This is a genomic window from Chelativorans salis, assembly GCF_025336525.1.
GTDB classification, from domain to species: domain Bacteria; phylum Pseudomonadota; class Alphaproteobacteria; order Rhizobiales; family Rhizobiaceae; genus Chelativorans; species Chelativorans salis.
This window is the reverse complement of the sequence record NZ_JAOCZP010000002.1, coordinates 722,848-836,779: the sequence shown is the minus strand read 5'-3', so window position 1 is coordinate 836,779 and position 113,932 is coordinate 722,848. Positions and strand designations below refer to the sequence as shown.

General features: G+C 64.8%; 102 protein-coding genes and 3 tRNA genes (1 of these 105 cut by a window edge). 42 read left to right on the top strand and 63 right to left on the bottom strand.

Annotated elements, in window-relative coordinates; all coding sequences use genetic code 11:
* The 8 genes from pdhA to tpiA form a co-directional block, all read right to left on the bottom strand.
* On the bottom strand, nt 1-300 hold the 5' portion of the coding sequence (pdhA, locus tag N5A92_RS10025) for a pyruvate dehydrogenase (acetyl-transferring) E1 component subunit alpha (protein WP_260902248.1). It extends 777 nt beyond the left edge of the window; the window shows 300 of its 1,077 coding nt (coding positions 1-300); it begins with the start codon at nt 298-300; its stop codon lies off the left edge, out of view.
* Nucleotides 301-529: 229 nt separating this feature from the next.
* Entirely contained in the window at nt 530-856 is a 327-nt protein-coding gene (locus N5A92_RS10020; protein WP_260902246.1) for an FtsB family cell division protein, read from the bottom strand.
* Nucleotides 857-919: 63 nt separating this feature from the next.
* Nucleotides 920-2,194: a phosphopyruvate hydratase gene (eno, locus tag N5A92_RS10015; RefSeq protein ID WP_260902243.1), complete on the bottom strand. Its 1,275-nt coding sequence runs from the start codon at nt 2,192-2,194 to the stop codon at nt 920-922.
* Nucleotides 2,195-2,327: 133 nt separating this feature from the next.
* The gene (gene kdsA / locus N5A92_RS10010; RefSeq protein ID WP_260902241.1) at nt 2,328-3,158 is read right to left on the bottom strand and encodes a 3-deoxy-8-phosphooctulonate synthase; all 831 of its coding nucleotides are present in this window, start codon (nt 3,156-3,158) and stop codon (nt 2,328-2,330) included.
* A 14-nt stretch (nt 3,159-3,172) separates the two neighbouring features.
* On the bottom strand, nt 3,173-4,102 hold the full coding sequence (locus N5A92_RS10005) for a VOC family protein (RefSeq protein ID WP_260902238.1): 930 nt from the start codon (nt 4,100-4,102) through the stop codon (nt 3,173-3,175).
* Between the two features lie 102 nt (nt 4,103-4,204).
* Entirely contained in the window at nt 4,205-5,833 is a 1,629-nt protein-coding gene (locus N5A92_RS10000; RefSeq protein WP_260902237.1) for a CTP synthase, read from the bottom strand.
* A gap of 149 nt (nt 5,834-5,982) precedes the next feature.
* Entirely contained in the window at nt 5,983-6,372 is a 390-nt protein-coding gene (gene secG / locus N5A92_RS09995) for a preprotein translocase subunit SecG (RefSeq protein WP_260902236.1), read from the bottom strand.
* 143 nt (nt 6,373-6,515) lie between these two features.
* On the bottom strand, nt 6,516-7,280 hold the full coding sequence (tpiA, locus tag N5A92_RS09990) for a triose-phosphate isomerase (RefSeq protein WP_260902234.1): 765 nt from the start codon (nt 7,278-7,280) through the stop codon (nt 6,516-6,518).
* A 138-nt stretch (nt 7,281-7,418) separates the two neighbouring features.
* Between tpiA and N5A92_RS09985 the strand changes: the two genes are divergently transcribed.
* The 6 genes from N5A92_RS09985 to lexA all read left to right on the top strand — a co-directional run bounded on the left by N5A92_RS09985 (nt 7,419) and on the right by lexA (nt 13,679).
* Nucleotides 7,419-9,305, top strand: a complete 1,887-nt coding sequence (locus tag N5A92_RS09985) for a SurA N-terminal domain-containing protein (protein ID WP_260902232.1) — start codon at nt 7,419-7,421, stop codon at nt 9,303-9,305.
* Nucleotides 9,306-9,313: 8 nt separating this feature from the next.
* Complete coding sequence (gene trpD / locus N5A92_RS09980; protein ID WP_260902230.1) at nt 9,314-10,330, top strand: anthranilate phosphoribosyltransferase; 1,017 nt, start codon at nt 9,314-9,316, stop codon at nt 10,328-10,330.
* 20 nt (nt 10,331-10,350) lie between these two features.
* Nucleotides 10,351-11,166, top strand: coding sequence for an indole-3-glycerol phosphate synthase TrpC (gene trpC / locus N5A92_RS09975; RefSeq protein ID WP_260902229.1), 816 nt, complete (start codon nt 10,351-10,353; stop codon nt 11,164-11,166).
* A gap of 1 nt (nt 11,167) precedes the next feature.
* Nucleotides 11,168-11,686, top strand: a complete 519-nt coding sequence (gene moaC / locus N5A92_RS09970) for a cyclic pyranopterin monophosphate synthase MoaC (protein ID WP_260902228.1) — start codon at nt 11,168-11,170, stop codon at nt 11,684-11,686.
* Nucleotides 11,667-12,872: a molybdopterin molybdotransferase MoeA gene (locus N5A92_RS09965; protein WP_260902227.1), complete on the top strand. Its 1,206-nt coding sequence runs from the start codon at nt 11,667-11,669 to the stop codon at nt 12,870-12,872. The genes moaC and N5A92_RS09965 overlap by 20 nt, the downstream gene beginning before the upstream one ends.
* 96 nt (nt 12,873-12,968) lie before the next feature.
* Complete coding sequence (gene lexA / locus N5A92_RS09960; RefSeq protein WP_260902225.1) at nt 12,969-13,679, top strand: transcriptional repressor LexA; 711 nt, start codon at nt 12,969-12,971, stop codon at nt 13,677-13,679.
* Between the two features lie 159 nt (nt 13,680-13,838).
* Here lexA and N5A92_RS09955 read toward each other — a convergent pair whose 3' ends face one another.
* Nucleotides 13,839-17,198 carry a DUF3971 domain-containing protein gene (locus tag N5A92_RS09955; RefSeq protein ID WP_260902223.1) on the bottom strand — a complete coding sequence of 1,120 codons (3,360 nt, stop codon included), beginning with the start codon at nt 17,196-17,198 and terminating at the stop codon, nt 13,839-13,841.
* A 144-nt stretch (nt 17,199-17,342) separates the two neighbouring features.
* On the opposite strand from N5A92_RS09955, the gene N5A92_RS09950 reads away from it, so the two are divergent.
* Entirely contained in the window at nt 17,343-17,810 is a 468-nt protein-coding gene (locus N5A92_RS09950) for a peroxiredoxin (RefSeq protein WP_260902222.1), read from the top strand.
* 83 nt (nt 17,811-17,893) lie between these two features.
* Nucleotides 17,894-19,156 (top strand): peptidoglycan DD-metalloendopeptidase family protein, encoded by a 1,263-nt coding sequence (locus N5A92_RS09945; protein ID WP_260902220.1) that lies wholly within the window; start codon nt 17,894-17,896, stop codon nt 19,154-19,156.
* Nucleotides 19,157-19,234: 78 nt separating this feature from the next.
* Here N5A92_RS09945 and tig read toward each other — a convergent pair whose 3' ends face one another.
* On the bottom strand, nt 19,235-20,689 hold the full coding sequence (gene tig / locus N5A92_RS09940) for a trigger factor (protein ID WP_260902348.1): 1,455 nt from the start codon (nt 20,687-20,689) through the stop codon (nt 19,235-19,237).
* An 84-nt stretch (nt 20,690-20,773) separates the two neighbouring features.
* Nucleotides 20,774-20,858 (bottom strand) — tRNA-Leu (locus N5A92_RS09935).
* Nucleotides 20,859-21,279: 421 nt separating this feature from the next.
* Here N5A92_RS09935 and N5A92_RS09930 point away from each other — a divergent pair.
* Entirely contained in the window at nt 21,280-21,420 is a 141-nt protein-coding gene (locus N5A92_RS09930; RefSeq protein WP_260902219.1) for a DUF1127 domain-containing protein, read from the top strand.
* A 137-nt stretch (nt 21,421-21,557) separates the two neighbouring features.
* On the opposite strand, the gene N5A92_RS09925 is transcribed toward N5A92_RS09930, so the two are convergent.
* The gene (locus N5A92_RS09925; protein ID WP_260902217.1) at nt 21,558-22,133 is read right to left on the bottom strand and encodes a hypothetical protein; all 576 of its coding nucleotides are present in this window, start codon (nt 22,131-22,133) and stop codon (nt 21,558-21,560) included.
* A 97-nt stretch (nt 22,134-22,230) separates the two neighbouring features.
* Here N5A92_RS09925 and trmFO point away from each other — a divergent pair, with 97 nt between their 5' ends.
* Nucleotides 22,231-23,637, top strand: a complete 1,407-nt coding sequence (gene trmFO, locus N5A92_RS09920; protein ID WP_260902215.1) for a methylenetetrahydrofolate--tRNA-(uracil(54)-C(5))-methyltransferase (FADH(2)-oxidizing) TrmFO — start codon at nt 22,231-22,233, stop codon at nt 23,635-23,637.
* Between the two features lie 38 nt (nt 23,638-23,675).
* On the opposite strand, the gene N5A92_RS09915 is transcribed toward trmFO, so the two are convergent.
* The 5 genes from N5A92_RS09915 to yajC all read right to left on the bottom strand — a co-directional run bounded on the left by N5A92_RS09915 (nt 23,676) and on the right by yajC (nt 29,691).
* Nucleotides 23,676-25,421: a DUF4153 domain-containing protein gene (locus N5A92_RS09915; protein ID WP_260902214.1), complete on the bottom strand. Its 1,746-nt coding sequence runs from the start codon at nt 25,419-25,421 to the stop codon at nt 23,676-23,678.
* Nucleotides 25,422-25,515: 94 nt separating this feature from the next.
* The gene (locus N5A92_RS09910; RefSeq protein WP_260902212.1) at nt 25,516-26,358 is read right to left on the bottom strand and encodes a phytoene/squalene synthase family protein; all 843 of its coding nucleotides are present in this window, start codon (nt 26,356-26,358) and stop codon (nt 25,516-25,518) included.
* Between the two features lie 2 nt (nt 26,359-26,360).
* A complete protein-coding gene (locus N5A92_RS09905; protein ID WP_260902209.1) occupies nt 26,361-26,750 on the bottom strand; it encodes an Mth938-like domain-containing protein in 390 nt (129 codons plus the stop codon).
* A complete protein-coding gene (secDF, locus tag N5A92_RS09900) occupies nt 26,750-29,302 on the bottom strand; it encodes a protein translocase subunit SecDF (protein ID WP_260902206.1) in 2,553 nt (850 codons plus the stop codon). Before secDF ends, N5A92_RS09905 begins: the two co-directional genes overlap by 1 nt.
* A 50-nt stretch (nt 29,303-29,352) precedes the next feature.
* Nucleotides 29,353-29,691, bottom strand: a complete 339-nt coding sequence (gene yajC / locus N5A92_RS09895) for a preprotein translocase subunit YajC (RefSeq protein ID WP_260902204.1) — start codon at nt 29,689-29,691, stop codon at nt 29,353-29,355.
* A gap of 213 nt (nt 29,692-29,904) precedes the next feature.
* Between yajC and N5A92_RS09890 the strand changes: the two genes are divergently transcribed.
* Entirely contained in the window at nt 29,905-30,783 is an 879-nt protein-coding gene (locus N5A92_RS09890) for an ATP-binding protein (protein WP_260902203.1), read from the top strand.
* Nucleotides 30,784-30,804: 21 nt separating this feature from the next.
* On the opposite strand, the gene N5A92_RS09885 is transcribed toward N5A92_RS09890, so the two are convergent.
* From N5A92_RS09885 to nagZ, 11 genes are all read right to left on the bottom strand, one after another.
* Nucleotides 30,805-32,064: a peptidoglycan DD-metalloendopeptidase family protein gene (locus N5A92_RS09885; protein ID WP_260902202.1), complete on the bottom strand. Its 1,260-nt coding sequence runs from the start codon at nt 32,062-32,064 to the stop codon at nt 30,805-30,807.
* A 141-nt stretch (nt 32,065-32,205) separates the two neighbouring features.
* Nucleotides 32,206-32,856 carry a protein-L-isoaspartate(D-aspartate) O-methyltransferase gene (locus N5A92_RS09880; RefSeq protein ID WP_260902201.1) on the bottom strand — a complete coding sequence of 217 codons (651 nt, stop codon included), beginning with the start codon at nt 32,854-32,856 and terminating at the stop codon, nt 32,206-32,208.
* Nucleotides 32,853-33,611, bottom strand: a complete 759-nt coding sequence (gene surE, locus N5A92_RS09875) for a 5'/3'-nucleotidase SurE (RefSeq protein WP_260902200.1) — start codon at nt 33,609-33,611, stop codon at nt 32,853-32,855. The genes N5A92_RS09880 and surE overlap by 4 nt, the downstream gene beginning before the upstream one ends.
* Before the next feature lie 5 nt (nt 33,612-33,616).
* Entirely contained in the window at nt 33,617-35,107 is a 1,491-nt protein-coding gene (serS, locus tag N5A92_RS09870) for a serine--tRNA ligase (protein WP_260902199.1), read from the bottom strand.
* 62 nt (nt 35,108-35,169) lie between these two features.
* Entirely contained in the window at nt 35,170-35,979 is an 810-nt protein-coding gene (tatC, locus tag N5A92_RS09865) for a twin-arginine translocase subunit TatC (RefSeq protein ID WP_260902346.1), read from the bottom strand.
* A gap of 47 nt (nt 35,980-36,026) precedes the next feature.
* The gene (gene tatB / locus N5A92_RS09860) at nt 36,027-36,581 is read right to left on the bottom strand and encodes a Sec-independent protein translocase protein TatB (protein WP_260902198.1); all 555 of its coding nucleotides are present in this window, start codon (nt 36,579-36,581) and stop codon (nt 36,027-36,029) included.
* Nucleotides 36,582-36,623: 42 nt separating this feature from the next.
* Complete coding sequence (locus N5A92_RS09855; RefSeq protein ID WP_260902196.1) at nt 36,624-36,842, bottom strand: twin-arginine translocase TatA/TatE family subunit; 219 nt, start codon at nt 36,840-36,842, stop codon at nt 36,624-36,626.
* Between the two features lie 42 nt (nt 36,843-36,884).
* Nucleotides 36,885-37,988, bottom strand: coding sequence for an ABC transporter ATP-binding protein (locus N5A92_RS09850; protein ID WP_260902195.1), 1,104 nt, complete (start codon nt 37,986-37,988; stop codon nt 36,885-36,887).
* A 48-nt stretch (nt 37,989-38,036) separates the two neighbouring features.
* Entirely contained in the window at nt 38,037-38,774 is a 738-nt protein-coding gene (gene scpB / locus N5A92_RS09845; RefSeq protein WP_260902194.1) for an SMC-Scp complex subunit ScpB, read from the bottom strand.
* Entirely contained in the window at nt 38,771-39,568 is a 798-nt protein-coding gene (locus tag N5A92_RS09840; protein WP_260902344.1) for a segregation and condensation protein A, read from the bottom strand. Before N5A92_RS09840 ends, scpB begins: the two co-directional genes overlap by 4 nt.
* An 82-nt stretch (nt 39,569-39,650) precedes the next feature.
* Entirely contained in the window at nt 39,651-40,670 is a 1,020-nt protein-coding gene (gene nagZ, locus N5A92_RS09835) for a beta-N-acetylhexosaminidase (RefSeq protein ID WP_260902192.1), read from the bottom strand.
* 162 nt (nt 40,671-40,832) lie between these two features.
* Between nagZ and N5A92_RS09830 the strand changes: the two genes are divergently transcribed.
* The gene (locus N5A92_RS09830; RefSeq protein ID WP_260902191.1) at nt 40,833-41,018 is read left to right on the top strand and encodes a hypothetical protein; all 186 of its coding nucleotides are present in this window, start codon (nt 40,833-40,835) and stop codon (nt 41,016-41,018) included.
* Nucleotides 41,019-41,373: 355 nt separating this feature from the next.
* Here the strand turns inward: N5A92_RS09830 and N5A92_RS09825 are convergent, their stop codons facing one another.
* The 3 genes from N5A92_RS09825 to N5A92_RS09815 form a co-directional block, all read right to left on the bottom strand.
* Entirely contained in the window at nt 41,374-43,791 is a 2,418-nt protein-coding gene (locus N5A92_RS09825; RefSeq protein WP_260902190.1) for an SPOR domain-containing protein, read from the bottom strand.
* A gap of 99 nt (nt 43,792-43,890) precedes the next feature.
* Nucleotides 43,891-45,648 carry an arginine--tRNA ligase gene (gene argS / locus N5A92_RS09820; protein ID WP_260902189.1) on the bottom strand — a complete coding sequence of 586 codons (1,758 nt, stop codon included), beginning with the start codon at nt 45,646-45,648 and terminating at the stop codon, nt 43,891-43,893.
* A gap of 60 nt (nt 45,649-45,708) precedes the next feature.
* Entirely contained in the window at nt 45,709-46,917 is a 1,209-nt protein-coding gene (locus N5A92_RS09815; protein ID WP_260902188.1) for a deoxyguanosinetriphosphate triphosphohydrolase, read from the bottom strand.
* 347 nt (nt 46,918-47,264) lie between these two features.
* Here N5A92_RS09815 and erpA point away from each other — a divergent pair, with 347 nt between their 5' ends.
* Nucleotides 47,265-47,615, top strand: a complete 351-nt coding sequence (erpA, locus tag N5A92_RS09810; protein ID WP_260902186.1) for an iron-sulfur cluster insertion protein ErpA — start codon at nt 47,265-47,267, stop codon at nt 47,613-47,615.
* A gap of 53 nt (nt 47,616-47,668) precedes the next feature.
* Here erpA and N5A92_RS09805 read toward each other — a convergent pair whose 3' ends face one another.
* Nucleotides 47,669-49,039 (bottom strand): uracil-xanthine permease family protein, encoded by a 1,371-nt coding sequence (locus tag N5A92_RS09805; RefSeq protein WP_260902185.1) that lies wholly within the window; start codon nt 49,037-49,039, stop codon nt 47,669-47,671.
* Nucleotides 49,040-49,158: 119 nt separating this feature from the next.
* Between N5A92_RS09805 and xth the strand changes: the two genes are divergently transcribed.
* Nucleotides 49,159-49,941: an exodeoxyribonuclease III gene (gene xth / locus N5A92_RS09800; protein WP_260902183.1), complete on the top strand. Its 783-nt coding sequence runs from the start codon at nt 49,159-49,161 to the stop codon at nt 49,939-49,941.
* 121 nt (nt 49,942-50,062) lie between these two features.
* Here the strand turns inward: xth and N5A92_RS09795 are convergent, their stop codons facing one another.
* The 10 genes from N5A92_RS09795 to N5A92_RS09750 form a co-directional block, all read right to left on the bottom strand.
* The gene (locus tag N5A92_RS09795) at nt 50,063-50,863 is read right to left on the bottom strand and encodes a tetratricopeptide repeat protein (protein ID WP_260902182.1); all 801 of its coding nucleotides are present in this window, start codon (nt 50,861-50,863) and stop codon (nt 50,063-50,065) included.
* Nucleotides 50,850-52,574: a dihydroxy-acid dehydratase gene (gene ilvD, locus N5A92_RS09790; protein WP_260902181.1), complete on the bottom strand. Its 1,725-nt coding sequence runs from the start codon at nt 52,572-52,574 to the stop codon at nt 50,850-50,852. Before ilvD ends, N5A92_RS09795 begins: the two co-directional genes overlap by 14 nt.
* Before the next feature lie 199 nt (nt 52,575-52,773).
* Nucleotides 52,774-53,703, bottom strand: coding sequence for a TerC family protein (locus tag N5A92_RS09785; RefSeq protein WP_260902179.1), 930 nt, complete (start codon nt 53,701-53,703; stop codon nt 52,774-52,776).
* Nucleotides 53,704-53,943: 240 nt separating this feature from the next.
* Entirely contained in the window at nt 53,944-55,098 is a 1,155-nt protein-coding gene (locus N5A92_RS09780) for an outer membrane protein transport protein (protein WP_260902178.1), read from the bottom strand.
* A 371-nt stretch (nt 55,099-55,469) separates the two neighbouring features.
* Nucleotides 55,470-58,253 (bottom strand): valine--tRNA ligase, encoded by a 2,784-nt coding sequence (locus N5A92_RS09775; protein ID WP_260902177.1) that lies wholly within the window; start codon nt 58,251-58,253, stop codon nt 55,470-55,472.
* A gap of 178 nt (nt 58,254-58,431) precedes the next feature.
* Nucleotides 58,432-59,055: a DUF2497 domain-containing protein gene (locus N5A92_RS09770; RefSeq protein WP_260902176.1), complete on the bottom strand. Its 624-nt coding sequence runs from the start codon at nt 59,053-59,055 to the stop codon at nt 58,432-58,434.
* Between the two features lie 174 nt (nt 59,056-59,229).
* Nucleotides 59,230-60,597, bottom strand: coding sequence for a TolC family outer membrane protein (locus N5A92_RS09765; protein ID WP_260902175.1), 1,368 nt, complete (start codon nt 60,595-60,597; stop codon nt 59,230-59,232).
* 182 nt (nt 60,598-60,779) lie between these two features.
* On the bottom strand, nt 60,780-61,454 hold the full coding sequence (locus tag N5A92_RS09760; RefSeq protein ID WP_260902342.1) for a protein-L-isoaspartate O-methyltransferase family protein: 675 nt from the start codon (nt 61,452-61,454) through the stop codon (nt 60,780-60,782).
* Between the two features lie 86 nt (nt 61,455-61,540).
* A tRNA-Cys gene (locus N5A92_RS09755) sits at nt 61,541-61,614 on the bottom strand.
* 185 nt (nt 61,615-61,799) lie between these two features.
* Nucleotides 61,800-62,039 (bottom strand): hypothetical protein, encoded by a 240-nt coding sequence (locus tag N5A92_RS09750; protein ID WP_260902339.1) that lies wholly within the window; start codon nt 62,037-62,039, stop codon nt 61,800-61,802.
* A 243-nt stretch (nt 62,040-62,282) separates the two neighbouring features.
* On the opposite strand from N5A92_RS09750, the gene N5A92_RS09745 reads away from it, so the two are divergent.
* Together N5A92_RS09745 and N5A92_RS09740 are read left to right on the top strand one after the other, a co-directional pair.
* A tRNA-Asn gene (locus N5A92_RS09745) sits at nt 62,283-62,357 on the top strand.
* A gap of 25 nt (nt 62,358-62,382) precedes the next feature.
* Nucleotides 62,383-63,075 (top strand): hypothetical protein, encoded by a 693-nt coding sequence (locus N5A92_RS09740; protein WP_260902172.1) that lies wholly within the window; start codon nt 62,383-62,385, stop codon nt 63,073-63,075.
* 114 nt (nt 63,076-63,189) lie between these two features.
* On the opposite strand, the gene N5A92_RS09735 is transcribed toward N5A92_RS09740, so the two are convergent.
* The gene (locus tag N5A92_RS09735; protein WP_260902171.1) at nt 63,190-63,513 is read right to left on the bottom strand and encodes a Dabb family protein; all 324 of its coding nucleotides are present in this window, start codon (nt 63,511-63,513) and stop codon (nt 63,190-63,192) included.
* Nucleotides 63,514-63,623: 110 nt separating this feature from the next.
* Nucleotides 63,624-65,600 carry a bifunctional 2',3'-cyclic-nucleotide 2'-phosphodiesterase/3'-nucleotidase gene (locus tag N5A92_RS09730; protein ID WP_260902170.1) on the bottom strand — a complete coding sequence of 659 codons (1,977 nt, stop codon included), beginning with the start codon at nt 65,598-65,600 and terminating at the stop codon, nt 63,624-63,626.
* 248 nt (nt 65,601-65,848) lie between these two features.
* Between N5A92_RS09730 and N5A92_RS09725 the strand changes: the two genes are divergently transcribed.
* On the top strand, nt 65,849-67,129 hold the full coding sequence (locus N5A92_RS09725; protein ID WP_425248563.1) for a mechanosensitive ion channel family protein: 1,281 nt from the start codon (nt 65,849-65,851) through the stop codon (nt 67,127-67,129).
* Between the two features lie 12 nt (nt 67,130-67,141).
* On the opposite strand, the gene N5A92_RS09720 is transcribed toward N5A92_RS09725, so the two are convergent.
* Nucleotides 67,142-67,615 (bottom strand): Lrp/AsnC family transcriptional regulator, encoded by a 474-nt coding sequence (locus N5A92_RS09720; protein ID WP_260902167.1) that lies wholly within the window; start codon nt 67,613-67,615, stop codon nt 67,142-67,144.
* Nucleotides 67,616-67,760: 145 nt separating this feature from the next.
* Here N5A92_RS09720 and ald point away from each other — a divergent pair, with 145 nt between their 5' ends.
* On the top strand, nt 67,761-68,876 hold the full coding sequence (gene ald / locus N5A92_RS09715; RefSeq protein WP_260902166.1) for an alanine dehydrogenase: 1,116 nt from the start codon (nt 67,761-67,763) through the stop codon (nt 68,874-68,876).
* A 49-nt stretch (nt 68,877-68,925) separates the two neighbouring features.
* Here ald and N5A92_RS09710 read toward each other — a convergent pair whose 3' ends face one another.
* From N5A92_RS09710 to N5A92_RS09690, 5 genes are all read right to left on the bottom strand, one after another.
* Nucleotides 68,926-69,399 (bottom strand): DUF1203 domain-containing protein, encoded by a 474-nt coding sequence (locus tag N5A92_RS09710; protein WP_260902165.1) that lies wholly within the window; start codon nt 69,397-69,399, stop codon nt 68,926-68,928.
* A gap of 72 nt (nt 69,400-69,471) precedes the next feature.
* The gene (locus N5A92_RS09705; protein WP_260902162.1) at nt 69,472-70,038 is read right to left on the bottom strand and encodes an OmpA family protein; all 567 of its coding nucleotides are present in this window, start codon (nt 70,036-70,038) and stop codon (nt 69,472-69,474) included.
* Nucleotides 70,039-70,129: 91 nt separating this feature from the next.
* The gene (locus N5A92_RS09700; protein WP_260902160.1) at nt 70,130-70,702 is read right to left on the bottom strand and encodes a GNAT family N-acetyltransferase; all 573 of its coding nucleotides are present in this window, start codon (nt 70,700-70,702) and stop codon (nt 70,130-70,132) included.
* A complete protein-coding gene (gene sseA / locus N5A92_RS09695) occupies nt 70,699-71,550 on the bottom strand; it encodes a 3-mercaptopyruvate sulfurtransferase (protein WP_260902158.1) in 852 nt (283 codons plus the stop codon). The genes N5A92_RS09700 and sseA overlap by 4 nt, the downstream gene beginning before the upstream one ends.
* A 111-nt stretch (nt 71,551-71,661) precedes the next feature.
* Entirely contained in the window at nt 71,662-72,402 is a 741-nt protein-coding gene (locus tag N5A92_RS09690; protein WP_260902337.1) for an alanyl-tRNA editing protein, read from the bottom strand.
* Between the two features lie 157 nt (nt 72,403-72,559).
* On the opposite strand from N5A92_RS09690, the gene N5A92_RS09685 reads away from it, so the two are divergent.
* A complete protein-coding gene (locus tag N5A92_RS09685) occupies nt 72,560-73,774 on the top strand; it encodes a lipase family protein (protein WP_260902156.1) in 1,215 nt (404 codons plus the stop codon).
* Between the two features lie 867 nt (nt 73,775-74,641).
* Here N5A92_RS09685 and N5A92_RS09680 read toward each other — a convergent pair.
* From N5A92_RS09680 to hemP, 8 genes are all read right to left on the bottom strand, one after another.
* A complete protein-coding gene (locus N5A92_RS09680; RefSeq protein WP_260902154.1) occupies nt 74,642-75,682 on the bottom strand; it encodes a cysteine synthase A in 1,041 nt (346 codons plus the stop codon).
* A gap of 139 nt (nt 75,683-75,821) precedes the next feature.
* Entirely contained in the window at nt 75,822-77,045 is a 1,224-nt protein-coding gene (locus N5A92_RS09675; protein WP_260902152.1) for an MFS transporter, read from the bottom strand.
* A 334-nt stretch (nt 77,046-77,379) separates the two neighbouring features.
* Nucleotides 77,380-78,720: a DEAD/DEAH box helicase gene (locus N5A92_RS09670; RefSeq protein WP_260902150.1), complete on the bottom strand. Its 1,341-nt coding sequence runs from the start codon at nt 78,718-78,720 to the stop codon at nt 77,380-77,382.
* Nucleotides 78,721-79,036: 316 nt separating this feature from the next.
* Complete coding sequence (locus N5A92_RS09665) at nt 79,037-79,828, bottom strand: heme ABC transporter ATP-binding protein (RefSeq protein ID WP_260902148.1); 792 nt, start codon at nt 79,826-79,828, stop codon at nt 79,037-79,039.
* Between the two features lie 13 nt (nt 79,829-79,841).
* Complete coding sequence (locus tag N5A92_RS09660; RefSeq protein WP_260902146.1) at nt 79,842-80,939, bottom strand: FecCD family ABC transporter permease; 1,098 nt, start codon at nt 80,937-80,939, stop codon at nt 79,842-79,844.
* A 3-nt stretch (nt 80,940-80,942) separates the two neighbouring features.
* Nucleotides 80,943-81,836, bottom strand: coding sequence for a heme/hemin ABC transporter substrate-binding protein (locus tag N5A92_RS09655; RefSeq protein ID WP_260902145.1), 894 nt, complete (start codon nt 81,834-81,836; stop codon nt 80,943-80,945).
* A gap of 73 nt (nt 81,837-81,909) precedes the next feature.
* Nucleotides 81,910-82,968 (bottom strand): hemin-degrading factor, encoded by a 1,059-nt coding sequence (locus N5A92_RS09650; RefSeq protein ID WP_260902144.1) that lies wholly within the window; start codon nt 82,966-82,968, stop codon nt 81,910-81,912.
* A gap of 14 nt (nt 82,969-82,982) precedes the next feature.
* The gene (hemP, locus tag N5A92_RS09645) at nt 82,983-83,186 is read right to left on the bottom strand and encodes a hemin uptake protein HemP (protein WP_313958401.1); all 204 of its coding nucleotides are present in this window, start codon (nt 83,184-83,186) and stop codon (nt 82,983-82,985) included.
* A 285-nt stretch (nt 83,187-83,471) separates the two neighbouring features.
* Between hemP and N5A92_RS09640 the strand changes: the two genes are divergently transcribed.
* From N5A92_RS09640 to hmuQ, 8 genes are read left to right on the top strand one after another with little or no spacing between them, the layout of a single operon-like run.
* Nucleotides 83,472-85,574: a TonB-dependent receptor domain-containing protein gene (locus N5A92_RS09640; RefSeq protein ID WP_260902142.1), complete on the top strand. Its 2,103-nt coding sequence runs from the start codon at nt 83,472-83,474 to the stop codon at nt 85,572-85,574.
* 2 nt (nt 85,575-85,576) lie between these two features.
* The gene (locus N5A92_RS09635; RefSeq protein WP_260902141.1) at nt 85,577-86,014 is read left to right on the top strand and encodes a hypothetical protein; all 438 of its coding nucleotides are present in this window, start codon (nt 85,577-85,579) and stop codon (nt 86,012-86,014) included.
* 45 nt (nt 86,015-86,059) lie between these two features.
* The gene (locus N5A92_RS09630; RefSeq protein ID WP_260902140.1) at nt 86,060-86,761 is read left to right on the top strand and encodes a MotA/TolQ/ExbB proton channel family protein; all 702 of its coding nucleotides are present in this window, start codon (nt 86,060-86,062) and stop codon (nt 86,759-86,761) included.
* Nucleotides 86,751-87,134 carry a biopolymer transporter ExbD gene (locus N5A92_RS09625; RefSeq protein ID WP_260902139.1) on the top strand — a complete coding sequence of 128 codons (384 nt, stop codon included), beginning with the start codon at nt 86,751-86,753 and terminating at the stop codon, nt 87,132-87,134. Before N5A92_RS09630 ends, N5A92_RS09625 begins: the two co-directional genes overlap by 11 nt.
* A 5-nt stretch (nt 87,135-87,139) precedes the next feature.
* The gene (locus N5A92_RS09620) at nt 87,140-87,544 is read left to right on the top strand and encodes an ExbD/TolR family protein (protein ID WP_260902138.1); all 405 of its coding nucleotides are present in this window, start codon (nt 87,140-87,142) and stop codon (nt 87,542-87,544) included.
* Complete coding sequence (locus tag N5A92_RS09615; RefSeq protein WP_260902137.1) at nt 87,541-88,467, top strand: TonB family protein; 927 nt, start codon at nt 87,541-87,543, stop codon at nt 88,465-88,467. Before N5A92_RS09620 ends, N5A92_RS09615 begins: the two co-directional genes overlap by 4 nt.
* A 27-nt stretch (nt 88,468-88,494) precedes the next feature.
* On the top strand, nt 88,495-88,737 hold the full coding sequence (locus tag N5A92_RS09610; RefSeq protein ID WP_260902136.1) for a hypothetical protein: 243 nt from the start codon (nt 88,495-88,497) through the stop codon (nt 88,735-88,737).
* Nucleotides 88,738-88,748: 11 nt separating this feature from the next.
* On the top strand, nt 88,749-89,063 hold the full coding sequence (hmuQ, locus tag N5A92_RS09605) for a heme-degrading protein HmuQ (RefSeq protein ID WP_260902134.1): 315 nt from the start codon (nt 88,749-88,751) through the stop codon (nt 89,061-89,063).
* Nucleotides 89,064-89,192: 129 nt separating this feature from the next.
* Here hmuQ and putA read toward each other — a convergent pair whose 3' ends face one another.
* A complete protein-coding gene (gene putA, locus N5A92_RS09600; protein WP_260902133.1) occupies nt 89,193-92,810 on the bottom strand; it encodes a bifunctional proline dehydrogenase/L-glutamate gamma-semialdehyde dehydrogenase PutA in 3,618 nt (1,205 codons plus the stop codon).
* 133 nt (nt 92,811-92,943) lie between these two features.
* On the opposite strand from putA, the gene N5A92_RS09595 reads away from it, so the two are divergent.
* Together N5A92_RS09595 and N5A92_RS09590 are read left to right on the top strand one after the other, a co-directional pair.
* Nucleotides 92,944-93,405, top strand: coding sequence for an Lrp/AsnC family transcriptional regulator (locus N5A92_RS09595; RefSeq protein ID WP_482155900.1), 462 nt, complete (start codon nt 92,944-92,946; stop codon nt 93,403-93,405).
* 74 nt (nt 93,406-93,479) lie between these two features.
* The gene (locus tag N5A92_RS09590; protein ID WP_260902129.1) at nt 93,480-94,409 is read left to right on the top strand and encodes a sugar kinase; all 930 of its coding nucleotides are present in this window, start codon (nt 93,480-93,482) and stop codon (nt 94,407-94,409) included.
* A 4-nt stretch (nt 94,410-94,413) separates the two neighbouring features.
* Here N5A92_RS09590 and N5A92_RS09585 read toward each other — a convergent pair whose 3' ends face one another.
* Both N5A92_RS09585 and N5A92_RS09580 read right to left on the bottom strand, forming a co-directional pair.
* A complete protein-coding gene (locus tag N5A92_RS09585; RefSeq protein WP_260902127.1) occupies nt 94,414-95,871 on the bottom strand; it encodes an NAD-dependent succinate-semialdehyde dehydrogenase in 1,458 nt (485 codons plus the stop codon).
* A gap of 133 nt (nt 95,872-96,004) precedes the next feature.
* Nucleotides 96,005-96,952, bottom strand: a complete 948-nt coding sequence (locus tag N5A92_RS09580) for an AEC family transporter (RefSeq protein ID WP_260902125.1) — start codon at nt 96,950-96,952, stop codon at nt 96,005-96,007.
* Nucleotides 96,953-97,081: 129 nt separating this feature from the next.
* Here N5A92_RS09580 and N5A92_RS09575 point away from each other — a divergent pair, with 129 nt between their 5' ends.
* The 11 genes from N5A92_RS09575 (at nt 97,082) to N5A92_RS09525 (ending at nt 108,999) form a co-directional block, all read left to right on the top strand.
* Entirely contained in the window at nt 97,082-97,636 is a 555-nt protein-coding gene (locus N5A92_RS09575) for a histidine phosphatase family protein (RefSeq protein WP_260902123.1), read from the top strand.
* Between the two features lie 102 nt (nt 97,637-97,738).
* The gene (locus tag N5A92_RS09570) at nt 97,739-98,020 is read left to right on the top strand and encodes an acyl carrier protein (RefSeq protein ID WP_260902121.1); all 282 of its coding nucleotides are present in this window, start codon (nt 97,739-97,741) and stop codon (nt 98,018-98,020) included.
* Nucleotides 98,021-98,054: 34 nt separating this feature from the next.
* Entirely contained in the window at nt 98,055-99,239 is a 1,185-nt protein-coding gene (locus N5A92_RS09565; RefSeq protein ID WP_260902119.1) for a beta-ketoacyl-ACP synthase, read from the top strand.
* Between the two features lie 41 nt (nt 99,240-99,280).
* Nucleotides 99,281-100,549, top strand: coding sequence for a beta-ketoacyl-ACP synthase (locus N5A92_RS09560; RefSeq protein WP_260902117.1), 1,269 nt, complete (start codon nt 99,281-99,283; stop codon nt 100,547-100,549).
* A 33-nt stretch (nt 100,550-100,582) separates the two neighbouring features.
* Nucleotides 100,583-101,611 (top strand): zinc-binding dehydrogenase, encoded by a 1,029-nt coding sequence (locus N5A92_RS09555; RefSeq protein WP_260902116.1) that lies wholly within the window; start codon nt 100,583-100,585, stop codon nt 101,609-101,611.
* 9 nt (nt 101,612-101,620) lie between these two features.
* Nucleotides 101,621-102,559, top strand: coding sequence for a lipid A biosynthesis lauroyl acyltransferase (locus N5A92_RS09550; RefSeq protein WP_260902115.1), 939 nt, complete (start codon nt 101,621-101,623; stop codon nt 102,557-102,559).
* A 118-nt stretch (nt 102,560-102,677) separates the two neighbouring features.
* Nucleotides 102,678-103,952 (top strand): acetylornithine deacetylase/succinyl-diaminopimelate desuccinylase family protein, encoded by a 1,275-nt coding sequence (locus N5A92_RS09545; RefSeq protein ID WP_260902113.1) that lies wholly within the window; start codon nt 102,678-102,680, stop codon nt 103,950-103,952.
* A 62-nt stretch (nt 103,953-104,014) separates the two neighbouring features.
* On the top strand, nt 104,015-105,496 hold the full coding sequence (locus N5A92_RS09540) for an ABC transporter substrate-binding protein (protein WP_260902112.1): 1,482 nt from the start codon (nt 104,015-104,017) through the stop codon (nt 105,494-105,496).
* Nucleotides 105,497-105,551: 55 nt separating this feature from the next.
* On the top strand, nt 105,552-106,508 hold the full coding sequence (locus N5A92_RS09535) for an ABC transporter permease (protein ID WP_260902111.1): 957 nt from the start codon (nt 105,552-105,554) through the stop codon (nt 106,506-106,508).
* A complete protein-coding gene (locus N5A92_RS09530; protein WP_260902110.1) occupies nt 106,505-107,374 on the top strand; it encodes an ABC transporter permease in 870 nt (289 codons plus the stop codon). Before N5A92_RS09535 ends, N5A92_RS09530 begins: the two co-directional genes overlap by 4 nt.
* Nucleotides 107,371-108,999, top strand: coding sequence for an ABC transporter ATP-binding protein (locus N5A92_RS09525; RefSeq protein ID WP_260902108.1), 1,629 nt, complete (start codon nt 107,371-107,373; stop codon nt 108,997-108,999). Before N5A92_RS09530 ends, N5A92_RS09525 begins: the two co-directional genes overlap by 4 nt.
* 246 nt (nt 109,000-109,245) lie before the next feature.
* Here N5A92_RS09525 and N5A92_RS09520 read toward each other — a convergent pair whose 3' ends face one another.
* Entirely contained in the window at nt 109,246-109,647 is a 402-nt protein-coding gene (locus N5A92_RS09520) for a hypothetical protein (RefSeq protein ID WP_260902107.1), read from the bottom strand.
* 94 nt (nt 109,648-109,741) lie between these two features.
* Entirely contained in the window at nt 109,742-111,256 is a 1,515-nt protein-coding gene (locus N5A92_RS09515; RefSeq protein ID WP_260902105.1) for a cobyric acid synthase, read from the bottom strand.
* Between the two features lie 75 nt (nt 111,257-111,331).
* On the opposite strand from N5A92_RS09515, the gene N5A92_RS09510 reads away from it, so the two are divergent.
* A complete protein-coding gene (locus N5A92_RS09510; protein ID WP_260902103.1) occupies nt 111,332-112,504 on the top strand; it encodes an isobutyryl-CoA dehydrogenase in 1,173 nt (390 codons plus the stop codon).
* 299 nt (nt 112,505-112,803) lie between these two features.
* Entirely contained in the window at nt 112,804-113,691 is an 888-nt protein-coding gene (gene mmsB, locus N5A92_RS09505; RefSeq protein WP_260902101.1) for a 3-hydroxyisobutyrate dehydrogenase, read from the top strand.
* Nucleotides 113,692-113,932 lie beyond the last annotated feature (241 nt).

The window sequence follows — 113,932 nt, the reverse complement described above, 5'->3', positions numbered from 1 at the left end:
GATCACCTGGTCACCCTCCTTCAGCGCCATCTGCATGCCGACGACGACGGCCTCCTGGCCGATATAGAGGTGGCAGAAGCCGCCGATCAGGCCCATGCCGTAAAGCTGGCCCGCCTTCTCCTCGAAGCGGCGGATCAGGAGCATGTCATGATAGGCCGAAAGCTCCTGTTCCTTTTTGAACTCTTCCGGCTTCGGCGTCTTGACGGCGGGCGTGCCGCCGGCGGTGGATGACGATTTGGCTGGGCTACGGGATTTTGCCGACGAAGATTTCGGCGAGGTTTTCCTGGCGGCTGTCGCCATATGTCACTCCCTAGAAAGCGTCTCTTGACGGACATTAAGTCCTGCCTGCCGACACCATACTGCCGCAGGACGAGCATCTAGTCCACGCCAAGCAGCCATCCATGGCAAACAGTTCGATGCCGGACGCTATCATGACAAAAAGGCTTCCGCCATGCGAAAAAATGCATGGCAGCTATGCCGGCTAACCTGCTGGGAAAATTGATGTTCTTATGAATTAACTGGAAGACGGTTAATTCATGCCGCCTGCCGGACGGAATATGACGATCTCATTTTCCCGGACGAGATTCAGTGCCCGCCGAGCCTGCTCGTCGAGCATATCCTTCTCCAGCGAACCATCGTTGAGCAGGCTCACCCGCTCCTCCAGTTCCCTGCGTTCCCGGTGCAGCGCGTCGAGATTGGCCTCAAGTTCGGTGATGCGCCCTTCCAGGCGCTCCTTGCCGTTGAGGCCGTAGTCGCCGTGATAGGCGTGAAAGCCGAAATAGGTGAGCACCAGCACGGTGATCGCTGGTATGATCAGCCGGCCTGTATTGCGGCGTTTGTGATGGCGGGTCCACATGCGGCGAAATTCCTTCCGCCGCATGTGGCCATATCTTGCTTAATGGAGGGTTAGCCCCGGCTACTATCCGCGCAAAATCGTCCGCCCCGCATAGCGCGCCTGCTTGCCCAGTTCCTCCTCGATGCGGATGAGCTGGTTGTATTTGGCGAGCCGATCGGAGCGGGCGAGCGAGCCGGTCTTGATCTGCCCGCAATTGGTGGCGACCGCGAGGTCGGCGATGGTGGCATCCTCCGTCTCGCCCGAGCGGTGCGACATGACAGCCGTGTAGGCAGCCCTGTGCGCCGTCTCCACCGCATCCAGCGTCTCGGTCAGGGTGCCGATCTGGTTGACCTTGACGAGAATGGAGTTGGCAATACCCATCTTGATGCCATCGGCAAGCCGCGCCGAGTTGGTCACGAACAGGTCGTCGCCGACGAGTTGCACCTTATCGCCGGCGAGCTCGGTGAGGATCTTCCAGCCCTCGAAATCGTCTTCGGCCATGCCGTCTTCGATGGAGATGATGGGATAGTCGGCGGCGAGCTTGGCCAGGTATTCGGCCTGCGCCCTGCCGTCACGCGTCGTGCCCTCGCCCTCATAGACATACTTGCCGTCCTTGAAGAACTCGGTCGCCGCGCAGTCGAGCGCGATGGCCACGTCCTCGCCCGGCTTGTAGCCGGCCTTCTCCACCGACTTCATAATGAAATCGAGCGCTTCCTGGGCGCTCTTCAGCCCCGGCGCGAAGCCGCCCTCGTCGCCCACATTGGTGTTGTGACCGGCCGCCTTCAGCCCTGCCTTCAGCGTATGGAAGATTTCGGCACCCCAGCGCACCGCTTCGCGCAGGCTCTCCGCGCCAACGGGCATGACCATGAATTCCTGGAAGTCGATGGGGTTGTCCGCGTGCGCCCCGCCGTTGACGATGTTCATCATCGGCACCGGCAGCACATGCGCCGAAGCGCCGCCGACGTAACGGTAGAGCGGCAGGCCCGAGGCCTCCGCCGCCGCCTTGGCGACGGCAAGCGAGACGCCGAGGATGGCGTTGGCGCCGAGCCGGCTCTTGTTGGGCGTGTCATCGAGATCGATCATGGTGCGGTCGATGTGGATCTGGTCCTCCGCCTCCATGCCGCCGACGGCCTCGAAGATCTCGCCGTTGACGGCGTCGACGGCGCCGGCGACCCCCTTGCCGAGGAAGCGCGGCCCGCCGTCACGCAGCTCCACGGCCTCGTGCGCGCCCGTGGAGGCGCCGGAGGGCACCGCCGCGCGGCCCATCGAGCCGTCCTCCAGGACCACATCGACCTCAACGGTGGGATTGCCCCGGCTGTCGAGAATTTCACGTCCGACGATATCGACAATGGCAGTCATGGGCTGGTTCCTCTGGGTCGGATTGGGGTTGGAGAGAGATGGCGTCCCTCATATCGCAAGCGGCGAAAATGACAATGCGCTTATCGCTTCATTGCATGATGGAGGATATGCAAGGACGCCAGAACCGGCGGCGTCAGGTACTCTTGGCGACGAGGTCGAACGCCATCAGCCGCCCCAGCAACGCCGGCATGTCCCTGAGCGGGACCATGTTCGGCCCGTCGGACGGTGCGTTGTCGGGGTCATGGTGGGACTCGATGAAAACGCCAGCCACGCCGACGGCCACCGCCGCACGCGCCAGCGTCTCCACGAAGCGCCGCTCGCCGCCGGTGGAGCCGCCCTGCCCACCCGGCTGCTGCACCGAGTGCGTGGCGTCGAAGATCACCGGCGCGCCCATCTCCGCCATCTGCGGCAGGCCGCGCATGTCGGAGATGAGCGTGTTGTAGCCGAAGGAGGTGCCACGCTCGGTCACGAGTACATTGCCGTTTCCCGAGTCGGTGATCTTGGCAACCACGTTCTTCATGTCCCAGGGGGCGAGAAACTGCCCCTTTTTCACGTTAACGACGCGGCCGGTCCGGGCGGCGGCGATCAGGAGGTCGGTCTGGCGGCACAGGAAGGCCGGGATCTGCAGGACATCCACGGCGTCGGCCACGAGACGGCATTGCTCCTCTGTGTGCACGTCGGTCAGCACCGGCACGCCAAGCTCGCGCCTGAGATCGGCAAATATCGGCAAGGCCGCATCGAGGCCGGCGCCGCGCTTTCCCGAAAGCGAGGTGCGGTTGGCCTTGTCGAAGCTCGTCTTATAGACGAATCCTATCCCCAGCTTCTGCGTCAGCTCCTTCAGCGCGCCGGCCATGTCGAAGGCATGCTCGCGCGATTCGAGCTGGCAGGGACCGGCGATCAGCGCCAGCGGGGCGTCGTTGGCGAAGACGGTGCTGCCGACTTTCACACGCGGACTCGGCTTCATGTTTCAGGCTCCATTCAAGGCAAAAAAAGGAGATACCCCAAAAACGTCTCAAAAGCGGAGCTTTCAACCTCCTCGAAGATGAAAACTGCACCCTGTCCCGGCGCGGGTGGCACCAGAATCCGGTTTCTATGCATGGTATGGGCGATCTTCGCAACGGCCAGCCGTTCGGCGATCGCATCGATGCTTGGCGTGCGGAACACAATGCCGCAGAGCCTCAGGCGGTCGTCGCCGCCGGCCTCGATGCGACAGAAGTGCCTGGCATCCGCGTGCCCTAGGAGCCAAACGGCCGCATGCGGAGGCGATCCACCCTGAGGGCGCTCGGGAGAGAGCGTCCAAATTCCCGCTCCGTCGTCAGGCTCCTTGCGGAAGAGCCGGGTGAAGAAGTCCTTGCCGGCGCTCGGCTCCGCCGCCGTTGCGAGAATGCGCGATATACCGACAACGCCATTGTCGTGCCGCCGCAAGGACCGGTCGGCCACTGGCATGTTCACCCGCTGGCAGGCGAAGAAGAAGGAGGGGCAAGAACCGGGTGCGGCAAAAGCCAGTTCGAAAGAGGCCTGCGCGCGGTTTCCGCCGGCATCCACGAAGGGCCGCGAGAAGGAAAGCGGTCGCCCCGCGGAGATTCTCTCCTTTACGAAGCGGGCGTGCTCCGCAGCGGTGTTGCCCGTGCCGAGGGCGATGGCGGAGAATCCCTCCTCGCCGCAAGCCTCGCGAAACGCCCGGTCCCGCAGGACAAAAGTGTTGCCGGCGGCAATCGCCCCGCGCGCAGCTTCTTCATCGGCAATGGAGAGCGGCTCCAGATAGCTGCCGTTCTCGAAGAACACGCAGCAATTGGCCGTGCCAAAAGGATGGGCCGCGTCCGGAGCCACGGTGAAGCCGAGGCTCGCGAGCCGTTCCCGCGCCGTCGCAAGACTCTTGGTCGGGAGAACGCAATGGTCGAGCTTCATGCAAATCTCCAGAAATCAATCTGACAAATAAAACTACCCAAATAGGTAGTGAGGAGATTTGAAACTGCAATTCCAAGAGGCAACCAGCCGTCGGACGATCACTCACACCAGCCGCGACTGCTCCACGGCGGCGGCGATGAAGGAAGCGAAGAGCGGGTGCGGCTCGAAGGGCCGGCTCTTGAGCTCGGGGTGGTATTGCACGCCTATGAACCACGGGTGGTCGGCATATTCCACCGTTTCCGGCAGCACGCCGTCGGGCGACAGGCCGGCAAAGACCAGCCCGCACGCTTCCAGCTTCTCGCGGTAGCCGATATTCACCTCGTAGCGGTGACGGTGGCGCTCGGAGATTTCCTCCGAGCCGTAGATTTCGGCGATCTTCGAACCGGGCGTCAGACACGCGTCATAGGCGCCGAGCCGCATCGTGCCGCCCAGATCGCCGGCGGCGGTGCGCTTTTCGAGCATGTTGCCCTTCAGCCATTCGGTCATCAGGCCGACGACAGGCTCGTCGGTCGGGCCGAATTCAGTCGAGGATGCGTCCTCGATACCGGCAAGCGACCGCGCCGCCTCGATGCAGGCCATCTGCATGCCGAAACAGATGCCGAAATAAGGCACCTTGCGCTCACGGGCGAACTTGGCGGCCAGTATCTTGCCTTCCGAGCCACGCTCGCCGAAGCCGCCGGGCACGAGGATGCCGTGCACCTTTTCCAGCCACGGGGCCGGGTCTTCTTTCTCAAAGATTTCCGATTCGATCCATTCGAGGTTGACGCGCACGCGGTTTGCCATGCCGCCATGCGACAGCGCCTCGTTCAGCGACTTGTAAGCGTCCTTGAGTTCCGTGTACTTGCCGACGACGGCGATGGTCACCTCGCCTTCGGGATTGTGGATGCGGTCGCACACCTCCTGCCAGCGCTCCATGCGCGGCTTCGGCGCCGGATCGATGCCGAAGGCGGCGAGTACCTCGCTGTCGAGCCCCTCACGGTGATAGGCCGTGGGCACGTCGTAGATATGCGCCACGTCGAGCGCCTGGATGACGGCGGATTCGCGCACATTGCAGAAGAGCGAAAGCTTGCGCCGCTCCTCAGCCGGAATTTCACGATCGGCGCGCACCAGAAGCACGTCGGGTGCAATACCGATGGACCGTAGCTCTTTGACGGAGTGCTGGGTGGGCTTGGTCTTCAGTTCGCCGGCGGCCGGAATCCACGGCATCAGCGTCAGGTGTACATAGACGGCGTTGCCGCGCGGCAGTTCGTTGCCGAGTTGGCGGATGGCTTCCAGGAAGGGCATCGCTTCGATATCGCCCACCGTGCCGCCGATCTCGCAGAGCACGAAGTCGAAGTCGTCATTGCCTTCGAGGATGAACTGCTTGATCTCGTCGGTGACGTGGGGGATCACCTGCACCGTGGCGCCCAGATAGTCGCCGCGCCGCTCCTTCTCGATGATGTTCTGGTAGATGCGGCCGGTGGTGATGTTGTCCTGCTTATTGGCCGAGCGGCCGGTGAAGCGCTCGTAATGGCCAAGGTCTAGGTCCGTCTCCGCCCCGTCATCGGTGACAAACACCTCGCCGTGCTGATACGGCGACATGGTGCCGGGATCGACATTCAGATAAGGGTCGAGCTTCCTGATACGGACGCGGTAACCGCGCGCCTGCAGCAACGCGCCGAGGGCCGCTGCCGCAATGCCTTTGCCGAGGGAGGAAACCACGCCGCCGGTTATGAATACATATCGCGCCATGGGACTCATTGCTTAACCGGACGAAGGCGATTCCGCCAGAGCAAAATCCCCAAACCCGCAACTTTTTGGCTGCGCGCTGACAAGCTACGGCGCGCGGTTTCGAAATCGGCAACGGGGTTCGTTGGTGGATCCCGTTCAAGACTAAGTGTTTACTGGCCTGTCGGCACCTGCGGCTCGGTATCGGCCGGCTCTTCCGCCGGCGCCGGCTCCGACGGAGCATCGCTGCTGCCGCCCAGCTGGTCGAGAACGCCGCCACTGCCGCCCTCACCCTGCTCCTGCTGCGTCTGCGGCAGCCGGTCGAAGATGTCCGTGGGCTGGGCCTGGTAGCGCGCAATCAGCGACAGACCGAGCGAGGTAGCGAAGAAGGCCGCGGCAAGGATCGCCGTGGTCCGCGTTAGCGCATTGGCCGCCCCGCGCGCGGTCATGAAGCCGGAGCCGCCGCCAATGCCAAGCCCTCCACCCTCCGAACGCTGCATGAGCACCGCGCCGACAAGCGCGATCACGGTAAGCAAGTGGATGACGATGACGATGGTCTGCATGATTCCTTCCGGCGCCTGAGGCGGAGCGGGCGATACGCCCGCGGACGCGGCTCATTACACGCCTTTGTCCACTTTTCCAAGTCCCCGTGCCCCACAGATAGGCGCGGCTTGCGGCTTTGCAAGAAAAGACGCTGGGCATTGGCTCAGGTGGGGCGCGTTGCCTCGCTTATGCCAAGGAAATCAGCTGCCTTAAGGCTGGCGCCGCCGATCAGCGCGCCGTCGACATTGAGGATCGACAAGAGCTCACGCGCGTTGGCGGGCTTTACCGAACCGCCATAGAGAAGTCGCGTGCGCTTTGCCTCTTCGCCGATCTTCTTCTCCAGTTCGGCGCGCAGGTGGGCGTGCGCTTCCGCCACGTCCTTGGTTGTCGGCGTCAGCCCCGTGCCGATTGCCCATACGGGTTCGTAGGCGATCACCGCGTTTTCGGCCGTCGCCTCGGCGGGCACGGAACCTGCCACCTGACGCGAAAGCACGGCAAGCGTCTCGCCCGCCTCGCGCTGCCGCCGCGTTTCACCGAGACAGATGATGGCGACAACGCCGGCACGCCAGGCCGCTTGCGCCTTGGCGGCCACGTCGGCATCACTCTCGCGGTGATCCGTGCGCCGCTCGGAGTGACCGACGATCACGTGACTGGCACCGCAGTCAGCAAGCATCTCGGCGGCAATGTCGCCCGTGTGTGCGCCGCTCTCGGCAGCGTGGCAGTCCTGCCCGCCCACGGAAACCGGCGTCGATCCGAGCACCCCGCTCGCCCGAGAGATGAGCGTCGCCGGCACGCAGATCAGCCCATCGGCGCCATCACCGGCAGCGGCGGCAAAGCCTTCACCGATTGCCTCCAGCTCGCCGAGCGAGGCGCTGGTGCCGTGCATCTTCCAATTGCCTGCGATGAGTGGGCGGATCGCGGGTGTCATGGGGCCTCCCATTGGTTGTCATGTCTCGGTCGAAGGGTGTTCACTACCAAAAAGGCGCTACAAAGCAATCGACAGTGGCTTTCAAGGACGCTATTGCCAACATTCACTAAGAAAAAACGAGAATTATAACGGATCACCATGCTCGACAGCTTGAGACAAGCAGCCACAACCTGGATTGCAAAGCTTCTGCTCGGCCTCCTGGTCCTGAGTTTTGCCGTGTGGGGCATCTCCGGCCAAATCCTGAACGGCACCGGGGGCGCCGTTCTGACGGCGGGCAGCACATCTGTTTCGCCGCTCGATTTCCGGCTCGCCTACGACCGCCAGATCGCCCAGCTTTCGCAGCGCTTTGGCACGCGGCTGACGCGTGAGCAGGCGGTGGCGCTGGGTATCGACGAACAAGTGCTTTCGCAACTCGCCGCAGGCGCCGTGCTGGACGAGACGGCACGCGAGATGGACCTTGGGCTGTCGCAGGACAAGCTTGCCGAGCTGGCAACCTCCGACCCGGCTTTCCGCGGCGCCGACGGCCGTTTCAATCGGCAGCAGTTCGAGTTCGTCCTGAGACAGGCGGGCATGCGGCCGGAAGACTATCTGAAGAACCGGCAGAACGCCGCCATGCGCCAGCAGATCGTCGACGCGGCCACAGGCGGTGTCTCGGCGCCCGATACGCTGCTGCGCAATGTCGCACTCTATCGGGGCGAGGACAGGACGATAGAATACGTGCCCCTGCCCAACTCACTCGTCGAGCCCATCGAGCCGCCGAGCGGCGACGTGCTGCAAAGCTGGTTCGAGGAGCGCAAGGACGACTATGCCGCTCCCGAATACCGCAAGATCAACTACGTGAAGCTGGAAGCGGAGGACATCGCCGATCCATCGGCGATCTCCGACGAGCAGGTGCAAAGCTACTACGAGAAAAACCGCGAGCGCTATACGACGCCGGAGCGCCGCACTATCGAGCAGATCAGCTTCTCCGAGGAAGAGGACGCCGTTGCCGCCCGCGAGAGCATGCGCACGGGCGCGACCTTCGAGGGCGTGGTGGAAATGCAGGGCAAGACCCTCGAAGACGTCAGCCTGGGCACCTTCACGCGTGGCGAGGTTGCCGACGAGGCGGTGGCCGAAGCTGCCTTCGCGCTTGAAGAAGGTAAGGTGAGCGAGGTGGTCCAAGGATCCTTCGGGCCGGTGCTCCTGCGCGTGACGGAGATCGTCCCCGAAAAGGTGACGCCGCTCGACCAGGTGGCCGACCAGATCCGCCAGGAACTGGCGCTCGATGAGGCGAGCAGGCTGGTGCTCGACACCTACGACGCCTATGAGGACGCGCGCGCCGCCGGCCAGACCATGCAGGAAGCGGCGAACGCACAGAGGCTGACGATGCGCACCGTCGAGGCCGTCGACCGTTCCGGCCGCCGCACCGATGGCACCGTTGTCGAGGACCTTCCCCAGTCGCGCGACTTGCTCAGCGAAGCTTTTGAGACGGACAAAGGCATAGAGAACCCGCCCATCGACCTGCCCAGCAACGGCTTTCTTTTCTACGAGGTGGAAGACATCGTGCCGGCGCGCGAGCGCTCGTTTGCCGAAGTGCGCGAAAGGGTGGTCGAGGATTGGACCGAAGCCGAGGTCGAGGCCCGCCTGACACAGCGTGTCCAGGAACTCCAGGATGCGCTGAAGGACGGTAAGACGCTCGACGAGATCGGCGCCGAGGTTGGCCAGGAGAAGGTTGTCAAGCGCGGGCTGAAGCGCGAGGCGGACGATCCGGATTTGGGTCGAGCGGGTGTTGCAGCCGCGTTCAGCGTGCCTGAGGATGGAACCGGCGCTTTTGCCAATCCGGCCGGCGAGGGGCAATTCCTCTTCAAGGTGACGGAGGTGTTCGAGCCGGCAGCGGTCTCCGCCGACGCGTTGCCTGAAGACGTCGCCAACTCCCTCACACAAGGCATCTCCAACGATCTTCTGGACCAACTCGTGGCACGGCTACAGGCCCAGCATCAGGTGACCGTCAATCAGGCCGCCCTGCAGCAGGCGCTGAGCTTCTGAGGCCGCTCATGACAGACCTCAAGCAACATATCGCCAAGGTGGCGGGCGGCACGCCCCTTAGCTTCGCCGAGGCGCGCGAGGCCTTCGAGATCATGATGTCCGGCGAGGCCACGCCGAGCCAGATCGGTGGCTTCCTGATGGCGCTCAGGGTGCGCGGGGAAACGGTCGACGAGATAAGCGGCGCTGTCGACACCATGCGGGCGAAGATGCTGCCGGTGGAAGCCCCTGCGGATGCGGTCGACATCGTCGGCACCGGCGGCGATGCCTCGGGCACCTACAACGTTTCGACCTGTGCCGCCCTGATCGTCGCCGGCTGCGGTGTGCCGGTGGCCAAACACGGCAACCGGGCGCTTTCCTCGCGCGCGGGCGCTGCCGACAGCCTCGCCGCGCTCGGCGTCGATATCGAGATCGGGCCGGAGCGGATCGCCGCCTGCATCCGGCAAGCCGGCGTCGGTTTCATGTTCGCGCCGGCCCACCATGCGGCCATGCGCCATGTCGGGCCGACGCGGGTGGAGCTCGGCACGCGCACCATTTTCAACCTGCTCGGGCCGCTCTCGAACCCGGCGCGCGTGAAACGCCAGCTCGTCGGCGTCTTTTCGCCCGAGTGGGTGGAACCGATCGCCCATGTGCTCAAGCAGCTCGGCGCGGAAAAAGCCTGGGTGGTGCACGGCGAAGGGATCGACGAGATGACGACCGCCGGTACGACCCGCGTGGCTGCGCTGGAGGACGGCGCCGTGCGCACTTTCGAGGTGATCCCCGAGGAAGTGGGCCTCGCGCGCACCGACATGGCGGCGTTGAAAGGCGGCGACGGCGAACACAATGCAAAGGCGCTGCGCGCCGTGCTGGAGGGCGCCAGGAATGCCTATCGCGACATCGCTCTTCTCAACGCCGGCGGCGCCCTCGTCGTGGCCGGCAAGGCCACGACGCTCAAAGACGGTGTGGCGCTGGCGGCAGCAGCGCTCGACGATGGCCGCGCGCTCGCCACGCTCGAAAGGCTTGTCGACGTGTCGAACCGGGAAGCATAGTTTCAAGAGTGGTACCGGTAATGACAGACATTCTGCGCAAGATCGAGGCTTACAAACGCGAGGAGATCGCCGCGGCGAAATCCGCCCTGCCCCAGGCCGAGCTTGCGGCAAGGGCGCGCGAGGCGGCGCCTGTACGCGGCTTTGCCGAGGCGCTTCGCGCAAAGCATGCCGCCAATCGCCTGGCGCTCATCGCCGAGGTCAAGAAGGCAAGCCCCTCGAAGGGGCTCATCCGTGCCGATTTCGACCCGCGGGGGCTGGCGGCGGCCTATGAGCGCGGCGGCGCGGCCTGCCTCTCGGTGCTGACGGATAAGCCGTCCTTCCAGGGTGCACCCGAATTTCTCGCCGAGGCGCGGCGGGCGACGAAGCTCCCTGCCCTGCGCAAGGATTTCATGTTCGAGCCTTACCAGGTCTACGAGGCGCGGGCTTGGGAAGCCGATGCAATTCTCATCATCATGGCGAGTGTGACCGACGACGAGGCGAGCGCGCTGGAGGAGACGGCCACCGAACTCGGCATGGACGCGCTGCTGGAGGTGCATGACGAGGCCGAGCTGGAACGCGCGCTCAAGCTCTCCTCGCCGCTGATCGGCATCAACAACCGCAATCTGAGAACCTTCGAGACGACGCTTTCCACATGCGAAACACTGGCGCCGAAGGTGCCGGAGGACCGCATCGTCATCGGAGAGAGCGGTATCTTCACCTACGAAGACTGCCAGCGCCTTGCAAAGCTGGACATCACGAGCTTCCTCGTCGGCGAGAGCCTGATGCGCCAGGACGACGTTGAGGCGGCGACGCGCAAGCTGCTAGGACTGGAAACAGACGTCGAGGCGGCAGGCTGAGATGGCCGGCGAGGAAAAGAGCGGACTGACCCATCTTGGCGCCGACGGACGGGCGGAGATGGTTGACGTTGGCGCAAAGGACGAGACGACCCGCACGGCTGTCGCGGCCGGCGCCGTGACCATGGCGCCGGAGACCCTGCGGGCGATCATGGCCGGCGACGCCAAGAAAGGCGATGTCATAGCCGTCGCCCGGCTCGCCGGCATCATGGCGGCGAAGAAGACGCACGACCTCATTCCGCTCTGCCACCCGCTGGCGCTGACCAAGGTCGCCGTCGACATCGTGCCGGACGAGGCCCTGCCCGGCCTGCGCGTCGAGGCGATGGCGCGCGTGACCGGCAAGACAGGCGTCGAGATGGAGGCGCTGACGGCCGTCTCCGTCGCTTGCCTGACGATCTACGATATGGCCAAGGCTCTGGACAAGGGAATGGTCATCGGCGAGGTGCGTCTTAAGGAGAAGACGGGCGGCAGGTCGGGCGCCTGGCGTGCGCAGGGAGCGGACGATGGCTCTGCTTCCGGTTGACGAGGCACTGGAGCGTATACTCGACGGCCTCGGCCCCCTCGCCACCGAGGACGTGCCACTCACAGAAGCAGCCGACCGCGTGCTTGCCGCGCCGCTGAAGGCCCGGCGTACACAGCCGCCCTTCAATGCCTCGGCCATGGACGGCTACGCCGTTCGTGCGGTGGATGTCGAAACGGCTCCTGCAACCCTTTCAGTCATCGGCGAATCGATGGCGGGACATCGCTTTTCCGGAGCGCTCCAGCCGGGCGAGACCGTGCGCATCTTCACCGGCGCCCCCGTGCCGGAGGGCGCGGACGCCGTTCTCATCCAAGAAAACGCGCACATACTGGCCGACGGTCGCATCGAGGCCGCAGAGCCCGTTTCTGCCGGGCGGCACATCCGCCGCGCCGGCCTTGATTTCCGCGAGGGAGATCCGGTTCTGGAGCAAGGCAGGGTGCTCGATCCGGCAGCCCTGTCGCTGGCTGCGGCCGCGGGACATGCCACGCTTCCAGTGGTGAGCCGGCCGCTCGTTGCCGTCATCGCCACCGGCGACGAACTCGTGCCGCCGGGCACCGAACCCGGTCCCGACCAGATTGTCGCCTCCAACAATTTTGGCATCGCCGCCCTTGCCGGGCGCGACGGTGCGAGAGTTGCCGATCTCGGCATCGTCGCCGACCGTGAGGAGGAAATTGCCGCCGCCCTTCGCAAGGCGCTCACCGCGAGCGCCGACATCGTCATCACGCTCGGCGGTGCGTCGGTGGGAGAGCACGATCTGGTGCGCCGGGTGCTCGAGGCGGAAGGCATCGCCCTTTCGTTCTGGAAAGTCGCCATTCGGCCCGGCAAGCCGATGATGTTCGGTCGCCGTGAAGCGACCCGCGTGCTTGGCCTGCCAGGCAATCCGGTCTCCAGTCTGGTGTGCGCGCATCTCTTCCTGCGGCCGATGATCGCCCGACTTTCCGGCCGGACCTTCACGCCGGACCTGCGCCACGCCGAGCTCGCAGCGCCCATGCGGGCCAATGACGGGCGGCAGGATTATGTACGTGCCTCGGTCTCCCGCGGGCCGCGCGGGCTGGTCGCGACGCCGTTCGAGCTACAGGATTCCTCCATGCTCAGCACGCTCGCCGCCGCCAACGCCCTCGTCGTCCGCGAGCCGAATGCCGGGCCGAGCGAGGCGGGCGCGCGCTGCCAGGTGCTGATGCTGCGCTGACGGTTCCGACACCTCTACAATTTTCCTATTGCGGAACACAACTGGAACGTCTACGTTATGTTCTGGTTTTGTTTACTGATTCCCAGGGTGGAACCGATGCTGACACGCAAACAGCACGAGCTGCTGCTTTTCATCCACGACCGTCTGAAGGAGACGGGCATACCGCCCTCCTTCGACGAGATGAAGGAGGCATTGGATCTGGCCTCGAAGTCCGGCATCCACCGGCTGATCACCGCGCTCGAGGAGCGCGGCTTCATTCGCCGCCTGCCCAACCGGGCGCGCGCGCTGGAAGTGCTGCGGCTACCCGATTCGATCGCCCCGGGGCTCGGGGCCCCGCGCAAGTTCTCGCCCAGCGTCATAGAGGGCGGCCAGAGCCGCGCGGCACCGGCGCCCAAGCCGCAGGCCAGCAACGACGATGCGTCGGGCGTCGTCTCCATTCCCGTCATGGGGCGGATCGCCGCCGGCGTGCCTATCGAGGCCATCCAGCACCAGACCCACTCCATCGGTGTGCCGCCCGACATGCTGTCGAGCGGCGAGCATTTTGCGCTCGAGGTAAAGGGCGATTCGATGATCGAGGCCGGCATCTTCGATGGCGATACGGTCATCGTCCGCCAGACCCAGACCGCCAATCCCGGCGAGATCGTCGTGGCATTGGTTGACGATGAGGAAGCCACCCTCAAGCGCTTCCGCCGCAAGGGTGCCTCGATAGCGTTGGAAGCGGCGAACCCGGCTTACGAGACACGCATTTTCGGCCCGGACCGGGTGAAAGTGCAGGGCCGGCTGGTTGGCCTCATCCGCCGCTATTGATGCGCCTTCTTTCCTGCGCACAGCAGCACCCTCCTGCGCCCGGCAGGAGAAGGGAAACAACAAGCAATTCCAGGAAAAATGGAAGCCGGCTTTCCGTTCGGAATTGCGACGATACAAAGGGTCGACCGGATCATCCGAACCATGAAACGATGATACGATCTAGTGGAACTCGAATATCCGGCGAAAGATTCCCGGCGCGATGGCGGAGATGGGGTTGATCTCCAGCGTAGGGGCTTCGAGCTTTCCGGTGAGCCGGTATGTGATGCCGATAAGGCCGCCGTTGCGCCCGTTGCCGAGGATTTGGCCGATGATGGGGATTTCGCCGAAAACCCGGTTGATTCCGTAGAGCGGTAGGAAGGTGCCGGTGATAGCGGTGTTGTCGTTGGGATCGTATAGCGTTCCCTGGAAGGTCGAGCCGATCAAAGGGCCGCGCAGCACACCGTTTCTGATCTTCAACTGCTCCCGCCCCTTGGAGAGCACGGCGGAACCGCGCTCGAACTGAACGCGCGAGGCATCCACTTCGCCGTTGGAGTTCTCTGTGCTGGCGGCGACAAGCGATCCCAGCCGTTCTTCATTGACGACCCAGAAATCGCGGATCTCGAACTGACCGGAAAGATCGTCGTCGCTCGCGCCTGTGAGTGCGAGGCTGAGTTGTCCACCCTCGACGTGCGGATAGATGTTGAGGAAGCGCAAGAGGGCGCCGGCGTTGCTTGAGGTGGCACGGACGGTGCTGCGCCCCTGCTCCACGCCTTTCGTAAGCTGCACGGCGCCGTGCGCGGCCGCGGCGGCACGTACGGACAACCGCTCCGGCTGCGCCCCTTCGGCCGAATAGGTCATTTCCACCTGTTCCAGGCTTTCGCCGTTGAAACCCTGCACCGTGGCAAGCGATGCTTTCACCGTGACCCCACCCTCGCTACCTGCGCCGTCGTTCCCTGTTCCCTTGTTGCCCAGGGCACGTTCGATCACCCCGCGCGCATCGAACGAACCACCGTTCACAGACACCGAATAGCCGCTACCCGTGCGCCGGATGGTGGCGGCATAGTTGTCGATGCGGTTGAGGCGCACTTTGTTCAACCGTGCTTCCTGCAAGCCACCGCCGGCAAGGCGAATTTGGCCGCTTACCGCGAAACTCTCGCCGTCCAGGGCAAATTCGGACAGTTCCGACACCTCGCCGTCCTCTTTCAGGAAGAAGCTGGCGGTGGCCGGTATGCCGGCACCCTTCTGCCAACCGATCCACGGCACGGTCAGACGCGCGGTATCGAGCGCCACGGCAACCTTCTTGCGCCCGTCAGGCTGCTCGTCATAGACGATTTCGAAGGGTCCGGAGACCAGCACGTCCAAACCGGGAAAGAGCCTGTCGCGCGCCGCATTGTCCATCTGCAATTCGACATGGCGCACCCGCTCCACTTCCGAACCGCCCAAGGGCTCGACGACACGCAGGCGCGCGGGCACCGCGTTTAGCTCGGCCTCGGCGGAGAATTCGGCCCTGTCCGGCTGCACGAGAAGCGAGCCGTTCGCATTCGTCACCTCCTGACCTTCGAAAGGCTTGGCGATCGACAGGTCCTCGTAGTCGAGGGCGACACGCCAGTCGAGATTCTTTACCGGGATGCCGGCCTGTAGCGGGATGTCGGCGCTGATGTGCCCGGACGCCCCGCCATCGAGATCGCCAGGGGTGATGTCGTGGAACCGCGAGGCATCGATGGGTTCGTAGGAGGCGAGTTCGACCATTGCGGCAGCCTCACCCTCGACATCGATCTCCAGCTTGCCGATACGTGGCTTCTGGTGCGCGGCGTCGATCATCAGGCTGCCATGGCTCACCTCCACCATGCGCCCGCTCGGCATGTAGATCTTGCCCTGCGACAGGCCCACCGCCACATCCGTACCACGAAACTCGACCCAGCCGGTTCCGTCGCGCACCGGCGGGATATCGCCGGCGATGTCGAAACGCGTGTTCGCCAGGGCAAACCGGCCGACCACCTCCTCCTGCGACAGGGGTACTCCATTTCCGAGGCGGCCGGGCGGCACGTTAAGCCGCATATTGCTGTCGCGCACGCGCCCGCCAAAGACGTGTTCCAACGTCCAGTTGCGCGCCCCGCCCGCCGCAAACCACGGCCAGAACTGCTTGGCATGCGCCGTTGGCATGTCCGCGACATAGATCGCCAACCTGATACCGGGCGACATACCCGCTGGCATCGTCAGCACTGCACTCCCGGCTAGTTCCCCGTCGGAAGTACGCACCTCGATCTTCTCCGCGTTCAGCCGCGATGCCGCCGGCTCGTACCGGCCGGCCAGTCGCATGGCAACGGGAAGCGCCGGTTCGGGCGAATCCGCCGGCGCGAGCACCGAGTTGCGCGACACCAGATCATATCCATAGGCCGGTTCGCCGTCAGTTGTCGTGATAGGAACCACTGCTCCTTGAAAATTGACTTGTGTCCGCCCTGCCCCGATCCGGGAAGCAACCACGGAGAAGGCCTCGTCACCCTCGGCAAAGGCGGCGCGCATGGACGCCTCGTCGAGCGACAGCGTATCCTTGTCGACCTTGGCGACGAGTTCCTCGAGCCGCATATCGAGCGCCAGCCAGCCCTCCTCCTCACCTCCGGCTTCGCTGCCCGACAACGACAGCTGTGCATGGCCGAGCGCAACCACGGCTCCTTCCGATCCATCCGCGCTCGCGCTGTCGGTATCGGGCGCCACGACATCGAGCGACAAGGCCGTGATCGCGCCGCTCTGTCTGTCACGTTCGGCCTTTCCGCTGAGGGTGATGCCACGGCCGCGGTGGACGGCTGAGCCTTCAAGCACGATCTCCGCCTCTCCCACCCGGCGCAACTGGAGCGTCTCGATCTGAAAATCGGGAACGTCCTGCCCTTGCGCCGTTCGCAGGCCGACATTGGTCAGGCTGATGCGATTGAGGCCGGAGGACTCCGTCGTCGTGAATGCCCGTTTCACAGTGTCGAAAACCGCCGCATAAACCTCGTCCGGCTTCATGACCGGCGCTTTGAGACCTCCATTCTGCAGCATGGGTAGGCCTGCGGGCGAGATCGCGGCATCGGTAAGTCCCACCTGCGCAACCTCTATCCTGCCATCCAGCAGCGGCAGCGCCTTGAGGCCGAAGCGCAGCGTGCCGGCACTGGCGAGCACCACGCCGTTGTCGGCTCTGGCAATACGTGCATTCCGTACCTCCAGCGCCAGCAGGCTGGCTTCGCCGAGCCCCAGACGCAACTCGCCAAGCCTGACATCGGCGTCGAAGCCCGCCAGTCGGGTGATGGCTCGCTCGGCCGCCATCCGCAGCCGCTCATTGCCGATCGCGTCGACGCCAATCAAATAAAGCGTGCCGCTAAAGGCCAAAAGCAACACAGGAAGCACAAGAACGACGATCGCAGCCCAACCAAGGACACGTGCACGCCACTGTTTGGGCAGAGGGCGCGAGGATGGGCAGGTGGCGGACGGAAAGCGCTTCAGCGAGGCGATCTCGCTGCGCCGAAAGTGCACCTTCTCATGGTCCGGTCCCGTGTTCTCCAAGCGGCTACCTGTCAAAGCGTTTCTGTTCGGTTGGACGAATCCCTTTAGGCCATTATATCTGGGCGCCCGATTCAAGGGGCCGGCTTGCAGGGAAATTCAGACATTTTGTTGGACGCCGGCCTAACGCTAAAGAGAGGTGATTAAATGGCCGGTCTCGACAAAGACGACGAAGCTCCCGACTTCGAGCTGCCGCGGGATGGCGGCGGAAGCCTCCGGTTGTCGGAGCTGCGTGGCAAGCCGGTGGTTCTTTACTTCTATCCCAAGGACGACACCAGCGGCTGCACCGCCCAGGCCATCGACTTTACCGCCCGCAAAGCCGAATTCGACGCGCTCGGCGTGGCCATCGTCGGCATGTCGCCCGACAGTCAGAAAAGCCACGACAAGTTCAAGGCGAAGCACGGGCTGGCGATCGATCTGGTCTCCGACCCGGAAAAGAAGGTTCTAGAGGCCTACGGCGTGTGGGTCGAGAAAAGCATGTATGGCCGCAAATATATGGGTGTCGAGCGCACCACCTTCCTCATCGCGCCGGACGGACGTATTGCGCAGGTCTGGCGCAAGGTGAAGGTGCCGGGCCATGTTGATGCCGTACTGGAGGCGGCGAAAGCGCTTTGAGGCCACCCTGGCAAAGCCTTTGTTAACCCTAATGGAGTGTAATCGGTTTAATTGGAATCCTAGACAAATGGACTCTCAGACCGGTGAAGCGATTACAAGGGGCGGATATATTCCGCAGGCGCAGAAAGCCGACAACGATTATCGTCGCGGACGGCGACGACATCCGTTATTTCACGGTACGCCCCTGGCTGGCGGCGGTTGCCGGCACGGCGCTGACAGTCGCGGCGGTGGGCTATCTCGCGGCGACAGCCTATCTGGTGATGCGCGACGATCTCATCGGCTCCGCAATGGCGCGCCAGGCACGCCTGCAACAGGCCTATGAGGACCGCATCTCCGCTCTCAGAGCGCAGGTCGACCGTGTCACCAGCCGGCAGCTGCTGGACCAGCAGCTCATGCAGCGTAAGGTGGGCGAGCTCATCGAACGCCAGGAGCGGCTGAGCGAGCGCCACGGTCAACTCGTTCCCGTTCTGGAGCGCACAGGAGGTCCAAGCGGCGAGGAGATACCCGTCCCCTCCCCGCGTCCCGATATCCGCGCCGATGGCGATGGCTTTCAGCTCGATGAGATGGTCACCGGCACCACTTATGCCGCTGTGACGTCATCGCGTATGCCCTGGCCGATCCGCGGCATCAGCCAGGAAACCGAAGTCACAAAGGCTGATCGCACGTTCGCGGCTATCGACCACTCGCTGCGCGATATCGAGGCGGAGCAGATCGAACGCGTGGAAACACTTGCCGAGGAGGTGTACAGGACCGCCGAGACGATCGCCGATGCGCTCGGTTCGGCCGGCATCTCCGTTGCTGACGGCTATGGAGAAGAAGATGTCGGCGGCCCGCTTATCGCGCCGGCGGCGAATGCTGGCTTCAAAGAGAAGGTGCGCGAGCTCGACGAGGCGCTGCAGCGGCTTGACGAGCTGAAACAGACGGCACGGCGTATCCCCATCGCCAACCCGCTTCCAGGCGCGGCCGTGACCAGCGGGTTCGGCCTGCGGCGCGACCCCATCCTGCGGCGGCCGGCACATCACTCCGGCGTCGACTTTCGTGCTCGCCGCGGTGCGTCGATCCAGGCCACGGGTGCCGGCACGGTCGTCACCGCCGGCTGGAACGGCGGCTATGGGCGCATGGTCGAGGTCGACCATGGCGGCAGCATCACCACCCGCTACGCCCATCTGAGCAAAATCCTGGTCAAGCCGGGGGACAAGGTCGATGCCGGCGCGGTCATTGGTCAGGCCGGCAGCAGCGGCCGCTCCACGGGCCCGCACCTGCACTACGAGGTGCGGCACAACGGCACCGCCGTCAATCCGCTGAAATACATCTCCGCCGGGCGCCGCATCGTCGAATATCTGTAGGCGAAAAGAGAAGGCCCCCGGCTGGTGACCGAGGGCCTTCTTGTTTCGTCACACCGCCGCTGACGACAGCCGGCAGGTCTATTCTGCCTCAGCCTTCTTGTCTGCCGCCTTCTTGGGTGCAGCTTTCTTAGGCGCCGCCTTCTTCTTCGGCGCGGCCTTTTTCTCGGCCGCCGGCTTCGGCGTTTCCGCCTCGTCCTCGTCGTCCGCCAGAAGCTCCTCTCGGCTCACCTTCTTGTCGGTGACGTCGATCTGGGTGAGCAGGTGGTCGACCACCTTCTCCTCGAACAACGGAGCGCGGATGCTGGCCAGCGCCTGCGGGTTCTGGCGGTAGAAGTCATAGATTTCCTGCTGCTGATGCTGCGGATAGCGGCGGATCGATTCGATCAGCGCCCGCTGCATCTCGTCTTCACCGACCTCGACCTTCGCCTCTTCACCGATCTGCGCCAGAACGAGGCCGAGCCGCACACGGCGCTCGGCGAGCTTGCGGTACTCTTCCCGCGCTTCTTCCTCGGTGGTGTCCTCGTCCTCGAACGTGCGGTTCGCCTGCTCGAGGTCGCGGGTCACCTGTGCCCAGATGTTGTCGAACTCGGCATCCACCAGCTTCGAGGGCGCCTCGAACTTGTAGGTCTCGTCCAGCGCATCGAGAAGCTGGCGCTTGGCCTTCTGGCGGGTAACCTGGCCGAACTGGTTTTCAAGCTGGCCACGGATGATCTCGCGCAGCTTCTCGGCAGATTCCAGACCCAGCTTCTTCGCCAGCTCGTCGTCGATCACCAGCTCTTCCGCCCCGGCCACCTGCTTTACGGTGATGTCGAACTCGGCCTCCTTGCCGGCCAGGTGCTGGGCGGCATATTCGGCCGGGAACGTCACCTTGATGGTCTTCTTGTCGCCCGCCTTCAGCCCGACCAGCTGCTCCTCGAAACCGGGGATGAACTGGTTGTGGCCGATCACGAGTTCCGAGTCGGTTGCCGAACCGCCCTCGAACAGCTCGCCGTCCACCTTGCCGGCGTAGTCGATGGTGACCTTGTCGTTCTCTTCCGCCTTGCCGTCCTTCGGCTCATAGGTGCGCACGGAATCGGCCACGCGCTTGACCTGCTCCTCGACCTCCTCGTCCGGCACGTCGTAGACCGGCCGAGTGATCTTGATGTCGGCGAGGTCCTTGATCTCAATCGGCGGAATGATCTCGTAGCTCATGGAGAACTCGAAATCGGCGGCGCCGGCAAGAACCTTCTCGGCCTCCTTCTCATTCTCGGTCATGGAGATTTCCGGCTGCATGGCCGGCTTCTCGCCGCGATCCTCGATGATGGACTTGGAGGAATCGGACAGGATCTCGTTGACCACCTCGGCCATGAAGGACTTGCCGTACATGCGGCGCAGATGCTGCAACGGCACCTTGCCGGGGCGAAAGCCCTTCAGCCGCACCTTGTTCTTCGCATCCTCCAGCCGCTCCATCAGCCGGGCTTCCATGTCCTTGGCCGGCACGGTGACCTTGATCTCGCGCTTCAGACCTGAATTGAGTGTCTCGCTAACCTGCATCATAAAACCTTTGTGTTCATTCAGCGCCGCTGCCCGACGGCGTATCACCGCTCAGCCTGCCGAAAGATCTTTTCCGGGGTGGCCTGGTGCGGGTGGAGGGACTTGAACCCCCACGGCTTGCGCCACAGGAACCTAAATCCTGCGTGTCTACCAGTTCCACCACACCCGCTTTCCGAAAGCCGACGCTCCCGAAAGCGCGGGTTCTATATCACTTGAGCCTGGGTGATCAAAGGAAATTTGCCCGCATTCGGCTTCTTCAGCGCTGCGAACGCTTAGGTTGAACGGCGGTCCCGTTCCACAGCTGCCCCCCTACGTCTACAGATCGGCGAGGGTCCGCAGCACGTTCGTGAACTGAGAAGCACACCGCAATCGCCGGCGGGATCGTCCAATGCCCTGATCGGCCAATGTTTTTTAAACAAAGATGGCGGACGAACCGCATATTGTGACAAGCCCGTGGCTTATTGATGATGCAATGCACAATACGCATTGCTGCTATGCAACATTAGCTCTTCCGATGCGTGACGAACGAGCCTATCTCTCGCTCACAAGATGGTTGAACGAACCAAGACGAACACAGAGCGAGCAAGACGATGAACCTGATCCGCAACTACCGTAACTGGCGCCGCTACCGGCAGACGGTTAACGAACTGAGCCGCCTTTCCACCCGCGAGCTGAACGACCTCGGCATCGCCCGTGGCGACATCCCGTTCGTGGCGCGCAAGTCTCTCTAACGAACACGAATTTCGCCAGGGTTACCTCCTCCCAACCCTGACGGATGCGACCGGCCTTCACCTCCTCCCGATCGCCGGTCACCAAAACGACACCCGCCGGACCTCCTCCCCCGGCGGGTGTTGTTTTTTCTTCCCTTCTAACGCTCTCCCAACACACCACGCTGGCGCCAGCGCTCAAGCGGCATGATGTCTGGAGGACCTCCTGCGGGCTCGTACCAGCTGTCGACCGCCCAGCGCGTTCCGTCCGGCGCCTTGATGACGGCAGTCGCGTGCGGATAGCGCTGGTCGAGGAAGAACCCGCGCGAGGCGTTTCCCTCCACCCGATGATGACGCAAGAGCTTCAGGCGGTCGAGAAGGTCAAGCAAGACGCGCGTATTGGTCGATTCGTCGATACAGTCCATCTGTCCCTTCACACGCGCCCCGCCGATTTCTCCCTTCGGTTTGTCGGCAACGCCTATTGTCTTCGTCACCAGCTCTTCGAAATACTGGACCGCTTTGGCAATCGCCGCCTGCTCCTCAGCGGCGGAGCCATGCCCGCCGCGCATGATCGCGACGAAACGCTGGCGCATCTGGTCGGTAATCACAAGACGGGTCTTGTAGGCACAGCCGTAGCCACTGCAGACGTAAATATGTGAAGGCACGGACATCGCTTCCGCGCCCGGCACGACAGCCGCCGCGAAAAGCAGCGCGAGAACCGATTCTCGTATGTGCATGCGACCCGCCAAACCGAGGCCTCCCGCCACAGCCGCAAATCAACGCCGCAACCCGGTTTTCGTTGCATTCGCGCCCACTTCACCCTATCTCGGCGCCATGACACATGCACCCATTCACGTGATCGGCGGCGGGCTTGCGGGCTCGGAAGCCGCCTGGCAGGCGGCCGAGGCCGGCGTGCCCGTCATCCTGCACGAGATGCGCCCCGTGCGCGGCACGGATGCGCACAAGACGGACGGCCTCGCCGAGCTCGTCTGCTCCAACTCCTTCCGCTCCGACGACGCCGAGACGAATGCGGTCGGCCTTCTACATGCCGAAATGCGGCTGGCCGGCTCGTTGATCATGCGCGCGGGCGATGCCAGCCAGGTGCCGGCCGGTGGCGCGCTTGCAGTCGACCGTGAGGGTTTTTCGCAAGCCGTCACCCGCGCCATCGAGGCACATCCGCTGATTACGGTCGTGCGCGAGGAGGTAGGCGGACTGCCGCCGGCCGAATGGGACCAGGCGATTATCGCCACCGGCCCCCTCACCGCACCCTCCCTTGCCGAGGCTATCCGCGCGGCCACGGGCGCCGAGGCGCTCGCCTTCTTCGATGCCATCGCGCCGATCGTGCACTTCGACACGGTCGACATGAATGTCTGCTGGTTCCAGTCGCGCTATGACAAGGTCGGCCCCGGCGGCACCGGCAAGGACTACGTCAACTGCCCGATGAACAAGGCCGAGTACGAAGCTTTCGTGCAAGCCCTGCTGGACGGCGAGAAAACCAGCTTCAAGGAATGGGAAGGCACGCCTTATTTCGACGGCTGTTTGCCGATCGAGGTGATGGCCGAGCGGGGACCGGAGACGCTGCGCCACGGGCCGATGAAGCCGATGGGGCTCACCAACGCGCATAAGCCGGACGAGAAGCCTTATGCCGTCGTGCAGCTTCGCCAGGACAATGCGCTCGGCACGCTCTACAACATGGTCGGCTTTCAGACGAAGCTGAAATATGGCGAGCAGGTGCGCATCTTCCGCATGATTCCGGGGCTAGAGAACGCCGAGTTCGCCCGCCTCGGCGGACTGCACCGCAACACCTACATCAACTCGCCGGCGCTGCTCGACGGCACATTGCAGCTCAAATCACGGCCGGGCCTGCGCTTCGCCGGACAGATCACCGGCTGCGAGGGCTATGTGGAGAGCGCTGCGATGGGGCTCGTTGCCGGCCGCTTCGCCGCCGCGGAGCGTCTCGGCCGTCCTATCGCGCCGCCCCCGCCGACCACCGCCTTTGGCGCGTTAGTGAACCATATCAGCGGCGGGCATATTCTAGCCGACGACGAGCCGGGAAAACGCTCCTTCCAGCCCATGAACGTCAATTTCGGGCTCTTTTCACCGGTCGAGGTCCCCAAGGTGGAAGGCAAGCGCCTGCGCGGCAAGGAGAAGACGCTGGCGAAGAAGCGTGCGATCAGCGCACGTGCGCTTGCCGACTGCCGTGAATGGCTGGGCATCGCGGCGAGAGCGGCGGCGGAGTAATGGCCCCGCTCCCTCCCTTCACCGGAAGGGAAGAAGCGCTACCAATTGGCTGACCTGAGCAGGACCGTTCCCTGAAAAACCGTCAGGCGCGGTGCGTCGATGTCGGCATAGATGTAGGTTGGCACCAGCGTGATCCTGCGGCCGTCCGCGCTGAGGGGGAACGCCATCGGCTCGTCTGCCCCGCCGATCCGCGCCATGTCTTCGACCGTTTGCGCCGAAATCGTGAAGCGAACGGTCTCCTCGCCCGACGTCACGAGCAGCGCGTTGTCCCTCAGGCTGAAGGAAATCTCGCGCCCCGAGGGCAGACGGACGGGAACCGGAGACTCGCTGACAGCGGAGATATCCAAGTTCTGCACCATCACTTCGAATCCCGCCACCGCAAGGGCGGCAGGCCCGGAGTCGAAGGCAAGCGAGAAACCGCGCGGTCCGGAAAACCGTCGTGCCGGGTTAAGACGCCAGGCCTTGGCGGTTTCTATGTAAGCGTTGTCGGGCGAGATCTCGGTTCCCTCCGGTGCCACACGCCCAAGCGCCTTATGGCCATCCAGGAAGGTCAGCGCACTGAGCGCCTCCTTCTCGCGCCCTTCCTCCACCGGCGGATTTTGCACGATCTCAAGGAAACGGCTCGCCTGGCTCCTCAGCGAAACACCGAGCGCACCTTGCGGTCCGAAGCTCCCGAGAATGAGGGCAGCCACCGGCAGGCCGGCGATCAGGCGGATATCGCCACGCAGACGCGGAAAGAGCTGCAGGGCGAGGACGATCGCCATGACGCTGCCGAAGAGGCCGAGCAGGAAACGGTCTGGCGTGATGCCGTACTCTCCTACCCTCAAAGCCAACGCATAGAAGAGAAGCGCAAGCGGTACGGGCAGGAAGAATGGCCACAAACGCAGGAAAGCCCGTGTCGGCGCCCGCGCCCGGTCGAAGAACGGGTTGATGATCAGGAGTGCACCGAAGAGGCACAGGCCGTAGGCCAGCACCAGCCAGCCGATCTGACCCTCAGGCACCTCGCGGGTGACAGCGATCTTGAGTGCATAGAGGTGCAGGATGATCGCATAGACGATGAGCAGCGGCGCGGCGAGGAAATCGCCTAGCGCGCGCATACCGCGATCCATGAAGCCCGTGACGATTTCGCCCGGCTTCTCGTCGAAGCGGTCGGGGAGTTGCCCCATGCCGAAAAGGGGTGCCGCAAAGAGCGCGGTAAAAACCCAGACGTGCTCGTAAAGCCGATCCGGCACGTCGAGCCCGAAAAGGAGCGTCAGGCTTGCGAGAATCGCCGAGATGCCCCCGGCGAGCAAAAGCAGTGCCAGGAGACCGAGAAAGACCGCGAAGGCGGCCCGTGCCGAAAACATCCAGAATGAACCGCTGCCGCCGCGCCCTATGAACGGGGCGACCGGGACGAGGCCGATAAGCGCCAGGATCAACGCCCATTGCAGCGAGAGGAAAGTATAGGGAAGCCCGACCAGGGAGAAAGCGGCCAGACCTGCCACGACGGCCATAGCAAATCGCCCTAGCCTTGAAATGCCATGTGCCTCACCAAGGAGCGTGGCAGCGAGCGCAGCCAGCGCACCGCTCGCCAGCCCCACGACAAACTCCGGGAAGGTGGCACGACCATGCCCCTCCAGATCGAAGAGGCGGATATCGGCAATCAGAAGGTGCTGCTGAACGGCCGTCGCCAGCAGAAACACTGTCGCCACGGGAAAGCGGAAGACCGCCTCGCGCAGGCCGGCGAGCATTTCCAAGGATACCGCGCCCCAACCTGTTCCCGCGTTCCCTTCCAGCGCTGTCATCGCGAATCTCCCCCGGACGTCAAAAGATTAAGGAAAACAGCTTTCGAGAGCAAAAAAGGGCGGTGGAAATGGGGCGCCTTCGCCTTGGGTGGCATCACCAACCGCGCATGGCGTGGCTGAGAAGCAGCCAGTGGCGACGCATGGGAGAGATGGCGGCAATATCCTCCAGCGGGTCGACGGCGCCACGTTCGATGCGGTCGAGATAAGCACCGGCAAGGGCTACAGGCAGATAGGCCGGGCGCAGCGAGCCGGGCAGCGCTCCCGCGCCCTCGCGGAAAGCCGCCAGATGCTCCCGCCCAAGCGCTGTCATGGCGGCAACCGCCCGCGCCGCGCCCTCCCTGTCTTCACCGGCAATCAGCGCCTCACGCGTGGTGCCGACCGCCTGCAGCATGTCGAGCGGAATGTAGCACTGCCCGCGCCGGCGGTGGATCGGCAACAGCCGCAGAAGGCCGGCAATCGCCTGGGCGCAGCCGGCGTGGCCGGCGAGCGCCGCCGTCCGTCCCGCTGCCTCGACATCGAGCACGAGAGCGCAGAGCTGGATCAGCGCCGACGCCGTCTCGCCGCAATAGCCTTCCAGATCGGTTCGGCTCGGCATGGGATCGTCGTAGAGGTCGAAGATGCGCGCTTCCAGCATGTTCTCGAAAGTGGCGGCCGGTAGGCGATGGGCGCGGATCGTCTCGATAAGAGCGGTCGTCACTGGATGCCCGCCCGCCGCCTCCGGATCGCCCGCCGCCAGTACATCTCGCCACCACTGCAGGCGCACCTCGCCGGGAAGCGGCTGGCTGATGCGGTCGCGCACCGCCCCGATTTCGGCATTGAAGGCGTAGAGCGAGAAGAGTGCACCGCGCCGCGCCACCGGTGCGTAAAGGGTGGCAAGATATCGGTCGGGATCGGCCTGGCGGACGATCGCAAGCGCCTCGGTCTCGGCCGGGCTCATTCTCAATCGACGGCGATCAGTGCCGCGGCCACCGCGCGTTCTTCGGCCAAAAGCACGTTAAAGGTGCGCACTGCCGCCCCGGTCGCCATGGTCTCGACCGCCATTCCAGCTTCCTTCAGCTTCACGCGGAGTGCGGCCGGCAGAGGCAAGAGCGCCCTACCGGTTCCCACCAGCAGTATTTCAATGGCGTCCGCCTCCGCCAGCGGTCGGGCGAAATCCTCTTCGCCCAGCGCCGTGGCGTCTTCGGCCGCCCAGCCATGAATGCCGGAGGGAAGACATAGGATCGAACCGCGATGGGACATCTCGGCAAAACGGAAACCGCCATTGCCATAGGCGTCGATTGCGGCGCGGCCCGGAAAATGGGCCGCGCGGATCTGCACTCCACCACTCATTACTTGGCCGCCACCTCGTCGCCGCTCTTCTCTTCCTGGGTCCCTGCCTGCGCCACCGAGGGCCGCATCCTGAACAGGATGAGCAGCGGCCCGGCAACGAAGATCGAGGAGTAGGTACCGATGATGACGCCGAAGATCATGGCCGCGGTGAAGGAGCGGATCACCTCGCCACCGAAGATATAGAGTGCCACCAGTGCCAGAAGCGTGGTCACGGAGGTCATGACCGTGCGCGACAGCATCTGGTTCATCGACAGATCGAGCAACTGCGGCAGCGGCATCTTCTTGAAGCGCCGCAGATTCTCGCGCACGCGGTCGTAGACCACCACCGTGTCGTTCAGCGAATAGCCGACGATCGTCAGGATGGCGGCAATACTCGACAGGTTGAACTCTATGCCGGTGATGACGAAGAAGCCGATGGTCATGATCACATCATGCAGCGTCGCCAAGATCGCACCCACGGCGAACTGCCACTCGAAGCGCAGCCAGATGTAGATCAGGATTGCGAACAGCGATACCAGAACGGCGATCGTGCCGGCGCGTGCGAGCTCGCTGGAGACCGTCGGCCCCACCACCTCGACGCGGCGGAAGGTATAGTCGTTCTCGAGTTCGCCCCGCACCTTGGCGATGACGCTCTGCTCGGCACTCTCGCCGGCATCCTGCGCCTGGACGCGGATCAGCACCTCACGCGGGTCTCCGAACTCCTGCACCTGTACTTCGCCGAGATTGAGCCCCGAGAGGCGACTGCGGATATCGGCAAGATCGGCATCGCCTTCCTTCGCCTGCACCTCGATGATCGAGCCGCCCTTGAAGTCGATGCCGTAGTTCATGTCGACGGTGACGAAGAGCGCGACCGCGGCGATCGACGCCGCCGCCGAGAGCGTGAAGGTAAGACGGCGCAGCCACATGAAGCCGATGCCCGTCTCCGTCGGCACGACTTGAAGCGGCATGCGCGGCAGCTCTTTCGGCCTGCGCCGCTTCACCCACTCCGCCACCATCCAGCGCGTCAGCGTATAGGCGGAGAGGACGGTCGTGATGATACCGATGGCTAAAGTCACGGCGAAGCCGCGCACGGGACCGGTACCGAGATAGAACAGGATGACAGCGGCGATCAGCGTGGTGACGTTGGCATCCACGATGGTGCCCAGCGCCTTCGAGAAGCCCGAATCGACCGCCTGGATGATCGACCGGCCGCCGGCTCGTTCCTCGCGTATGCGCTCGAAGACAAGCACGTTGGAATCGACCGCCATGCCCATCGTCAGCACGATGCCGGCGATGCCGGGCAGCGTCAGGGTGGCGCCCAAGCCGGAGAGGATCGCCACGATCATGCAGATATTCGCCACGAGCGCGACAACGGCGAAGATGCCGAGCAGCCCGTAGACGGCGATCATGAAAAGGACGACGAGCGCCGCACCGATCATCGACGCGACCTTGCCGGCGTCGATGGAGTCCTGCCCGAGGCCCGGCCCCACCGTGCGCTCCTCGATCACCGTCAGCGTCGCCGGCAGCGCGCCGGCACGCAGAAGCACAGCAAGATCGTTGGCGCTCTGGACGGTGAAATTGCCGGAGATCTGGCCGCTGCCGCCAAGGATCGGCTCGCGGATCTGCGGCGCCGAGATCACCTGTCCGTCGAGAATGATTGCAAAGAGACGGCCGACGTTTTCCTGGGTCGCCTGGCCGAAGCGGGTGGCGCCCCTGGTGTCGAACCGGAAGGAGACGACGGGCTCGTTGGTGCGCTGGTCGAAGGTGGCCTGAGCGTCGACGAGGCTCTCGCCCGAAACGATGACGCGGTCTTCGATGAGGTAGGGCACCGGCGGATCGTCCATCGAGTACATCACCGTCGTGCCGGCCGGCGGCCTGCCCTCGATCGCCTCCTGGACGGGTACCGACTGGTCCACCATCTGGAAAGTCATCTTGGCGGTCTGGCCGAGGATGTCCTTGAGCCGCTCGGGGTCGTCGAGGCCCGGCACCTGGACAAGTATCCTGTCATCGCCCTGGCGCTGGATGACGGGCTCTGTGGTGCCCAGTTCGTTGACACGGCGGCCGATCACTTCGATCGATTGTTCGAGTGCGCTGGCCAGGCGGTAGCTGATGCCCTCCTCCGTCAGGTCCAGCCGCAAAAGGCCGGGCTCCGGCTCTGTCAACGACAGTTCACTGATCGTGCCGGAGCCGAGCAGACCGGAGGCAACGGGCTGCACCAACTCGTCCAGCGCCTGTCTCGCCGCATCCACCTCGCTTGCATCGCGGATGCGCACCTGTACGGCCTGACCGGAGACGGACAGGCCGGTATAACCGATGCGTTCGCCGCGCAGGAGCCGGCGCACGTCATCGCGGGTGCTCGTCAGACGCTCGGCTATCAGCTCGCCACGGTCGATCTGCAACAGGATGTGCGAGCCACCCTGCAGGTCGAGCCCCAGCGTCATGGGACGCGACGGCGCCCAGCCCGGCAGCGAAGAGAAGTATGATTGCGGAAGGACGTTCGGAGCGGCGTAGGCAACGCCGAGCGCCACGGCCAGCCAAATGAGGATCGTCTGCCAGCGCGGGAAATGTAACATGCTGCCTCTTTTTGTTGGGGCCTAAGCCCGGCCTTCCGCCTGCAATAGGGCTATTTCTTGGCGGTCTTCTCGACGGCCGGCTCGCCCTTGACCCGCACATCGGCAAGCATGGAGCGTACCGCCGTCACCTTGGTGCCACCGCCCAGGTCCACTTCCAGCTCGTTGTCGCCGATGACCTTTGTCACCTTTCCGACAAGCCCGCCCCCTGTGACAACCGTGTCGCCCCGCCGCACCGCCGCCAGCATCTCGTTGCGCTTCTTCATCTGCTGGCGCTGCGGCCTGATGATAAGGAAATACATGATCACGAAAATCAGCACGAACGGCAGGATGCTGACGAAAATGTCGGGTGCTCCCGCGCCCGCCTGGGCATAAGCCGGTGTCACAAACATGAAAAACTCCTAGAAAGTACGGAAAGGGCCGGAAATTCCCAGCCGTCAAGCTCGCGCGGGAATATAGATGTTCGCACCCCGTTTGCAACTGTCCGCGGCCGGTCTTCCCCCTTTGCCGTCGCGCGGCGCCAAGCTTGCAAATCGTCAATGGCTGTGACAGAACCGTACCGTACGGTACTGACATGTGAGCCACCGCCGGCTCGAAGAGTGATCATGAGCGAAAAGACCATCGAAGCGCTGAACCAGAAGCTGGACCGGCTGATCGACGTCATCTCCCGCATGGCCCCTGCCCGCGCGGACGAACCGCGTTTCGAGGAAGCAGACTGCTTCGTCTGGCAGGCCGAGAGCGGATCGCTGATGCCGGTCGGCAAGGTGAACCGCGTCGACCTTTCGCTCATACACGGCGTCGACCGGGTACGCGACATCCTCACCGACAACACGCGGCGTTTTGCCGCCGGCCTGCCGGCCAACAATGCCCTTCTGTGGGGTGCCCGCGGCATGGGCAAGTCGTCGCTGGTCAAGGCCGTGCACGCCGAGGTCAACCGCACGCGGAATAAGGATGCGGCGCCCTTGAAGCTTATCGAGATCCACCGTGAGGATATCGAAGGCCTGCCAAGGCTCATGGCTCTGGTGAAGGCGGATGGGCACCGCTTTATCCTGTTCTGCGACGACCTGTCCTTCGATCGGGATGACACGTCTTACAAGTCGCTGAAGGCAGCGCTTGAAGGAGGGGTGGAAGGGCGCCCGGACAACGTCATCCTCTACGCCACCTCGAACCGTCGCCACCTTCTGCCGCGCGACATGATCGAGAACGAGCGTTCGACGGCCATCAACCCGTCTGAAGCGGTGGAGGAGAAGGTGTCGCTGTCGGACAGGTTCGGCCTGTGGCTCGGTTTCCACAAATGCTCACAGGACGAATATCTCGCCATGGTCGAGGGCTATGCGCATTACCATGCGCTGCCGATCGAGGCTGAGACGCTGCGCACGGAAGCCCTGGAATGGGCGACCACCCGCGGCAGCCGCTCGGGCCGCGTCGCCTGGCAGTTCATCCAGGACCTGGCCGGCCGGCTGGGGAAGAACCTCAGAGACTGAAGGGGCGCCTGCTCCGCCCGCCTATTCGAGGTAGGTCATCGGGTCGACCGGGCTGGTGCCCTTACGAACCTCGAAATGCAGCTTCGGGCTGTCGGTTTGGCCGCTCATGCCCGAAAGCGCGATCTCCTGGCCGCGCTTCACGTTATCGCCGCGCTTCACCTTCAGGTCCGAGGCGTGGCCATAGACGGTCACCAGCCCATCCTCATGGCGCACCAGGACGGTGTTGCCGAACCCTTTCAGCCCGTCGCCGGAGTAGATGACGACACCGTTCTCCGCCGCCCGCACGGAGGTACCCTCAGGCACGGCGATGTCAATGCCGTCGCTGCTGCCGCCGCTGAAATTCGAGACGACACGGCCGCGTACCGGCCAGCGCAGGCGGCCGACGCCGGTGGAATCAGGCGTCAGCGCGGCGACCTCGGTGGATTCCTCCTCCTTCGCGGCCCCGGCCTTGCTGTCGGAAGGCGGCGTGTAGGCGGAGACCTGGGATTTCTCCTCTTCCTGTTTGGAAGGGGGTGCGGCGGCCGTGGTGACTGGATCGGCGGCCTTCGGCTGCTCCTGCTTCGCCGGCGCCGCATTGGCTACGGTCGCGCCCGCGGACGGGATCGTCAGTTTCTGGCCAATCTGGATCACGCCGCTGGAGAGGCTGTTGGCCCGCTTGATGCTCTCAACGCTGGCGCCGGTCTTGCGGGCGATGCCGTAGAGCGTGTCGCCGGAGGTGACCGTGTAGGAGCCGCCGGCCGAGGGCGATGTGTTGCCGGTCTGCCCATTGCTCTTTTCCTGCGGCTTCGGCGCTTGCGGCAGCACTGCTGCCTGGCTTTCCGGCTGCGGCGGATTGGGAGCGGGTTGCTGCTCGCGGTGCGCCTGCTGCGGGCTGGCGGTGGCGGGCGCGGAACGTTCTCCCTGCGTGCTCGTCGGCGGGGGCAACGGCTGGGAAGACACCGTGGGCTGGCTTGCTGCTGGTGCGGAGTACACCGGCGTCGAGGGGCTAGGAAGTGCGGCCGGCGCGCTGCTGCTCTGCGTTGCACCGCCGACCGGCACTTGCGGACGGACGATCTTTCCGTAACGGGGCTGCTCACGCCGGCCGGACTGTGTATCGCCGGGGTAAGGCTGATTCGCCTGGGCCACCACGACTGGAGCGTTGCTGCCCGTTGAGTTGGTGACGAGGCCGTCGTTCAGGCTGGCGGCGCCCGAGCTGCAGCCGGCGGCGATGCCACCCACCACGAGGACAGCCGCGCCTCGTGCCAGAGTGCTTCGATGTTGTCCTGTGATGCCGAAACGCATGGAGCTACCCGCACTTATCCCGTTACTCGAAACAGGCATGATTAAAGCGCGTTAATGTTACTGGCGGGTTAATCCAATCCGACCCTTTGCTTGGTCGCAATTCCGGACGGAAAACCGGTTCCCACTTTTCCTGGAATTGCTCTAAAGAGCCTCGGCAATGCCCTTGATCAGCGGCTGCAGGCGGACGGGCTCCAGGTCGATGCGCTCGAACCGGCTGCCGATCTTCTGGAACTTCGCCATCAGCTGCACGTCCTCGGCAGGGCCGACTGGCGCCACCATGATGCCGCCGCTCGTCAGGAGATCGACGAAGCGGCGCGGCGGCTCCTCGAAGGCGGCCCACACGACGATGCGGTCGAACGGGCCGTCGGCAACGCCGTCCAGGCCGTCCGCCTGGCGGGCGATGACGTTCTCGAGGCCGAAAGCCTCATGGCGCAGACGCGCTTGCTCGACCAGCGTCTTATAGCGGTCGACGGTCAGCACACGCTCGGCCAGCTTGGCCATCACCGCGGCCGTATAGCCGGACCCGGTGCCGATCTCCAGAACACGCACGCCCGGCTGGATTTCCAGCGCGTCGAGTACCACCGCCTGCAGGTCGCAGGCTTCGAGTGTCTCACCACACTCGATGGGCACCGTGCGGTTCGACCACGTCCATTTCTGCCATTCGGCCGGCACGAAGCCGGCGCGCGGCGCCGCCTCCATCGCCGCAAAAAGCGCATTCGAGCCGATGCCCCGCGCGCGGCAGCGCAGCATGAATGCGGCAAAGCCCTCGCGTTCGTCGTCCGTTGCAGTCACGAAAGCGCCTTCGAAAGCCGTTCGCGCACCTCGTGCGCCGTGAGATCGAGATGCAGCGGCGTGACGGAGATATAGCCGTCGCGCACGGCGGCCTGGTCGCTCCCCTTGCGCACTTCCTCCTCCTTGCGGCCGAAACGCAACCAGTAATAGGGAAAGCCCCTGCCGTCCCGGCGCTCGTCGATCCACAGCCCGTGCACGAGCTTGCCCTGGGAGGTGACGATGGCGCCCTTCACCTCCTCGGGCGGACAGTTGGGGAAATTGACGTTGAGGAACACACCCGTGGGCAGGTCGGTGGCAACCAGCTTCTTGAGGAGCGGTGGCGCCACCGCCTCCGTCGTGTCCCACGGGATATAGCGGATATCCTCGGCGAAATCGTAGGCCTGGCTGAGCGCGATCGCGCGGATGCCGAGCAGCGTGCCTTCCATGGCGCCCGCCACGGTGCCGGAATAGGTGACGTCGTCGGCGATGTTGGTGCCGTTGTTGACGCCGGACAGGATCAAGTCCGGCGGCGCATCCATCACCTTGCGCACGCCCATGATGACGCAATCGGTCGGCGTGCCGCGCAGTGCATAGTGCCGGTCGTCGATCTTGCGCATCCTGAGCGGCTCGGACAGCGACAGCGAGTGCGCGAAGCCCGACTGGTCCGTCTCCGGCGCCACCACCCACACATCGTCCGAAAGCGTACGGGCGATGCGCTCCAAGACCTGCAGTCCCTCGGCGTGGATGCCGTCGTCATTGGTCAGAAGAATGCGCAAGGCCCCTACCCTTTTGCCGCTTCGATCCTCGTTGTTCCACCCATATAGGGCTGCAGGATTTCCGGAATGCTAATGCTGCCGTCTTCGTTCTGGTAATTTTCCATGACGGCGATCAGCGCGCGGCCCGTCGCGACGCCCGAGCCGTTGAGCGTGTGCACGAAGCGCGTCTGCTTTTCGCCGGAACGGTAGCGCGTGTTCATGCGCCGCGCCTGGAAATCGCCGCAGACCGAGCAGGAAGAGATTTCGCGGTAGGCGTTCTGGCCGGGGAGCCAGACTTCGATGTCGTAAGTCTTCCGCGCGCCGAAGCCCATGTCGCCGGTGCACAGGACAACGGTGCGGAAGGGAAGGCCGAGTTTCTTCAGCACCGTCTCGGCGCATTCGGTCATGCGCTCGTGCTCTTGAAGCGATGATTCGGCATCGGTAATCGACACCATCTCGACTTTGTAAAACTGGTGCTGGCGCAGCATGCCGCGCGTGTCCTTGCCCGCCGAGCCGGCTTCCGAGCGGAAGCATGGGGTGAGCGCAGTGTAGCGCAGAGGGAGCGTGTTGGCGTCGAGGATTTCTTCGCGGACGAGATTGGTGAGCGGGACTTCGGCGGTGGGGATGAGGCCTAGTCTTTTCGAGAGTCTTAGAGCGGGATCAATGGTTGCAAAGTAGTCGTCAATTAAGAACATGTCGGCCGCGTTGCGCGCTACGACGTCAGCTATCTCTCGCATCCGCTGAGGTGAAACTGCATCATTAATTTTGCCAATAGTTACTTGCCCCGTAGACAGCAACGTCCTGCGCAGGCGCTCGCTCCACTCGGGCGTTCGCGGATCGGTGAAAAAAAGATCCTCCTCAAACTTCGGCAACTGTCCCGTCCCGAACAGCGCATCATCCCGCACCAGCAGCGGCGGCTGCACCTCCGTGTAGCCGTGCTCGGTCGTGTGCAGGTCGAGCATGAACTGGCCGAGCGCGCGTTCGAGCCTTGCGAGTTGCCCCGAAACCACGGTGAAGCGGCTTCCCGACAGCTTCGCCGCACGCTCGAAGTCCATCATTCCCAGCGCTTCGCCGAGCTCGAAATGTTCCTTCCATGAATTGGCGCGCTTCGGCTCCCCGGCTCGCCGCACTTCGACATTGTCCTTCTCGTCCGCGCCCTCCGGCACGTCGTCGAGCGGCACATTGGGGATGCGGGCAAGCTGGTCGCGCAGGTCCGCGTCAAGCTCGCGCTCCTTCGCCTCGCCGCTCTGCACGAAGCCTTTCAGCTCCGCCACCTCGGCCTTGAGCTTCTCGGCCAGCGCCTGGTCGCCCGCGCCCATCGCCTTGCCGATCTCCTTGGAGGCGGCGTTGCGGCGCTCCTGGGCTTCCTGCAGCTTCGTCAGATGCGTGCGCCGGGCCTCGTCGGCGGCGATCACGGATTCGACCGTGGACCGCGCCTCGGCCTCCGCCTGCCCGCGCTTCTTCAGCGCGAGCACGAGGTCTTCGGGGTTCTCGCGAATCCATTTTATGTCAAGCATGATCGAGGTTCCGGGCGTGCGAATGACCGTCGCCCGGGGAAAAAGTGCAACGCGGGAGGTCGTTAGGAAGCTGATTCGGTTCTGGCAGCGGTTTCCGTGTCTGCCGCCGTATCAGCGCTTTCCTTTTCCGCCTCGTCCCTCGCGCGTCTGCGCTCCACCATCCGGGCGCTCCAAATGGCAATCTCGTAGAGAAGGATGGTGGGAAGCGCAAGACCGATCTGGCTCACCGGGTCTGGTGGCGTCAGCACCGCGGCAACCACGAAGGCGGCGACGATGGCGTATTTGCGCTTGTCGACCAGCCCCTGCGAGGTCAGGAGCCCCACCCGCGCCATCAGCGTCGTGACCACCGGCAACTGGAAGACCAGGCCGAAGGACAGGATCAGCGTCATGATGAGACCGAGATATTCCGAAACGCGCGGCAGCAGCGAAATCTGAATCTCGTTGTCCGGCCCCACCTGCTGCATGGACAGGAAGAACCACATGACCATGGGCATGAAGAAGAAATAGACAAGGCTGCCGCCGATCAGGAACAGAATGGGCGAAGCAATGAGGAAGGGCAGGAAGGCATGCCTTTCATTGCGGTAGAGGCCCGGCGCCACGAACTTGTAGACCTGCATGGCGATCACCGGAAAGGCCAGCACCAGCCCGCCGAACATGGCCAGCTTGATCTGCGTGAAGAAGAACTCCTGCGGCGCGGTGTAGATGAGGTCGACCTTCTCCGAATCGAGACCCGCCCAGTCGCTCGCCCACTGGAAGGGAACGACCAGCAGGTTGAAGATGCCCTTGGCGAAGAAGAAACAGACCAGAAACGCGACGAAAAAGGCGGCGATCGCCCACATGAGACGAGAGCGCAGCTCGATCAGGTGCTCCATCAGCGGCGCTGATGACTTGTCGATATCGTTGTCTTCGTTCTTGGCGCTCACGGCGCGGTTCCCGTTGTCTTTTTCCCGCGCGCTGCGGGCTTGGCCTGCGCCTGTTTGGCGGTGGATTTGGCGCCAGGCGCGTTCTTAGGTACAGCTGTTTTCGCCGCCGGCTTGGTGGCACGCCTGGTCGCCGTTTTCTTGGCTGCAGTGGGCTTGGCCGCCGTGGATTTGGCGGGCGCAGGCTTCTCGCTGGGCGGCGCGTCAGGCTTCGCCTCGGCGACCGCCGGAGCCTCGGAGGCCGCCTTCGGTTTCATTGTCTCGTCGAGCCCGCTGCGGACGTCACGCCCGGCCTTTTCCAGCGGACTGAGATGCTTCTTGATCTCACCGCGCGGGTCGAGCTTTCGTGCGTCGTCGGCTAAGCGCTTCACGTCATCGAGCTCAGCCTCCCGCAGCGCTTCGTCGAACTGCTTGCGGAAGTCGCCGGCCATCGATCGCAGCTTGGTCGTCGTGCGGCCGAAGCCGCGCAGGACGCCGGGCAAGTCCTTCGGCCCGACGACGACGATCAGCACGATCGCGATGACAAGAAGTTCAGGCCATCCCAAGTCAAACATCGGTCATTTCCAAGGATTAGGCGGCAGGCGCCAATGCCAGCGTCAGGACTTGCTCGCCTTTTCCTTGGCGTTCTTCACCGGCTCGTCTGCCTGGTGTTCGACGGTCTTGGCCTCCTCGGCTTCGTCGTCCGACATGCCTTTCTTGAAGCTCTTGATGCCCTTGGCCATGTCGCCCATCAGCTCGGGGATCTTACCGCGGCCGAACAGGAGCAGAACCACCACAAGCACGATGAGCCAGTGCCAGATCGATAGGGAACCCATGATTATGATCTCTTTTGCCTGAAGTTCAGTTGTCGTTCTGATTTATGCGCTTTCGCGCCGTCTTTCAAACACTAGAACGTCGCTGGGGCGCACGTTGAGCGATATGTCGCGCACACCGGGTGCGAATTGGCTGCGGCGGATGCGTGCGCGCACGTGCTCTTCGACCCCCTCGACCGCCAGTTCGAGAAGCTCCACAACGCCCAGAAAGCGCCTGGAGACGATCCGCGCCGGCACGCCCTGCCCCTCCTCGCCCACCTCGAAACCGGAAAGCCGGACGGCCACCGTCACCGGCGTCCCGTCGGCCAGATCCGGTGCGGGAAACCGTCCAAGCGGCGTGTCGGCCGCACCGTTCGCCATGCGCCCATCGAAAAGGTTGAGCTCCGAAAAGAAGCCGGCGACGAAAAGATCAGCCGGCCTCAGATAGAGTTCCTCGGCCGTTCCCACCTGCACCAGCCGCCCCGCCCTGAGCAACGCAATGCGGTCTCCCAGCCGCATCGCTTCCTCCGCATCGTGGGTCACCACGATGGCCGTCGCCCGGCTCTGGCGCAGGATGGCGAGTGTTTCAGCCCGCACCGTGTCCTTGAGCCTGGAATCGAGGCCGGAGAAGGGCTCGTCCATCAAAAGCACCGCAGGGCGCGGGGCAAGCGCCCGGGCCAGCGCCACGCGCTGCTGCTCGCCGCCCGAAAGCACATGCGGATAGGCCCCGGCATAACCCTCCAGCCCCACCCGCGAAAGCGCGATCATCGCCTCGCCCTTCGCCTCCTCGCGCGACAGGGCAGTAAGGCCGAAACGCACGTTGTCGAGAATGGTGAGATGCGGAAAGAGCGCGAAGTCCTGGAAGACGAGGCCGATGGAGCGCTGCTCCGGCGGCAGGAAGACGTTAGGCCCCGCAATCTCCCGGTCGTTGAGGAGCACGCGTCCGGCACTCTGGGTCTCGATGCCGGCGGCAATCCTGAGAAGCGTCGTCTTGCCGGAGCCCGACGGCCCCAGAAGGCACAAAACCTCGCCCGGCTCGGCAGCCAGCGTTACGTCCTCGAGTGTGACCTGGTCGGACACGAAGCGGTGGCTGACCTGTTCGAACGCCAGGCGGGCGGCGAAGGTAACTCCGGCGGTCACCCGCGCCGGCTTTTCGTCCGTCTCGCTCATCGTTGCGGCGTTCTCATCCTTCCGGCGCTGTCCGTGCGCCGGAAGCGGTCAATCACCCTCGACCCGCGGTGTCAACAGGCCGAGTTCTTCGAGGTCGATATCCGTCAGCGGATCCTCGTCCTCGCCCAGCGTGTCCGCGTCGACCGGCGGCTGCGGTACGGAGAAGTTTGTGGGCATGCGGGAAGAAAGCAGCCCCGCCCCTCTCAATTCGTCGAGCCCCGGCAGGTCGCGCAACTCCTCAAGGCCGAAATGGTCGAGGAAGTCGGTCGTCGTGCCGTAGGTGACGGGTCGGCCCGGCGTGCGGCGGCGCCCGCGCATGCGCACCCAGCCGGTCTCCAGAAGGATATCAAGGGTGCCCTTGGAGGTCTCCACCCCGCGGATCTCCTCGATCTCGGCGCGCGTGACTGGCTGATGGTAGGCGATGACGGCAAGCATTTCGAGGGCCGCGCGCGACAGCTTCTTCTGCTGCGTCGACTGGCGGCTCATCAGGAACGCGAGGTCGCCCGCGGTGCGGAAGGCCCAGCAGTCGTCCACCCGCACGAGATTGACGCCGCGGCGTGCATAGTCGCTTTTCAACTCCTCCATAACCGCCGCAACGTCGGTACCGTCCGGCAGCCTGTCGGCCAGCGCCTTGGAAGACACGGGCTCGGCGCTTGCAAAGACAAGCGCTTCGGCCATGCGCTTGGCTTCGGCGAAGGCGATGCCGCCCGCCGGCCGCTGCCGCGTGTCGTCCGCCGGGCCGTTGTCCTCGGCACGGAATGGAACCACGTTCGCGCTCTCGTTCATGGCATTTCCCGGTTGTCCAGCGGCCGTTTAGGGCCGTTTCGCATATAGAGCGACGCGAAGGGCTCGTGCTGGCGGATTTCCAATGCCCCTTCGCGCACCAGCTCCAGACTTGCAGCGAAGGTGCTGGCGACCGCCGTCGTCCGATCCTCCGGCCGCGTCAGATAGGCGATCAGGAAGCGATCGAGCGCAGTCCACTCGGAAAGCTCACCGACCATGCGGGTGAGGATGTCGCGCGCCTGCTTCAAGGACCACACGCCGCGCTTGGCGATCTGCACATTGGTGATGGCGCGGCGCTGGCGCTGGCCGGCATAGGCGGTCAGCAGGTCGTAGAGCGTTGCCGAATAGTCGCTCTTCTTCTCGACGACCACCGGCTCCGGCATGCCGCGGGCGAAGACGTCGCGCCCCAGCCGGTTGCGGTTGACGAGGCGGGCGGCCGCATCGCGCATGGCCTCGAGCCGCTTCAGGCGGAACTGCAGCAGCGCCGCCATTTCCTCGCCGGAGGGCTCCTCGTCGCCCTGCTGCTGGGGGATCAGAAGGCGCGACTTCAGATAGGCGAGCCATGCCGCCATCACCAGATAGTCGGCGGCAAGTTCCAGCCGCATACGCCGAACCCGCTCGACGAATTGCAGATACTGCTCCGCTAAGGCCAGGACGGAAATCCGCGCCAGATCGACCTTCTGGTTGCGCGCCAGGTGCAAAAGCAGATCGAGCGGCCCTTCGAAACCCTCGACATCGACGGTCAGCGCCGGCTCGGAGACGCCGCGTTCGCCCTCCTCCGCCCACAGCTTGTCCATGGGGATGGGTTTGCCCGTTCCCCCCTGCCCCGTCGTCTTCTTCGCTGCCTCGGCCACTCTCAGCCGTTCCTTCTTCCCGCGTTCAGGCCGCAGCCTCAAAAAGGCTCTGGAATTCGGCGCGCGCCGCGGCCTCGTCTGTCTCATCGCACGCGCCGAGCATTGCAAGCGCGGCATCCGCTCGCGCCTTTGCCTTGCCTGCCAATTCCGGCGTTCGTTGGGCGACGGCCCGCATCTCGTCCATCACGCCGTTGCAATGAAGGACGACATCGCAACCGGCTGCAAGGATTGCCTGCGCGCGGGCGCCGTAATCCCCAGAAAGAGCGTTCATCGACACGTCGTCGCTCATCAAGAGCCCGTCGAAGCCGATCTCGCCGCGGATGATATCGGCGATCATCCGCGCCGACGTGGTGGAGGGATTATCCGGATCGACCGCCGCGTAGACCACATGGGCCGTCATCGCCATGGGCAGATCACGGAGCGCCTTGAAGGGCACGAAGTCACGTTCGCGCAGTTCACCGAGCGGCACCTCGACACGCGGCAGCGCATGGTGGCTGTCCGCGTTCGCGCGTCCATGACCGGGTATATGCTTCATCACCGGCAGGACGCCGCCCGCCAACAGCCCGTCCGCCGCAGCACGGCCGAGTGCGGCCACCGCCTGCGGGTCACCGAAATAGGCGCGCTTGCCGATCACATCATGCGCGCCGGCCACCGGCACATCGAGCACCGGCAGGCAATCGACCGAGAGGCCAAGGCGCGACAAGTCGAAGGCATGCAGCCGCGACATCAGCCACGCCGCACGCAAACCGGCTGCCTCGTCGCGGCCGTAGAGCGCACCGAGCGCTGCCGCGTGGGGATAGTCCGGCGCCAGCGGCGGGCGCAGCCGCTGCACTCGCCCGCCTTCCTGGTCGACGAAAACAGGTGCCCTTGGCCTGCCCACGCACTCGCGCATTGCCGCCACCAGATCGCGCACCTGGCCGGCCTCGGCAATGTTGCGCGCAAACAGGATGAAGCCCCATGGCCGCTTGTCGCGGTAGAAGGCCACTTCGTCGGCGCTAAGTCCCGTGCCGGCGGCGCCCAGGATCATTGCTTTTGATTCGCTCATAGAGCGAGGATAGCGGCAAGCGGCGGCATTGGCACGTCCGCTTGCGGCACGGCGACGGTTCGAGGATCCGACGAACTTGTCCTTCCACTTGAAAGCATGGTCTCTGGCAAATCGTGGGCTGAAGACACCGATATGCAGTGAAGGCGCGTTTGCGGAGGTCTGATGAAGTTGATTATTCGCGACTCCGCTCCGGCGGACTTGCCCGCCGTTATGGACATCCTCGAGGCCAAACGCGCGCTCCTGGCGACATTTGAACCCCGATTTTGGAAACAAGCACCGGCATCGCGTGAAACAACCGGCCCCTTCTTCGCATCGCTTATCGAATCAGCAAGCACGTCTTTCTCGTAGCCGAGCAAATGGGCCGGATTGGCGGCTTTATCTTTGCAAGCCCCATGCCGGTCCCTCCGGTCTACGTCGCCGGGTCGACGGCGATTGTCGATGATTTCGACGTGGCCGATCCCGGCACCTGGAATGAAATCGGTGGAGCATCGGTAGCAGAGGACACGCCGGCGCCTCAAAGAGCGCGGCGTCGTCCAGTTCGTCTTCATCAGCGCACGACGGAATACGGTGAAGATGAACTTTCTCCCAGCTTAAGGTCTTTCAGAGCACCCATCCTTGTTCAACGGCGAAGTCTGACAATACTGTTCACGCAGACAAAAACCCCGCGGAGCTCGGCGGTTTTATAAGTCTTGCGTTAGGCAGGCTACTTCGAAACGAAGCAGCTCCCGCCGGCCGCCTTAAGTTGTTCGCACAACCGGATCGCCTCGTCCTTGGAGGAGGAGGGAATGCGCACGCGGTAGTAGGTGCCCTTGCCGGCGATGTCGGCCTTGACGATGTTGACGCCCTTGCCTTGCAGCAGGTTGCCGTAGCGCTGCGCCAGTTCCTGGTATGATTGCTGCGCGCCTTCGACGCTGGCCTGCGAGGAAATCTGCACGGACCAATCGGAACCGGCGGCTGCCTGCGCAGGCGGCGGTTCGGCAGCGGCCACCTGTGTGGGCGTGCCCTGCTGCTGCGCTTGCGGTGCTTGGGAATTGGCATTGGCAGAGCTGTCGGCCTGCTGCTGTTGTGCAGTAGCGATATTGCTCGGCCGAGAAGGCGGAATCGGCCCGGAAGATGGCACCGACACCGCGTTCGCGGCGGCCGCCTCGGCGATATTGCCGTCAGCGTCGGTCTGGGTATTCCCCGTTGTGGCGGCTGCTTGTGCGTTTTCCATTGCAGCGGACGGCTCGTCCGTTGCTTGGGCCTGTGTGGCTGCCACCGTCTCGGAGTCCGCTGCAACGGCATTCGCCACCTCGTCGGCGTTGTTGCCCGCCGTCTCGACAGGCTCCGGCACGTCGTTCGGCACCATCGTACCGTCCGGCTGCACGACGAATGAGCGGACCCGGCGCGGAGCGAGCGTCGCAGTCTCGTTGCCGCTGCTCGCTTCCTCGATGGGATTCTCCAGCCGATCCTCCACCTTGGCCGCCGCAATGTCACTCGCCGGCGTCTCCACAGCGGGGTCACTCGTCGGTGTCTCCAGAGCAGGCAGGTCGACCGGCTCCTCGGTATTGGATACGAGCCGAGTCTGTCCTGGCTCGGCCACCTCGGTTTCGCCGGATACGCGCCTGTAGACCTGGTTGTCCTGATTGGGAATGGTGGTGCCGCCGGGGTTTTCCGGCTTCACCTTCACCGGCGTGTCGTCCGCCTTCACCAGGGCCGGCTCCTCAGCGTCACCGCCGCCGAAGCTGAGCGCGAACACCGTCACGCCGCCCAAAATGACCACGCCGCCGATCACTGCCGCTGCCATCATCGTACGAGAACCGAAGCGGCGTCCGCTCTCGGCCGCGGGCGGCTCGGCGCCGGGCGCTGGTTTCAATTCGTCGGAGGTCGCGCTCCACTCACGGATGTCCCGGTCATGATAGCTGGCGGCAGGATCGCTGTAAGCGTTTCCGCCGGAGTTCTGCGCCGCGTAAGCGGCGATCCCGGCTCCCACGCCTGCACCAATGCCGGCGGTGAGATAGTCGTCGATCTCCTCGTCATCCTGCTCCTGTGGCGCCTCGGTCCGGCGCGGGGCGGTTTCCATCCACGCGTCGTCCGGCCCGTCAGCCGCGTCGTTCCCCTCGCCGAAAGCGCCGGCCAACATCTCCTCGATCTCGTCGAACTCCGCCTTCACCTCTTCCTTCTGATAGGGGACCTCGGGCACATCGAGATTGTCGGCCAGGGCGACGGCGCCTTCGGGCACCTCGACAGTGTCGACTTCCGGCGGCATAGGATCGGCTGCAGGAGCTTCCGGCTCCGCATCGTGCTCACCGCCCTGATGCCAATCCTGACCATCGAGGCCGGCAAAAAGGGCTTCTGGCGACCACTCGCCCAGAGCGTCGCCTCCCGTAATCGCCTGCGGTTCATCCGCTGGCATCTCCGCGTCGTCTCCAGCCGGCGTGGAAGCGGGTATCCACCCGTCTTCCGGAACCTGGCTATACGTTGCTCCGGCCGCGTCGGCGGCAGAGAAGTACTCCGGCTGCTCGGAGACAGGCTCGTCCTCGCCGAAGGATGCATCGTGCTCGGCCTGGGCAGGAGCCTGCGGCTCTTCTCCAGTGGCTGCTGCGGCATCAGCTTCCTGATCGTACATGGCAAAGTCGGGATCAAGCGCCGCCAGATCCTCCTCGCGGATCATGAACGGATCGTCTCCGGCGCTTTCCTCCGCGCCCCCCTCCTCCGCAAACGCGGAAGGCTCGGCATGGGTGTCGTCGGCTGCTTCACTATCCTCGGCTGCGGCCGGCTCCTCAGCAGCGAACACGTCGTCGAATGCACTCTCGAACGTGTCGTCGAGCGTCGATTCGGGTTCTGCAACCTCCTCGGCGGAGAGATCCGGCTCAGGTGCCTGAGCATACTGCCGGAAGCTGACCTCCTCCTCGTCGAGCGCTGCATCAGCGACGTCGGGCTGATCAGCCTCGTCGGCCAGATCCCCCAACAACTCGTTCTCTAGTTCGAGGCTAAGGTTGTCCGTCGGTTCTTCTTGCGCCGACTCCGATTTCGGAATGGGACGCGTGTCGTGGCCCATGATCCGCGTCAGTTCGGCAAACGGATCGTCTTGCGCCAGATCTTTCGGCTCCGCGGCATTTGAATAATTACTGTCAGCCATGCCTTTTCCCACACTCGGTCGGACGCGGGCAACGTCGCACTATACTTGGTTGGCCCTACCAGCGCATTGTGGGCAAATGGTGACAGCTTCTGTCCGCAATCAGCGCATCTCCGCCGGCGCCTCCGCGCCTACGAGCGCCAGTCCTGACGTCACGACGTCGCAGACAGCCTGTACCAAGCCCAGCCTGGCCTGGGTCAACTCTGGGTGGTTAACCTTAACAAAACGTAAGTCGTCTGTCTCCGTGCCTCGATTCCACTGCGCATGGAACTGACTGGCAAGGTCGTAGAGGTAGAACGCAAGGCGGTGCGGCTCCAGCGCCTGGGCCGCACTTTCGATGAGTCGCGGGTATTCCGCCAGCTTGCGGATAAGCGCGACTTCGCCCTCGTCCTTGAGCAGATGCAGGGCCGAACGCAAGGCGGCGGGCTCGAAATTCTCCACACCGAGCTGCTCGCGTGCCTGGCGGAAGACCGAGTGGCAGCGCGCCGAGGCATACTGCACGTAGAAGACCGGATTGTCCCTGGACTGCTCGGTCACCTTGGCGAAGTCGAAGTCGAGCGGCGCGTCGGACTTGCGGTAGAGCATCATGAAGCGCACGGGGTCGCGCCCCACCTCGTCGATGACGTCGCGCAGGGTCACGAACTCCCCTGCCCGCTTCGACATGCGCACCGGCTCGCCGCCGCGATAAAGCTTGACGAGCTGGCACAGAAGCACCGTCAGGTTCAGCTTGCCGTCGGAGATGGCGCGGGCCAGCGCCTCCAGCCGCTTGACATAGCCGCCATGGTCGGCACCCAACACATAGATCAGGTGCTCGAAGCCGCGCGCGTATTTGTCCTTCATATAGGCCACGTCGGCGGCGAAATAGGTGAAGGTGCCGTCCGACTTGATCAGCGGCCGGTCGATGTCGTCGCCCACCTCGGTGGACCGAAACAACGTCTGCTCACGGTCTTCCCAGTCTTCCGGTAATTGTCCTTTGGGCGGCGGCAGCTTGCCCTTGTAGACGTGGCCTTTCATGGTCAGGTCGTTTATGGCGGAACGGATCGTCCCGCCATTGGCCGCGTGCAGCGAGCGTTCGGAGAAGAAGACGTCGTGGCGCACGTTGAGGGCGGCGAGATCTTCTCGGATCATCGCCATCATGGCATCGATGGCGCGGTCCTTGACGACTTCCAGTGCCTCCACTTCCGGCATCTCCAGAAGTTTCGTGCCGAATTCGTCGGCCAGCGCCTTGCCCACCGGCACCAGATAATCGCCCGGATAAAGCCCTTCGGGAATGGCGCCGGTCTCCTCTCCCAGCGCCTCGCGGTAGCGCAGCATCACCGACCGCCCTAGCGCGTCGATCTGCACGCCGGCGTCGTTGATGTAGTATTCCTTGGTGACGTCGTAGCCAGCGAATGCCAAGAGGTTCGCCAGCGCGTCGCCCACCACGGCGCCGCGACAATGGCCGACATGCATCGGGCCGGTCGGGTTGGCCGAGACATATTCGACGTTCACCTTGTGCCCTGCACCGACGGTCGAGCGGCCGTAGTCGGTACCAAGATCAAGCATCTCGGCGAGCTGAGCCTGCCAGAACTCGTCGCCAAGGCGCAGATTGACGAAGCCGGGGCCGGCCACGCTCGCTTCCGCCACGTCCGGGTCCTCGGCCAGCGCCGCAGCCAGCCGCTCGCCCAGCGCACGCGGGTTCTCACCCACCGCCTTCGACAGCACCATCGCCGCATTGGTGGCCAGATCGCCATGACTGGCGTCACGCGGCGGCTCCACCGCCACGCGCGAAAGGTCGAGCGCCCCGCCCTCCTTCGGCTTCAGCCCCAGTGCGTTGACGGCCTTGACGACCCGATCGGAAAAATCGGCAAAGATGTTCATGGACGATGTCCCGGATTGAGAACCACGCGGCAGCATCCGCCGCCGCAAGTCGCCTGCGCCCTATCGCAAATCAGGTGTGCGGTCAAACAGGCGCTCGTGCTCCTTGAGTGCATAGGTATCGGTCATCCCTGCCAGAAAGTCCGCCACGTCGCGCGCCTTGACGCGGTCCTCGGCCCGGTCGAGCCCCTCGCGCCAGCCTTCCGGCATCTCGCGCGGATCGGCGAAATAGGCGTCGAACAGGTCGCGCACGACGCGGTCGGCGCGGCTGCGCACCTCAAGCACGTCCGGGTGGCGGTAGAGATTTGCGTAGAGGAACGACTTCAACGCCTTCTCCTCCGCCGCCATGCCTGGTGAGAACGTGACCATGGCCCGCCCGGCGTCACGCACGTCCTCGGCCGAACGCGGATGCAAGGCCTCGAGGTTGTCGCGTGCCGTGTCGATGACATCCTCGACCATGATCGTAATCTGCCGGCGCATCAGCTCGTGCCCGGTGCGCACCGGGTCGAGACCTGGATAGCGCTCGCCGACCGCCTGCAGGATGCGCCCCGACAGTTCCACCCCGCGCAGCATGTCGAGCGTCAGGAGGCCCGCGCGCAGGCCGTCATCGATGTCGTGCGCATTGTAGGCGATGTCGTCGGCGATCGCCGCGCACTGCGCCTCGATGCTGGCGAAGCGGGAAAGCTCGAGGTCGTGCAGGGCCGAATAGTCGCGGATAGCTTGCGGCACTGGACCGTTGAGGCCATTGTCGTGCGCGTCGGTCAGCGGCCCGTTGTGCTTGACGAGCCCCTCCAGCGTCTCCCAGGCCAGGTTGAGGCCGTCGAACTCCGCGTAGCGGCGCTCCAGCCTGGTGACGACACGCAGCGACTGGGCATTGTGGTCGAAGCCGCCCCACGGCTCCATCTTGTCGTTCAGCGCCTCCTCGCCCGTATGCCCGAAGGGCGTGTGGCCGAAATCGTGCACCAGTGCCACCGCCTCGGCCAGATCCTCGTCGCAGCAGAGCGCGCGGGCGAGCGCCCGGGCTATCTGCGCCACCTCGATGGAGTGCGTGAGCCGCGTACGGTAGTGGTCGCCTTCATGGGCGATGAAGACCTGCGTCTTGTGCTTGAGCCTGCGGAAGGCCGTGGAATGGATGATGCGATCGCGGTCGCGCTGGAAGGGCGTACGCGTCGGGCTTTCGGGCTCCTCGCAAAAACGCCCGCGCGAGCGCTCCGGATCACAGGCGTAGACCGCGCGCGGCCGATAACCGAAGCCGATGCCGTTGACCCGCATTTCTCACACTCCCTGCGCCCTGCGTCGCTTTGCGGAAAACCGGATACGGGCGCGAGACGCGACGGCGTATAAAGACATACCGTTGAGCGTCTCGCGCCCGTAGGCGGCCGCTGCAAAGCCCTCCGGGCCCGTTGAAACAGGCGACAGTGTGCGTCGAGCGGCTTGTCCGATGTCCCGCATCGCGCGGCGCCGCTCTCGTGCCTTGTCGCCTGTTTGAACCGGCGCGGGGCACAGGGAGTGTGAGAAACGCGGGTTAAGATGTGCCGGGCTTGCCATATCCGCTGCTTGTTGACTCGCCGCCTCGTCGTTCATACCTATTCGACATAAGTGAATGCAAGGTGACTTCCATGGGCATTGACGCGAAGACGGACATGAAGGGCGTGGAACTGACCGACGCCGCAGCCAAGCGCATCGCCAAGATCCTTGGCGACGAGCCCGGCAAGATTGGATTGCGCGTGTCCGTTGAGGGCGGCGGCTGCTCGGGGTTTTCCTACAAGTTCGACCTCGCCGACAGCCGCAACGACGACGACGTCGCCATCGAGAAGAACGGCGCCACGGTGCTGATCGACGACCTGTCGCTCGTCTATATGGGCGGTTCGGTCATCGATTTTGTCGATGACCTCATTGGTCAGTCCTTCCAGATCAAGAATCCCAACGCGGTCGCCTCCTGCGGCTGCGGCACCAGCTTCTCCATCTGATAGCAAGCTGACGGACGAAAAAGGGCCCGCAATACGGCCCCTTTTCAATTCTCCTAATCCACCTCTTCAGGTAGGACGAGGTTGAGCACGATCGCCAGGAAAGCGGATGGCAGCAGGCCCGAAGTGAGCAGGATCTGTGCCGTTTTCGGCAGGTGCTGTAGGGCATCGGGCTCCAGCTGAAGGCCGAGACCGACCGACAGCGATACGGCGAAGATCACCATGTTGCGCCGGTTCCACTTGACCGCCGAGAGCATGTTGACGCCGGCCGCGGCTACCATGCCGAACATGACGATGACGCCGCCGCCCAGGACCGTGATCGGCACGGTCGAGATCAGCGCACCGACCTTGGGGATCAGCCCACAGGCGATCAGGAAGATTGCGCCGTAGGTCACAACATGACGGCTCATGACGCCGGTCATGGAGATGAGACCAACGTTCTGGCTGAAGGAGGTGTTGGGAAGCCCGCCGAAAATGCCTGCCACGAACGTGCCGAGGCCATCCGCATAGGTTGCGCCCGAAATCTCCTTCTCCGTCGCCTCGCGGCCGGCGCCGCCCTTGGCGATGCCCGATACATCGCCAACCGTCTCGATCGCCGAGACGACAGCCATGAAGCACATGCCGATCACCGCGGCCGCCGTTATGTCGAAGCCCCATTTGAAGGGAACCGGCACCGCCACCCAGCCGGCATTGCCGACATTGGCGAAGCTCACCATCCCCATGGCGAGCGCTACGATATAGCCGGCGATCAGGCCGAGAAGCACAGCGGCGATGGACCACATGCCCCTGGTGAAGAACTTCAGCAGCAGTGTAACCACGACGACGACCAGAGCGAGGCTCCAATTGGCGAGGCTGCCGTATTCCGGTGTGCCGATCAGCGGCACGCCGCCCGCGGCATACTGGATGCCGACCTTGATCAGCGCCAGGCCGATCATGAGCACGATGAGGCCAGTGACCAGCGGCGGCAATGCGAAGCGCAGCCGCCCGATAAAGGTGCCGAGCAGGAAGTGGAAAACGCCGCCGATGACAACGCCGCCCATCAGCGCGCCCATTGCCGCCACCCCCTGCCCCGCCACGATCGGTATCATGACCGGCAGGAAGGCGAAGCTCGTTCCCTGCACGATCGGCAGGCGGCCGCCAACCGGCCCTATTCCGATCGTCTGGAACAGCGTGGCGATGCCGGCGAACAGCATCGACATCTGGATCATGTAGATAAGGCTGGGAAAGTCGGGCGAGTTCGAGCCGAAACCGAATCCGGCCGCGCCCGCGACGATGATGGCAGGCGTAACGTTGGAGACGAACATCGCAAGCACGTGCTGGATGCCTAGTGGCACAGCCTGCGCAAGCGGCGGCGTATAGTCAGGATTCTTTAGCCTTGCGCGAAGCTCATCCGGGCTTGCGCGCAGGTCGACTGTCGCTTCTGTCATTCTGTTGCACCCCTCTGAAAACCGCCTTCGTTATCTTTTTTGTTGGCGGAAGTGAAAAGATCACGCAGAGTTGCGCATGTCACCACCCTTGGTTTTTTTGAAACAGAAACAAGCTCTGCATGAAGATCGCCACCTGGAACATAAACGGCGTCAAGGCGCGCATCGACAATCTTTTGCACTGGCTGCGGGAGGCGGAGCCGGACATCGTCTGCCTGCAGGAGATCAAGTCCGTCGATGAACAGTTTCCGCGCGAGCCGATAGAATCCCTCGGCTATCATGTCGAAACCAGCGGCCAGAAGGGCTTCAACGGTGTCGCCATCCTATCGAAGCTGCGCTTCGACGAAGTCACCCGTGGCCTTCCGGGCAACGATGCCGACGAGCAAGCTCGCTTCATCGAGGGGGTTTTTTCCACTAAGACCGGCGCCCTTCGTGTAGTCTCGCTCTATCTTCCCAACGGCAACCCTGTCGCCAGCGAGAAATTTGCCTATAAGCTCGGCTGGATGGAGCGGCTCGAAGGCTGGACAAGGGCGCGGCTGGCGTTGGAGGAGCCTTTGGTGCTCGCGGGTGACTACAACATCATCCCCGAACCCGCCGACGCCAAGAACGCCGACGCCTGGCTCGACGACGCGCTCTACCAGCCGGAAAGCCGGCAGGCTTTCCGTAGGCTCACCAATCTCGGCATGACCGACGCGCTGCGCTCCGTCAGTGACCAGCCCGGCGTTTACACCTTCTGGGACTATCAGGCCGGCGCTTGGCAGAAGAACAACGGCATCCGTATCGACCACCTGATGCTGTCGCCTGAGGCAGCGGACCGGCTGTCTTCGACGTCCGTGCAGAAGCACACCCGTGCCTGGGAAAAGCCGTCAGACCACGTACCGGTGGTGGTGGAGCTGGCGGCTTAGAGCAAGGTATGGGTGATGAAGGAAAGCGGCCGCATGCAAGCCTCGATGCGGATGCCAGCCCTCATCGTGAACCCTGGGCTTGCCGAAGGGTCAAACCACGGAGGCTCTGGGCGCAGGGGCCCTACTCCATCCCGTTCGACCGATAATCCTCGGCCAGCGCAATCGCAGTGCGGCGGTCGGATTCGCTAGCCACGGCGAACGCCTCCTCCTGCATGGCTCGGATCCGGGGAACTTCGGCGGGTGCTGCCCGCTCAAGTGCCGCTGTCATCAGCGCCAGCCCGCGCACGGTCTTGCCGCTCTGGAACAGGAGGTTGCCCAAGGTCGCCTGGGCGCCGGCATGGCCCTTCTCGGCGGAGAGCTGCAGCCAGCGCGCGGCCTGCTGAATGTTTTTCGTCCCGCCGTCGCCGGTCAGGAACATCTGGCCGAGCTCGTATTGCGCCGACGCATTGCGGTATGCAGCGGCCGCGCGCATGAAATACTGCTGTGCGGCGGCAGGATTGGCCTCCACCGGAGAGCCGGGAATGCCCGTCTTCAGATACCGGCCGACGGCCACCAGCGCATCCGAGACATAGCTTTCATCACGGCTGCCGGGCCGCACATCCTGCTGGGCGACCTCGGAGAAGAACTTGAAGGCCTCGTAGTCGTTGCGGGCGACACCGTCGCCTTCGGCATACATGCGGGCAAGCTTCCAGCTCGCGCCGACCTGGCCGTTCTCGGCAGCGTAGCGGTAGGCCTCGACCGCTTCTTCCTTCTTGCCGCTCTTGTAGGCGGAGAAGCCGAAGCGAAAGACGTCCCACGGGCTGCGCTCGCGCGGTTGCTGTACCACCACGTTCTCATCCAGCGCGAGCGCGGGGATGACAGTCCCCGGCAGCACCAGTGCGGCGGCGACGAGACCGCCCGTGATTTGCTTAGATATCCGCATAGCAGTGGGTTTCTTTCTCCCCGCCAGGATGGGTCACGGCACCGTGGCGGGCCGAACCGACCGTCTGCGCATATTTCCAGATCGCGCCGGACTGATAGTCCGTCTCGCGGGGCGTCCAGCCCCTCAGGCGCTCGGCGAGCTCTTCCTCGCTGAGTGCCACATCAATCGTGCCTTCCACCGCATCGATGGTGATGACGTCGCCGTCACGCAGAAGGCCTATAGGCCCGCCGATGGCGGCCTCCGGCCCCACATGGCCGATGCAGAAGCCACGCGTGGCGCCGGAGAAGCGCCCATCGGTGATCAGCGCCACCTTGTCGCCCATGCCCTGGCCATAGAGGGCGGCGGTGGTGGCCAGCATCTCGCGCATACCGGGGCCGCCCTTGGGGCCCTCGTAGCGGATCACCAGCACCTCGCCTTCCTTGTAGCGGCGCTCGTTGACGGCGGCGAAGCATTCCTCTTCCGAATCGAAGCAGCGCGCCGGACCGGAGAACCTGAGGTTCTTCATACCCGCGACCTTCACGATGGCTCCCTCAGGCGCCAGGTTGCCTTTCAAGCCGACAACGCCGCCGGTGGGGCTGATGGGCGCGTTCGCGGGGCGCACCACGTCCTGCGCGTCGTTCCACTGAACGCGCTCCATGTTTTCGGCTACCGTGCGGCCTGTCACCGTCATGCAGTCGCCGTGCAGGTAGCCATGCTCCAGCAGCGTCTTCATCAGAAGCGGAATGCCGCCAGCCTCGAACATATCCTTGGCGACATATTTGCCGCCCGGTTTCAGGTCGGCGATGTATGGGGTCTTCTTGAAGATCTCCGCCACGTCGAAGAGATCGAACTCGATGCCCACCTCATGGGCGATGGCCGGCAGGTGCAGCGCCCCGTTGGTCGAGCCGCCGGAGGCGGCAACCACGGCGGCCGCATTCTCCAGCGCCTTGCGGGTGACGATGTCGCGCGGGCGGATTTGCTTCGCGATCAGCTCCATCACCTTCTCGCCCGAGGCGTAGTTGAAGCGGTCGCGCATCTCATAAGGCGCCGGCGCACCGCAGGAATAGGGCAACGCCAAGCCGATGGCTTCGGCCACGGTCGCCATGGTGTTGGCGGTGAACTGCGCCCCGCAGGAGCCGGCGGACGGACATGCCGCCTGCTCGATCTCCATCAGGTCGTCATCGGAGATCGAGCCGACAGAATGCTGGCCGACGGCCTCGAAGACGTCCTGCACGGTGATCTGCCGGCCGCGATAGGAGCCGGGCAGGATGGAGCCGCCATAGATGAAGACCGACGGCACGTTGAGGCGTACCATGGCCATCATCATGCCCGGCAGCGATTTATCGCATCCGGCAAGCCCCACCAAGGCGTCGTAGCAATGACCGCGCATGGTCAGTTCGACGGAATCGGCAATCACCTCGCGCGAAACCAGCGAGGCCTTCATGCCCTGGTGGCCCATGGCGATGCCGTCGGTGACGGTGATGGTGGTGAACTCGCGCGGCGTCCCATGCGCGGCGGCCACGCCCTTCTTGACCACCTGCGCCTGGCGCATCAGCGAGATGTTGCACGGCGCGGCCTCGTTCCAGCAGGTGGCGACGCCGACGAGCGGCTGTGCGATCTCCTCCGGCGAAAGGCCCATGGCATAGAGGTAGGACCGATGAGGCGCGCGCGCCGGACCGACGGTCACGTGGCGGCTGGGAAGTTTTTCCTTTGAAATCGCTCGAGCGTCCATAATCACCTTCGCCGCAGCTTTGCGGCTTCTCCTGACACGCATTTTCGTTGCGGCGCCATCCGAGAGATCATTTCGGTGCGCCCGGTTTATGGCGGGAAGTTGACATACCGTCCCCGCACAGTTCTAGCGCATAGCATCTTGAGAAAGTGTTGCTGATCCGCCACATTTCGGTGACGGACCGGCAAAATAGGACGCGGGGCTAACGCTCCGTCTCGGAGCTCTCCTCGCGATGCAGAATGGAGGCCAGCACCGATCCGCCGATAATGAGCGCGGTGACTCCGAGCGCCACCAACGAGGGAATATCGATATACTGGGCAAGTAGCATCTTCAGGCCGATGAAGACGAGAACCAACGACAGCCCGGTCTTCAGGTGGCGGAAGGTGCGCAACATGCCCGACAGCACGAAGAACAGTGCACGCAGACCGAGAATGGCAAAAACGTTGGAGGAAAAGACGATGAAGGCATCGTTGGAAACCGCCAGCACCGCCGGAATGGAGTCTACCGCAAAGATCAGGTCGGTGATCTCGACCGTCACCAGAACGACAAAGAGCGGCGTCATATAGAGAAGGCCGTTACGGCGGGTGAGGAACTTCGATCCCTCATATTCCGGCGTGACGCGGCCGGTGCGCATGAGCAACTTTACGGCGAAGCTCTCGCTGGGGTCGACCATGTCGTCGCCGGACGTCATCATCTTGAAGCCGGAGAAGATGAGAAGCCCGCCCAGCGCCATGGCCACCACGTGGAACTGGTCCACCAGCTTCACACCCGGCACGATCAGCGACAGCCGCATGACGATGGCGCCGACGATGCCGTAGAACAGCACTCGGTACTGGGCTTCCGCCGGCACCTTGAAATAGGTGAAGATGAGCGCGATGACGAAGATGTTGTCGAGGGAAAGCGCCTGCTCGATTAGGTAGCCGGTAAGAAACTCGGCTCCCCGGTCCCCGCCGGCAAAGAAGAACACCCCGGAGGCGAATACCATCGCCATTCCCACATAAGCGCCCACTGTACGGCACGCCTCAGGCGTCGAGATGACGTGATCCCGGCGGTGGAGGATGAACAGGTCGACAAAAAGAACAATGGCGACAAACGCCAGGAAGCCGGGCCACAGCCAATCATGCAATGTCATTTATCGGGGTTGAAGGTTGCGCCGCGTGAGCGCGTTGTCGATCGGTCCGACATCACAGGCAACGCCTTGCCTGCCAGAGGGGCCCGGCCCGGGTGACATACCCCATCTATCTGCGGTAGTTCGGCTTCCGTTTCAAGCCCCTGGGGGAATTTACCCCCGAACCAGCTCCGCCGGCCCCGCAAAGAAAGACCCGGCGCGAGGGCCGGGTCGAGATGCAGATCGAACAGATCTGTCGCGGTATTACCATTTGACGCTGTAGGAGGCCGAGAAGATGCCGGCCCAGCCTGAATCGGCAGAGGCACCGAAAAAACGCGCATCCGGCTGGTCAATATCCGCGGAAGCGAGATAGACCGCACCGGCCCCGAGGCGCAGTTCGCCTCCGAGGTCGTCCTTGAAGCTGGCGGCACCCGCCAACATCCATTTGTCGGACCTCAGGTCGTATCCGGTGGCCACGCCGCGATCCCACTGCAGACTGACAAGGCCGGAGACGCGCTCGTTGAAGGCATGCCCGATGCCGCCTGTCACGGTCCAGCCATCGCGCCAGTAGTAGTCGTTCGGGGCTGACACCGGGGTACCCGGAACATTGACCTGGAGCGTCTCGTTGACGGACCAGTCCATCCACTTGACCGAGCCGAAGGCCAGCCACCCCGGCGCGATGCCCGACTGTACCTTCAGTTCCACGCTTTGCGGCAACTCGCCGGTGCCGGTAGCCGGTAGGGTGGAGCCAGGTGCACCAAGCAAGGGGAACGCCGGTGAAGTGGCCGAGCCCGTTGCGCCGTAGCTTGTGCCGGAGCGGTAAAGAATCTGCGCGCGCAGTGCGATGTCCGGAATTTCGTAGGCAACCCCGGCGCGCCAGCCATAGTCTTTGCCTCCGAGGCCGATGCTCAGCGGAGCACCTCCAAGGCCGGGCGGCAGGGCTTCAAGGTCATAGTCGAGGGTCTCGTAAAACCCGCCGCCGAGAATCGCGAGGCGGCCGGGACCCGCCTCGAAGAAGGCGGCGCAGGTGGCCCCGAACTCGTTGAGGGTCAAGTCTTCGGAAAGTTTCCCGCTGACGCCGAAAGGCGCCGCATAGCTGGTGGAGGCGCCGAAAGGCTGAGTGAAGGTGCCGGCGCAGGAGAGATTTTCGGTGATCATGAACTTCACCGCGGCCGACGGAATGACGTAGGTATCCAGATAATCAGTGCCGACGAGCGCCGCCGGGTCGGGACTCCCCACAGGCGCCGAGGTAAACTCATGGCTGGGCACGACTACCGTCGCCCCGGCCCGGAAATTGAAATTCCCGTCCTCGTAGAGGATATCCGTGTCCGCCGTGCCGCGGGAAAATCCGCCCGCCTGGGCACTCGCGGCGATAAGCACGACACCCAAAGCCGAATATCCGAAAAGACTGAAACGCATTACGAGGACCCTCCCTTACCTTTAAGCGCTAGCGTGAATGCAGGATAACAAGGCTGTTATCGCAGACAATTAACTTCGCGCACTTAGCAGCAGGGGAAGCCCCACTTACCTATACGTAAGCCCCGTCTTTTTGCGGATACAGAACGCTGCGGCGACGCAAAAAGTGGCGAGATAATGCCCGCGTTTGCCGCAAATCAGCCTTTTTTCAGCAACAGGCGCCAGCCGCGAAAGCCGCTGTTGCAAAAACGTGACATCCCTCCAAAAAGATGAGCCAAAGACGGAAGGGACAGCTATGCACTACTTCTTTTGGGCTTTCGGGGCGGGCGCGGAGGAGTGGCGCCGGGGCGAATCGCCCGGCCGCGGGCGGGCGCTCAGCCCGCCTCGCGCACGCGCGCCAGGGCCGCTTCGAGCCGCGTCCTGGCCTCGCCGAACTCAGCCAGCTTGTCGCGCTCGGCGGCGACGATCTCCTCCGGCGCATTGGCAACGAACTTGTCATTGCCGAGCTTTTTCTCCAGGCGCTGGACCTCGCCCGCCATCTTGGCGATTTCCTTCTCCAGCCGTGCAACCTCGGCCTTCAGGTCGATGAGGTCGCCGAGCGGCAGGCAGAAGGTCGCCTCGCCCAACACGATCTGCGCCGAACCCTTCGGCGCTTCTCCGGCAAAGCCCACCTCGCCGACACGCGCCAGCCGCCGAATGGCCGGATCGTGGCGGGCGAGACGCGCCCGCGTCGTCTCGTCCGCGCCCACGGCGATCAGCGGCGCCACCGCCGCGGGCGGCACGTTCATCTCCGCGCGCACGGAACGGATGCCGGAGACAAGTTCGACCAGCCAATTGATGTCGGCCGCCGCCTCGTCGTCCTCGAAGTCCGGCTGCGGCCAGCGCGTCAGGGCCAGGAGATCGTCGCGGCCGCCCTCACCCGCCGTCAGTTCCCACAACTCCTCCGTCATGAAGGGCATCATGGGGTGGAGAAGCTTGTAGATATCGTCCAGCACATAGGCCGCGCAGGCGCGCGCCTCGGCTTTGGCCGCCTCATCTTTGCCGGAAAAGACCGGCTTCAGGAGCTCCAGATACCAGTCGCAGAACAGGCTCCAGACGAAACGGTAGGCCGCACCCGCCGCATCATTGAACCGGTAGGAGGTGATGCCGTCAGTAACGCCCCGGGCGGCCTTCGTCAGCTCCGTCAAAATCCAGCGGTTGATTGCCAGCTTGGCATTCTCCGGCCGGAATGTCGCATCGCGTGCCACGCCGTTCATCTGCGCAAAGCGCGTGGCGTTCCACAGCTTGGTGCCGAAGTTGCGGTAGCCGGCCACCCGTGCCGGGTCGAGCTTCACGTCGCGCCCCTGCGCGGCCATGATGGTCAGCGTGAAGCGCAACGCATCGGCGCCATACTCGTCGATCAGTTCGAGCGGGTCGATGACGTTGCCCTTGGACTTCGACATCTTGGCGCCGTGCTTGTCGCGCACCAGCGCGTGGACGTAGACCGTATGGAACGGCTCCTCGTCCATGAAATGCAGACCCATCATCATCATGCGGGCGACCCAGAAGAAGATGATGTCGAAGCCGGTGACGAGAACGGAGGTCGGATAGTAGGTTTTGAGCGCCGGCGCCTTGTCCGGCCAGCCGAGGGTTGAGAAAGGCCATAGGGCCGACGAGAACCAGGTGTCCAGCACATCCTCGTCGCGGGTCAGGATCTCGCCCGGAGCAAAGTTCTCAAGCTTCTCCTCCACCCAGGCCTTCCACGGCCCTTCGAGGGCGATGTAGTGCTGGATGGCCGCTTCCAGCGCCTCCTCTTCGTCCTTCTCGACGAAAACCTGCCCGTCCGGGCCGTACCAGGCAGGAATCCGATGTCCCCACCAGAGCTGACGTGAGATGCACCAGGGCTGGATGTTCTCCATCCAGTCGAAATAGGTTTTCTCCCAGTTTTTCGGGACGAAGACGGTGCGCCCGGCCCGCACCGACTCGATCGCCGGCTTGGCGAGCGTCTTGGCATCGACGTACCACTGGTCTGTGAGAAACGGCTCGATGACCGTAGTTTTCGACTTTTCGTCGTGCGGCACCACGTGGACATGGTCTTCCACCTTGCCGAGCAGTCCGCGCTCCTCCATCATCGCGACGATCAGCTTGCGCGCCTCGAACCGATCAAGCCCGTGCAGTCGCTCCCAAAGGCCCCGCTGTTCCTCGGTGGCTTCGAGGCCTTCGAGGAAGTCGTCGTTCTCCAGGATATCGATGGCCGCCTCGACGGTCATGATGTTGATCGCGCGCAAGCGGTGTCGCTTGCCGACCTCGAAGTCGTTGAAATCGTGCGCCGGCGTGATCTTCACCGCGCCACTGCCCTTCTTCGGGTCGGAATATTCGTCGGCGATGATCGGAATTTTCCGGCCGACGATGGGCAGGATGACGTTCTTGCCGATCAGGTGCTTGTAGCGCTCGTCATCCGGGTTCACCGCAACGGCGGTGTCGCCCAGCATCGTCTCTGGCCGCGTCGTGGCGACAGTGAGATAGGTCCTCTGATCTTCCGGGTCGAAGTCCATGCCCTCGATGGGGTAGCGGAAGTGCCAGAGGTGGCCGATGAGCTCGACCTGTTCCACCTCCAGATCGGAGATGGCCGTGAGAAGCTTAGGGTCCCAATTGACCAGCCGCTTGTCGCGGTAGACGAGCCCCTGCTTATAAAGCGCGACAAAGACTTCAAGAACCGCCTTCGAAAGCCCCTCATCCATGGTGAAGCGCTCTCGGTCCCAGTCGCAGGAAGCGCCGAGGCGCTTCAACTGGTTCATGATGGCGCCGCCAGACTCCTCCTTCCACTTCCAGACCTTCTCGATGAACTTCTCACGGCCAAGCTGGCGCCTGTTGATCTGGCGCTCCATCAGCTGCCGCTCGACCACCATCTGCGTAGCGATGCCGGCATGATCCATGCCTGGCTGCCATAAGACATTCTTGCCGCGCATGCGCTCGAAGCGCACCATGATGTCCTGCAGCGTGTTGTTGAGCGCGTGGCCGATATGCAACGAGCCGGTCACATTGGGCGGCGGGATGACGATCGTAAAGGCTTCCGCGCCCGGTTCGGCCCCGGTGCCGGCGGCGAAGGCGCCCGCCTCTTCCCAGCGTTCAGCGATTTTCTTCTCGACGCCCGCGGCGTCATAGGTCTTTTCGAGCATGAGGAATGTCCGCGCTTGCCGGCGTATCTATCGGTGCCCGGTGTAAAGCCGAAGGGTCTGGGCAAGTCAACCGCGACTGGCGCGGAAGCGCTGGCAATTGATCAAATGATCGAAAGCCCTGCAATCCTGCAACGGGGATAGGCAAAAGGCCTACCGGGATAACGAAGGACGACCCGGCCTACGTCCCGCGGGCCACGCGCTCGATCTCTTCCCGCACCAGTCTTTCCACCAGTTGCGGCAGATTGTTGTCGAGCCATTCCTGCAGCATCGGCCGCAGCATTTCTTCGGCGGCCTCGCCAAGGCTCTTGCGCCGGCTTGCCTCGAAAGCCTCGCTGAGTTCCTCGAAGGCGGCCGTTACCTTGCGGCCGGACGCTTCCGAAAGAATGGCCGGGCGGTTGTCTCCGGAAGACTGAGGTGCAGACGTCGCCGCTTGCGGAGCTGTTTCGCCTATCGGCGATTTCGGCGAGCTCGCCGTATCGAGCGGATGCGGCGCTGCAGCCTTTGGTTCGTCGCCGGTCTTGTCCACCGGCGCGGCATCTGGTTGCCGGCTTTCCGGTTGGAGCCATTCGAAGGCCCGGACGGCTTCGTTCGTTGTTTCCGGTGCCTTCTGTTCCGCAACGGGTTCCGGCTGCGATACAGCGGCCACCTTCAGTTCATCGCGGAAGGCTTCGACTTCGCCGGTGTCGTCCACCTCGGGCTTGGCGTCCTTATGCCCGGATTCGCCATCCTCGATGATGCGCCGGATGGACGCCAGTATCTCTTCCATCGAGGGTTCGCGCTGCGCGCTGCCTGCTTGTGCCATTGCCGATAATTCCGCCACTTTGTCTGCCCCCGCCGATCATCCGACCGCTCTTACGCGGACAGAACGACTTTGCGAATCACCACTCAAGGGTAGCGAAGGCTTGGGCGGGTGAGAATCCCTCAACGCGGATTTACGGTTCTTTCACACAGAAGTTGCCGGGATGGCCGGATCGCGTCAGCGCCCGTCCGGCGTGCGCAGGCCGTACCACTTGTCCTTGACGGCGTTGTAGTGCTCTTCCGGGCGATACGTCGCAACCTGAAGGCCAAGCCGGCTCGGCGAAAGCTGCCCCATGGCCGAGACGATGGCGTAGCTGGCCACCACCACGTTCCGCTGCGCCTCCACGAGATTGATCTGCGCATTGATGAGGTCGGCCTGCTGGTCCAGCACGTCGAGCGTGGTGCGCTGCCCCACGTCGCGCTCCTCGATGACGCCGTTGAGCGCAAGCTGGGCAGCCTCGACGGTTTCCCGGTTGGCCGACACACTCTCGATCGCCGCCTGGTACTCCGTCCAGGCCGCTGTGATGGCCCTGCGCACGGTGTCACGGGTCACGTCCACATTGATGCGCGCCTGGCCAAGCGATTCCTTCGACTGGCGGACCCGCGCGGAATTCTCCCCACCTTGGTAGATAGGCACGGTCAGGCTGAGGCCGATGGAGGCGGAATTGGTGGTTCCATCCTGCGTGGGGCGGGTAGGGCTCGAGTCGGAGTAGCTCGTGCCCACATTGCCCGTCGCGGACAGTTGCGGCAGAAGGCCGCCTTCCCTCGCCTTCACGGCAAACGCCGCCGCATCCACCTGATGCTGCCTGGCAACTATGGCCGGATGCTGCGCAAGAGCCATACCCACCGCCTGCTCAAGACTCGCCGGCATAATCCCCGTCAGCGGGCTCGGCGTCTTCAGCGTGCCCGGCTCCTCGCCCACCAGTTCCCGATAAGTCGCCGCACTCGACGCAGCCTGGGCGCGTGCCGCCGAAAGCTGCGCCAGGGCGGCCTGCCGGCTCGCCTCAGCCTGGGCGACATCGGTACGCGTGCCCTCGCCCACATCGAAGCGAGAGCGCGCCGAACGCACCTGCTCCTCGAGGAATTCGAGGTTGCGGGCTCTGAACGTGGAGATCTGTCGGTCGCGGATGACATCCATGTAAGCGCTCGCCGCGTCGAACAGGGTGTTCAGTTCTTCGTTGCGCAGCGATTCGCTTGCAGCGCGCACCTGAGCCTCCGCCGCACGCACGTTGTTGCGCGTCTGAAAGCCGTCGAAAATCGGTTGCTCCAGGCTGATGCCGAATTCGCCGGTGCGGATTTCCGTGCCGCCGGCGCTCCTCAGTTGCAAGGAACCGGTTGCCGAGATGCGAGGCCGCATGCCCGATTTGGCGATTGCGACATCCTCGTCCGTCACACGAACGCCGGCACGTGCGGCATTAAGACTGGAATTGTTCTGGTAAGCCTTTGCGAGTGCCCCCTCGATGGTCTCGGCGCTGGCCGGAACGGGAGCAAGAACTAAGGCTGAGACAGCAAGAACTGGGAGCAAGCAACGACGAAGAAACGGCACGACCAACCTCACATTGTGCTTCGCACAGGCGCTCTCGTGCCCGTACGGCTTGTTTTCCGGGCCTTTGCGGCCTTAAGCACCCCCCGGGCACGCGGGCAGGCTGCGTGATTCCGGTGTTATAGGCAAGGACGTTACATCATAAGTCCGATCAAATCCGTTGCGTATGCGCAACACGCCGCCTATCAAAAAACAAAGCCTTTCTCCCGCTCAAAGCCCGGCAGCGGCTTCACTGCGGCATTGAACTCCTCTCGCGATGACAATATCCCGTCCTCCTTGAGGAACAGACGGGCCCTTGCCGCATTGCCATAGCCGACCACCGCGACAAGACGGCCGCCCTCGCCCAACTGGTCAAGAATCGCGTCAGGCACGGTTTCCACGGCGCCGCCGATGAAGATCACGTCGTATGGCGCCTCGCTCGGATGCCCCTTCTCCAACGGGCCGGTGACGACTGTAACGTTGACGCAGTCGAGTTCAGCGAGGGTGGAGGCGGCGATCTCGGCCAATGCCGGATCGCACTCCAGAGCCACCACGAAGCTCGAAATCCGGGAGATGACTGCGGTCGAATAGCCGGTCGCGCAACCGATATCGAGAACGAGGTCCGACGGCTTTACGCCGGCAAGCTGCACCAGCCGTCCGAACTGCGCCGGCTCCATGAGATAGCGCGCCGGCTGGCCATCCGTAGCCGCCGAGACTTCCAGATCCTCATCGATATAGGCAAGGCTGCGGCGCCGACCGGGCACGAAAGCCTCGCGAGGAATTTCGCGAACCGCCTCAAGAAGCGGCACGTTGCTCACGTCGCGCGTGCGAAGCTGGCCCTCGATCATCTTGGCGCGCTGCACGGAAAAATCGGCGTTCATCACCCTCGTTCCCGTCTCCGGCGCGCCGAGCGCGCACCCTTTCCCCTCCGAAGGCGCGGCCGCGGCCGCGCCGTCGATGCCAAAAATGGAGGCCTCGCCCGGAATCGAACCGGGGTGCAAGGATTTGCAGTCCTCTGCGTAACCACTCCGCCACGAGGCCATGCCGCTCATGAGCAGCGAGGAGGTTCAATAGGTGGCGCCGAAATTCGCGTCAAGCCGACAGATGTTATTAGTGACGGTTTCCTACGCATCTTCCGAGAGCGCCTTCCCCGCGCTCCATGTAGTATCGGGACGGCACGATGTGAACATGCTAAGCGATCGTCGTAGAGATGGCCGCGGCGCCCTTCAGCCCCGCCTTCCCTTTCGCCGGTGCCACCAGACCTCCAGACGCCGCCGCTGCCGTCTGATCACGGCCAGATCGTAGGAAAGGATGAGCAGGCCCACAGGGACCATCCAAAAACCGAGAACCGGCAGAAAACCGAAAATGCCGAGCAAGACGAGCACGCCGCCGCTCAAGAGCCGTGCCGGGCGGGAACGGGGAATCGGCAGGCGTCGCCCCGCTATGGAGACATGCGGCCGCTTCATCCTGCCAGGATTGTCGTCAGGCTCTTCCGGCGAGATGGTGTGCTGCTGCATGGGCTTTCCGCTGTCCGTTCCATTTACCTCCTCCGGCCCCGCTCCCCTCTTGCTGCGCCTCGGGCGTCCCCCCATATGTTACCGCCGAGCGGCGAATGCGAGGCCGCCTTCAAAAATAGTGAAAAAAGTCGCTGATGGCGCTTTGCAAAAGAGAAAGCTCTTTGCTATAGCCACGCGCCAGAGCACAGGCATTCCCCGGTAGCTCAGCGGTAGAGCAACCGGCTGTTAACCGGTTGGTCGCTGGTTCGAATCCGGCCCGGGGAGCCATTTCTCACTTTTCAGCAGTGAGCGAATGTCACATCCGCTAATAGTTTCATACTACACGCCTGATTATGAACCATATGCGCGCCAGCTGCGCAGGTCTGTAGAGAAGCTTGGGCTTCGGGCTCGAATCGAGGCGCGGCCCTCCACTGGCGAGTGGGTTCAAAACTGCGCTCGCAAGGCACTCTTTATTCAGGAGATGAGAAGGGAAGTTGGGGAGCCAGTTCTGTGGCTCGATGCCGATGCAGTTCTTCGGCGTCCTCTGTATGAGCTGGATGGCTGCGCGGCTGATTTGGCCGTTGTGAAGCGCTCTGGTTGGTCCTTCTCTGGTGGGCAGATATACTTTGGGAGCGGCGACGGCGCAGACCTTATCGTGGACATCTGGTGCCACTACGCCCGCAGATTTCCTCACATCTTTGATCAGGTGACGTTAGGCTACGCCTGGTGGGATGCTGCCCTGCAAAGAGACATTTCAGTCAAGTGGCTGGACACTACTATCATGGACAAGGTTGATCGCCGCTTCCTAAAGCGCGTACGACAGATGTACTTCGGCAAAGCCGCTCTCCTCCACAGACAGGCCAGCAGGACGATAAAGCCGCTGCAGACTGTTCCGGAGTTCACAAACGCCGATCTCCCGGAATGGTGGCGTGAAGCGGCCAAGAGAGACAAGCCGTTCCCGATTGACCCCTCCTTGTTCCCAGCGCTAGGCCTTTCCGGCGTCTAATCTAGCCGAGTAGCCCCTTCCTTGACGCTCATGATCGCGGCCCGGGAAGCCACTCTTTCTTTTACCGACAGTTGAAATCTCGAAATTGCGGTTTGTTATGCCGTCTCGGACGTTTCAACGCCCTTTCCGGCCACCCGAACTGGTGGCACCGGCCTCAGAAACGAAGTCCGCGGCCAGTCGCATCTCCCTCAGCGGGCGCACCTTGGTGATGCACTCGGCATAGACGGGGTGCGCCTTGTAGGCGGCGAGCGCCGCTTCGTCGCGGAACTCGCCATAGACCACCACGTCGACCTCCCCGCCAAGCTGATCAACCTTGCGGTTGATGCCTATCTCGAAGAAATCCGAATGCGGGATCCGCCCCAGCATGCTCAGTTCCTCGGCGATGCGCTCGACGTCCTCGCGCTTTCGGGCACTGAAAAAAACGATGTGGCGAATCACGGGGCGGCCTCCGGCTTTGTCACCCGCAGAAATCGGGCGCCGGAGGGGAGATTGTCAATGTCCCGCGCTGCCGCGCCCTGGCGTTCAGGTCCACAGCTTCCGCCCGCCACTTACAAGGCGATGCGGTAGAGCGCAAAGCCCTCCTGTCCCTCACCCGCCGGCTCGATCGATACCCCTTCCACGTCAGCCGCAAATTGAGCACCCTTCGGACCGGTCTCGAACAGAACCGACGTGTTCTCCAGCGGCGCAAAGCGCCAGTTGGCGTCGGCCGATGGGTTGATGGTGCCTTCTTCGATGATGTAGCGCACGATCACGTCGCGGTTGGTGTCGGGCGCCTCGAAAATCAGCTTGTCCGGCCCGATGCCTGGGAAATTGCCGCCGCCGCCGGCGCGATAGTTATTGGAGGCAACGACAAATTTCTTTTCCGAGTCAATGGGTTCACCGCCAAACATCAAGTCCGTTATACGGTGAGCGTCGGGATTGATCAGCTCCCCGTCCGACGAATAGCGCGATGGCTGGCTGAGATCGATCGCATAGGTCACACCGTCGATCACATCGAAATTGTAGGACGGAAAGTCCGTGTTCAACAGCGGCTGATCCGCCTTGCCCGGCTCGACCTGATTGAAGATGCCGGCCGACCGCTCCAGCCACTCCCTCACATCCGCCCCGGTGACGAGCACCGCCTGAACGGTGTTCGGATAGAGATAGAGGTCGGCCACGTGCTTGATGGCGACGTCGCCCGCCGGCACGTCGGTATAGTAGTCCGGGCCGCCGCGCCCGCCCGCCTTGAAGGGAGCAGCCGCCGAAAGCACGGGGATGTCCTTGTAGTCCGTGTCCTTCAGCATGTCCTTGATGTACCAGATCTGCGCCTGCGATACGATCTGCACCGACGGGTCGTCGGCAACGAGCGCGAAATAGGAATGTAGCGGCGCCGAAGTCTTGCCGACGGGCGTGCGCACATATGCGAGTGTGGCCTCGTGGTCTTCGCGCACCACCTCCTCCACGTCCGCCGTGCTCTCCACGGTCGGCTCGACCGCCCGCTCGACGCGCTCGAAAATGGGGCGCGCCTCGCTGGTGGAGCCGATCACCCGCCAAGCCCTGCCGTCGCGTTCGAGCATCAGGTCGATAAGCCCGAGATGTGAGCCCCAGAAGCCGCCCATTACGGCAGGCTTGCCGCCGATCAGGCCACTGGCATTGTCCACCCCCTCCACGCCGTCGAACTTCGGCCCAGGAAAATCGAGATGGCTGTGACCGGTCACTACCGCGTCGATGCCATCGACGCCGGCCACCAGCAGTGAAGCGTTCTCCAGGTTCTCCTCATACTGCGCCGGTCCGACGCCGGAGTGCGAAAGGGCGATGATGACGTCCGCCCCCTCCTCCTTCATTTGCGGCACCCATGCTTCCGCGGCCTTGACGATGTCACGCGTCATCGCCTTGCCCGTCAGGTGCCGGGAATCCCAGGTCATGATCTGTGGCGGCACGAAGCCGATGAGGCCGACGCGGATGGAATGCTCTTCCCCCGCCCCATCCTTCAGCACCTTGTCGAGGATGATATAGGGTTTCAGGAAAAGCTCGTCGTCGCGCGCGTTGGCGGCAAGCCCGCCCTTGGTCAGGTTGGCGCAGACGAAGGGGAAATTGGCGCCGGCCAGCACCTTGAACATGAAATCGAGCCCGTAATTGAACTCGTGGTTGCCGAGGGTGGAGCAGTCGTAGCCCAGCGTATTCATGGCCTTGATGATCGGGTGGACGTCGCCCTCCTTCATGCCGCGCTCATAGGCAATGTAGTCGCCCATTGGGTTGCCCTGAAGAAAATCACCGTTGTCGATCAGCATCGCGTTGGTCGCCTCGGCGCGGATCTGGTCCATAATCGTCGCGGTGCGGGCCAGCCCCATCGTGTCATTCGGCTTGTCGGCATAGTAGTCGTAAGGGAAGACGTGCACGTGCAGGTCCGTCGTCTCCATGATGCGCAGATGGGCCTGATTCGCCGCCGCGCGCGCCGAGAAGGGGTGGAGAGCGACCAACGCGCCGGCCGCGCCGGCTCCCGCAAGGAAGGAACGGCGGGAAATTTGATGAAACTTTGCGGACATGGAAACCCCCTGGCAGGCTTTGATAGCAAGGAAGAAGTGTTGCGCCGAATACCCGCCCAGTCCAGCAAATTCGAATGACGGCAGCGTGACGGAACGGCCCTTCCAGTCCGGTTGCCCGACCGCTACAGCAGGATTAGTATCCCGCTGGGAAATCGCTCACTGGCAAAAGATGCCGCCCTGTGACAGCGAATGGATGAGGAACGTTGCCGAACAATGATTTAGGCGGACTTGCGAATTCGCTCCTCGACCTGCTGCGGCAGGGTTTCGCCCAGGTGACCGAACCGTGGTTCGCCTATCAGCTTGTCATCGTCCTCATCCTCTTCGCAGGCGCCAAGTTCCTCTCACGCAGCATCGTGCCGCGGCTGGAGGACCGGGCACGTCGGATCCACGGCCACCCGGGCATCCTGCGCGCCGTGGTGGCGCTTCTCCACCAGACGGACTGGATCGTCTTCGTCGCGTTCTTGTTCCTGGCACTGTCGGTCATGCGTGCCGTCACCTGGCCGAGCCGCAGCTGGCTGGTCGCGGTCGTGCTGTCGCTCTCAGCGGCCTGGCTCGTTGCCTCGGTTCTCTCACGCGTCATCCGCAACAGGCTCGCCGCCCGTATCGTCGCCTGGCTGGTGTGGCTCTACGCCGCGCTCGTCATCCTCGGTCTCGATGAGCCGATGGCCGCCTTGCTGGATTCGCTCGCCCTGCCCCTGGGGGACTTCCGCCTGTCGGCGCTCGTGATCCTGAAATCACTGCTGGTGCTGGCTGCCGCACTATGGGTCTCGGTGCTTGCCGGCAACTTTCTCGAAGAGAGGATGCAGCGGACCTCCGACCTGACGCCGTCCGTCCGCGTGCTGGTCGGCAAGATCGCCAAGATCGGAGTGATCCTTATTGCCGGCGCCGTAGCTCTTTCCACCGTCGGCATCGACCTCACCGCACTCACCGTCTTTTCCGGCGCTGTCGGCCTGGGGCTCGGCTTCGGCCTGCAGAAAGTGGTCTCCAACTTTATCTCCGGCATCATCATCCTCGTCGACAAATCGATCAAACCGGGCGATACGATTTCGCTGGGCGAGACCTTCGGCTGGATCCGCGAGCTGCGGGCCCGCTTCGTCTCCGTTGTGACGCGTGACGGGCGCGAGTACCTCATTCCCAATGAAGACTTCATCACCGAGCGGGTGATCAACTGGTCGTTCTCGGACGAGCTGGTGCGCCTCGACGTGGAATTCGGCGTCTCTTACGACTCCGATCCTCACAAGGTCAGCGAACTGGCGATCAAGGCGACGGCGGGTGTCGACAGGGTGGAGGCAAGCCGCCGCCCCGTCTGCTGGCTGACGGACTTTGGCGATTCGTCTCTCGACTTCGTGCTGCGCTTCTGGATCCGCGATCCGCAGCAGGGGCTGACCAACGTCCGCGGCGAAGTCCTCTTGGCGCTGTGGGACGCTTTCAAGGAGAACGGCATCCAGATCCCCTACCCGCACCGCGAGATCATCATGAAGCAGCCGAAAAAGCTGCCGGATGGACTGGACGGATTGCCGGCAGACTGAACGCCGCAAGCCTCAAGCCATCTCCGGCCGAATGCCGATCGCCGTGCGGTCGATCACCTCGCGTAGTGCAAAGGAGGAGTTGATCTTGATGACATGCGGCATCCCCGTCAGCCATTCCTTGTGAATGCGCTCGTAGTCCTCCAGATCGCGTGCCGCGATCCTCAGGATGTAATCATATTCCCCCGACATCAGATGGCACGACAGGATGTTGGGGCAACGCTTCACCGCCGCCTCGAACTCGGTAAGCGTCTTCTCGAACTGCCCGGTGAGCGAGATGTGCACGATCACCGTCATGCGGTGCCCCAGAGCGGCATTGGAAAGCTGGGCGTGGTAGCCTCGGATGACGCCCGTCTTCTCCAGATTGTCGAGCCGGCGCGAGCAGGCCGATTGCGAGAGCCCCGCCTTCTCCGCAAGCGCCGCGTTGGAAATGCGTCCGTCCTGCTGGAGCGTATCGAGAATGGCAATATCAATCCTGTCGAGCGGCATCCTTCGTATTTTCTCCATCGATACCTATATTTTGCGCAAGAAATAACGAAAGTGGCCTCCCAACGCAAACCACTTCGCAAGGACCTGCGGGGCCAGTTGCGCTATTTTTGCACTTGAACCCATCACATACCGGAGATCGCCTGAAATGCGCGTCGGATGCCCCAAGGAAATCAAGAACCACGAGTACCGCGTGGGCCTCACCCCAGGCTCGGTGCGCGAATATGTGGCGCACGGCCACGAGGTGCTGGTGGAGACGGGCGCGGGTGCCGGTATTGGCGCCGACGACAACGCCTACCGTGCGGCCGGCGCCGCGATCACCAAGACCGCCGAGGAGGTTTTTGCCAGAGCCGACATGGTCGTCAAGGTCAAGGAGCCGCAGGCTTCCGAGTGGGTGCAGCTGCGCGAGGACCAGATCCTCTACACCTATCTGCATCTCGCTCCGGACCCGGAGCAGACCAAGGGGCTGGTCGCATCGGGCGTAACCGCCATTGCCTACGAGACGGTGACGGACGAGCGTGGCGGCCTGCCGCTGCTTGCGCCCATGTCGGAGGTCGCTGGCCGGCTCGCCATCCAGGCTGGCGCCACCGCGCTTCAGAAGGCGAACGGCGGCCGCGGCGTGCTGCTCGGCGGCGTGCCGGGCGTGCTGCCGGGCAAGGTCGCCATCATCGGCGGCGGCGTGGTCGGTCTCAACGCTGCCAAGATGGCGATCGGGTTGGGTGCGGACGTCACCATCATCGACCGCTCCATCCCACGCCTGCGCCAGCTCGACGACATCTTCGCCGGCCGCGTGCATACACGCTATTCCACCGTCGAGGCGCTGGAGGAGGAGTGCTTCTCCTCCGATGTGATCGTGGGCGCCGTCCTCATTCCGGGTGCTGCGGCACCCAAACTCGTCACTCGTGAAATGCTGTCGGGCATGAAACCTGGCGCCGTGCTCGTGGACGTCGCCATCGACCAGGGCGGCTGCTTCGAGACATCGCGCCCCACCACCCACTCCGATCCCACCTTCGCGGTGGATGGCATCATCCACTATTGCGTCGCCAATATGCCCGGAGCAGTGCCGGTCACCTCAGCGCACGCCCTCAACAACGCCACGCTCCACTACGGCCTGCAGCTTGCCGACAAGGGCATGAAGGCGCTGGTCGACGACCCCAACCTGCGCAACGGCCTCAACGTCCACAAGGGCCGCATCACCAACCGCGCGGTGGCCGAGGCGCTGGGTTACGAGATGGCCGAGCCGAAGACTGCGCTGGCCGCTTAGGGCTACCGCCTTTCCTCCCGAACTTGCCCGCCATTCGTGGCGGGCATTTTTACGCGCGCTCGATGCGGCACTGGTAGCAATTGTATTTCGCTGAACGCAGGTGGAGATAGACAACCTGCGGCCGCTGCAGGAGTTCGTGCGCCTGCGTGCAGACGAGCCGCTTCGGCGTCACCGAGCCGGTGCCGTAGATGATGCGATCTTTACCATCGTAGCCACGCAGGAGGAATTCGGTGGAGGCGCGGAGCGTCTCCGGCATCACGTCGCTCTCCATCGCGCGCGGGCATTCGTCCGCACACAAGAAGATCGGCCCTGTCTCCGCATAGGGCTGGAGATCGGGGAAAGGCCGGTAGGCAAACACCAGATAAGGCCGCCCCGCCGGCACATGGCGCAGGCAGTGGCGGCAGGGTACGCCGTCGCCGTCCGAGATACGGCGCTCCGGCGGGCTGCCGTAGGCGTCGAGGCCGCCGCCCTGGAACGCCCGCGCCTCCCGTGTCGGCATGGCGATGAAACGTATGAGGCCCATGGATCTTCTCCTGCGTTCGAAGCAGGAGAAGACTATCGATCACGGGCGGTTGAACCACCCGATTCATGAGGGCTAAAAGACGAAATCGTCGATGCGCCTGAGCGTCACGCGGCGGTTTTCCCAGCTCTCGTGGGGTGTCGGCACGAGCAGGAACTCCTCACCGTAGCCGACGGTCTCCAGCATGTAGGACAGGATGCCGAAGTGGCGGACGAGGACGTTCTTCAGCGAGCGGGCACGCATTTGCGAAAGCTGGAGGTTGTAGGCGTAGGAGCCGACGGCGTCCGTATGGCCCTCGAGCAGGATGCGCGTGCCCCGCCGGCGGCGCATGAGCTGGCTCAGGGCCGAAGCGATATGCTCCACCTTGCCATATTGCGAAGGCAGGATCTCCGCCGAATCGAAGGCGAAGTTGATGGCCTGGATATCGATGGACGGCGCCATGCGGCGCAGTTCCGGGCGGCGCTTGAACTGCTCGATGGTGACGCGGTTTTCCGGCCTCACGGCTCGGCGAGGTGCGGCCTCCAGGCTGCGCAGGATCTGGCGCGCCGACGGCATCTCCGGCTGCGCCAGCGCGATGGTGGGCAGAGCGGCGGATGCCGCGGTCGCGGCGGCGGCGAAAAGGATCTGTCGGCGGTTCAGCATTGGTCTCTCTCCCGAGGATTTCACTGTCGGGATGATGACCGTCGGCACCTGAAGCCGGCATGAATGTGCCGATACGCCTGCGTTCATATGGTCACCGCAGAAGCACCGCCGCCCGCGCCTCGGGCGACAGAACCGTGACCGTCTCCTCCCTTCGCCAAACGGGGCTGAAGCCCATCTTCTGGTAGAGCCCGAGTGCGGCCGGATGGTCGAGCGTGCAAGTCTCCACCGACACCAGTCGCGGCCCGTGCGACCAGGCGGTGCGGATGGCAGACCCCAGGAACCAGCGGCCGAGCCCGGTGCCCACGGCGTGCGCCATCAGGCCGAAATGCACCAGCCGGCATTCGTCGCGCGGCAGAAGCCGCAATTCGAAAAAGCCCGCCGGACAGCCCTCCATGTGCAGGACATGGATGTCCGTCTGCGTGCTTTGAAGACGCTCCACCAAGGCCGCGTCGGAAAGGTTCAGCGCCGCCGTCCAGTGCCAGTCGCGGCCCACGCGGTCGTAGAGATAGCGGTAGAAGTGAAGCGGCATGTCGTGGCAGCGCAGGAGCGCCAACTGCCGCCCGGAGGGGATGGTCGGATAGGTGCGCGGCGGCACGGCCATCTCCAGATGGGTGACGGTGGCGGGCAGTGTGCGGCCGCTACGCTGCTTGAGGACGGCGTTCATTCCGACCCCGTGACGACCGGAGTGTCATCGCGCGCGCCCCACTCGCTCCACGAGCCGTCGTAGAGGCGGTTATCGCGGTGGCCGAGCGATTCGAGCGCCAAGGTGATGACAGCCGCCGTTACGCCCGACCCGCAGGAGGTGACCACCGGCTTGCTGAGATCGAGCCCGGCTTCCTCCAGTCTTTCGCGCAGGCGGTCGGGCGGCAGCAGGCTTCCATCTTCGGAAAGCGATGTGGCCGGAACATTGATCGCGCCAGGCATGTGGCCGGAGCGGACGCCGGTGCGCGGCTCCGGCTCCGCGCCCGTGAAGCGCCCGGAAGGCCGCGCGTCGGCGACCTGCGCACTTCTTTCCTCGACGATCCGCCGCATGTCGGTGAGATGGGCAACGCGGGACTTGTCGAAATGCGGCATGAAGGCGGTGGGGGCGATCTTCGTCGGCTCGTTCGTCACCGGGCGGCCTTCCGCGCGCCAGCGGTCGAACCCGCCGTCGAGCAGGAAGACCCTTTCAGCGCCCATCACCCGGAACAGCCACCATACGCGCGGAGCGGAGAAAAGACCGGGACCATCGTAGACGACGATCGTATCGCGCTCGGAAATGCCCATGGAACTGACGAAGCGCTCGAAGGTGAGCGGTTCCGGCAGGGCGTGCGGCAGGCCGGAGTCGGGCTCGACCACCAGATCGTGATCAAAGAACACCGCACCCGGTATGTGGGCGGCATCGTATTCCGCGCGTGCGTCCCGCCCCTGGGCCGGCAGGTACCAGGAACCGTCGACGATCGACAGCCCCGGCTCCTTGAGGCGTTTTTCCAGCCAATTGGCGGAAACGATGAAAGGGTTCTTGTCGCTCATGCGATTCTGTTCCGTTGTGCTTTTCCGGTGGTCGCTGCCTCTACCGGCACAACATAGAATTCTCGCGCAAACGGCAAGGGCCTTCGCACGCTCGGCAGGTCAAGCTGCTCCTCAATCCGCCGGCAGCGGGCCGAAGCGGATACGGAAGCGGCGGTTCTCCCGCCCCTTCTTCTCGATCTTGCCGATGTGGACCGCGCCGATCTCCCCGGTGCGACCGACATGCGTGCCGCCGCAGGGCTGGCTGTCGATCGAGGAGTCCTCGCCGATGCAGACCAGGCGGATGCGCCCGGCGCCGGCCGGGGGGCGTACGTTCTTCGACTTCACCAGCGACGGGTTGGCCGAAAGCTCCTCCTCGTCGATCAGGCGCGTGAAAACCGGGTGATCGGCGGCGACCAGTGCCATCAGCTCTTCCGTCACCCCCTCCTTGGTGAAGCCCGCATCCGGCAGGTCGAAATCGAGGCGCGCATCCTCCTCTCCCACCGAGGCGCCGGTAATGGGAAAGGGGCAGATGGCGCTCAGGAGATGGCAGGCGGTGTGCATGCGCATCAGCCGGTAGCGCCGGTCCCAGTCGAGTTCGAGCTTCACCGTCTCGCCCACTTCCGGCAACGGCTCGCCCGCCGCCGGCACGTGGATGATCTCGTCCTTGGTGCGGCCGGTCACCGTCGCCGCAATGGCAATCCTCGAGCCGTCGGAGCGCAGGAAGCCGCCCGTATCGCCCGGCTGGCCGCCGGAGGTGGCGTAAAAGACCGTACGGTCGAGAATGACGCCGCCGCGATCGTTGATGCCGAGAACGGCAGCCTCCGTCGAGGTGAGGTAGGGCTGGTCGCGAAAAAGCGCCTCGGTGCGGGTCATCTGCTCCACGGCATCCTCCACATGAAACGTGCAGGCGAAACCCTAATCCCGCGATAATCATATTGGAACCGGCACGCTTTCGATTTCCGTACAAGCTGTGGCAGAATGCTTGTGCGCCGCCGGAGGCTGCGGTGCCGCCAATGGAGGGGGATTTCCTATGCGGCGGATTGTGAATGTGCGAACGGGGCCGTTGCTCGGCCTGTATCTGGCGGCCTTCATGCTGCTGACGGGCGGCTGCGCCATCGAGCCCGGCACTCCGGGGCCGTTCTATCAGGTGGAGAGATCCGCGCTGGCCGGCGCACCCGGCAACATCATCCGCTCCGAAGTGTTTGCCGGCGCCCCCACGGGTGCGCGCGCTTGGCGCGTGGTCTACCGCTCCACCGGCCTTGACGGGGAGCCGATCGCCGTTTCCGGCGTGATCGTGGCGCCCGAGCGGCCGAGCGACGCGCCGCAGAAGGTAGTCGCCTGGGCGCATGGGACGACCGGTATCGTCAGCCGGTGCGCACCGTCGCTGCGCCGGGGATTCTTCGGCTCGGTCCCAGGACTGAAGGCGTTTCTTGACCGCGGCTATGTGGTCGTCGCCACCGACTATCCCGGCCTCGGGACGCCCTCCCCGCATCCTTATCTGGTGGGCACGAGCGAGGGGCGAGCAGTGCTGGACTCCGTGCGCGCCGCAATGCGAATGCCCGAGGTCGAGGCGTCGAATGAGTTCGCCGTCTGGGGCCACTCCCAGGGCGGCCATGCGGCGCTGTACACCGGGCAACTGGCGGCCTCCTATGCACCGGATCTCAAGCTCGCCGGTGTCGCGGCGGCGGCGCCGGCCACGGACCTGACCCAACTCCTGCGCGACGATATCGACAGCGCTCCCGGCAGGGTGCTGACGGCCTACGCACTGTGGTCGTGGAACCGGGTCTACGGCGCCCCGCTCGACAATCTGCTCGATCCCTCCACGGGCGCCGCCGTCGATCGCATCGCAGAGGACTGCCTTGAGGGCCTGTTCCAGGCGCTTTTGCTGCGCCGGCACGAGAAGGCACTCGAGAAGGACTTCATCCACGGCGATTTGAGCGACATCGAGCCCTGGAGATCGCTGCTCGTGAACAATTCCGCCGGCAGCGCGGCCACGGGCGCGCCGCTCTTCATCGCCCAGGGTTCGGCCGATATGCTCGTCCGGCCCCGGGTCACCATCTCCTACGCCCACAGCGCCTGCCGTGCAGGAACGCCCGTCAGTTTCGACTGGATCGAAGGCGGAGACCATCTCGCGGCCGCCACGAAGGGTGCCGACAAGGCGGCTGACTGGATCGCCGGTCGCCTGGAAGGTGCCGCCGCGCCCAGCGACTGCGACAAGCTGCCGACGGTGGCCGCGCCGGGATAAGGTTGTCAGGAGGCCGGGGGGTGCCATGTGCAGTGGCCTTTCTCGCTCGTTGGCGGGGACACCCTTCGACCCCTTCGACAAGCTCACCCTTCGACAGGCTCAGGGTGAGGACGGGCGCGCGCCATCGTTGCCACGCCCGCTGCTCGCGTCTGGCCATTTCAAAGAACCCACCCTTTGGGAAGGCTCCCTTGAGGTGGTGGGAAGACGGGCGGCCGAAGTGTCGCCAGTCTAGATTTTTTCAGCGACCTCTCGGCCGCCCGTCCGGCGATTTCCGTCTCCGCCCGTTCCGCTTCCAGGGAGTGGATTGTGGAAGGTTTTTTGCCTTCCGCGACGGGGGTGGCCCTTCGACCCGCTCGGGGCTGCCACGTTGCCCGTCATTCCTCCGCTCCCCTTTAAAGTGCACCGTCCGGCACGCGCCGCCCGTAGTGGCGGCAGGGGAACCCTTGGGCAGAGCCTCCCCGGGCCGGCCGCCACGTTAGCGGCCCGCCGGAGGCGCCGGCCCCTCCCCACGAGACCGCCGTCGCGATCCGCGTTCCCGCGGGAGGGACGGGACGATGATAGGGGCGGCGTGGGCAGGGGGGCGTATTTTCGTGCGAAAAAAGTTTGCAGGTTGTGGGGGATCAATGGGTTGGCGGGTAATCGGGTCGAAATTTATCCCCCGCTTGTCCAATAGCCGCGCCTCTGGCCGAAGGGCTGTAGAGTTCCTCCAAACATGCGTCATCCCGGCCAAGGGAGCGTAAGCTCCCGCAGAGCCGGGACGCATTCCGTGACTTGGCCAACGTTCCGGGATGACGCGCGCGGTGGGGAAGGTCCGTCCTTCGGCAAGACGGGGAAGCGTGAAGGCCAGCGCCGCCTCGCCCTAACGCCCTACTCCGCCGGCACCTCCTCATACGGCACGGGGATGGCCACTTCCTTCTCCATCCAGCCCGGCACGGGAAGGCCCTTCTCGCGCAGGAAGGCCGGGTTGAACAGCTTGGACTGGTAGCGCGTACCGTAGTCGGCGAGCACGGTGACGATCACGTGGCCGGGGCCCATTTCCTTCGCCAGGCGGACGGCGCCGGCGATGTTGATGCCGGTGGAGCCGCCGAGGCACAGGCCCTCTTCCTGGACGAGGTCGAAGACGATGGGAAGGGCTTCGGCGTCAGGGATCTGGTAGGAGAAGTCGGGGCTGAAGCCGGTGAGATTGGCGGTGACGCGCCCCTGGCCGATGCCTTCGGTGATGGAGCTTCCCTCCGATTTCAACTCGCCGGTCGTATAGTAGCTGAAGAGCGCCGCGCCCATGGGATCGGCGAGCGCGATCTTGACGCCCGGTTTCTTCTCCCTGAGGCCGTCGGCGACGCCCGCTAGCGTGCCGCCGGTGCCGATGGCGGAGGCGAAGCCGTCGACCTTGCCTTCCGTCTGGCGCCAGATCTCCTGCGCGGTCGTCGCCCGGTGGCCGTCGCGGTTGGCGACATTGTCGAACTGGTTGGCCCAGATGGCGCCGTTGGGGTCGGTTCTGGCAAGCTCAGCGGCGAGCCGGCCGGAAATTTTCACATAGTTGTTGGGGTTGCGGTAAGGCACCGCCGGCACCTCGATCAGTTCGGCGCCGAGCACGCGCAGCGCGTCCTTCTTCTCCTGGCTCTGGGTCTCGGGAATGACGATAACCGTGCGGTAGCCGAGCGCCTTGGCGACCACGGTGAGGCCGATGCCGGTGTTGCCCGCCGTGCCCTCGACGATAATGCCGCCGGGCCGGAGCAGGCCCCTCTTCTCCGCATCACGGATGATAAAGAGCCCTGCCCTGTCCTTTACCGACTGGCCGGGGTTCATGAATTCGGCCTTGCCGTAGATCTCGCACCCGGTTTCCTCGGAAGCGCGTTTGAGGCGGATGAGCGGCGTGTTGCCGATGGTTTCGATCACCGAAGGCTGCATCAGGGGATTCCTCGTTTTTGCCGGCGAAGCCTAAAAGCCGCCGTCAGTCCCGACAAGGCGTGTTTTTGCGCCGGCCCGCCTGCTGCTGGCATAGGGTTCGGCGCTGGCGGCAGCGGGAAGACGATTTTCCCTCCCGGTTTCAGCGCTCCGCCGGCTGGGGCGACGGCCGCGACGCCGGCTCCGGCCGGGCGTCGCGCGTAAAAAGATAGACCAGAATGCTGGCCAGAAGAACGCCGGCATAGAAGACGAACAGAGTGCGGTAGGCAACGGCCGGCTCCCCCGGCACGGTGGACGCGGTGACCACGGCGCCGGTGGCGAACTGCATCAGCCCAACGCCGCCGATGGAAAAGAAGTTGAGCAGGGTGACGCCGCGCCCCGTCAGATGCGCGGGCATGAAGGCGCGGCCGTGGGCCATGATCACCCCGTAGCTGCCGCCGGTGAGCCCGATGAGGACGAGAGCGACCGTTGCCGCGCCGACGCCGGCAAGGGGAAAGACGGCGAGCCAGGCGACGGCGGCCGCGCCGAGCGTGTTGCCCGCCACCGCCACCCATTTGCGCGTGCCGGTGAGGGTGTCGAGGGGGCCGTAGATGAAGGTGCCGGCGGCCATGGCAAGTGCCATGAAGAGGGTGACCTGGCCGATGAGCAGCGCGTCGGCGCTATAGACATCGGCGAGATACGGCCCCGCCCACAGGCCGCGGATGCCGGCGGCGGCGGCGTAGTTGAGCGCGGCTAGCGGGATGATCGGCCACAGGGCGCGCAGCCGGATGAGTTCGAGATAGCCGCCGAGGCCGGAGCTTCCGAAGACGCTGTCCTCGCGCGCGGGGTCGCGCACGATCAGGAGGATCCCGCCGGCAACCAGGAGGGTGATGACGCCGAGGCCCGCCATAACTTCGCGCCATCCAAAGGCCTCGGCCGCGGCGGCCATGGGCGAAGCGCCCACCACATTGCCCATCGTGCCGATGGCCATCAGCCACGAGGTGAGCACTGCAAGCCGCGCCGGCGAAAAGGATTTTGCGAAGATGAAGACGGAGGCCATGAGCACGGGCGCGCAACCCATGCCGATCAGCGCCATGGCGGCGATCACCATCCACGGGGCCGTGGCGAAGGCGAAAAGAAAGGCGCCGCCGCCGGCGCAAAGGCCGAGGAGCACGCCCGCCGTGCGGCGCGGGCCCCAACGGTCGAGCGAGATGCCAACGGCGAACTGCATCAGTGCGAAAAGCGCAAACCATGCGCCGGAGGCGGCCGAAAGGTCGGCCTTGCTGGCGCCGAGTTCGGCCGTGAGCGCTGGCGTGAGGACGGCGAGGAAGGAGCGGTAGAACTGTGAAAGAACGTAGGCCGCCGTCAGCGCGGCAATTCCTGCCATCGATGCTCCTCCAGGCTTGCGCGGGCACCTTAGGACCGCGTCACCTCCCGCCCGTTTGCGCGAAGCACCCGAGCCGGCATGTGGTCTATCGCAGGGGGAGAGGCCAGGCAATTGTGCCAGTAGGCGGAGAAGGTGTCGCCAGAGTGGTGGAGATGCGCGTGAACGACGGTGCGTGCCTTCACCCTCGTCCTTCGACAGGCTCAGGATGAGGCTGATGGCCACGTCACCGCAAGCTTCACCGTAGGCAAATTGGCGCACACAGCCCTCATGGTGAGCTTGTCGAACCACGAGGGCGGATGCCGGCGCCCACCGGAAGGCGGGCACCGGCGAATTGTCAGGCCGCGCGGGAGCCGAAGCGGACGGCGCCGTTCTTTGGGCCGCCACGGCGGTTGCGCTTGCGGCGCGGGGGCTTGGAGCCGGTCCGCTCGCCGCCGGCATCGCCCCTCTGCTTGAAGGGGCGCGGGCGGTCGTTGGCGGGCTCCTGGCGGGCAGGCGCGGGGTCGCGATGCACGGGATCGGGCTCGCGCGTGACGTCCTGCGACACGTTAAGGCGCATGCGGATGATGCGCTCCACCTGCCTGAGCTTCGATGCCTCGGCGGGATCGCACAGTGTGATGGCCTCGCCTTCCGCCCCGTTGCGACCGGTGCGGCCGATGCGGTGGACGTAGCTTTCCGCCTCGTCCGGCAGGTCGAAGTTAACGACGTGGCTGATGCCCGGCACGTCGATGCCGCGCGCCGCGATGTCGGTGGCGACCAGGATGCGCACCGAACCGCTGCGGAAGCCGTCGAGCGCGCGCTGGCGGGCGTTCTGCGACTTGTTGCCGTGGATGACGGCGGCCTCGAAGCCGTCCCGTCCGAGGTCGCGCGTCACGCGGTCGGCGCCGTGCTTGGTGCGGGCGAAGATGATCACCTGACGCATGTTGTCGTCGGCCAGCATGTCGGAGAGCACTTTGCGCTTCTGCTTGGTGCGCGCCATCACCACGCTCTGGCGGATTTCCGCTGCCGTGGTGCCCTGGCGGGCGATCTCGACGCGCACGGGCTCGCGCAGGAGGCTTGCCGAGAGCTTCTCGATTTCCTTCGGCATGGTGGCCGAGAAGAGCGCGGTCTGCCGAGCGGGGTGCGTCGCCTTGGCGATGCGCCGCACGTCATTGATGAAGCCCATGTCGAGCATGCGGTCGGCCTCGTCGAGGACAAGCCAGGTGGTGTCCGAAAGCACGATCTCGCCCTCGCGCACGAGGTCCGTCAGGCGGCCGGGGGTGGCGATCAGGATATCGACGCCGGGGGCCATGCGCTTTACCTGGCTGCGGCGCGATACGCCGCCGAGCACGAGTGCTGTGGAAACATGCGCTCCCTTGGCGAGCTCGCGCACGACCTTCTCGATCTGCACCGCAAGCTCGCGCGTCGGTACCAGCACCAGGGCACGCGCCGTGCGCGGCCGGCGCTTGTTGCCGAGGCCGATGATCTTCGACAGGATGGGCAGCGAGAACGCCGCCGTCTTGCCCGAGCCGGTCTGGGCGACGCCCAGGATGTCGCGGCCTTCGAGGAAGGCGGGAATGGCTTTTTCCTGGATGGGCTTGGGAGCGGACATGCCGGCGGCGGCAGCCGCGTCGAGCAAGGTGCCCGTTATTCCCAGCTGTGCGAAACCGAGCGGCTTCGCGTTGTTGTCATTGGTCAATTCTTATCTCTTTCATATTCGGCGCCGGGATTGCGGCGCGCAAATCGGATCGCGGCAGGGCGCAACCTGCCGAAATGGGTTTTGGATGAACGACAAGGCGGCGGAGACATGCTCCGCGCGGCTGCGCTGTCGCGCCCGAAGCGTTGCCGCCCGGGGCTTTTCCCGCCTGCCGGTCCAAAGGGAACGTTAGGGAGAATGAGACGCAACCAGTCTCGTTGAGAGAAAGCCGGTCAATCCGGCCCATGCGCCTATGGGGCCCCATATGGCGTATGACGGCCAAAAGTGCAAACGAATAATTGTGCGGCGCAAAAAGCGGTCAGGCCGACAGGGCTTGCGGCAGGACAAAGGGCGTCGCCCCAGCCGGCACGGCACCGACCTTCAAGGGGCAGTCGAAGACCTCGGACAAAAGCGCATCCTGCATCACCGCGTCTGGCGCCCCTGCCGCAGCACTCGTGCCGCGGCGCATGACGAGCACATGATCGGCGAAGGCTGCGGTCAGGTTGAGGTCGTGCAGGACGGCGACCACCCCTCCCCCGCGCGCCGCGAACTCGCGCGCGATCTTCATGACGAGAAGCTGGTGCTTGATGTCGAGGCTGGATACCGGCTCGTCGAGGATGAGGTAGCGCGGGCGCCCTTCCAGCACCGGGGCCCATACCTGGCAGAGGACGCGGGCGAGCTGCACGCGCTGCTGCTCGCCGCCGGAAAGCTCTTGGTAGAAGCGGCCGGCGAAGCCGGAAAGGTCCACCTTGGCCAGAGCACGTTCCGGCAGGTGCTCGTCCTGGCCGGCGAGCGCGCCCGAGCGCCCGCCCATCAGCCCGAGCCGCACCACTTCGCGCACCGTGTAGGGGAAAGAGAGCGTGATTGCCTGCGGCAGCACGGCGCGTGAAATGGCCGCTTCCGCGGGCTTCATCTGCGCAAGCTCGCGGCCGTTGAAGGCGATGCTGCCGCCGTAGGGAAGATCGCCCGAGAGCGCCTTGACGAGGGTCGACTTGCCCGAGCCGTTGGGGCCGACGATGGCGGTGACGCGGCCAGGCTCTGCCGTGAAATCGACGCCGGAGAGAATGCGTGCGCGGCCGAAGGAGACAGTGACGTTGCGGGTTTCGATCATGGTCTTTCTTCCGCTAAAGGTCGAGGATGCCGCGGCGGCGCAGGAGCACCCACAGGAAGAAGGGAGCGCCGAAGACGGCGGTGACGATGCCGATGGGCAGTTCGGCCGGCGCGACGATGGTGCGGCTGACGGCATCGGCCAGGAGCAGCAGGCTGGCGCCGAGAAGGGCTGCGGCCGGCAACAGGTAGCGGTGGTCGGGGCCGATGATGAGCCTGAGAAAGTGCGGTACGACGATGCCGACGAAGCCGATGCCGCCGGAAACGGCGACGGCCGCGCCCGTGGCCGCGGCGACAGCGAGAACGACGGCGTTCTTCATGCGCTGGACGGGAATGCCGAGGTGGCGGGCCGAAGCCTCGCCCAGCGCCAGCGCGTTGAGGCCGCGAGCGAGGAAGACGGTGGCGGCGAGCGCAAGCACAATGATCGGACCGGCCGAGCCGATCTTGCTCCATGTCGCGCCCCCGAGAGAGCCTAGCTGCCAGAAGGTGAGATCGCGCAGTTGCCGGTCATCGGCCATGTAGATCAGGATACCCGACAAGGCCATCGCCAGCGCGGCCAGCGCAATGCCGGCAAGGAGCATGGTGGCGATCGACGTCTGCCCCTGCCGCGTGGCCACGCGATAAAGCAGAAGGGTCGTCACCAGTCCGCCGAGAAAAGCCGCCAGCGGCAGTGCGTAGATGCCGAACAGGGCGACGAAAGGCCCGAGCACGGTGCTGCCCAGGACGATGACGGTGATGGCACCCAGGCTTGCCCCCGCCGAGACGCCGACAATGCCGGGATCGGCCAGGGGATTGCGGAAGAGCCCCTGCATGAGCGCGCCGGAGACGGCGAGCGCGGCACCGACGAGAATGCCGAGCGCCACGCGCGGCAGGCGGATTTCGTAGACGATGAGCCGGTCACGCGCCGAAAGGGCCGCCTCCTCGCCCTGCTGGAACCAGCCCTTGATGACGCCGAGCACGGAGGCATCCGAGGCGCCGGTGGCGGTACTGACCGCGGCGACCACGACGAGCATCACGACAAGAAGCGCAATCGCCAGCCGCGCCCGCGCCGAGCGGTCGCCTTCCGGCGCGTCGGCAAGGCGCCGTAGCGAGAGCATTCCGGCGGCCGGCGGCATGGCTCAATTCGCCGCCAGCTGACCGTAAAGGGCCGCCGCGAGGTCGCGGACAGCACCGGCTGTGCGCGGACCGAAACCGAGGAGATAGCCGCCGTCCATGCGCACGATCGCCTTGTCGCGGGCAGCCGGCGTCGGCGCGATGGCCGGATGGCTGAAAAGTTCCTCGTCGGCGGCTCCGTGATCGCCGCCGCGATCCATCATCAGGATCACGTCGGGCTGCGCCTCGGCCACCGCTTCCTCCGAGACCTGCTTATAGCCGGAGAATTCACGAATAGCGTTGACGCCGCCGGCCATGGCGATGATGCCGTCGGCGGCGGTGTCCTTTCCCGATGCCATGATTCGCCCGCCCTGCATGCTGAGGATGAAGAGCACGCGCTTGGGCTCGGTAACGCCGTCCGTCAGGCGTTCGGCGGCGTCGATGTCGCGTGCGACGGTGTCGGCAAGCTCCTCCGCCTTCACCGTCTCGCCAAGGGCGGCGCCGACGAAGCGGATCTTTCGCAGGATGCCTTGGCGGTCGAAGGTCTCCGGCACCACGACGAGCGGCACGCTGGCCTTTGTCAGCACGTCCATGGTCTCGGGCGGACCGCTGCCCTCCAGCGCCAGGATGGCGCTCGGCGTGACGGAAAGCACGCCCTCCGGCGAAAGCGCGCGCATGTAGCCGACATCGGGCAAGTCCTGCGCCTCGGGCGGGAAGGTGCCGGTCGAATCGCGCGCCACCAAGTGCTCTTCCTCGCCCAGAGCGTAAACGATCTCCGTCAGGGAGCCGCCGATGGAGACGAGGCGCGAGGCGTCCTCGAAGGGCTGCGGCAGGTCTTCGGCGGCGTGCGCGGGCGCTGCCAGGAAGGCGGCGGCCATGAGAGCGCCAAGCAGGCGGAGGGGCTTAAGATTCGCGAGCATCGCTTTCATCCTGGCTAGGCGTGATGATGTTTGTAGGTTCAGCCAAACGGAGAGGCGCGCGCCCTCCGGCAATCTAAGCAGCCGAGGCCTGGGGAACGCGCGGGAGGTGCTCCATGAGGAAGCGCCATTCGCTGCGTTCGTCCTCGCCCTCTTGTCTTTTGCCGAAGAACTGGATGATGAGGCGGCCGTTGCCATCATAGGCTTCGAGCGAGGTGACGTGGCCGTCGCTGTTCGGCTTGCGTACGGCCCACACCTCGGCCACGTGGTCGAGCCTGAGATGCAGGTGGAATGTCGGGTCCATGACGTTGAGCCATGGGCCCATGGTCTTCACATTGGCGATGGGTCCGGAATGGATCTGGATGCAGCCGCGGCTGCCGACGAAGCACATGATCGGGATTTCCTGCTGCACGGCATGGCTCATCATCGCCGGGAGCGCCCCTTCGTCGAGCCGCCAGGCGAACTCCTCGCCGATCATGCGCACCGCCTGCCAGCGCGAAAGCTTGAGCGTGCGCAGGATGCCGGCAAACTGGTGCACGTCGGTCATGGCGCTCCAGCGTTCGCGCAGCGTCTCCGTCACCGTGTCGTCGCTCTCCTGCGGCGGCCCGCTTTCCTTGACGGGGCCCACCTGAACCACGGGGCTCTGGTCCGCCGCGGTCAGCGCCTCCACAAGGTTCTGGTAGGCATAGAAGTTCGAGTCGGGCCGCAAGTGCACCTTGTGCACCGCGTCGCCCGCCTGGTCGAAGAACTGCAGGCTGTGGCGCACGTCCTTGCCATTCCGCTTTTCCACTGCGAAGGCGTGTGCCCACTGCGAGGGAAAAATCCGCAGGTCGATGTCCTTGCCGAGTACGATGGCGCTTTTGTCCGTCGCCTTCGCATTCTCGTAGACGCCGATCTTTTCGTGCACCGCGCTTTCGTTGCGCGTCAGCGCCATCACGTTGCCGACAGCCGGCATGCCGGCGAGAAAATCCGCCACGCGCGGCACGATCCGGGTCGAACCGTGGCCGCAATGGGCGCCTACCAGCTCGGCCTCGGAGATGCCCAGGATCCGGGCAAGGTCGCGCTCGCGCATCTTGGGGTTTTCGGCGCGCTTACGCCGGATGTCGTCGGGCTGAAGAGCCGTCTTCACCGTCATGTCCGCCACCGGGTTCACTTGTTCAGGATCAGCTTGCCCTGCCGCGTGATCTTCAGGCGGTAGAACGATCCGGCATGCTCGATGGCGATCTCGCGGCGGCCGCAGAACAGGTCATCGCTGGTGACGGTGCGGTCCGGTATCGCGCCGCTATTGCGGAAATCGACGCCCTGACGGACGGGCACGGGCTGAAGCCTCTCGGCCGAAAAATCGCTTCTCATTGTTTGAACCCTCTCTCCTCGTCACGTGAAATCTTCACCCACTCACACCACCGCGACGGCGGCATATTTTCGCACGGCACATTTGTTGACAGAAAGTATCATGTTTTATAGACACTGCAATACCGGACAAATCAAGTCAACAATTAAGCCCGCCGGGGGCAAGGCAAGCCAGCAAGCCTGGATTTTCAGGGCGAGCCAGCATCAGGCCGCGTGAATATCAGGGGTAAAGAGATGAAGGGGCTACTGGCTCGACACAGGACGGCAACGCTCGGCGGGGCGGCCGTCATGACTGTTCTTTCAATGCAGGGGGCGGTGGCGCAGCAGACCGCCGACAACACGATCGGCGTCACAGCGCTGCAGCGGCTGGTGGTGGGCGCCGGCGTGGACAAAGTGGCGATCGACACGCCGCAATCGGTCACTGTCCTGGAACAGGAGGACATCGACGAGGAGCAGGCAACCACCGTCGGCGATGTGCTCAAGCGCGTGCCCGGCGTCAACACCTCCGGCTCCGACCGCGTTTTCGGCCAGACCTTCAACATCCGCGGCATCGGCGCACCCGAATCGGCCAACGAGGAAGGCCGCATCATCGTCATGATCGACGGGGTGACCAAGTTCTACGAGCAGTACCGCATGGGCGGCTTCTTCTCCGACCCCGAGCTCTACAACCGCATCGAGGTGCTGCGCGGCCCCGCCTCGTCCACCCTCTACGGCCCCGGCGCGCTCGGCGGCGTCATCAGCCTGGAGACGAAGGACGCGTCAGACTTCCTTGCCGACGGCCAGAGCGGCGCGCTCAGGCTCAAGAGCGGCTACAATTCCAATAAGGACGGCTGGCTAGGCTCGGTCATCCTCGCCCAGCGCATGGGCGAGAACGCCGAGTTCCTCCTCGCCGGCAACTACCGCCGGTCCGACCCCTATGTGACGGGCGACGGCACCGAGGTTCGCAGTTCCGGCTTCGATGCATGGTCGGGCCTTGCCAAGGGCACGTTCAGGGTCGGCGACGAGGGCACGCTGCGCCTGTCCTACCAGCAATGGGATTCGGATGCCGACGACCAGGACTACGCCCAGGTGGGCACGCAGACGACCTTCGGAACGGTCGACCGCCATGTGATCGACCGGCAGGCCGTCATCTCCTACGAGAATCCGTTCTCCGGCAACGACTGGCTGGACCTGAAGGTGATGGCTGCCTTCTCCGATACGACGGTCAAGCAGCGGGACGCGACCGGCAATCCCATGTTCGGTCTCACCTGTGCCACGAGCGCGCTGTTCTGCGATACCGACTACAGCTACCGGACCTGGTATTTGAACGCCGAGAACACGAGCGAGTGGCACGGGGACAACTGGGAGAACCACCTCACCTACGGCTGGCAGAACTCCTACCAGATGCGCCGCGCCGAGGCGACCGACGTTGCCGGCAACCCGGTCGGCTTCACCTTCCACCCCGAGGGTGAAGACTTGAAGTCCGGCGTCTTCGCGCAGAACGAGTTCATCTGGAATGAACGGCTGACCATCGTTCCGGGAATGCGCGTCGACTGGCACCGGCTCTCGCCCGGCGATTTCGTCGACGCCGAGAAGACCGACGACTTCGCCTTCTCGCCCAAGATCGCGGCCCATTATGAGTTCAACGAGACCTTCGCCATCTTCGGCTCGGTTGCCCACACGGAGCGTTTTCCGTCCCTCGACGAGGTCTTTTCCACCACCAGCAGCAGCAGCATCTTTAATCCGAGCCTGGGTCTTGAGAAGGAGAAGTCGAACAATTTCGAACTTGGCTTCGCCGTCTCCGGCTACGATTTCTTCCAGGCCGGCGACAGCCTGCAGCTCAAGACAACCGGCTTCTATAACGACATCCGCGACCTGATCTCGCGCAATCCGGCCTTGAGCCCGGGGTTCAACGACGCGCCGGGCTACGTCAATATCGGGCGGGCCGAAATCTACGGCGCGGAGGTGGAGCTTGCCTATGAGGCCGACTACGTCTTCGCCGAGGCGGGCTATGCTTACCTGGTCGGCAAGGACAAGGACACCGGCAGGTACCTGACCACCATCGCGCCGCATGAACTGTCGCTCACCCTCGGCGGGAAGCTGCCCCAGCACGACCTGAAGTTCGGCTGGAAGGCGCGCTTTGTCGCCGCGCCGCAGGATGACTGCCGCCGTTCGGACAGCCCCGTGGTGTGCGCCGGCGACAGCTCGCAAGGCTCCACCCGCTTCGCAGAATCCTTCGACGTCCACGACGTCTTCCTCACCTGGAAGCCGGACGACGGGCAGTTCGCCGGATGGGAGGCGGAGCTTGGCGTCGATAACATCTTCGACAAGCAGTACAAGGAGTTCCTCCACAACGACCCCGCCAAGGGCCGGACCTTCAAGGTCTCGCTGGCGAAGCAGTTCGGGTGGTGATCATGGGACATGCTGCAAGGACATTTTCGCCTCTGGCCGTGGCGCTCCTCTTCACGGCGGGCGCCCTGCCCGCCAAGGCCCAGGAAGGCGGCGCGCCGCCTTCCCTGAGCCTCGAGCTCAACGGAACGGAGGCGACGGAGCGCGGCTGTCGGCTGACATTCGTCGCCGCCAACCGCCTGGGCGAGGACATCGAGCGGGCCGCTTACGAGGTGGCGCTGTTCGGCACGGACGGGCTGGTGAAGCGGCTGACGGTGCTGGACTTCAAGGCCCTGCCCGACGGCCAGACGAAGGTGCGCCAGTTCGACCTTCCCGACATCGACTGCGAAGGGCTCGGCCGCGTGCTCGTCAACGGCGCGACGGTCTGCGAGGGCGGGGAGAAGAACGCCTGCATGGAGAGGCTTAAGACCGCCACGCGCGGCAGCGTCGCCTTCGGCACCTGAACGTTCAAGCAAGCAAAGAAAAGCCAGCGAAAGGACTAGGACGAGATGCCCGCCAGACTGTTCGATACCATTACCTCCTTCCTCACGCTGGGCGGTCCTGTAGTCGCCCTGCTCGTCGTCCTGTCGGTCTTCGCGCTGGCGCTCATCCTTTTGAAGCTCGTGCAGTTCTGGCGCGAGCGCGTGGGCCGGCACGCCCGCGCGGAACGCGCCCTGCACGCCTGGTTCCACGAGGGCTACGGCGCGGCGCGCAGCGCGCTTGAAGGCGATTGCTCGCCGGCCGGCACGGCACTTGCCGCCTGCATGCGCCTTGCAACGCTCAGGAACGTGCCGAAAGCCGAGATCGAGGACGATGTCGGCCGCATCGCACTTACCCGCCTGCACGACCTGCAGCGCGGCTTCCGGGCGCTCGATGCGATCGCCCAGGTGGCGCCGCTGCTCGGGCTGTTCGGCACGGTACTCGGCATGATCGAGGCTTTCCGCCAGCTCCAGGAGGCGGGCAACGCGGTGGATCCCTCGCTGCTTGCCGGCGGCATCTGGGTAGCGCTTTTGACCACGGCGACAGGCCTGGCCGTCGCCATGCCCGTCTCGCTGGTGCTCACCTGGTTCGAGACGCGGCTGGAAAACGAGCGCGTGGCGATCGAGACGATGACGGGTGCGGTGCTTTCCCACGGCGTTGAAAGCCGCGGGCGGGAGCCGGCGAGAGACGGAGCGCCGGATACGGTCGTGGGGGTCGGCCATGCGCATTGACCTTGCCGTCCCCCGGCACCGCCCGCTGTCGCTGACGCCGCTGATCGACGTTATCTTCCTGCTGCTGCTGTTCTTTATGCTCTCCTCCACCTTCATGCGCTTCGCCGAGGTGGAGGTGACCGGCGGCACCGCGTCGGCCGGGGCGGCTGCCGAGGCGCCGGACGTCCTGATCCGCATCGACGGTGGTGATTGGCAGGTGAACGGCGTTTCTGCAGGCGTGGAGGAGGCGGTGACCGAGCTGAAACGCTTGCAGGAACAGGGCGCCGCGCGCGCCGTTCTCCTGGTGCGCGGCGAGGTGACGTCGCAGGAACTCGTCACGGCGATCGAGCGCATCCGGGGCGAAACGACCCTTTCCTTAACCGTCGCGAGGTGAAAGCCATGATGCGCCTTTCCCGTCCCCTGCCCGCCCGCCGGCGCGAAAGCACCATCGCGCTGATCAACGTCGTCTTCCTGATGCTGATCTTCTTCCTGGTCGCCGGCACACTTACGCCGCCGCTGGAGCGCGATGTCGACCTGATCTCAACCGCCTCGGCCGAACGCGCCGAACCGCCGGATGCGCTTTTCGTGACGCGCGAGGGCGAATTGCGCGCCCATGGGCAGGCGACGGACGCGGCAAGCTATGTGGATGCGCTCAAGGCGGAGGATGCGGCGGCAGGCGCTCCTGAGGTGAAGTTGGCGGCCGATCGGGGACTGCCGGCGACAAGGCTGATCGAGATCGTCGGCGCCCTGCGGAAGGCCGGCGCAGGCAAGATCAGCATTATTACCGAGCGGACGGCGGAATGAGAGCCAACGCGTGGAAATGGGGCTTGGCACTCGGCCTTTCCGGCATCATCCATGCCGGAAAGGCGGTCCTCATGCTGCCGCGCGAGCCGGAAGTTGAGATTGCCGGGGGCTCAAGCATCGAGATCGCCGTGGCAGGCAACGCCTTTACCGATCTTTCGGCAGCGGGAACGCCGGTCGAGACCGTGGAGCCTGTGACCGAGGCGCCGACGGAGGCAACGCCGGTCGAGCCGACCGAAACGACGACGGCGGAAGCGCCCGTCGTGACGGCCGTCTCCCCTTCCGAGACCGAAGCTCCGGCAGAGGCCGAGGCGACGCCTGAAACCGAGACACCTGAGGCAGAACCATCGGAGCTGCAGGCAGCCGAGATCGAGCCCGTCGAGCCGGAAGAGACGGTGACGGCGATGGTCAACATACCGCGCCCGACGCCGCGCCCGGACTACGAGCCTCCGAAGGAGACGAGAGCGCCGGCGCCGCAAAAGGCGGCCGTGCGGCCGCCCGCGCAGAAAAAGACGCAAACATCCGCCGGCTCCGGCGGGCGCGACACCCAGAACGCCAGGCGAGGTTCCACACAGAGCGGGCAGAGCGCCAAGGCGAACAGAGGTCAGGCGGCGCCCCGCGCCACGGCCAGCGGCAACGCCGCCCTCTCGAACTATCCTGGCAAGATCGTCTCCAGGCTGCGCCGGGCGCTGCGGTACCCAAGCGCTGCCAAGCGCGAGCGGCTGCGCGGCGAGGTGCAGGTTGCCTTTACCATTGCCGGCAGCGGGGCCGTGAGCGGCGTCCGCGTGGTGCGCAGCTCCGGCTCGCCGGTCCTCGACCAGGCGGCCATCGAAACCGTGCAGCGCGCCGCGCCCTTCCCCGCCATTCCCGACGGTGCCGGGCGCTCATCCTGGCCCTTCACAGTGCCGCTCGCCTTCACCCGCTGAGTTTTCACACAAAAACAAGGACCACGAATGTTTCCCTTCGAAAGGCTCCACCACATGGCGGCGACGCGCGGCGATGGGCTCAGGCCTGAACTCCTCGCGCTCCTGCGTCACCGCACCGCCATTGAAGCAAATCCCAAGGTGGTCGAGATTGGCACACAGGCGGGGCCTAGCCCCATGCCGGCACTGACCGGGGCGCTTCCCGGCAATGTGCTGCCGTTTCCCGCTGCGGCAGGCGGCTTGGAGCACGGCACGCGCGCAAAGAGCAAGTGAAAGGATCAGGCATGTTCATCGCGATGAATCGCTTCATGGTGGTCGAAGGCTCCGAGGAGGCGTTCGAGGAGGTGTGGAAGAACCGGGATTCGAGCCTCAAGGAAATGCCCGGCTTTGTCGAATTCCGCCTCTTGCGCGGGCCGAGCAACGCCGAGGAAGGCTACACGCTCTACGCCTCGCACACGATCTGGCGGAGCCGCGAGGACTTCGTGGCGTGGACGAAGTCGGAGAACTTCCGCGATGCTCATAAGAACGCCGGCCAGAACAAGGGGCTATACAAGGGGCCGCCGGTGTTTGAGGGGTTCAGTGTTGTGGAGGGGGCTTGAGAGGTGATGCTGGCTGGCTGGGTTGAGGCGCTCGGCCAGTGGTAAGGCCCGCGCCACTTCGGTAAGCCCCGCGCCCCTCGCGCTCCCTCTGTCCTGCCGTTTGACCAGACGCCCCCAGAAGCGAAAGGGCTACGCCGCCGCCAAGAGGCTGGCGTTGCCGCCGGCCGCCGTGGTGTCGACGCAGACCGCCCGCTCGTGCACGTAGGCCGAGGGGTGGATGATCTCCGTCACCAGCGGCACGATCGCTCCTTCGCGAAGGGCGAGGGCTTGTCTTAGAGCGGCGAGCCATGGCTTCTCGCCGGAGGCGGCGACGAGGTCTACGGGTAATCGCGTCAGGCTTTCCGGTGTCACGGCGCCATCGACGACGGCCAGCGGCAGGTTTTCTTTCATGAGCGGCTGCAGGACGGCCGTCGCTTTCTCGCCGACCGCCAGGACCGCATTCCCCGCCGCGAGCGCCTGCACCACCTGTGCAGCGAGTGTTTCGCCATCCGCGCCCAGGCAAAGGACGCGGCCGCGTGGGACGAGTTGGAGGGCATTGGCCTCGCCGGTCGGCCCCGGCAGGTCGACGGGGCCGTGATCGAGAGCGGCGGCGGCCGCGAGGGCCTCACGCCAGCGGCCGCGCAACAGCCGCCGGAGGATGGCGATGCGGTCGGCGCGGCGCGCCCAGTCGCCCTTCGCCGGGTTCGGCATCCGCGCGGCCAGTGTTCCGGCATCGACGGGACTTCCCGCCGGTGCGCCCTCCGCCGCCGCACCGCGCCGGAAGCGGCGCAGATAGAGCGGCCCGCCGGCCTTCGGCCCGGTGCCCGAAAGGCCCTCGCCGCCGAAAGGCTGCGATCCGACGACAGCGCCGATCTGGTTGCGGTTGACGTAGATATTGCCGACGTGGATGCTGTCGACCACCTCCTGCACCCGCGCATCAATGCGTGTGTGTAGCCCGAAGGTAAGCCCGTAACCTCTTGCGTTGACCTCGGAAATCACTTTTTCGAGCGCCTCGGCCTCAAAGGTTGCCACGTGCAGGACGGGGCCGAATACCTCGCGCTCGATCTCCTTGATGCCGGAGACCTTGAAGGCGCTGGGAGCGACGAAGCGGCCGCCTGCCGGCGGCGCGATTTGCGCGACCAGCCGGCCTTCCTTCTCCATCTTCTCGCAGTAGCCGGAGATGCCGGAAAGCGCTTCGTCGTCGATAACGGGCCCGACATCGGTCGAAATCTGCCACGGATCGCCGACCGACAGCGCCTCCATGGCGCCCTTGAGCATGCCGACGACGCGCTTTTCCACGTCCTTCTGCACGTAGAGAACGCGCAGCGCCGAGCAGCGCTGGCCGGCGCTCTGGAAGGCGGACGCGACGATGTCGCGCACCGCCTGTTCGGGCAGCGCCGTCGAATCGACGATCATCGCGTTGAGCCCGCCGGTCTCGGCAATCAGCATGGCGTCGGGTGACGCCGTCTCGGCGAGCTGCCGCTCGATCAGCCGCGCGACCTCCACCGAGCCGGTGAAGCAGACGCCGGCAATCTTCGGGTCGGCCGTCAGCGGCGCGCCGACGGAGGGGCCGTCGCCCGGCAGGAGTTGCAGCACGTCCTCCGGGATGCCCGCCTCGTGCATCAGTGCTGCCGCGCGCGCGGCGATGAGACAGGTCTGCTCGGCCGGCTTGGCGACGACCGCATTGCCGGTGACGAGCGCGGCGGCGATCTGCCCGGTGAAGATGGCGAGCGGGAAATTCCACGGCGAGATGCAGACGATGACGCCGCGCGCCTTTGTCCCCTCCTCCATCTGCGGTGCGCCGTTGGCGTAGTAGCGCAGAAAGTCGACAGCCTCGCGCACCTCGGCGATGCCGTCGGCCAGGGATTTGCCGGCCTCGCGCGCGGCCAGCGCGAAGAACTCGGCGGCGTGGGCCTCGTAGAGATCGGCGATGCGCCGCAGGACCGCCGCCCGCTCCTTAACGGGCGTGGCGGCCCAGGCGGGCTGGGCGGCAAGGGCGATCTTCACCGCCTCCCGCGCCTGCTCGGGCGAGGCGTCGACGACCGTGCCGACCGTCTCGTCCGTGCGCGCCGGGTTGAGGATGGTACGGGCTTCGCCCTTGCCCGCCGCCCGCGTCATCGGCTGCGCCTCCCAGCAGTGGGGGCTGAGGAAGGGGCGCCGCGCCTCCTCGATCTCCGCCAGCGTTCCGGGGTCCGTCAGGTCCCAGCCCTTCGAATTCCGCCGCTGCGGATCGAAGATCATGGCCGGCGCGGGGATGGCGGGGTTGGCGGCCTTGCCGTTGGCTTCGACGGCAGCGAAGGGATCGCGGGCGATCTCGTCGGCGCTCACATCCTCGTCGACGATCTGGTGCACGAAGGAGGAGTTGGCGCCGTTTTCGAGAAGCCGCCGCACCAGATAGGCAAGAAGGTCCTCATGCGCGCCCACCGGCGCATAGATGCGGCAGCGCGTGCCCTCGCGCCGCCGCACGATCTCGTGCAGCGCTTCTCCCATGCCGTGCAGGCGCTGGAACTCGAAAGCCTGCTTGTCCTCGGCCATGGTCAGCACCGCCGCCACCGTATGCGCGTTGTGCGTGGCGAATTGCGGGTAGATGCGATCGGTCATGGAAAGGAGCTTGCGGGCGCAGGCGATGTAGGAGACGTCCGTGTTCACCTTGCGCGTGAAGACGGGATAGCTCTCCAGCCCCATCACCTGGGCGCGCTTGATCTCGGTGTCCCAGTAGGCACCCTTGACGAGCCGCACCATGATCTTGCGGCCAAGCTTTCCGGCCAGTGCGTAAAGCCAGTCGACAACGAAGGGTGCGCGCTGGCTGTAGGCCTGCACGACGACGCCGAAGCCGTCCCAGCCTTCAAGAGAGGGATCGGCGAGAACGCGCTCGATCACGTCGAGCGACAGGTCGAGCCGGTCCGCCTCCTCGGCGTCTACATTGAGTCCCATGCCCGCCGCGCGCGCCGCCCGGGCGAGCAGCAGGAGGCGCTCCGCCATTACCGGCAGCACCTTTTCACGCTGCGTGACCTCGTAGCGCGGATGAAGCGCCGAGAGCTTTACGGAAATCCCCGGATTGGCGCGGATGTCGCCACTTTTCGCCTCGCCCTGAAGGGCGGCGATCGCTTGCCGGTAAGCTTCGAAATAGCGCAGGGCGTCGGCCTCCGTGCGCGCTGCCTCGCCCAGCATGTCGTAGGAATAAGCGTAGCCTTTTTCGATGTTGGCGCGGCCACGCTTGACGGCCTCACCGATAGTGCGGCCGAGCACGAACTGCTCGCCCATCTCGCGCATAGCCACCGCGACCGCGGTGCGGATGACCGGCTCGCCGAGCCTTCTCACCATCGAACGCAGCGTCGCTTCCACGCCGGCGCCCTTCTCGTCCAGCACGCGGCCCGTGAGCATCAGCGCCCAGGTGGAGGCGTTGACGAAGATGGAGGCGGAGGAACCGGAGTGAGACGACCAGTCGTGCGGGGCGATCTTGTCGCGGATGAGATCGTCCACTGTTTCCGCGTCAGGCACGCGCAGCAGTGCTTCCGCCAGACACATCAGCGCCACGCCCTCGCTGGTCGAAAGCCCGTATTCGGAGAGGAAAGCTTCCATCAGATGCAGGTCGGAACGAGCCCGAACGGTCCGCACGAGCTCCGCCGCTTGCGCAGAGATCGCCTCACGCCGCGCCGCAGAAAGCGCCACCGTCTCGATGAGACCGGCGAGCGCGCGGTCTTCGTCGGCGAGATAGTGCTGGCGGATCGCCCCACGCAGGACGTCGAGATCGGATGCGAGCATCATTCATTCCCCTGTGCTTCTTCGGCCGGCGGGTTTTTTCGGACTCATATCATATGGGGTTTCACCGTCACGGTCTGAAATGAGGATATTGTCAGGCAAAAACAGCTGATATAGTCCCGGTTTATCTACAATTGCACTGGAAAAGTATATGTCTTCAGACCGACTGGACCGTATCGACCGCAATATCCTCAGTGCGCTGTCGCAGGATGGCCGGCTTTCGATGGCCGAACTGGCAAGGCGCGTCGGCCTGTCCAAGACGCCGGTCCTGGCGCGCTTGAAGCGACTGGAGAAAACCGGCGTCATCCGCGGCTACGCGGCCATCGTCGACCGCGAGCGCATGGGCGAAGGCCACGTCGCCTTCGTTCAGGTCACGCTCTCCGACACGCGCTCGGCGGCACTGGAGGCCTTCAACCGCGCCGTTATGGCCGTGCCCGAAATCGACCAGTGCCACATGATCGCGGCGAGCTTCGACTATCTTTTGAAGGTACGCACGAAGGACATCCAGACCTATCGCCGCGTGCTGGGCGAAAAGATCTCAGGCCTGCCCCACGTCTCGCATACATCGACATTCGTGGCGATGGAGACTGTCAGGGAGTAGCTACCCCTGGTGGCCATTTGCCCTCCCCCCGGAACATGCTATGCGCGACGCGGAGTTCGAGCGAGGGAAAGCGTATGGAAAAGGGCGGTGTCGCGTCGGTGGGTGAGTGCATGCTGGAGCTTTCCGGCGGCAGCGGCGGCAATTGGCGCATGGGGCATGCCGGCGACACCTTCAACACGCTGTGGGCCATGCGCGCGCTGACGCCGGAATCGGTCGCGGCCGACTATGTCAGCGCCTTCGGCGACGATCCCTTCTCCGCCGAGCAGAGGAAATTCTTTGCGGACCATGGCATCGGCACCGCGGCGAGCCCGGTCATTCAGGGAAGGCGCCCCGGCCTTTATGCCATCACGCTCGACGGTGCGGAGCGCTCGTTCACCTATTGGCGTGCGGATTCGGCTGCAAGGTGTCTGGCGGACGACCCGAAAGCATTGGAAAAAACCCTGGAAAACCAGGTTCTTGTCTATTTTTCCGGAATCACTTTGGCAATTCTCGAGGAGCCGGCGCGAAAGACGCTGATCGCGGCGCTCGAGGCGGCACGCAAGGGCGGTAGCCGCATCGCCTTCGACCCCAACTACCGGCCGCGCCTCTGGACTTCGCCCGAGGCCGCGCGGGCGGCGGTCGATGCCGCCCTCGCCGTCTCGGACATCGCGCTGCCCACCTTTCCCGACGAGGCGGAGCTATACGACGACCCGAATCCGGCGGCGGCGGTGCGGCGGTTGGCGCAGGCCGGCGTGAGCGAGATCGCCATCAAGAACGGGGCGGGGGCGACTTTCCTCTCGGCCGGCGGCAGAGAGGCCTCCATTCCCGCGATTGTAGTGGCCGATCCGGTGGACACGACCGGCGCCGGCGATTCCTTCAACGGCGCCTATCTGGCTAGCAGGCTGGCCGGCGACGAGCCGGAGCGGGCCGTCCGCCGCGGCCACAACGTGGCGGCCGCGGTCATTCAGGTGCACGGCGCGCTGGCGCCGTTTTCGGTGCTGCGGGAGGCCTTTGCCCGGGCCTGAGCGGCTACAGCCCCAGCCCGCCGATGCAGACATATTTGGTATCGAGATAATCCTCGATGCCCTGGTGGCCGCCTTCCTTGCCGAGGCCGGACTCCTTAAGACCGCCGAACGGCGCCTCAACGGTGGTGATGATGCCCTCGTTGACGCCGATGAGGCCGTATTTCAGTCCCTCCATCACGCGGAAGGCGCGGCCGAGATCGGCCGTGTAGAAATAGCAGGCGAGGCCGAAAGCGGTGTCGTTGGCAAGCTTGACGGCCTCCTCTTCCTCGTGGAAGCGGAAGATGGGCGAGACGGGGCCGAATATCTCCTCCTGCATGAAGCGCATCTCCGGCGAGGCCTCGGCGATCACCGTCGGCTCGAAGAAGGTGCCGCCGAGCGAGTGCCGCTTGCCGCCGGCCACCACCTTACCGCCCTTTTCCGCGGCGTCGGCGATCAGTTCCTCGACCTTCTCGACCGCCTTCTCGTCGATCAGCGGCCCTTGCTGCGTGCCGTCTTCAAGGCCGGAGCCGACCTTGAGCCTGTTGGTCGCCTCGACGAGCTTCTCCACGAAGCGATCGTAAATGCCTTCCTGCACGAAGAAACGGTTGGTGCACACGCAGGTCTGGCCGGAATTGCGGTACTTCGCCGCCACCGCGCCTTCGACCGCGCGCTCCACGCCGGCGTCGTCGAAGACGAGGAAGGGCGCGTTGCCGCCGAGCTCCATCGACACCTTCTTGACGGTACCGGCGGACTTCTGGATGAGGACCTTGCCGACCTCTGTGGAGCCGGTGAAGGTGATCTTGCGCACCAGCGGGTTTTCCGTCAGCTCGTCGCCGATCTCCGATGCCGAGCCGGTGACGATGTTGACGACGCCGGCCGGAAAGCCCGCCTCCTCGGCGAGCACGCCCAAGGCAAGCCCCGAATAGGGTGTCTGAGAGGCCGGCTTGGCGACGGCCGTGCAGCCGGCGGCAAGTGCGGGGCCGATCTTACGCGCAAGCATGGAGGACGGGAAGTTCCATGGCGTGATGGCGCCGATGACGCCCACGGGCTCCTTGGTGACGAGAATGCGCCGGTCGGCCCAGGGCGAAGGCACGACGTCGCCATAGACGCGCCGTCCCTCCTCGGCATACCACAGCACATAGGCCGCCGACATGCCGACCTCGGCGCGGGCCTCGGCAAGCGGCTTGCCCTGCTCCATGACCAGCAGCTCGGCCAGCGCCTCCTGATTGTCCAAAATCGCATCGTGCAGCTTGCGCAGGAGCTTGGCACGGTCGTTGGCGGAGGTCTTCTTCCAGGAGTGGAAGGCTTCCTCGGCGGCCTCGATGGCGCGCCGGGTCTCGGCACGGCCGCATTTCGGCACCGTACCGATCGTCTGCCGGGTGGCGGGGTTGACGACTTCGATCGTGGCTCCCGAATCCGCCTCGACCCATGCACCGCCGATGAAATTCGCCTCGCGCATGAAATGACTGGTCTTCTTGAGCATTCTTCCTCCTTCGCGCCGGAGGGCGCGGTTGGCTTTTCACGGGGATTACCCCGAGACTGGTGCACTTTCCAGGCTGCGGCTAGAACCTGTCCATGCTGGCCGGCTGGGCCAGCACATCGATTGCAGGCGGCCATCAGCCGAATACCCACTCCGCCACCGACAGCCAGAAAGCCGTGGTGAGAACGGCTGCGGCGGTGCCGATGCTCATGGCGTTCGACGACAGCGCCTGGCCCGTGCCGAAGCGCATGGCGATGAGATAGGGATTGACGCCGGAAGGCAGCGAGGCGGCGGCCACCACCACTTTCGCGCTCATCGGCGGCAGGCCCGTCAGCTTGGCCATGACGAGCGCCAGGCCGGGCATCAGGAAAAGCTTGAGCGCCGCCACAGCGAGCGCCGGGCGCACATTGCCGGTGATGCCATAGCGCCTGAGCCCCAGCCCCATGGCGAACAGTGCCACCGGGCCCGCAACATTGGCCAGCGCATCCACCAGCCGCGTCATCAGCGACGGCATTTCCATGCCCGAAAGGCGCCACAGAAGCCCTGCGGCGATACCGACGATGAGCGGGCTCGACGCCATGCTGCGCACAAAGTCGCGCACCGCGCCGGCAAAACCCTTCGGTGCCCCCTCCCCGCCCAGCCAGCCGAACAGCACGATGGAGGTGCCGATCATGACCGGCAAGTGGATGGAGACGATGAGCGACAGGATCTCGAACCCCTCCTGGCCGTAGACCCCGAGCATGAAGGGAATGCCCAGGAGCACCAGGTTCGAAAAGCTCGCCGCCATTCCGCCGACGACGGCGGCGCGGTTGTCGCGGCCGAAAACGTGGATCACCGCAAGCAACCCGACGAGCCAGGTTATGGCAACGGCGGTGAAATAGGACAGCCAGAGGCTAGCCGGCAGGCTGCCGCCGAAATCGGCGCCGGCCATGGTCCTGAAAAGCAGAAGCGGCACGGCGACGGAGACGGTGAAATCCGACAAGGCCGCGCCGGTCTCCTGCTTGAGCAGCCCGAACCAGCCGCTGGCATAGCCGAGCGCGACGAGTGAGAAGACGAAAGCGATTGTTTCGACGAGGGGGGACATCGGCCCCGGCTTTATGGCACCGGGTGAGGAACGGCAAGCAGGCGCGCCGGGAATGCACAGTTGAAAACGCCGTGATTGCTTACCGGCTTGCCATACTCCTATATGAGTAAGACAACTCCGGAGGGATGAATGCTTCGTATCGCCATCGCATTTTTCATGCTTTTTGCGGTGGCAACCGCGGAGGCGACGGAAGCGGCATGGGCGCTGTTGCGGAACGGCGGCCAGGTGGTGCTCGTCAACCATGCCCATGCGCCCGGCAGCGGTGATCCTGCGAATTTCGAGCTGGAGAACTGCTCCACCCAGCGCAATCTCTCCGACCAGGGACGGCAGCAGGCCCGCCGGATGGGTGCGCTCTTCTACGCCCGCGCCGCGCCCATCGAAAGGGTACTGAGCAGCCGCTACTGCCGCGCCAGGGAAACCGCCGACATCGCCTTCCGTGACAGCCCGATCGAGACGTTCGACGCGCTGGACGCACTGGCTCCCGACCCGGAAGCGGCCGACGCGCAGATAGAGGCCATGATGGAGCACATCCTCAACTACGGCGGCTCAGGAAATCTCATCATGGTGACACACGAAGCCAACATCGAGGCGATCGCCAATATCCGGCCGCGGGAGGGCGAGGCAGTCGTTCTTTCGCGCTCGGGCGATGCGGTCAGAGTAGCGGGTCGCGTCACCTTCAACTAACATCCCCCCGGATTGAGCGCGACTGCCCTTTTCCTGCCGTTAAAAACCGATTAGACAGCCGGCGCACACATAGAACCGAATCCCCACATCGAGGGAACCGCAGTGACGACGACATTTGACAAGGTTGCCGACATCATCGCTGAAACGAGCGAGATCGACCGCGACAAGATTACTCTTGAAAGCCACACCATCGACGATCTCGGCATCGACAGCCTGGACTTCCTGGACATCGTCTTCGCGATCGACAAGGAGTTCGGCATCAAGGTGCCGCTCGAGCAGTGGACGCAGGAAGTCAATGACGGAAAGGTCGCGACCGAGGAGTACTTCGTCATGAAGAACCTGTGCTCCAAGATCGACGGCCTGGTTGCCGCCAAGGCTGCCTGAGCACGCGCCGATATCCGAACCGCAGCGAGGCGACATGAACCCGACGGACGTGGTCATCACCGGGATAGGCGTCGTCTCATCGCTGGGCCTGGGCGTCGACGCGCACTGGCAGGCGCTGACGGGTGCGGCGCCGAAGCCGGTTCTTAACGGCGAGCGCTTCGCTCCCTATACGGTTCATCCTTTGCCGGAGATCGACTGGAGCACGCAGATCCCCAAGCGCGGCGACCAGCGGCAGATGGAAACCTGGCAGCGCCTCGGCACCTACACGGCGGGGCTGGCACTAGACGATGCCGGCATGAAAGACGACGAGGCGCTGTGTGCCTCCATGGACATGGTGGTGGCAGCCGGCGGTGGCGAGCGCGATGTCGACGTCGACCAGGACATCCTCGACACATCGCTCACCCGCAACGATCACGACGTGCTTTTGAACGAGAAGCTGACGACGGAGCTGAGGCCGACCCTGTTCCTGGCCCAGCTTTCCAATCTTCTGGCCGGCAACATCTCCATCGTCCACAAGGTCACCGGCTCCTCGCGCACCTTCATGGGCGAGGAGGGCGCCGGCGTTTCGGCGATCGAGACGGCGGCCGCGCGCATCCGCTCGGGCCAGTCGAGCCACCTTTTGGTGGGCGCGGCGTTCCAGACCGAGCATCCCGACATGCTTCTCGCCTACGAGCTCGGCCGCTATCTGCAGCGGGGCGGCTGGTCTCCGCTCTGGCAGCGGCGACCGGAGGACGGCGGCGGCGTCATCACCGGCTCGGGCGCGGCCTTCCTGGTGCTGGAATCGCGCGAGCACGCTGAGAAGCGCGGCCGTAGCGCCTACGCGGCGATCGGCCCCGTCACATCCGGCCGGGCGCGGCGCGGCGGCGATGGCTTGCAGGAAGCGCTGGAGAGTATGGTGAGCGGGCTGTCGGATAGCGATGCGCCCATGCTGGCCATCTCCGGCGCCTCTGGTGCGCACGAGGTGACGAAGGCCGAAAAAGCCGCGCTCGATGGCCGCGGAAATGTCACAGCACGCGGCTTCTCTTCGCTTACCGGACATATGAAGGAGGCACAGTTCCCCTTCGCCGTAGCGCTTGCCGCCCTCGCTGTTCATCACGGAGAGGCCTATCCCGCGTTTGCGGAGGGCGAGCGGCCCTTCGAGGACACCCCGGAGGCAGTGCTCGCCACCGCAGTCGGCTACAACTGCTTCGAGGGCATGGGGCTCGTAGTCAAGGTCTGAGGAATAGGTGCCTGAAGAAGTAGGGGCCTGAGGAAGAAAGCATGAAGACAGCCGACAGCTTCGGAAGGCCGCTTGTCGCCGTCACCGGCATGGGCGTGGTCACTTCACTCGGCCAGGGCAAGGACGAGAATTGGGCGGCGCTGACGAGCGGGCGCTCGGGCATCCATCCGATCACCCGCTTTCCCACCAGCCACCTGGCCACCACCATCGCAGGCACTGTCGATTTCCTGCCCGAGAGCAAACGCGGGGCAAGCCCCCTCACCTACGCGCTGGCCGACCTTGCGGCCGAGGAAGCGGTGGGCGAAGCCGGCCTTCCCGCCGCCGATTTCGGCGGCCCGCTGTTTCTTGCCGCCCCTCCCGTGGAGATCGACTGGCATCACCGGCTGCGCCTTTACGCGCAGTCGCAACGCGCGGGCGACTGGCGCAGCCTGATCGAGGCGGCGCGCGAGGCCGATGAGGCGGAGCTTTTCGGCGAGAGCCAGTTCGCCACCATCGCCGACAGGATGGCGGAGAAATACGGCACACGCGGCCTGCCGATCACGCTCTCGACAGCCTGCGCCTCCGGCGCCACGGCCATCCAGCTTGGCATAGAGGCGATCCGCCGTGGTGAGTGCGACCGGGCGCTGGCGATCGGCTCCGACGGTTCGGCGACGGCCGAGGCACTCATCCGCTTCTCGCTTCTTTCGGCGCTGACGACCCAGAACGACGTGCCAGAGAAGGCTTCAAAGCCCTTCTCGAAGGACCGCAGCGGCTTCGTGCTGGCCGAGGGCTCGGGCGCGATGGTGCTCGAATCGCTGGAAAGCGCCATCGCCCGGGGAGCGGAAATCCTCGGCATCATGCGCGGCTGCGGCGAGAAGGCGGACGACTTCCACCGCACGCGGTCAAAGCCCGACGGCTCACCGGCCATCGCCGCCGTGCGCGCCGCCCTTTCCGACGCCGGCATGTCGGAGGACGAGATCGAGTATATCAACGCGCACGGCACCTCGACGCCGGAGAACGACAAGATGGAGCATCTGTCGCTGTCGACCGTCTTCGGGCCTCGCATGCCGACCGTGCCCATCTCCTCCAATAAGTCGATGATCGGCCACACGCTTTCGGCCGCCGGTGCGGTCGAGGCGGTCTTCTCGATCCTCACCATGCGCGAGGGCGTCATCCCGCCGACCATCAACTACGAGATCCCCGACCCGGCGATCGAGCTCGACGTGGTGCCGAACGTGAAGCGCCAGGCGGACGTGGCGACGGTTTTGTCCAACTCCTTCGGTTTCGGCGGCCAGAACACCTGCCTTGTCATGGCGCGCGAAGCGGGCTAAGCGACCCGTCTCATCAGACGAGGCCGATACTTCATGCGCGCATTGCAACTGGTCGCCGATCGCCAGCTCGAAATCGCCGACATTCCGCCCCCTCCTCCGCCCGGACAGGGCGAGGTGACGGTGCGGGTTGCCGCCGTCGCGCTCAACCACATCGACGTCTGGGGCTGGCGCGGCATGGCTTTCGCCAAGCGCAAGCTGCCGCTGGTGGTGGGGGCGGAGGCTTCCGGTATCGTCGATGCCGTTGGAGCCGGCGTTGCGGGCCTGCTTCCCGGTCAGCTCGTCTCCATCTACGGCGCGCACACCTGCGGGCTGTGCCGTCCGTGCCGCGAGGGGCGCGACAATCTGTGCGAGAATGTCGGCGGCGTGCACGGCTTCCATCTCGACGGTTTTGCCCAGGAAAAGATCAATCTGCCGGCGCGCCTGCTCGTGCCCGCGCCGCCGGGGGTGGACGAGATCGGCGCCGCTGTGGCCCCTGTTACCTTCGGCACGGTCGAGCATATGCTGTTCGACAACGCGAAGCTGGAGCCGGGCGAGACGATCCTGGTGCATGCGGGCGGCTCCGGCATCGGGTCGGCGGCCATCCAGCTTGCCAAGCGCATGGGCTGCACCGTCATCACCACCGTCGGCTCGAACGAAAAGATCGAGAGGGCGAAGGCGCTGGGTGCCGACCACGTCATCAATTACCGCGAAGACCGCTTCGAAGGGGCTGTGCGCAAGATCACGAAGAAGCGCGGCGTCGACGTGGTTTTCGAGCATGTGGGCGCCGACACCTGGGCGGGCTCCATGCTGTCCTTGAGGCGCGGCGGCCGGATCGTCACCTGCGGCTCCACCTCGGGCGTTTCGACGAACATGAACCTGATGCAGCTCTTCCAGCAGCAGTTGAAGATCTTTGGCTCCTTCGGCTGCCGTATGGAGAACATGGCAGATGCCATGCAGAAGATGGCCGCCGGGCTCGTTGCGCCGGTGGTCGACACGGTGGTGGGGCTCGAGGAAATCGAAACCGCGCTGAAGCGCATGGAAGGCCGCGACGTCTTCGGCAAGATCGTCCTGCGCGTTCAGTAGCGCCGCCACATGAACCGCTTCCTCGTGAAAATCGGCCGCCGCCTCAAGACCGCCGAGCACTGGCTGACGGCACAGATATCGCTCGCGGTTCTTTCCGTCCTGCGCCGCCTGCCACCCGACAAGGCGCTGAATTTTGCCGAGCGCGTCGCCCGCAAGGTCGGCCCGCTGGTCGGTCGCCACCGCCTGGCGCTCGACAATTTGCGCAAGGCCTATCCGGAAAAATCGTCAGCCGAGATCGAGGCCATCGCCTCCGACATGTGGGCGAACATGGCCCGTCTCGCGGTCGAGTACGTGTTCCTCGACAAGCTCTTCGACTTCGATCCGGACAGCCCGAAGCCCGGCCGCGTGGAGGTTTCGGGCACCGAGATCTTCAGGCGCGTGCGCGAGGAGAAGCGGCCGCACATCTTCTTCACCGGCCACCTCGGCAATTTCGAGTTCCTGCCGATCGCCGCGGCGACATTCGGCCTTGAGGTCACCTCGCTCTTCCGCCCGCCGAACAACCCCTATATTGCCGACTATATCCACAGCACCCGCACCAACTCCATGGGCGGTCTTCTGCCCTCGCGCGCCGGCGCCGCGCTGCAGCTGGCCCGCGTGCTTGAGAGCGACGGCAATATCGGCGTGCTGGTCGACCAGAAGTTCAGGCGCGGTGTGCGCACCCGGTTCTTCGGCCGCGAATGCGAGACGAGCCCGCTCGTGCCCAAGCTGGCGCGCCAATACGACTGCGACGTCTATCCTGCCCACTGCATCCGCCTGCCCGGCGGCCGCTTCCGCCTCGAGGTGGGCGAGAAGCTCGACCTGCCGCGCGATGCCGGTGGCACCGTCGACGTCGAGCGCATGGCCCAGCAGCTGAACGACGTGGTGGAGGAATGGGTGCGCGCCGACCCCGGCCAGTGGATGTGGTTCCACCGGCGTTGGGGGATCCGCGGCTCCCGCCGGCGTCGCTAGAGCGTTTGGGAAGGGCCTGATCACTAGCTTCGGCCTCCGGGAACGGCCGCGAGCGGAATCGGGGAAGACGTGCCGGCCATCTTGCAAAGCCGGCCGATTTCCCGTCTCTATGGCCGCCATGAATGAGAGACTGTTTCGTGCCGTCGACGAGCGCGTCGAAGACCTCGTCGCGCTTACCGTCGACCTGATCCGCTTTCCCACCATCAATCCGCCGGGCGAGGCCTACACGCCCTGCGCGGAGTATATCGGCAGGCGGCTTTCCGCGCAGGGCTTCGAGGTCTGCTTCATCCGCGGCGAAGGCGCGCCGGGCGACAGCGACCGCTATCCGCGCACCAATGTGGTGGCCCGGCGCGAGGGCCGGAGCCCCGGCCCCACGGTCCACTTCAACTCGCATATAGACGTGGTCGAGGCCGGCGAAGGCTGGACGGTCGATCCCTTTGCCGGCACCGTCCGCGAGGGCAAGGTGTTCGGCCGCGGCGCCTGCGACATGAAGGGCGGGCTGGCCGCTTCCATCATCGCGGCGGAAGCGTTTCTTGCCGTGAACCCGGATTTTCCCGGTGCCATCGAAATCTCCGGCACGGCGGACGAGGAATCGGGCGGCTATGGCGGCGTGGCGTATCTGGCGAAGCAGGGTTTCTTCTCAAAACCCCGCGTCGACCACGTCATCATCCCCGAGCCGCTCAACAAGGACCGGATCTGCCTCGGCCATCGCGGCGTGTGGTGGGCGGAGATCGAGACGGCCGGCTCCATCGCCCACGGCTCCATGCCTTTCCTCGGCGATTCGGCGATCCGTCACATGGGTGCCGTGCTCAGCGCGTTTGAGGAGGAATTGTTTCCCGCCCTCGAGACCAAGCAGACGCGCATGCCGGTGGTGCCGGAGGGGGCGCGCCGCTCGACGATGAACATCAATTCCATCCATGGCGGACAGACGGAGGATTTCTTCCCCGGCCTGCCCTCGCCCAATGTCGCCGATTCCTGCCGCCTCGTCATCGACCGCCGTTTCCTCATCGAGGAGGACATCGGCCAGGTGAAGGGCGAGGTGGTGGCCATTCTGGAGCGGCTGAAACGCGAGCGGCCGCGCTTCGACTACGCCATCCGCGACCTGATGGAGGTGCTGCCCTTGATGACGGAACGCGACGCGCCGGTGCCCAACGCGCTCGCCGGCGCCATCCGCGACGTCTTCGGCAAGGAGCCTGAATACGTGATCTCGCCCGGCACCTATGACCAGAAACACGTCGCACGCTTCGGCCACTTGCACGACTGCGTTGCCTACGGCCCCGGCATCCTCGACCTGGCGCACCGCCCGGACGAATGGGTGGGGATCGAGGATATGGTCGAATCGGCCAAGGTGATGGCCGCCGGCCTCGATGCGCTGTTGCGGGGTGCGGCGTAAGGGCGATTTACTCACCACCGGATTCGCGCTTCAATCGCGCCAAGAAAAATGGGAGATACGGCATGAAAACTTTTGCAACGATGCTCGGCGCGGCGGCGGTCCTCCTCGCGTCCGGCTCAGCTGCCCTGTGCGCACGCACGGACCTTGTTGTCGGCGTCGTGCTTGAACCGCCGCATCTCGATCCGACCGCGGGGGCGGCCGCCGCCATCGACGAAATCGTCTACGCCAACGTCTTCGAGGGCCTCACCCGCATCGGCCCCAATGGCGAGGTCGAGCCGGCGCTTGCCGAAAGCTGGGAGGTCTCCGACGACGGCCTGACCTACAACTTCAAACTGCGAGAGGGCGTGACCTTCCACGACGGCACGACCTTCGAGGCAGAGGATGTGAAATTCTCCCTCGACCGCGCCAGGGCGGAGGATTCGACGAACGCACAAAAGGTGCTGTTTTCAGCCATCGAGAACGTCGAAGCCGTTGATCCCACGACCGTCAGGGTCACGCTCAAGCACCCGCAGGGCGCCTTTCCCTACAACATGGGCTGGGGCGACGCGGTGATCGTGGCGCCTGAATCGGCCGACGCCAACAAGGAAAAGCCCGTCGGCACCGGCCCCTTCAAGTTCGACAACTGGGCCAAGGGCGCCTCCGTCACTATTTCGAAGTACGCCGACTATTGGGGCAAGCCGGTGGCGCTGGAAAAGGCCGAATTCCGCTTCATCCCCGATGCCGCGGCCGCGGTGCCGGCACTGCTTTCCGGCGACGTGCAGGCCTTCACCAACCTGCAGGCGGGCGATGCCCTGCCGCAGATCGAAGCTGATCCGCGCTTCGAGGTGGTGATCGGCGCCACCGAGGGCGAGACGATCCTGGCCACCAACAACGGCAAGGCGCCGTTCGATAATCTGAAGGTTCGCCAGGCCATCGCCCACGCGCTCAACCGCGACGAGATCATCCTCGGCGCCTCATCCGGCAACGGCGTACCCATCGGCTCCCACTTCTCGCCCGCAAACGCGGCCTATATCGACCTGACCGACACATACCCCCACGACGTGGAGAAGGCGAAGGCGCTGCTTGCCGAGGCCGGCCATCCGGACGGCTTCTCCGCCACCTTGAAGCTGCCGCCGCCGCCTTATGCGCGCCAGGGCGGTGAGATCGTCGCCTCGCAATTGCGCGAGATCGGCATCGAGCTTGAGATCATCCCGGTGGAATGGGCGCAGTGGCTGGAGCAGGTCTTCACCAACAAGGACTACGACCTGTCCATCGTCTCGCATACCGAGCCCAACGACATCAACATCTATGCACGCGACGACTACTACTTCAATTACAACAACCCCGCCTTCGACGCGGTGATGGAAGAGCTTGACGCGACCACCGATCCGGACAAGCGCAAGGAGCTCTTTGGCACGGCCCAGCGCATCATTGCCGAAGATGCGGTGAACGGCTTCCTGTTCCAGATGCCGAAGACGGGGGTGTGGGACGCCAAACTGGAGGGTATGTGGGAGAACGCGCCCATCCAGGCGAACGACCTGACGAAGGTACGGTGGACGGACTGATTTTTCCGAGGGTACGGCTAAGCTTGTACCGATTGCCGCTCACGGACCGCGACACATGACCGCCTATCTCGCCAAGCGCCTGGCGATCGGCCTTGCGACCCTGCTCGTCGCCTCGCTCGTCGTCTTCTCCGTACTGGAGATCCTGCCCGGCGATCCGGCGCGCATCATGCTCGGCTTGAACGCCAGCCCGGAGGCGCTGGAAGCGCTGCGCAGCCAGATGGGGCTCGATCGCCCGGTTGTGCTGCGTTATCTCGACTGGCTCGCCGGCATGGCGACGGGTGATTTCGGCCGCTCCTATACCTATTCCTCTCCGGTCATCGAGCTGGTCGCCGAGCGCGTCTCGGTCTCCCTGCCGCTTGCCCTGATGGCGCTGGCGCTGTCGACGGCCATCGCCATCCCGGTCGGCATCTTCGCCGCCGCCCGCCGAGGGCGCCTCTCCGACACGATTGCCATGGGTATCGCACAGGTGGGCGTCGCTATCCCCAATTTCTGGTTTGCGATGCTGCTCGTCTACATCTTCGCCGTTGGCCTGCGGCTGGTGCCGGCCGGCGGTTTTCCCGGCTGGGGCGAGGACTGGGGCGGTGTCTGGCAGGGGTTCAAGGCGCTTCTCCTGCCGGCCGTCGCGCTTGCCCTGCCGCAGGCGGCGATCCTTTCCCGCGTCACCCGCTCGGCCATGCTGGAGGTGATGGGCGAGGACTATATCCGCACTGCCCGCGCCAAGGGTTTGCCGCGGCGCGCTGTCTTGTGGCGGCATGCACTGCGCAATGCGCTGATCCCAGTGCTGACGATCCTCGGCCTGCAATTCGCCTTCCTGCTCGCCGGCACCATCATCATCGAGAACGTCTTCTACCTGCCGGGCCTGGGACGGCTCATCTTCCAGGCCATCAGCCAGCGCGACCTGATCGTCGTGGAAGGCGTGGTGATGCTGCTGGTCGCCAGCATCATCGTCATCAATCTCCTGGTCGACATCTGCTACGCCATCGCCGATCCACGCCTGAGGACGGGCCGATGAGCCTCGATCCGGTCTTCACCCCGGCGCCCGAGCGCCATGTGCTCGTCAAGGCGCTCGCCAACCGCTCCTTCCTGATCGGGCTCGTCATCACCGCCTCGATAGCACTCATGGCGCTCCTCTCCTTCTTCTGGACCCCCTACGACATCACGCGGTTGCAGGTCGCCGACCGCATGCAGGGCCTGTCCCTCGTTCACCCGTTCGGCACCGACCATATGGGCCGCGATATCCTGTCGATGATCATGATCGGCGCGCGCAACTCGATCGCCGTGGCCATTGTCGCCGTCGGCATCGGCATGGGGCTCGGCGTGCCGCTCGGCACGTGGGCGGCAGCGCGCGGCGGCTGGGCGGATGAGGCGCTGATGCGTGTCAATGACGTGGTCTTCGCCTTTCCCGCCCTTCTGACGGCGGTGATGATCACCGCCATCTTCGGCCCCGGCGCCGTCAACGCCATCATTGCCATCGGCATCTTCAACGTGCCGGTCTTCGCCCGCATCGCCCGCGCCGGTGCGCTTTCGCTGTGGCCACGCGAGTTCATCCTGGCTGCGCGCGCCTCCGGCAAGGGCAAAGCGCTGATCACCATCGAGCATATCCTGCCCAACATCGTCAGCCTGTTGCTTGTCCAGGGAACGATCCAGTTCGCGCTCGGCATCCTCGCCGAAGCGGGCCTCTCCTATCTCGGCCTCGGCGCCCAGCCGCCCATGCCCTCGTGGGGGCGCATGTTGTTCGAGGCGCAGACGCGCATGGCGGTCGCCCCGCATCTCGCCCTTTTCCCGGGGCTCGCCATCGTCGTTACCGTGCTCGGCCTCAACCTTCTGGGCGACGGTCTGCGCGACGTGCTCGACCCGAGGCTGAGGCGCGAACGATGAGCCTTCTGGAGATCGAGAACCTGTCGCTGAGAATCGGCGAGGCGCCGATCCTCAAGGACATCGACCTTTCCATCGCCCCCGGCGAGGTGATGGGGCTGGTGGGCGAATCGGGCTCCGGAAAGTCGATGACGGCGCTGACGATGATGAAGCTTCTGCCGCATGCTGCACGCGCCCAAGGCCGCGTCACCTTCGACGGCATAAACATCCTAGCGGCCCCCGAGGCGGCCATGTGCCGGCTGCGCGGCGACGATATCGGCATGGTCTTCCAGGAGCCCATGACGGCGCTCAATCCGGTCAAGACCATCGGCGAGCAGGTGGCCGAGGGCATCCGCTGGCATACGGGCGTCAACCGGCCGGACGCCGAGGCGCGCGCCCGCGCCATGCTGGAGCGCGTCGGCCTGCCGGAAAGGCAGTTTCCACTGACGCGCTATCCGCACGAACTGTCCGGTGGCCAGCGCCAGCGCGTGGTGATCGCCATCGCCTGCGCGCTCAAGCCGAAGCTCCTGATCGCCGACGAGCCGACCACCGCGCTCGACGTGGTGCTGCAGGCGCAGATCCTCGATCTGTTGCGCGATCTGGTCGATGAAAACCGCATGAGCCTGCTGCTCATCTCGCACGACCTGGCGGTGGTGGCCGACATGGCCGACCGCACCACCATCATGCGCCACGGCCAGGTGATGGAAGCGGGCGAAACGGCGCGCACGCTGACCGAGCAGGTGCATCCCTATACGCGCCGGCTTGCCGAGGCCTCGACCCACGTGCCGGCGCGCGCGAAGCCGGCGGCCGGCGATACGAGCGAGACGCTTCTGAAGGTCGAGGGCGTGACGCGCGACTATCCCATCCGCCGCGCATCGCTCTTTGCAAAACGGCAATCCTTCCGGGCCGTCGACGACGTTTCCTTCTCGCTCGCCCGCGGCCAGTCCATGGCGCTGGTGGGCCGCTCGGGCTGCGGCAAGTCCACCCTCGCCCGCATGATCCTCGCGCTCGACCGCCCGACCGGAGGCTCCATACACTTCGACGGCGAGACACTGGAGGACAAGAGCGAGGACCAATTGCGTCCGTCCCGCCGCCATATGCAGGTGGTATTCCAAGATCCTTACGGCTCTTTCAACCCACGCCACAAGGTGGAGCGCCTGGTGGCCGAGCCGCTGCACTTGCTGGACGAGAAGCCGGACGCCAAACGCCGGCGCGAGCTGGTTGCCGAGGCGCTGGAACAGGTCGGGCTCTCGGCTTCCGACATGGAAAAATATCCGCACGAGTTCTCCGGCGGCCAGCGCCAGCGCATCTCCATTGCCCGCGCCGTCATCACCAAGCCGAAGCTGATCGTCGCAGACGAGCCGGTCTCCGCCCTCGACGTGTCGATCCGCGCGCAGATCCTCGATCTCTTCGCCGACCTCAACCGGCGATTGGGAGTGGCCTATCTCTTTATCACCCACGATCTGACGGTCGCCCGCGCCATCACCGACCGGGTGATGGTGATGCACGAGGGAAGGATTGTGGAAGCAGGTGATACCCATGCGGTGTTCGACCGGCCGAAGACGGAAGCCGCCAAGGCCCTCGTCGACGCCGCGCCGGACCTCGACAGGGCGCTGAGGATGCGGATGGAGCGCGTATCCGGCGGGTAGCACGACAGTTGCGGTTTTCGTCGCGCCCCTTCGCGCCCCTTCGCGCCCCCTCTGGCCTGCCGGCCATCTCCCCCACGAGGGAGGAGATTGGCTGCCATGTGCCGCTTTCGCCAATCACCGGCGTTCCAGAACGGGCGGGCATAAGCGAGGGCTGCTCTCCCCCGTGTGGGGAGACGGCCGGCAGGCCAGGGGGCGCGCGAAGGGCGTAATTTCCTGCAAGTGTAATGGTATAGGGCTAGAAAGCGCCTACCGCACGTCGCCTTCGTCCAGGCCGAGGATCTCCGCCGAGCGGGCGCGCAGGCGCTCTTCGTGCAGGGTCAGCGTGTCGCCCTTGAGCGCGGCGGCAAGCAGCATACGGGCGAGAAACACGCGCTCGTCCTTCGGCCGCGCGCGGAACACGATGCTGGCCTTGCCCGTATCCTTCACGCCATAGGGCTGAAGTGCCGGCAGGAATGCTTCGAAAGACGATGCATCAATGCCGAAGGCGCGCTCGGCGACGCGCTGCAGGGCGTCACGTGCCGAGGGCGTCATCTCGCCGTCGTTCAGCGTCAGGCGCAGCAACAGCAAGACGTCTCCGGCAAGCTCCGTCGGAGATGGCGGACGGCCCCCTACGGGGCCTACGGTCTTGGTCGGCATATCCACGGCCATTATTCGGCATCCCCAGTCCTTGCAAGGCGGCAAGCGAGCTCGTCCCGCCGATGAAGGCCCTTGCGAGCGAAAGTCCCCATCCTTCCCTTGCAGGTCAATATTGCCAAATGTTTGACGCTGCCGGGCTGTCCAGGCCGGCGGAGCGCGCAGCAGCAAACAGCGCATCGCAGTCGAGATGCGTTTCCAGGTGGTCGGCAATCGCGTCGAGCGCGGCCTCAACACCGGCACGATAGTCGGCGCCGCCGCCGACGATTCCGAACTCCTCAAGGAACCGGGCGCGGAAGGGATCGGAGCCGAAGAGGCCGTGCAGATAGGTGCCGAAGACCTTGCCGTCTGGAGAAGTTGCGCCGTCCGCACGGCCGTCGATTTCGACCACCGGGCGCAAGCAGTCCGCGCCCTCAGTGCGGCCAAGGTGGATTTCGTAGCCGGTGAGCGGCACGTCGTGGTGGATGGAGCGGGCGTGCACGTTGCGCACGGATTTCTCCGGCTCCATGACGGTTTCCACGTCGAGATGGCCGAGACCCTCGGCCGTTGCCGCGCCGCCTTCCAGCCCGTGCGGATCGCCCACGCGCCTGCCCAGCATCTGGTAACCGCCGCACAGGCCGACGATGCGGCCGCCGCGCCGGCGGTGCGCGATGAGGTCACTGTCCCAGCCGTTTTGCCGGAACGCGGCAAGGTCGCCGATGGTCGATTTTGAGCCGGGAATGACGACGAGCCCCGCGTCGGCTGGAAGCCTGCTTCCCGGCGGCACGAACACCACCTCCACCAGCGGCTCGGCGCGCAGCGGGTCGAGATCGTCGAAATTGGCGATACGCGGCAGCATGGGCACGGCCACCTTGAGGGGCCGCGCAGTGCCGCCGGCAAGCCGCTCCAGCACCACCGAATCCTCCGACGGCAGCCTAGCGGCCTCGGAGAGCCAGGGCACCGTGCCGAAGGAGCGCCAGCCGGTGAAGCGGCCGATCGCGGCGATGCCGTCGTCGAAGAGAGAAACGTCGCCGCGAAACTTGTTGATGATGTAGCCGGCGACCATGCGCCGGTCCTCTTCCGAGAGAATCAGGTGCGTGCCGGCAAGGGCGGCGATCACGCCGCCGCGGTCGATGTCGCCGACCAGGACGACCGGCACGTCGGCTCTCGTCGCAAAGCCCATATTGGCAATGTCGCGGGCGCGCAGGTTGATCTCGGCCGGCGAGCCCGCGCCTTCGACAATGACGAGGTCGGCCCCCTCGCCCACGCGCGCCCAGGAATCCATGACCGCGTCCATCAGCCGGCCCTTGAGCGCCTGATAATCACGTGCGGCCGCCGCCCCGGCCACCTTGCCCTGCACCACGATTTGCGAGCCGATGTCGCTCTGCGGCTTCAGGAGCACTGGGTTCATGTGGACGGTCGGCTCTACGCCACAGGCGAGCGCCTGCAACCATTGCGCGCGACCGATCTCGCCCTCGCCCGCCTCGCCGGGAATGGCGGCGACGGCGGCGTTGTTGGACATGTTCTGCGGCTTGAAGGGCCGCACCTTCAGGCCGCGCTTGCGTGCAGCCCGGCACAGGCCGGCGACGAGCACCGTCTTGCCGACGTCGGAACCGGTTCCCTGCAGCATGATGGCGTGGGCCATGGGCCATCCTCCCGTTGCGCGCGCCCTCCAATGCACTAAACTTCAGCGAAAGAAAAGAAAGGCCGGGAGGACACGATGGAGGCCATCGCCGATAGCGGCAGCGGGCCGTTCGCGCTCAACGCCGATCAGCGCGCCATCCGCGAGATGACGCAGAGCTTTGCTGCCGACCACGTGGCGCCTTTCGCGCTCGACTGGGACCGCGAGCGGCATTTCCCGCTGAACGTCATCCGCCAGACGGGGCCACTCGGCTTCGGCGGCATCTATTGTGCGGAGGATGTCGGCGGCTCCGGGCTCGGGCGGCTCGACGCCGTGCTGATCTTCGAGGCGCTGGCCGCCGCCTGCCCCGGCTTCTCCTCCTTCATCTCCATTCACAACATGGCAGCCTGGATGATCGACACCTTCGGCAGCGAAGCGCAGCGTAAGCGCCTTCTGCCGAAGCTCACCTCGATGGAGTGGCTTGCGAGCTATTGCCTTACGGAGCCGGGCTCCGGCTCCGATGCCGCGGCGCTGAGGACGAAGGCGGTCAAATCGGGCGGCGACTATGTGCTGAGCGGCGCCAAGCAGTTTATTTCCGGCGCCGGCGAGACCGAGCTTTACGTCACCATGGTGCGCACCGGCGAGGACGGGCCGAAGGGGGTTTCCGCTCTCGTCGTGCCCGCCGATGCGCCGGGCCTTTCCTTTGGGCCGCTCGAAAAGAAGATGGGCTGGCACATGCAGCCCACGCGGCAGGTGATCTTCGAGGACTGCAAGGTGCCGGCGGAGAACCTTCTGGCCAACGAGGGCGACGGCTTCCGCATCGCCATGGCCGGCCTCGACGGCGGCAGGCTCAACATCGGCGCCTGCTCCCTAGGCGGCGCCCAGGCCGCGCACGAGAAGGCGCAGGCTTATACGGCCGAGCGCGAGGCCTTCGGCAAGACCATCAACCGCTTCCAGGCGCTGCAGTTCAAGCTGGCGGACATGGAGACGAACCTGAGTGCGGCGCGCGTGCTGCTCTACACGGCCGCCGCCAAACTGGACGCCAAGGCACCCGATGCTTCCAAATGGTCGGCCATGGCCAAGCGCTTCGTCACCGACACCTGCTTCGACGTCGCCAACGATGCGCTGCAGCTTCACGGCGGCTACGGCTATCTGCATGACTATGGACTGGAAAAGCTGGTGCGCGATCTGCGCGTGCACCAAATCCTGGAAGGCACGAACGAGATCATGCGTGTCATCATCGCGCGGCATCTGCTGGGGAGAGTGGAATAGGCTGTGAAGTGAGAGGCTAGAACCTCGCACTATGGTGGATTGAATTGAGACGCTTACGGATTGGAGACGTTCAGGCATGGATCCTCGGGTCAAGCCCGAGGATGACGGGAGGAGAAAGGTTTGCGCCAATCGTCGACGTCGGCGTTTTGCCGCTGACTTCGCCACCTTCGTCATCCTCGGGCTTGACCCGGGGATCCATGCCTGAGCGCCGCTGCGATGCCAGCGGTCACGAACGAATTGCCGGCCACATCCCCTACTGCCCTTAGTGCGCTATCCCTTTCCTTGGAGGAAAACCCGACATGACCACCATCGCATTCATCGGCCTCGGCAATATGGGCAATCCCATGGCCGCGAACCTCGTCAAGGCCGGGCACAAGGTGCGCGGCTTCGATCTAGTGGCGGAGAACCTGGAAAAGGCGGCCGAGCACGGCGTCGAGGTGGCGACGAATGGAGTGGAGGCGCTGGAAGGGGCTGAGGTGGCCATCACCATGCTGCCGGCGGGCAGGCATGTGCTTTCGGTCTACGAGGAGATTGCGCCGAAAGCGGCCGAGGGCATGCTCTTCATCGATTCTTCGACCATCGACGTCGAATCGGCGCGCAAGGCGCATGCGATCGCCGCGGAGCATGGGCTTCTGTCCATCGACGCGCCGGTCTCCGGCGGCGTCGGGGGCGCGGAGGCTGGCACGCTCACCTTCATGGCCGGCGGCAGCGATGCCGCGTTTGCGAAGGCCGAGCCCATTCTCGAACCGATGGCCGGCCGCATCGTCCATTGCGGTGAAGCTGGCGCCGGCCAGGCGGCGAAGATCTGCAACAACATGATCCTCGGCATCTCCATGATCGGCGTCGGCGAGGCGTTCGTACTGGCGGAGAAGCTGGGGTTGTCGCACCAGGCGCTGTTCGACGTCGCCTCCACCTCTTCCGGCCAGTGCTGGTCGCTGACCACCTATTGCCCGGTGCCCGGCCCCGTGCCCGCCTCTCCCGCCAACCGCGATTACCAGCCGGGCTTTGCCGCAAGCCTGATGCTGAAGGATCTGCGCCTCGCCCAGGAGGCCGCCCAAGCCTCAGGCGCGGCGACGCCGCTGGGCGCGGAGGCGGCCCAGCTTTATGCCCTCTTCGAAGCCATGGGCAATGGCGGCAAGGATTTTTCCGGCATCATCGAATTCCTGCGGGGAAAAGCCGGCCAGTGAGCGAAAGCGCGCGGCATGGTCAAAAAAATGCCGAATTAAGGATTGCTCAAGCACTTAATAACCTCCCGGTAACGATGTCCGTCTAAAACAGAACGCGGCGGACACAACGGTCCTCCCGGCTCCGGAAAAGGTCTCGCGTACCGGAGCGGACCGTCCCCTGCGTGCGTATGGTTCAGGCGCGGGGGCGGCAGTAAAGAGTGTTTGAAGACCGCGTTTCTCCGGCTGGAGGGCGCGGTTTTTT

Excerpts from the sequence above, each read along its gene's own strand:
- N5A92_RS09650 (WP_260902144.1), bottom strand. The coding sequence starts at position 82,968 with ATGACGGTGAAGACGGCTCTTCAGCCCGACGACATCCGGCGTAAGCGC.
- N5A92_RS09830 (WP_260902191.1), top strand. The coding sequence starts at position 40,833 with ATGAAGTTGATTATTCGCGACTCCGCTCCGGCGGACTTGCCCGCCGTT.
- N5A92_RS09525 (WP_260902108.1), top strand. The coding sequence starts at position 107,371 with ATGAGCCTTCTGGAGATCGAGAACCTGTCGCTGAGAATCGGCGAGGCG.
- nagZ (WP_260902192.1), bottom strand. The coding sequence starts at position 40,670 with ATGAGCGAATCAAAAGCAATGATCCTGGGCGCCGCCGGCACGGGACTT.
- N5A92_RS09785 (WP_260902179.1), bottom strand. The coding sequence starts at position 53,703 with ATGACATTGCATGATTGGCTGTGGCCCGGCTTCCTGGCGTTTGTCGCC.
- N5A92_RS09555 (WP_260902116.1), top strand. The coding sequence starts at position 100,583 with ATGCGCGCATTGCAACTGGTCGCCGATCGCCAGCTCGAAATCGCCGAC.
- secDF (WP_260902206.1), bottom strand. The coding sequence starts at position 29,302 with ATGTTACATTTCCCGCGCTGGCAGACGATCCTCATTTGGCTGGCCGTG.
- N5A92_RS09560 (WP_260902117.1), top strand. The coding sequence starts at position 99,281 with ATGAAGACAGCCGACAGCTTCGGAAGGCCGCTTGTCGCCGTCACCGGC.
- N5A92_RS09885 (WP_260902202.1), bottom strand. The coding sequence starts at position 32,064 with ATGCGTTTCGGCATCACAGGACAACATCGAAGCACTCTGGCACGAGGC.
- lexA (WP_260902225.1), top strand. The coding sequence starts at position 12,969 with ATGCTGACACGCAAACAGCACGAGCTGCTGCTTTTCATCCACGACCGT.
- tatB (WP_260902198.1), bottom strand. The coding sequence starts at position 36,581 with ATGTTTGACTTGGGATGGCCTGAACTTCTTGTCATCGCGATCGTGCTG.
- eno (WP_260902243.1), bottom strand. The coding sequence starts at position 2,194 with ATGACTGCCATTGTCGATATCGTCGGACGTGAAATTCTCGACAGCCGG.
- N5A92_RS09675 (WP_260902152.1), bottom strand. The coding sequence starts at position 77,045 with ATGGCAGGAATTGCCGCGCTGACGGCGGCCTACGTTCTTTCACAGTTC.
- N5A92_RS09905 (WP_260902209.1), bottom strand. The coding sequence starts at position 26,750 with ATGAGTGGTGGAGTGCAGATCCGCGCGGCCCATTTTCCGGGCCGCGCC.
- xth (WP_260902183.1), top strand. The coding sequence starts at position 49,159 with ATGAAGATCGCCACCTGGAACATAAACGGCGTCAAGGCGCGCATCGAC.
- secG (WP_260902236.1), bottom strand. The coding sequence starts at position 6,372 with ATGCAGACCATCGTCATCGTCATCCACTTGCTTACCGTGATCGCGCTT.
- N5A92_RS10020 (WP_260902246.1), bottom strand. The coding sequence starts at position 856 with ATGTGGACCCGCCATCACAAACGCCGCAATACAGGCCGGCTGATCATA.
- trpC (WP_260902229.1), top strand. The coding sequence starts at position 10,351 with ATGACAGACATTCTGCGCAAGATCGAGGCTTACAAACGCGAGGAGATC.
- N5A92_RS09910 (WP_260902212.1), bottom strand. The coding sequence starts at position 26,358 with ATGAGCCCGGCCGAGACCGAGGCGCTTGCGATCGTCCGCCAGGCCGAT.
- tig (WP_260902348.1), bottom strand. The coding sequence starts at position 20,689 with ATGCAGGTTAGCGAGACACTCAATTCAGGTCTGAAGCGCGAGATCAAG.
- N5A92_RS09615 (WP_260902137.1), top strand. The coding sequence starts at position 87,541 with ATGAGAGCCAACGCGTGGAAATGGGGCTTGGCACTCGGCCTTTCCGGC.
- N5A92_RS09925 (WP_260902217.1), bottom strand. The coding sequence starts at position 22,133 with ATGCACATACGAGAATCGGTTCTCGCGCTGCTTTTCGCGGCGGCTGTC.
- mmsB (WP_260902101.1), top strand. The coding sequence starts at position 112,804 with ATGACCACCATCGCATTCATCGGCCTCGGCAATATGGGCAATCCCATG.
- putA (WP_260902133.1), bottom strand. The coding sequence starts at position 92,810 with ATGATGCTCGCATCCGATCTCGACGTCCTGCGTGGGGCGATCCGCCAG.
- N5A92_RS09635 (WP_260902141.1), top strand. The coding sequence starts at position 85,577 with ATGGGACATGCTGCAAGGACATTTTCGCCTCTGGCCGTGGCGCTCCTC.
- hemP (WP_313958401.1), bottom strand. The coding sequence starts at position 83,186 with ATGAGAAGCGATTTTTCGGCCGAGAGGCTTCAGCCCGTGCCCGTCCGT.
- N5A92_RS09840 (WP_260902344.1), bottom strand. The coding sequence starts at position 39,568 with ATGGACAAGCTGTGGGCGGAGGAGGGCGAACGCGGCGTCTCCGAGCCG.
- N5A92_RS09630 (WP_260902140.1), top strand. The coding sequence starts at position 86,060 with ATGCCCGCCAGACTGTTCGATACCATTACCTCCTTCCTCACGCTGGGC.
- N5A92_RS09535 (WP_260902111.1), top strand. The coding sequence starts at position 105,552 with ATGACCGCCTATCTCGCCAAGCGCCTGGCGATCGGCCTTGCGACCCTG.
- N5A92_RS09550 (WP_260902115.1), top strand. The coding sequence starts at position 101,621 with ATGAACCGCTTCCTCGTGAAAATCGGCCGCCGCCTCAAGACCGCCGAG.
- N5A92_RS09515 (WP_260902105.1), bottom strand. The coding sequence starts at position 111,256 with ATGGCCCACGCCATCATGCTGCAGGGAACCGGTTCCGACGTCGGCAAG.
- N5A92_RS09565 (WP_260902119.1), top strand. The coding sequence starts at position 98,055 with ATGAACCCGACGGACGTGGTCATCACCGGGATAGGCGTCGTCTCATCG.
- N5A92_RS09705 (WP_260902162.1), bottom strand. The coding sequence starts at position 70,038 with ATGCTGAACCGCCGACAGATCCTTTTCGCCGCCGCCGCGACCGCGGCA.
- N5A92_RS09815 (WP_260902188.1), bottom strand. The coding sequence starts at position 46,917 with ATGCGGGTCAACGGCATCGGCTTCGGTTATCGGCCGCGCGCGGTCTAC.
- N5A92_RS09640 (WP_260902142.1), top strand. The coding sequence starts at position 83,472 with ATGACTGTTCTTTCAATGCAGGGGGCGGTGGCGCAGCAGACCGCCGAC.
- N5A92_RS09740 (WP_260902172.1), top strand. The coding sequence starts at position 62,383 with ATGTCACATCCGCTAATAGTTTCATACTACACGCCTGATTATGAACCA.
- sseA (WP_260902158.1), bottom strand. The coding sequence starts at position 71,550 with ATGAGCGACAAGAACCCTTTCATCGTTTCCGCCAATTGGCTGGAAAAA.
- N5A92_RS09720 (WP_260902167.1), bottom strand. The coding sequence starts at position 67,615 with ATGCCGCTCGACAGGATTGATATTGCCATTCTCGATACGCTCCAGCAG.
- N5A92_RS09575 (WP_260902123.1), top strand. The coding sequence starts at position 97,082 with ATGCTTCGTATCGCCATCGCATTTTTCATGCTTTTTGCGGTGGCAACC.
- N5A92_RS09655 (WP_260902145.1), bottom strand. The coding sequence starts at position 81,836 with ATGCTCGCGAATCTTAAGCCCCTCCGCCTGCTTGGCGCTCTCATGGCC.
- N5A92_RS09915 (WP_260902214.1), bottom strand. The coding sequence starts at position 25,421 with ATGACAGCGCTGGAAGGGAACGCGGGAACAGGTTGGGGCGCGGTATCC.
- moaC (WP_260902228.1), top strand. The coding sequence starts at position 11,168 with ATGGCCGGCGAGGAAAAGAGCGGACTGACCCATCTTGGCGCCGACGGA.
- N5A92_RS10005 (WP_260902238.1), bottom strand. The coding sequence starts at position 4,102 with ATGAAGCTCGACCATTGCGTTCTCCCGACCAAGAGTCTTGCGACGGCG.
- N5A92_RS09610 (WP_260902136.1), top strand. The coding sequence starts at position 88,495 with ATGTTTCCCTTCGAAAGGCTCCACCACATGGCGGCGACGCGCGGCGAT.
- hmuQ (WP_260902134.1), top strand. The coding sequence starts at position 88,749 with ATGTTCATCGCGATGAATCGCTTCATGGTGGTCGAAGGCTCCGAGGAG.
- N5A92_RS09680 (WP_260902154.1), bottom strand. The coding sequence starts at position 75,682 with ATGCAGCCTTCGGTGATCGAAACCATCGGCAACACGCCGCTCATCCGC.
- argS (WP_260902189.1), bottom strand. The coding sequence starts at position 45,648 with ATGAACATCTTTGCCGATTTTTCCGATCGGGTCGTCAAGGCCGTCAAC.
- ald (WP_260902166.1), top strand. The coding sequence starts at position 67,761 with ATGCGCGTCGGATGCCCCAAGGAAATCAAGAACCACGAGTACCGCGTG.
- N5A92_RS09950 (WP_260902222.1), top strand. The coding sequence starts at position 17,343 with ATGGCCGGTCTCGACAAAGACGACGAAGCTCCCGACTTCGAGCTGCCG.
- N5A92_RS10000 (WP_260902237.1), bottom strand. The coding sequence starts at position 5,833 with ATGGCGCGATATGTATTCATAACCGGCGGCGTGGTTTCCTCCCTCGGC.
- N5A92_RS09710 (WP_260902165.1), bottom strand. The coding sequence starts at position 69,399 with ATGGGCCTCATACGTTTCATCGCCATGCCGACACGGGAGGCGCGGGCG.
- tatC (WP_260902346.1), bottom strand. The coding sequence starts at position 35,979 with ATGGAGCACCTGATCGAGCTGCGCTCTCGTCTCATGTGGGCGATCGCC.
- N5A92_RS09825 (WP_260902190.1), bottom strand. The coding sequence starts at position 43,791 with ATGGCTGACAGTAATTATTCAAATGCCGCGGAGCCGAAAGATCTGGCG.
- N5A92_RS09620 (WP_260902138.1), top strand. The coding sequence starts at position 87,140 with ATGATGCGCCTTTCCCGTCCCCTGCCCGCCCGCCGGCGCGAAAGCACC.
- N5A92_RS09590 (WP_260902129.1), top strand. The coding sequence starts at position 93,480 with ATGGAAAAGGGCGGTGTCGCGTCGGTGGGTGAGTGCATGCTGGAGCTT.
- serS (WP_260902199.1), bottom strand. The coding sequence starts at position 35,107 with ATGCTTGACATAAAATGGATTCGCGAGAACCCCGAAGACCTCGTGCTC.
- N5A92_RS09965 (WP_260902227.1), top strand. The coding sequence starts at position 11,667 with ATGGCTCTGCTTCCGGTTGACGAGGCACTGGAGCGTATACTCGACGGC.
- N5A92_RS09780 (WP_260902178.1), bottom strand. The coding sequence starts at position 55,098 with ATGCGTTTCAGTCTTTTCGGATATTCGGCTTTGGGTGTCGTGCTTATC.
- trpD (WP_260902230.1), top strand. The coding sequence starts at position 9,314 with ATGACAGACCTCAAGCAACATATCGCCAAGGTGGCGGGCGGCACGCCC.
- N5A92_RS09685 (WP_260902156.1), top strand. The coding sequence starts at position 72,560 with ATGCGGCGGATTGTGAATGTGCGAACGGGGCCGTTGCTCGGCCTGTAT.
- N5A92_RS09585 (WP_260902127.1), bottom strand. The coding sequence starts at position 95,871 with ATGCTCAAGAAGACCAGTCATTTCATGCGCGAGGCGAATTTCATCGGC.
- N5A92_RS09545 (WP_260902113.1), top strand. The coding sequence starts at position 102,678 with ATGAATGAGAGACTGTTTCGTGCCGTCGACGAGCGCGTCGAAGACCTC.
- N5A92_RS09770 (WP_260902176.1), bottom strand. The coding sequence starts at position 59,055 with ATGGCACAAGCAGGCAGCGCGCAGCGCGAACCCTCGATGGAAGAGATA.
- N5A92_RS09985 (WP_260902232.1), top strand. The coding sequence starts at position 7,419 with ATGCTCGACAGCTTGAGACAAGCAGCCACAACCTGGATTGCAAAGCTT.
- yajC (WP_260902204.1), bottom strand. The coding sequence starts at position 29,691 with ATGTTTGTGACACCGGCTTATGCCCAGGCGGGCGCGGGAGCACCCGAC.
- N5A92_RS09690 (WP_260902337.1), bottom strand. The coding sequence starts at position 72,402 with ATGACCCGCACCGAGGCGCTTTTTCGCGACCAGCCCTACCTCACCTCG.
- N5A92_RS09930 (WP_260902219.1), top strand. The coding sequence starts at position 21,280 with ATGAACCTGATCCGCAACTACCGTAACTGGCGCCGCTACCGGCAGACG.
- N5A92_RS09540 (WP_260902112.1), top strand. The coding sequence starts at position 104,015 with ATGAAAACTTTTGCAACGATGCTCGGCGCGGCGGCGGTCCTCCTCGCG.
- N5A92_RS09520 (WP_260902107.1), bottom strand. The coding sequence starts at position 109,647 with ATGGCCGTGGATATGCCGACCAAGACCGTAGGCCCCGTAGGGGGCCGT.
- N5A92_RS09700 (WP_260902160.1), bottom strand. The coding sequence starts at position 70,702 with ATGAACGCCGTCCTCAAGCAGCGTAGCGGCCGCACACTGCCCGCCACC.
- N5A92_RS09750 (WP_260902339.1), bottom strand. The coding sequence starts at position 62,039 with ATGAAGCGGCCGCATGTCTCCATAGCGGGGCGACGCCTGCCGATTCCC.
- erpA (WP_260902186.1), top strand. The coding sequence starts at position 47,265 with ATGGGCATTGACGCGAAGACGGACATGAAGGGCGTGGAACTGACCGAC.
- N5A92_RS09805 (WP_260902185.1), bottom strand. The coding sequence starts at position 49,039 with ATGACAGAAGCGACAGTCGACCTGCGCGCAAGCCCGGATGAGCTTCGC.
- scpB (WP_260902194.1), bottom strand. The coding sequence starts at position 38,774 with ATGAACGAGAGCGCGAACGTGGTTCCATTCCGTGCCGAGGACAACGGC.
- N5A92_RS09730 (WP_260902170.1), bottom strand. The coding sequence starts at position 65,600 with ATGTCCGCAAAGTTTCATCAAATTTCCCGCCGTTCCTTCCTTGCGGGA.
- N5A92_RS09795 (WP_260902182.1), bottom strand. The coding sequence starts at position 50,863 with ATGCGGATATCTAAGCAAATCACGGGCGGTCTCGTCGCCGCCGCACTG.
- N5A92_RS09580 (WP_260902125.1), bottom strand. The coding sequence starts at position 96,952 with ATGTCCCCCCTCGTCGAAACAATCGCTTTCGTCTTCTCACTCGTCGCG.
- N5A92_RS09890 (WP_260902203.1), top strand. The coding sequence starts at position 29,905 with ATGAGCGAAAAGACCATCGAAGCGCTGAACCAGAAGCTGGACCGGCTG.
- N5A92_RS09775 (WP_260902177.1), bottom strand. The coding sequence starts at position 58,253 with ATGCTCGAAAAGACCTATGACGCCGCGGGCGTCGAGAAGAAAATCGCT.
- ilvD (WP_260902181.1), bottom strand. The coding sequence starts at position 52,574 with ATGGACGCTCGAGCGATTTCAAAGGAAAAACTTCCCAGCCGCCACGTG.
- N5A92_RS09760 (WP_260902342.1), bottom strand. The coding sequence starts at position 61,454 with ATGAACGCCGATTTTTCCGTGCAGCGCGCCAAGATGATCGAGGGCCAG.
- N5A92_RS09660 (WP_260902146.1), bottom strand. The coding sequence starts at position 80,939 with ATGCCGCCGGCCGCCGGAATGCTCTCGCTACGGCGCCTTGCCGACGCG.
- kdsA (WP_260902241.1), bottom strand. The coding sequence starts at position 3,158 with ATGAAGCCGAGTCCGCGTGTGAAAGTCGGCAGCACCGTCTTCGCCAAC.
- trmFO (WP_260902215.1), top strand. The coding sequence starts at position 22,231 with ATGACACATGCACCCATTCACGTGATCGGCGGCGGGCTTGCGGGCTCG.
- N5A92_RS09665 (WP_260902148.1), bottom strand. The coding sequence starts at position 79,828 with ATGATCGAAACCCGCAACGTCACTGTCTCCTTCGGCCGCGCACGCATT.
- N5A92_RS09855 (WP_260902196.1), bottom strand. The coding sequence starts at position 36,842 with ATGGGTTCCCTATCGATCTGGCACTGGCTCATCGTGCTTGTGGTGGTT.
- N5A92_RS09510 (WP_260902103.1), top strand. The coding sequence starts at position 111,332 with ATGGAGGCCATCGCCGATAGCGGCAGCGGGCCGTTCGCGCTCAACGCC.
- N5A92_RS09850 (WP_260902195.1), bottom strand. The coding sequence starts at position 37,988 with ATGAGCGAGACGGACGAAAAGCCGGCGCGGGTGACCGCCGGAGTTACC.
- tpiA (WP_260902234.1), bottom strand. The coding sequence starts at position 7,280 with ATGACACCCGCGATCCGCCCACTCATCGCAGGCAATTGGAAGATGCAC.
- N5A92_RS09625 (WP_260902139.1), top strand. The coding sequence starts at position 86,751 with ATGCGCATTGACCTTGCCGTCCCCCGGCACCGCCCGCTGTCGCTGACG.
- N5A92_RS09530 (WP_260902110.1), top strand. The coding sequence starts at position 106,505 with ATGAGCCTCGATCCGGTCTTCACCCCGGCGCCCGAGCGCCATGTGCTC.